The organism is Chitinophaga filiformis (assembly GCF_900102545.1).
Taxonomy (GTDB): Bacteria; Bacteroidota; Bacteroidia; order Chitinophagales; family Chitinophagaceae; genus Chitinophaga; species Chitinophaga filiformis.
Genome location: NZ_FNBN01000002.1, coordinates 284264 through 399606 on the forward strand (window position 1 = coordinate 284264; position 115343 = coordinate 399606).

At 44.9% G+C, this 115343-nt stretch carries 75 protein-coding genes (1 of these 75 cut by a window edge); 33 read left to right on the top strand and 42 right to left on the bottom strand.

All coding sequences use genetic code 11. The annotated features are described in order from the left end of the window. Nucleotides 1–485 precede the first annotated feature (485 nt). Genes BLR32_RS07820 through BLR32_RS07830 form a run of 3 tightly spaced genes read left to right on the top strand, consistent with a single transcriptional unit; the run spans nucleotide 486 to nucleotide 5346 of the window. Nucleotides 486–2606 (top strand): alpha-glucuronidase family glycosyl hydrolase, encoded by a 2121-nt coding sequence (locus tag BLR32_RS07820; protein WP_089830354.1) that lies wholly within the window; start codon nucleotides 486–488, stop codon nucleotides 2604–2606. A gap of 22 nt (nucleotides 2607–2628) precedes the next feature. After that, the gene (locus tag BLR32_RS07825) at nucleotides 2629–3378 is read left to right on the top strand and encodes an SDR family NAD(P)-dependent oxidoreductase (protein WP_089830356.1); all 750 of its coding nucleotides are present in this window, start codon (nucleotides 2629–2631) and stop codon (nucleotides 3376–3378) included. Between the two features lie 21 nt (nucleotides 3379–3399). Continuing rightward, nucleotides 3400–5346, top strand: coding sequence for a sialate O-acetylesterase (locus BLR32_RS07830; RefSeq protein ID WP_089830357.1), 1947 nt, complete (start codon nucleotides 3400–3402; stop codon nucleotides 5344–5346). 21 nt (nucleotides 5347–5367) lie between these two features. Here BLR32_RS07830 and BLR32_RS07835 read toward each other — a convergent pair whose 3' ends face one another. Further along, a complete protein-coding gene (locus tag BLR32_RS07835; protein WP_089830359.1) occupies nucleotides 5368–5628 on the bottom strand; it encodes a SemiSWEET family sugar transporter in 261 nt (86 codons plus the stop codon). A gap of 123 nt (nucleotides 5629–5751) precedes the next feature. Between BLR32_RS07835 and BLR32_RS07840 the strand changes: the two genes are divergently transcribed. The 3 genes from BLR32_RS07840 (at nucleotide 5752) to BLR32_RS07850 (ending at nucleotide 8468) form a co-directional block, all read left to right on the top strand. Next, nucleotides 5752–7383: a serine hydrolase domain-containing protein gene (locus BLR32_RS07840; protein ID WP_089830361.1), complete on the top strand. Its 1632-nt coding sequence runs from the start codon at nucleotides 5752–5754 to the stop codon at nucleotides 7381–7383. Nucleotides 7384–7478: 95 nt separating this feature from the next. Further along, nucleotides 7479–7664, top strand: a complete 186-nt coding sequence (locus BLR32_RS07845) for a DUF3606 domain-containing protein (RefSeq protein WP_089830363.1) — start codon at nucleotides 7479–7481, stop codon at nucleotides 7662–7664. Nucleotides 7665–7727: 63 nt separating this feature from the next. Next, nucleotides 7728–8468: an ROK family protein gene (locus tag BLR32_RS07850; RefSeq protein WP_089830364.1), complete on the top strand. Its 741-nt coding sequence runs from the start codon at nucleotides 7728–7730 to the stop codon at nucleotides 8466–8468. A gap of 150 nt (nucleotides 8469–8618) precedes the next feature. On the opposite strand, the gene BLR32_RS07855 is transcribed toward BLR32_RS07850, so the two are convergent. The 4 genes from BLR32_RS07855 to BLR32_RS07870 form a co-directional block, all read right to left on the bottom strand. Further along, entirely contained in the window at nucleotides 8619–11054 is a 2436-nt protein-coding gene (locus tag BLR32_RS07855) for a TonB-dependent receptor (protein ID WP_089830366.1), read from the bottom strand. Nucleotides 11055–11261: 207 nt separating this feature from the next. Further along, a complete protein-coding gene (locus BLR32_RS07860) occupies nucleotides 11262–12578 on the bottom strand; it encodes a RagB/SusD family nutrient uptake outer membrane protein (protein WP_089830367.1) in 1317 nt (438 codons plus the stop codon). Between the two features lie 30 nt (nucleotides 12579–12608). After that, nucleotides 12609–15599: a SusC/RagA family TonB-linked outer membrane protein gene (locus BLR32_RS07865; protein ID WP_089830370.1), complete on the bottom strand. Its 2991-nt coding sequence runs from the start codon at nucleotides 15597–15599 to the stop codon at nucleotides 12609–12611. A gap of 402 nt (nucleotides 15600–16001) precedes the next feature. Then, a complete protein-coding gene (locus BLR32_RS07870; protein ID WP_218124161.1) occupies nucleotides 16002–16370 on the bottom strand; it encodes a hypothetical protein in 369 nt (122 codons plus the stop codon). A gap of 471 nt (nucleotides 16371–16841) precedes the next feature. Between BLR32_RS07870 and BLR32_RS07875 the strand changes: the two genes are divergently transcribed. Beyond that, entirely contained in the window at nucleotides 16842–17975 is a 1134-nt protein-coding gene (locus BLR32_RS07875; protein ID WP_089830374.1) for a TlpA disulfide reductase family protein, read from the top strand. An 89-nt stretch (nucleotides 17976–18064) separates the two neighbouring features. Here the strand turns inward: BLR32_RS07875 and BLR32_RS07880 are convergent, their stop codons facing one another. From BLR32_RS07880 to BLR32_RS07905, 6 genes are read right to left on the bottom strand one after another with little or no spacing between them, the layout of a single operon-like run. After that, complete coding sequence (locus BLR32_RS07880; RefSeq protein ID WP_089830376.1) at nucleotides 18065–19999, bottom strand: heparinase II/III domain-containing protein; 1935 nt, start codon at nucleotides 19997–19999, stop codon at nucleotides 18065–18067. Nucleotides 20000–20014: 15 nt separating this feature from the next. Next, nucleotides 20015–21229 carry an alginate lyase family protein gene (locus BLR32_RS07885; protein ID WP_245705378.1) on the bottom strand — a complete coding sequence of 405 codons (1215 nt, stop codon included), beginning with the start codon at nucleotides 21227–21229 and terminating at the stop codon, nucleotides 20015–20017. A 12-nt stretch (nucleotides 21230–21241) separates the two neighbouring features. Continuing rightward, nucleotides 21242–22231 carry a DUF4466 family protein gene (locus BLR32_RS07890; RefSeq protein ID WP_089830380.1) on the bottom strand — a complete coding sequence of 330 codons (990 nt, stop codon included), beginning with the start codon at nucleotides 22229–22231 and terminating at the stop codon, nucleotides 21242–21244. Nucleotides 22232–22254: 23 nt separating this feature from the next. After that, nucleotides 22255–22665, bottom strand: coding sequence for a hypothetical protein (locus BLR32_RS07895; protein WP_176842202.1), 411 nt, complete (start codon nucleotides 22663–22665; stop codon nucleotides 22255–22257). 26 nt (nucleotides 22666–22691) lie between these two features. After that, nucleotides 22692–24533, bottom strand: coding sequence for a RagB/SusD family nutrient uptake outer membrane protein (locus BLR32_RS07900; RefSeq protein WP_089832091.1), 1842 nt, complete (start codon nucleotides 24531–24533; stop codon nucleotides 22692–22694). An 11-nt stretch (nucleotides 24534–24544) separates the two neighbouring features. Then, the gene (locus tag BLR32_RS07905) at nucleotides 24545–27697 is read right to left on the bottom strand and encodes a SusC/RagA family TonB-linked outer membrane protein (protein WP_089830382.1); all 3153 of its coding nucleotides are present in this window, start codon (nucleotides 27695–27697) and stop codon (nucleotides 24545–24547) included. 687 nt (nucleotides 27698–28384) lie between these two features. Between BLR32_RS07905 and BLR32_RS07910 the strand changes: the two genes are divergently transcribed. Next, on the top strand, nucleotides 28385–29869 hold the full coding sequence (locus BLR32_RS07910) for a carboxylesterase/lipase family protein (protein WP_176842203.1): 1485 nt from the start codon (nucleotides 28385–28387) through the stop codon (nucleotides 29867–29869). Between the two features lie 99 nt (nucleotides 29870–29968). Here the strand turns inward: BLR32_RS07910 and BLR32_RS07915 are convergent, their stop codons facing one another. Then, the gene (locus tag BLR32_RS07915) at nucleotides 29969–30871 is read right to left on the bottom strand and encodes a glucose 1-dehydrogenase (RefSeq protein WP_089832093.1); all 903 of its coding nucleotides are present in this window, start codon (nucleotides 30869–30871) and stop codon (nucleotides 29969–29971) included. 359 nt (nucleotides 30872–31230) lie between these two features. On the opposite strand from BLR32_RS07915, the gene BLR32_RS07920 reads away from it, so the two are divergent. Continuing rightward, nucleotides 31231–32013, top strand: a complete 783-nt coding sequence (locus BLR32_RS07920) for an alpha/beta fold hydrolase (protein ID WP_245705379.1) — start codon at nucleotides 31231–31233, stop codon at nucleotides 32011–32013. A gap of 592 nt (nucleotides 32014–32605) precedes the next feature. On the opposite strand, the gene BLR32_RS07925 is transcribed toward BLR32_RS07920, so the two are convergent. Beyond that, nucleotides 32606–33727: a FecR family protein gene (locus tag BLR32_RS07925; protein ID WP_089830388.1), complete on the bottom strand. Its 1122-nt coding sequence runs from the start codon at nucleotides 33725–33727 to the stop codon at nucleotides 32606–32608. A gap of 10 nt (nucleotides 33728–33737) precedes the next feature. After that, nucleotides 33738–34346, bottom strand: coding sequence for an RNA polymerase sigma factor (locus tag BLR32_RS07930; RefSeq protein WP_089830390.1), 609 nt, complete (start codon nucleotides 34344–34346; stop codon nucleotides 33738–33740). A gap of 376 nt (nucleotides 34347–34722) precedes the next feature. Here BLR32_RS07930 and BLR32_RS07935 point away from each other — a divergent pair, with 376 nt between their 5' ends. Both BLR32_RS07935 and BLR32_RS07940 read left to right on the top strand, forming a co-directional pair. Beyond that, nucleotides 34723–38076 carry a SusC/RagA family TonB-linked outer membrane protein gene (locus tag BLR32_RS07935; protein ID WP_089830391.1) on the top strand — a complete coding sequence of 1118 codons (3354 nt, stop codon included), beginning with the start codon at nucleotides 34723–34725 and terminating at the stop codon, nucleotides 38074–38076. Between the two features lie 6 nt (nucleotides 38077–38082). Further along, nucleotides 38083–39504 (top strand): RagB/SusD family nutrient uptake outer membrane protein, encoded by a 1422-nt coding sequence (locus BLR32_RS07940; RefSeq protein ID WP_089830394.1) that lies wholly within the window; start codon nucleotides 38083–38085, stop codon nucleotides 39502–39504. An 83-nt stretch (nucleotides 39505–39587) separates the two neighbouring features. Here BLR32_RS07940 and BLR32_RS07945 read toward each other — a convergent pair whose 3' ends face one another. The 4 genes from BLR32_RS07945 to BLR32_RS07960 all read right to left on the bottom strand — a co-directional run bounded on the left by BLR32_RS07945 (nucleotide 39588) and on the right by BLR32_RS07960 (nucleotide 42468). Continuing rightward, complete coding sequence (locus BLR32_RS07945; RefSeq protein ID WP_089830396.1) at nucleotides 39588–39845, bottom strand: hypothetical protein; 258 nt, start codon at nucleotides 39843–39845, stop codon at nucleotides 39588–39590. A gap of 395 nt (nucleotides 39846–40240) precedes the next feature. Further along, a complete protein-coding gene (locus tag BLR32_RS07950) occupies nucleotides 40241–40684 on the bottom strand; it encodes a MauE/DoxX family redox-associated membrane protein (RefSeq protein WP_089830398.1) in 444 nt (147 codons plus the stop codon). 282 nt (nucleotides 40685–40966) lie between these two features. Further along, a complete protein-coding gene (locus tag BLR32_RS07955) occupies nucleotides 40967–41290 on the bottom strand; it encodes a S24 family peptidase (RefSeq protein WP_089830400.1) in 324 nt (107 codons plus the stop codon). A 272-nt stretch (nucleotides 41291–41562) separates the two neighbouring features. After that, entirely contained in the window at nucleotides 41563–42468 is a 906-nt protein-coding gene (locus BLR32_RS07960) for an AraC family transcriptional regulator (protein ID WP_089830402.1), read from the bottom strand. A 288-nt stretch (nucleotides 42469–42756) separates the two neighbouring features. Between BLR32_RS07960 and BLR32_RS07965 the strand changes: the two genes are divergently transcribed. From BLR32_RS07965 to BLR32_RS07985, 5 genes are read left to right on the top strand one after another with little or no spacing between them, the layout of a single operon-like run. Then, nucleotides 42757–45999, top strand: coding sequence for a SusC/RagA family TonB-linked outer membrane protein (locus BLR32_RS07965; protein WP_089830404.1), 3243 nt, complete (start codon nucleotides 42757–42759; stop codon nucleotides 45997–45999). Between the two features lie 25 nt (nucleotides 46000–46024). Then, the gene (locus BLR32_RS07970; protein WP_089830406.1) at nucleotides 46025–47947 is read left to right on the top strand and encodes a RagB/SusD family nutrient uptake outer membrane protein; all 1923 of its coding nucleotides are present in this window, start codon (nucleotides 46025–46027) and stop codon (nucleotides 47945–47947) included. Nucleotides 47948–47979: 32 nt separating this feature from the next. Then, entirely contained in the window at nucleotides 47980–49239 is a 1260-nt protein-coding gene (locus BLR32_RS07975; protein WP_089830408.1) for a DUF4959 domain-containing protein, read from the top strand. 22 nt (nucleotides 49240–49261) lie between these two features. Continuing rightward, nucleotides 49262–50482 carry a DUF4998 domain-containing protein gene (locus tag BLR32_RS07980; RefSeq protein ID WP_089830411.1) on the top strand — a complete coding sequence of 407 codons (1221 nt, stop codon included), beginning with the start codon at nucleotides 49262–49264 and terminating at the stop codon, nucleotides 50480–50482. 21 nt (nucleotides 50483–50503) lie between these two features. After that, a complete protein-coding gene (locus BLR32_RS07985; RefSeq protein ID WP_218124162.1) occupies nucleotides 50504–52831 on the top strand; it encodes a glycoside hydrolase family 95 protein in 2328 nt (775 codons plus the stop codon). A gap of 428 nt (nucleotides 52832–53259) precedes the next feature. On the opposite strand, the gene BLR32_RS07990 is transcribed toward BLR32_RS07985, so the two are convergent. The 7 genes from BLR32_RS07990 to BLR32_RS08020 all read right to left on the bottom strand — a co-directional run bounded on the left by BLR32_RS07990 (nucleotide 53260) and on the right by BLR32_RS08020 (nucleotide 58979). Continuing rightward, nucleotides 53260–53931, bottom strand: a complete 672-nt coding sequence (locus BLR32_RS07990; protein ID WP_089830415.1) for a hypothetical protein — start codon at nucleotides 53929–53931, stop codon at nucleotides 53260–53262. 154 nt (nucleotides 53932–54085) lie between these two features. After that, nucleotides 54086–54880 (bottom strand): SDR family NAD(P)-dependent oxidoreductase, encoded by a 795-nt coding sequence (locus BLR32_RS07995; RefSeq protein ID WP_089830417.1) that lies wholly within the window; start codon nucleotides 54878–54880, stop codon nucleotides 54086–54088. Between the two features lie 73 nt (nucleotides 54881–54953). Beyond that, nucleotides 54954–55535 carry a TetR/AcrR family transcriptional regulator gene (locus BLR32_RS08000; protein ID WP_089830418.1) on the bottom strand — a complete coding sequence of 194 codons (582 nt, stop codon included), beginning with the start codon at nucleotides 55533–55535 and terminating at the stop codon, nucleotides 54954–54956. 266 nt (nucleotides 55536–55801) lie between these two features. Next, nucleotides 55802–56227, bottom strand: a complete 426-nt coding sequence (locus tag BLR32_RS08005) for a hypothetical protein (protein ID WP_089830420.1) — start codon at nucleotides 56225–56227, stop codon at nucleotides 55802–55804. A 154-nt stretch (nucleotides 56228–56381) separates the two neighbouring features. After that, nucleotides 56382–57701, bottom strand: a complete 1320-nt coding sequence (locus BLR32_RS08010) for an McrB family protein (RefSeq protein ID WP_089830421.1) — start codon at nucleotides 57699–57701, stop codon at nucleotides 56382–56384. Next, entirely contained in the window at nucleotides 57658–57945 is a 288-nt protein-coding gene (locus BLR32_RS08015) for a hypothetical protein (protein WP_143011391.1), read from the bottom strand. The genes BLR32_RS08010 and BLR32_RS08015 overlap by 44 nt, the downstream gene beginning before the upstream one ends. A gap of 71 nt (nucleotides 57946–58016) precedes the next feature. Further along, nucleotides 58017–58979, bottom strand: coding sequence for a sensor histidine kinase (locus BLR32_RS08020; protein ID WP_089830425.1), 963 nt, complete (start codon nucleotides 58977–58979; stop codon nucleotides 58017–58019). An 827-nt stretch (nucleotides 58980–59806) separates the two neighbouring features. Between BLR32_RS08020 and BLR32_RS08025 the strand changes: the two genes are divergently transcribed. From BLR32_RS08025 to BLR32_RS08050, 8 genes are all read left to right on the top strand, one after another. Then, the gene (locus BLR32_RS08025; RefSeq protein WP_089830427.1) at nucleotides 59807–60370 is read left to right on the top strand and encodes a hypothetical protein; all 564 of its coding nucleotides are present in this window, start codon (nucleotides 59807–59809) and stop codon (nucleotides 60368–60370) included. A gap of 234 nt (nucleotides 60371–60604) precedes the next feature. Continuing rightward, nucleotides 60605–62293, top strand: coding sequence for a DUF262 domain-containing protein (locus BLR32_RS08030; RefSeq protein WP_089830429.1), 1689 nt, complete (start codon nucleotides 60605–60607; stop codon nucleotides 62291–62293). A gap of 218 nt (nucleotides 62294–62511) precedes the next feature. Continuing rightward, nucleotides 62512–63480 carry a hypothetical protein gene (locus BLR32_RS08035; protein WP_089830431.1) on the top strand — a complete coding sequence of 323 codons (969 nt, stop codon included), beginning with the start codon at nucleotides 62512–62514 and terminating at the stop codon, nucleotides 63478–63480. Between the two features lie 259 nt (nucleotides 63481–63739). Beyond that, nucleotides 63740–65152 (top strand): DUF6443 domain-containing protein, encoded by a 1413-nt coding sequence (locus BLR32_RS34320; protein ID WP_245705380.1) that lies wholly within the window; start codon nucleotides 63740–63742, stop codon nucleotides 65150–65152. Nucleotides 65153–65252: 100 nt separating this feature from the next. Further along, entirely contained in the window at nucleotides 65253–66365 is a 1113-nt protein-coding gene (locus BLR32_RS34325) for a hypothetical protein (protein ID WP_245705381.1), read from the top strand. Continuing rightward, nucleotides 66349–67650 (top strand): RHS repeat domain-containing protein, encoded by a 1302-nt coding sequence (locus BLR32_RS34330; RefSeq protein WP_245705382.1) that lies wholly within the window; start codon nucleotides 66349–66351, stop codon nucleotides 67648–67650. Before BLR32_RS34325 ends, BLR32_RS34330 begins: the two co-directional genes overlap by 17 nt. A 90-nt stretch (nucleotides 67651–67740) precedes the next feature. Next, entirely contained in the window at nucleotides 67741–68166 is a 426-nt protein-coding gene (locus BLR32_RS08045) for a type II toxin-antitoxin system VapC family toxin (protein ID WP_089830432.1), read from the top strand. After that, on the top strand, nucleotides 68163–68501 hold the full coding sequence (locus BLR32_RS08050; protein WP_089830434.1) for a hypothetical protein: 339 nt from the start codon (nucleotides 68163–68165) through the stop codon (nucleotides 68499–68501). The genes BLR32_RS08045 and BLR32_RS08050 overlap by 4 nt, the downstream gene beginning before the upstream one ends. Nucleotides 68502–68688: 187 nt before the next feature. Here BLR32_RS08050 and BLR32_RS08055 read toward each other — a convergent pair whose 3' ends face one another. Next, complete coding sequence (locus BLR32_RS08055; protein WP_089830436.1) at nucleotides 68689–69840, bottom strand: DUF695 domain-containing protein; 1152 nt, start codon at nucleotides 69838–69840, stop codon at nucleotides 68689–68691. A 344-nt stretch (nucleotides 69841–70184) separates the two neighbouring features. Here BLR32_RS08055 and BLR32_RS08060 point away from each other — a divergent pair, with 344 nt between their 5' ends. From BLR32_RS08060 to BLR32_RS08080, 5 genes are all read left to right on the top strand, one after another. Next, entirely contained in the window at nucleotides 70185–70487 is a 303-nt protein-coding gene (locus BLR32_RS08060; RefSeq protein WP_143011392.1) for a hypothetical protein, read from the top strand. Between the two features lie 129 nt (nucleotides 70488–70616). Then, a complete protein-coding gene (locus tag BLR32_RS08065; RefSeq protein WP_089830440.1) occupies nucleotides 70617–70928 on the top strand; it encodes a hypothetical protein in 312 nt (103 codons plus the stop codon). 333 nt (nucleotides 70929–71261) lie between these two features. Next, nucleotides 71262–71807, top strand: a complete 546-nt coding sequence (locus tag BLR32_RS08070) for a hypothetical protein (RefSeq protein ID WP_143011393.1) — start codon at nucleotides 71262–71264, stop codon at nucleotides 71805–71807. Between the two features lie 257 nt (nucleotides 71808–72064). Beyond that, the gene (locus tag BLR32_RS08075) at nucleotides 72065–72583 is read left to right on the top strand and encodes a hypothetical protein (protein WP_089830445.1); all 519 of its coding nucleotides are present in this window, start codon (nucleotides 72065–72067) and stop codon (nucleotides 72581–72583) included. A gap of 308 nt (nucleotides 72584–72891) precedes the next feature. Then, a complete protein-coding gene (locus BLR32_RS08080; protein ID WP_089830447.1) occupies nucleotides 72892–73239 on the top strand; it encodes a 4Fe-4S dicluster domain-containing protein in 348 nt (115 codons plus the stop codon). 496 nt (nucleotides 73240–73735) lie between these two features. On the opposite strand, the gene BLR32_RS08085 is transcribed toward BLR32_RS08080, so the two are convergent. The 12 genes from BLR32_RS08085 to BLR32_RS08140 all read right to left on the bottom strand — a co-directional run bounded on the left by BLR32_RS08085 (nucleotide 73736) and on the right by BLR32_RS08140 (nucleotide 89606). Continuing rightward, a complete protein-coding gene (locus tag BLR32_RS08085) occupies nucleotides 73736–74002 on the bottom strand; it encodes a hypothetical protein (RefSeq protein WP_089830449.1) in 267 nt (88 codons plus the stop codon). Nucleotides 74003–74012: 10 nt separating this feature from the next. Next, nucleotides 74013–74756, bottom strand: a complete 744-nt coding sequence (locus BLR32_RS08090) for a hypothetical protein (protein WP_089830451.1) — start codon at nucleotides 74754–74756, stop codon at nucleotides 74013–74015. 7 nt (nucleotides 74757–74763) lie between these two features. Continuing rightward, nucleotides 74764–76344, bottom strand: a complete 1581-nt coding sequence (locus BLR32_RS08095; RefSeq protein WP_143011394.1) for a hypothetical protein — start codon at nucleotides 76342–76344, stop codon at nucleotides 74764–74766. Between the two features lie 759 nt (nucleotides 76345–77103). Continuing rightward, nucleotides 77104–77742, bottom strand: a complete 639-nt coding sequence (locus tag BLR32_RS08100) for a DUF6266 family protein (RefSeq protein WP_089830455.1) — start codon at nucleotides 77740–77742, stop codon at nucleotides 77104–77106. A 164-nt stretch (nucleotides 77743–77906) separates the two neighbouring features. Beyond that, nucleotides 77907–78332, bottom strand: a complete 426-nt coding sequence (locus BLR32_RS08105; protein ID WP_317042833.1) for a DUF6266 family protein — start codon at nucleotides 78330–78332, stop codon at nucleotides 77907–77909. Further along, entirely contained in the window at nucleotides 78251–78547 is a 297-nt protein-coding gene (locus BLR32_RS08110) for a DUF6266 family protein (RefSeq protein ID WP_089830458.1), read from the bottom strand. The genes BLR32_RS08105 and BLR32_RS08110 overlap by 82 nt, the downstream gene beginning before the upstream one ends. A 464-nt stretch (nucleotides 78548–79011) precedes the next feature. Continuing rightward, nucleotides 79012–79890, bottom strand: a complete 879-nt coding sequence (locus BLR32_RS08115) for a hypothetical protein (protein ID WP_089830460.1) — start codon at nucleotides 79888–79890, stop codon at nucleotides 79012–79014. Nucleotides 79891–79910: 20 nt separating this feature from the next. Further along, nucleotides 79911–80450: a hypothetical protein gene (locus BLR32_RS08120; protein WP_089830462.1), complete on the bottom strand. Its 540-nt coding sequence runs from the start codon at nucleotides 80448–80450 to the stop codon at nucleotides 79911–79913. Then, on the bottom strand, nucleotides 80437–81237 hold the full coding sequence (locus BLR32_RS08125) for a hypothetical protein (RefSeq protein WP_089830464.1): 801 nt from the start codon (nucleotides 81235–81237) through the stop codon (nucleotides 80437–80439). The genes BLR32_RS08120 and BLR32_RS08125 overlap by 14 nt, the downstream gene beginning before the upstream one ends. An 85-nt stretch (nucleotides 81238–81322) precedes the next feature. Beyond that, complete coding sequence (locus tag BLR32_RS08130; RefSeq protein ID WP_089830465.1) at nucleotides 81323–84433, bottom strand: AsmA family protein; 3111 nt, start codon at nucleotides 84431–84433, stop codon at nucleotides 81323–81325. Nucleotides 84434–84529: 96 nt separating this feature from the next. Further along, on the bottom strand, nucleotides 84530–88306 hold the full coding sequence (locus tag BLR32_RS08135; RefSeq protein WP_089830467.1) for a glycosyltransferase: 3777 nt from the start codon (nucleotides 88304–88306) through the stop codon (nucleotides 84530–84532). Nucleotide 88307: 1 nt separating this feature from the next. Further along, nucleotides 88308–89606, bottom strand: a complete 1299-nt coding sequence (locus BLR32_RS08140) for a glycoside hydrolase family 2 TIM barrel-domain containing protein (RefSeq protein ID WP_089830469.1) — start codon at nucleotides 89604–89606, stop codon at nucleotides 88308–88310. 183 nt (nucleotides 89607–89789) lie between these two features. Between BLR32_RS08140 and BLR32_RS08145 the strand changes: the two genes are divergently transcribed. Beyond that, the gene (locus BLR32_RS08145) at nucleotides 89790–90062 is read left to right on the top strand and encodes a DUF4242 domain-containing protein (RefSeq protein ID WP_089832095.1); all 273 of its coding nucleotides are present in this window, start codon (nucleotides 89790–89792) and stop codon (nucleotides 90060–90062) included. 653 nt (nucleotides 90063–90715) lie between these two features. Here BLR32_RS08145 and BLR32_RS08150 read toward each other — a convergent pair. Beyond that, on the bottom strand, nucleotides 90716–91789 hold the full coding sequence (locus tag BLR32_RS08150) for a class I fructose-bisphosphate aldolase (RefSeq protein WP_089830471.1): 1074 nt from the start codon (nucleotides 91787–91789) through the stop codon (nucleotides 90716–90718). Between the two features lie 164 nt (nucleotides 91790–91953). On the opposite strand from BLR32_RS08150, the gene BLR32_RS08155 reads away from it, so the two are divergent. From BLR32_RS08155 to BLR32_RS08165, 3 genes are read left to right on the top strand one after another with little or no spacing between them, the layout of a single operon-like run. Next, the gene (locus BLR32_RS08155; RefSeq protein ID WP_089830473.1) at nucleotides 91954–93612 is read left to right on the top strand and encodes a cyclic peptide export ABC transporter; all 1659 of its coding nucleotides are present in this window, start codon (nucleotides 91954–91956) and stop codon (nucleotides 93610–93612) included. An 8-nt stretch (nucleotides 93613–93620) separates the two neighbouring features. Further along, entirely contained in the window at nucleotides 93621–99860 is a 6240-nt protein-coding gene (locus tag BLR32_RS08160; protein WP_089830475.1) for a type I polyketide synthase, read from the top strand. Next, entirely contained in the window at nucleotides 99860–101599 is a 1740-nt protein-coding gene (locus tag BLR32_RS08165) for a carbamoyltransferase family protein (protein ID WP_089830477.1), read from the top strand. Before BLR32_RS08160 ends, BLR32_RS08165 begins: the two co-directional genes overlap by 1 nt. On the opposite strand, the gene BLR32_RS08170 is transcribed toward BLR32_RS08165, so the two are convergent. The 3 genes in view from BLR32_RS08170 to BLR32_RS08180 are tightly spaced (at most 15 nt apart) and all read right to left on the bottom strand, a layout consistent with a single transcriptional unit that may run on beyond the window. After that, the gene (locus BLR32_RS08170; protein WP_089830479.1) at nucleotides 101574–108227 is read right to left on the bottom strand and encodes a non-ribosomal peptide synthetase; all 6654 of its coding nucleotides are present in this window, start codon (nucleotides 108225–108227) and stop codon (nucleotides 101574–101576) included. The two genes, BLR32_RS08165 and BLR32_RS08170, sit on opposite strands and share 26 nt — an antisense overlap. A gap of 15 nt (nucleotides 108228–108242) precedes the next feature. Next, nucleotides 108243–110060 (bottom strand): TauD/TfdA family dioxygenase, encoded by a 1818-nt coding sequence (locus BLR32_RS08175; RefSeq protein ID WP_089830481.1) that lies wholly within the window; start codon nucleotides 110058–110060, stop codon nucleotides 108243–108245. Between the two features lie 2 nt (nucleotides 110061–110062). Further along, nucleotides 110063–115343 carry the 3' portion of a non-ribosomal peptide synthetase gene (locus BLR32_RS08180; protein WP_089830483.1) on the bottom strand. The gene runs 812 nt beyond the window's last position, so the window shows 5281 of its 6093 coding nt (coding positions 813–6093); the start codon falls outside the window, past its right edge — the gene reads right to left on this strand; it ends in the stop codon at nucleotides 110063–110065.

Below are 115343 nucleotides of genomic sequence, written 5' to 3' on the forward strand. Positions count from 1 at the left end.
TTACCCGGGGTTTAAAAACCCCGGGCTACAAACAATACAACCCCTGACGGGGTTGATTGATGTTTTGTTGTAATTACCGCATTCCCCGAATTACAAACACAGCACCTGGCGGAATCGGCTTTAATGGCGGCCACAGCTCCCTCCATCAGCCCTCCCAAGTCGCGGAGGGTTTCAGGTGGAGACCTAAGGGCCTTAGCCCTTTGAGCCTGTTGGTACGATTGACCAGGGGTTTAATCGAATTCCCAACGCCCCTACGCTTGATAAATCCCAATAGCAAGAGGCGAAAAGGGGTACAGCCCGTGGTCCCACCTGAAACCGCAGCAACTTCCCCCATCCCACCACAAACAACAAAACGCGAATAATCAAGAGGTACACCTCGCGGTCCCACCTGAAACCCCAGCAACTCCCCCAAAAACAAATCTTTGTAATTAAAATTCTTTTCCCGACTTTTACGCAACCGATTGTATTTTTTACAACTCCCCGTTATGAGAAAAACACTGTTGCTCCTGTTGTCATTATGCCTCGCGCATCTATCACACGCCGAAGACGGATACAACCTCTGGCTCCGGTACAAACGCATAGACGACAACAAGCTACTCACATCCTACAGGAAAACCATCACCGCCATCCAGGTAGTCGGCCAGTCCCCTACCATGGACGCAATAAAGAAAGAACTGATACTGGGACTAAACGGCCTACTCGACACCCACATCGCCACCACTCCCACCAACAATACACTCATCGCCGGCATCCACTCCGCATTAAAATTAAACCTGGAAGAAAAACCGGACGGCCCGGAAGGCTTTCTCATCATATCAAAAGTAAGCGCCGGCAAACACTACACCATCATCACTGCCAACACCGAAACCGGTGTACTTTACGGCACCTTCCATTTACTGAGACTGATCCAAACCCACCAACCCATCGAAAACTTACACATCAATTCCTCTCCCCGTGTCAAACTCAGACTGCTGAACCACTGGGACAACCTTAACAGATACGTAGAACGCGGATACGCCGGCATCTCCATCTGGAACTGGCATACGCTTCCCGACTATATAGATGACCGTTATACCGACTACGCCCGCGCCAACGCTTCCATCGGCATCAACGGCACAGTCCTGAACAACGTAAACGCCAACGCCACTATACTCACGGAGCCCTACCTGCAAAAGGTAGCAGCCCTCGCCAGGGTCCTTCGCCCCTATGGTATTAAAGTATACCTCAGCGCCCGCTTCAGTGCTCCGATAGAAATCGGTCACCTGAAAACAGCCGATCCGCTCAACGACACCGTCCGCCAATGGTGGCAGGCCAAGGCAAAAGAAATTTACCAACTCATCCCTGACTTCGGCGGATTCTTAATAAAAGCCAACAGCGAAGGACAACCCGGCCCTCAAAGTTATGGTCGCAACCATACAGACGGCGCCAATATGCTGGCAGATGCGGTAGCTCCATTCGGCGGCATCATCATCTGGCGTGCCTTCGTATACGCTCCACAAGCGAAAGACCGCTTCAAACAGGCGTACGATGAATTCACTCCGCTCGATGGTAAATTCCGTAACAACGTGCTCGTACAGGTAAAGAACGGCCCTATCGACTTCCAGCCAAGAGAACCATTCTCACCCCTGTTCGGCGCTATGCCACAAACACCGCTGATGATGGAATTCCAACTCACACAGGAATACCTCGGCCAGGGTACACACCTCGTATATGAAGCACCCTTGTTCAAAGAAGTGCTCGACGCCGATACACATGCCAAAGGCCCAAACAGCACCATTGCAAAGATCATCGACGGAAGCCTGTATGATCATGCAGTATCAGGCATCGCAGCCGTATCGAACATCGGTAATGAACGCAACTGGACAGGCCATCTCTTCGGGCAGGCTAACTGGTACGCACTTGGTCGCTTAGCATGGGATTATAATCTCTCCAGCGAACAGATAGCTACAGAATGGATCCAACAAACATTCAGCAACAATCCGACAGTGGTCAACTCCATCAAAGATATCATGCTCGCCTCGCGCGAGGCCGTCGTAAACTATATGACACCTCTCGGCTTGCATCACATCATGGGCAACGGTCATCATTACGGACCCGCACCATGGAGCAACAACGCACCACGCCCCGACTGGGATCCTGTATACTATCACAAAGCAGATGCAAAAGGTATCGGCTTTGACAGAACAACAGCCGGGTCTAATGCACTACAGCAATACCGACCTGCGGTAAGACAATTATACGCCGACAGCAATACCTGTAGCGACCAATACCTGCTATGGTTCCATCACGTCAGCTGGCAGCATAAAATGCACTCCGGCAGAACCTTATGGAACGAGCTTTGTCACAAATACCAGGAAGGCGTAGACACCGTCAGCGCCATGCAACATAAATGGGAACAGTTAAAAAGCTATATCGACCCGGAAAGATTTCACCAGGTACAAATGCTGCTGGCTATCCAGCACAAAGATGCCATCTGGTGGAGGAATGTTTGTCTGTTATACTTCCAGACCTTCTCCAAAATGCCTTTCCCGGCTAATTACGAACAACCAGACCATACACTTGAATACTATCAACAACAACGTTTCCCTTACGCACCGGGAAACTGATATCCTTAAATAAACAACCGATATGGACAGCGCAAACAAACGAGTAGCAATAGTAACCGGCGGAGGCTCAGGTATAGGACTCGCAATCACGGAAAAATTCATCAGCAACGGTATACAAACCGTGATCGTAGGCAGAGATGAAAAGAAACTGCAGGCAGCCAAAGCACAACTGGGCGATCTCTGTTATCCTGTCATCCATGATGTAAGTAACCTGCCTTCCATTCCTGACCTCATCAAAAAGATCATCGACCAGTTCGGACAGATCGATATCCTGGTGAATAACGCCGGCATCAATATGAAGAAGGATTTCATCGAGATCACCGACGAAGAGTTCCAGCAAGTCCTCACCACCAACCTCTGCTCCGTATTCTCTATTTCAAGGGAAGTAGTGAAACATATGTTGACAGCAGGTAGTGGCAGTATTATCAATATAAGCTCTATGGCGGCTCAATATGGCATGCCAAGGGTAATAGCCTATAGTGCCAGTAAAACGGCAATAGACGGCATGACAAGGGCCATGGCAGTAGAACTATCTCCCAAAGGGATCCGTATCAATTCCATCGCTCCCGGCTTCATTGAAACAGCAATGACAGCCAAAGCATTGAATGCAGATCCTGAAAGGAAACAGAAAGCCATTGGCAGAACGCCCATGGGACACATGGGCCTACCGGAAGATGTGGCAGATGCTGCCCTCTTCCTTGCGTCGGATGCCTCCAGGTATATTACAGGTGTAATACTACCGGTAGACGGCGGTAATTCAATTGGATTCTAAGCTTCACATATCTCACGTTTTATGAAGACCTTTCGTTTGTTCGTCCTTAGCACAGTAATAAGTTGCACCATTCAGGCGCAGGTCAGGCTACCACGCCTGATCAGCGACAATATGGTGTTACAGCGGGAGACCCAGCTAAACCTGTGGGGATGGGCTACCCCAGGGGAAAACATCACCATCAGTTTTGCCGGTAAACAATACGAAACGATCACTCCTGCGGATGGCCACTGGCGTGTGGCCATTCCGCCCATGGAGGCCGGCGGTCCCTACGACATGAAGATCGATGCCAGCAATCACCTCACCATTAAAAACATCCTCATTGGCGACGTCTGGCTTTGCTCCGGGCAATCCAATATGGAGCTGTCAATGGTCAGGTTAAAAGACAAATATCCAGATGTGATCGCAGCTTCCACCAATCCCAATATCAGGGCATTCAATGTCGCCACCAGGATGAACTGGCAACAACCCTTAGAAGACCTTGAAACCGGCTCCTGGGCAATGGCCGATCCGGAATCAGTACTGCAATTCTCCGGTGTAGGATATTTCTTTGCGAAGGAGTTGTATGAAAAGTATCACATTCCTATCGGCATCATCAGGGCCGCTACCGGCGGTTCTACGGCAGAAGCATGGCTTAGCGATGAAGCACTGCAACAGTTCCCTGCTATTTATAACTCACTCAGATTAAGAGACCAAACGTACCTTGACAGCATCCGCAAGGCCGATCAGAAGGCCAGCGACAACTGGTATAGCCAACTATGGTGGAAGGATAAAGGAATGCAGGCGCCCGTCAAATGGTTTGACAATAGTTACAACCCGCAGGATTGGAAGACCATGAACATTCCCGGCTACTGGCATGACCAGGGCCTGAAAAACATTCACGGTGTGGTATGGTTCAGAAAAACTATACAGGTGCCGGCAAGCATGGCCGGACAGCCAGCAAGACTATTCCTGGGCAATGTTGTTGACCGCGATTCTGTATACCTCAATGGTCAGTTGATCGGCACTACCCAGTACCAATATCCTCCCAGGAAATATCCCGTCTCTGCAGGTATGCTGAAGAAAGGCACAAACACTATTGTTGTACGCGTGATAAACTACACCGGTAATGGCGGCTTCTATAAAGACAAACCTTATCAACTGTTCACTGCTACCGACACTATTGACCTGAAAGGTCCATGGCAATACCAGCTGGGCGCTGCTACTGATCCTATCCCACCTGCCATGACCTTTTACACTCAGCCCTTAGGCCTGTATAATGGTATGATAGCACCTTTACTGCCCTACGCCATCAAAGGTGTCATCTGGTACCAGGGAGAAGCCAATGCAGACAGGGCAACGGAATACTGTCAGATATTCTCAGCGCTCATAAAAGACTGGCGGATCAAATGGGCAGGTATGCATACTATGCAGAACTTTCCCTTCCTCTATGTACAGCTGACCAGCTATATGGCCAGCCATCCGCAACCAACCAACAGCAACTGGGCCTTATTACGTGAAGCACAGTTAAAGACGCTCTCCGTTCCCAATACGGCCATGACTGTCACAACAGATATCGGCGAATGGAATGATATCCATCCGCTCAACAAAGAAGACGTAGGCAAACGGCTGGCCCTGGCCGCCCGTAAACTGGCGTACCACGACAGTCTGCTGGTCAGCTCCGGTCCCCTGTATAAAGACATGACCATACAGGGAAATAAGATCATCATCCGGTTCACCAATACAGGAAAGGGCCTCCTCGCAAAAGGCGGTCCGCTGAAATACTTCGCCATTGCCGGACCTGATGAGAAATTCAGATGGGCACATGCCGAAATAGTAAACAACACAGTAGTAGTCTGGCATGAATCTGTCAGCAAACCTGTAGCAGTACGTTATGCCTGGGATGATAGTCCGCTGGAAGCCAACCTGTATAACCAAGAAGGTCTTCCTGCATCCCCGTTCAGAACAGACAATTTCAAGGCTATCCCTTAAGTATAAATACAGGCGCAGTCCTCAGCTGTGCCTGTACTTATACTTAAACACCAGCATCGCAATATTCAATCCAAGGGCAAGGAAATTGGTTGAAATGATAGGGAAATCGGATTTCGCGAATCCATAGTATATCCATAAACTGTTTCCCGTCAGCATCACAATGAACATAAATACCGACACATCCTGCGCCTCCTTTGTTTTTATCGTTTTGATAAGCTGCGGAAGCAAAGAAGAAGATGTACATATACCCGCCACAAGTCCAAGTATTTCAAGGAATTCCATGCGCCTGTTTATCATTCCTGCAGTAAAATAATGCCAATTGCGGCGGCCCCTTGCGTAACTGCTGCAACTTTTAGCCGTCTTATTCGTCTTTAGGGAAGACACAAACTTCATTAATCCATCACTATGAAAAGATATCTCCTCGTTGTACTGCTGCTAAGCTGTGCGCAATGCATCGCACAGCCACTGGAAACCAGTATCAATCAGATATTTTCGAAGTATAACCATCCTGGCATTCCGGGAGCCGCCGTCCTGGTAATACAGAACGGAAAGGTCATCTTCAAAAAAGGGTACGGCACTGCCAACCTCGAATACGATGCTCCCATCACTCCATCCACCGTCTTTGACATTGCCTCCGTATCCAAACAATTCACCGGCTTCGCCATCTCAACACTCATACAGGAAGGAAAGATCTCTCCGGATGATGATATCCGGAAATACCTGCCTGAAGTACCCCAATTCAGCAATACCATCACAATACGTCATCTGATCCATCATACCAGCGGATTAAGAGACTGGCCCGCTACCTTACACGCTGCAGGATGGCGTTGGGATGAAGCATTCAGATTTGAAGATATCCTGCGGATGGTAAAGCAGCAACGCGACCTCGACTTCCAGCCAGGTGCACGTTACTCCTATTCTAATACCGGCTATAACCTGCTGGCCGCGCTGGTTGCCAGAGTAAGCGGCACCCCCTTTCCTCAATGGATACAGGAACACGTATTCACCCCTTTGCAGATGAATGCGTCCCTGGTACTGGACGACTACACAAAGGTGATTCCCCACCTTGCAAGCTCCTATGATAACAATGACGGTAAAGAGTTCCGTAAAATTAACGACGCACTCACCGCACTGGGCTCCAGCTCTATCTTCACTACGGTAGAAGACCTCTCCAAATGGGTCATCCATTTACAGCAGCAAATAGACGGGAAAGATCCTGTCTACCTTAGGATGCTTGAAATAGACAGCCTCAATGATAAACAACCCGTTACTTATGGATATGGTCTGTCTGTAGAAACCGAGAATGGCATAACCAATATCTCACATGGCGGTGGCTGGGCAGGGTTCCGGACCGTCATCTCCATGTATCCTGATCAAAAGCTGGCTATCATTGTACTCAGTAATAACAGCGATTTTGATCCTGAAGGCAATGCCACTGCTATCGCAAAACTGTTCCTGAAAGATAAGCTGCCTGCTACACCGGTACGCGAGGATCTCAGCAAATTGCCTACCTTGAAAGGCGACCCTGAATTACTTAAAAAATACACCGGTACATACAAGCTGGGCGATGGCTGGTATGTTACCTTTACCCTGGAAGACGGCCATATGATGGTGCAGGCTAACGGAGAAAGTAAATTCTCTACTGATATAAAATCAGATACCGTACTATGGGTGCCCGCCTATAATTCATCCGTTACTTTCCGGGATATCACCGACAAAGCCGCGGCACTCAGATACCGTGGTATCATTGCTCCGAGAATAACGCCCGTTACACTCGACTCAACACTGCTGGTCGGGTATGCAGGCATTTACTATAGTGAGGAACTGGAAACCGCCTATAAACTCAGCGTAGAGAATGGGAAACTGACGGCTCATCATATGCGCCTGGGCGACTTCGAATTCGATCCGGACAGGGTGGTAGCTGCCAGGTTCAGCAGCAATAACGGCACCATTGACTTTATAAAGACCGACTCAGGCATCACTGGATTCAGGCTCTCCAATGGAAGAATCAAAAACATACTCTTTAAAAAGCAGTAATAAATGTAGCAAGGGGATTTGCCATATATAGCCATAAGAATGGCACAATCTCTGATCAGACATATGAAAAGATCTTTCACCCAAAACCTTATCTTATGTCTGACAACAAAACCAATGTCGGTCAGCAGGACCGCATAAGAATTGATGCCAATGATCCTGCAGAAGTGGAATATGTTCACAGACAGTTTCCACATCTCAAACATGAACAGGTAGTAGAAGCTATCAAAAATAAAGGTCCCTTCAGAGAAGATGTTATTAAATATCTGCAAAATCTGAAGTAATTTCAGTGGAACGCCCTGCGTAATAAACGCAGGGTTTTTCACTCACCATAATCACAGTATACAATGGCATCACCCGGACATATTTTAGCGATAGACGTAGGCGGATCACATATCAAAGGCACTATTCTCAACGACAAAGGCGAATGGCAGATGGAGTACAAACGGGTGCCTACCCCAAAAGATGCCAAACCTGCCGATGTACTAGCCACCATTTCCACACTGGTCAAAGACATGCCGGCATATGACAAGGTCTCAGTGGGCTTCCCGGGTTATGTCCGCAATGGCGTCGTCTATACCGCTCCCAACCTGGGCAATCCTTACTGGAAAAACATTGACCTGGGTCAGCAGATCGCCGATCTGTTGAATCAACCGGTAAGACTTGTTAACGATGCAGACCAGCTGGGCCTCGGCGTAGTGAGTGGTAAAGGTTACGAACTGGCAGTCACACTGGGTACCGGGTTCGGCACTGCACTATTGATAGACGGGTACCTGCTACCTCACCTTGAGCTGGCACACCACCCCGTAACCAAGGAACACGATTATGACGAATACATCGGAAATAAAGCCCTGGAAAAAGAAGGGAAAGAGAAGTGGAACAAGCGAATGGAACGCGTGCTGGAGATCCTGAAAACTGTCTTCAATTACGACCGCCTGTATATCGGTGGTGGCAGTGCTGACGAACTGACCATGCCCCTGGATGATAACATTCACATTTTCACCAATAAAGATGGCATTAAAGGCGGCGCAAGATTATGGGATATGGAGGACAGGTATCACATCAGTACAAACTATCCTAAAAAGTAGTCAGGAAAAATATTGCAGAAAGTAGTAGCCACTAAGAACCACCGGCATTGGTGCGGTGAAGGCTTCGAGTAAAACTAACACATGGCATAAAACAAACGAGGCCGTCTCAAAAGAAAGAGGCGGCCTCGTTACATATTGATCGGGTCAACATCAGAACTTATACGCAAAGCTTGCAGTAAAGTTCCTTCTTCGTTGTGGGTTTACAGACCAGTATCCGATATAGTATGTTTCATTAGTGATATTATTCACGTTCAGCGAGATCCTGAAATCCTGCGAATTGTAGGATATAGCGCCATTCACCAATACATAACCTGGCAGATAAAAATCACCGGTAGCAGCGTTGTCTATCACTTTATACCGACCAGCATAGTTACCGCCCACACCAAAGCCAAAGTTCTTCAGTTTACCGTTCTGGATTTTATAGTTTGCCCAGATGTTGGCCAGATCCTGCGGACCTTGTCCACCGGGCGCTCTGCCTGGCTCAGAATAGAAATCCTTAGGATCACCTTCCTTTACTTTCGTACTGTTATGGCTATAACCTGCTGTCAGGTTCAATCCCTTCACCGGGTTGGCATTAACATCCAGTTCAAATCCTTTGCTGCCTACCTTACCTCCTTGAATGACACTCATCGGATTTGTCGGATCAGGATATACCCTGTCCGATACCTTGATGTCATATACAGAGAAGGTAGCATGTACCCTGTCCTCTAACAGGTTTGCCTTTACACCATACTCCACCTGGTTGGCGTGTTCGGGTTTAAATGTCTTCACCCGCACATTGTTACCATCAGCATCAGATACCTGCTGTGGCGCCACATTGATAAAGGCGTTCATATAGCTCGCAAACACGGATAGCTTATTTAAGATCGGCTCATAAGCAAGACCAAACTTCGGCGACAATGCAAACTGATCATAGTCATCATCTTTTGTGCTCTTTTCTCCCCTGGAATCAAAATAATCTGCCCGCAGACTCACCATTGCAGACAGTCCCGGTGTAATATTCAGTACATCAGAAACATAGGCACTATAAGAGCTATTAGAGATATTACTGTTGCTGATACCCGTACCGGCCAGCAAATTGTCAATCGCCGACTTAGACAGACTTACAGGCCCGGTTGTATCATTGGTATATGGGTCAACATAATAACGGATGTCACCCTGTGGGGTTACAGACCTTCCGGCAGCCCAGCCAGAGCCATTATCAATTACATTCCTGTGGAAATAATCCAATCCAACCAGCAAACGGTTTCTCAGGTTACCGATCTTAAAATCGCCGTTAAAGTTCTGCTGAATATCTGTTGTATTGGTAGTCTGGTTCTCATTGTGGAAGTACTGATCGAAATAATCATCCCCCGGAATATCATCCCATATATAGGTATAAACGCCGTTGGATTTTACACTCCCTCTTGAGATAACCGTCTGGGAGGTCCACTGATCAGATATCCTGTACAACATCTGTCCCTGTAGGTTATAACGGGGGTTCTTAATGGTCAGATCATTACTGGTAAAGGACAGGTCATTATTCAGATTCAGTTCTTCGATCGTTTTATACCGCAATGGGGAAACCCTGTCTGAATGGAAGAATACCGGAGCAACTGCTCTTTCTTCGTTCAGGATCTCTGCCATTACCTGGAAGGACAGCTTATCATTCACTTCATAAGCCAATGATGGTGCAATGAAAAAGGACTTCTTAAACCCTGCATCCTGGAAGCTGTTCTCAGAATGATAGGCAGTGTTCACGCGCATAGCGATCTTTTTCTTTTCGCTCAAAAGCGCATTCACATCCGCCGTTAGTCTGTTCAGGCCATAGCTGCCGAAGTTATAACCTACTTCACCACCAAAGCCATAATAAGGCTTTTTAGTGATGGTATTGATCATCCCTCCATAGCTGTAAAAGGCGCCGCCAAACAATGTACCTGAAGGGCCTTTAATCACCTGTATCTCCTCAATATCTGCCGGATCAAGGTTACCACTGGTAATGCCCGGTAATCCGTTATATAACAGCGGCTGTGCATCAAAACCTCTCAGCGCAAAGTAAGAAGCTCCGTCTCCTGCCCTTCCGGTAGACTCCCAGGTACGGGTAATACCTGGTACATTCCTGAATACATCATCATAGTTAGTGATGCCCTGCTGTTTGATGATCTCTGAAGATACCGTGTTATATACCTGCGGATTCTCCAGGTTCCTTAACGGCATCTTCGCCACTATCTTGTTCTCCTTATTCGGATTAGTAGAGGATATGATGATCTCCTGCAATTGGGCAGCGTTCTCATTCAATACAAAATCAACATGCACTGTTTGTCCGGCAGCTACACTCACAGATTTCTCCTGGCCTGCAGCAGCAACAGCTGATACTTTCAGCAACCAGTTGCCAGGTTTTACATTCTTAATAATAAACGCCCCTTTCTCATCACTGATACTCCCCCATTTGGAGCGCTCGATCCTGATCGTCACATTGGACGCCGGCTTACCATCACTGGTGGTGATCGTTCCAGTGACGATGCCATTGTTGTCCTTCACACCCTGTGCAGATACAACATGGATCAACGATAATAAAATAATAAGAAAAAGTAGATGTCTGGTCATTCCCGTTAACTTATGGTTGAATAGAAACTAATTTGAACTGCAAAAATGACGTGACGAAAAGGGAACAGTTTACGCAATGCGGAATTTATTTTCCGGGAAGCCTGAAATGACCAACAGTTGACACTGACAAGATAAGATAAGGGGTATCTGATAAAAACAACAGCGCCGCAGAAGACGTATCCCCTGCGGCGCTGTTGCTGACTAAAACTACAAATTGCTCTCATTCTGTGGCAACGGATACCTTGCCCACACATCATCATCGGGCCTGTCTTTCGGCAGGGTTCCCAATAAGTTATAACGTCTGACGTCTATCCAGCGGTGTCCTTCCATGAACAGGGAATAGCGCCTGTTGTACAACAGTTCTGTTATCAATGCAGCGTTAGTAATCGCACCTGCATATGGTGTAAGGTTATGCGCTGTTCTGATACGGTTCAGGGCCACAATACCATCTGGTATAGCCCCACTCTGGATCTTAGCTTCTGCATAGATCAGGATCAGCTCCTCATTGCGGATGATGCTCACCGGCGAATTCAGAGAGCTCCAGATCACCACATCACGTGTAGCAGTCAGACCATTCTGACTGAATGCCGCATTACGCTGGGCTGTTTTATTAATACGGTCATCTCCGGGAATAATATCCGCAGCATAAGAAGGATGCGCTCCTCTTACCTCACCCGTATTATTTGGTGGGATAAACATCGTATTGGCCAGGTCTCCACCATTCGTAGAGAAGTAGTGGTACACACCTGTATTCAATGCTCCATTCAGGTCAAAGAAAGACTCATTCAGAGCAGTCAATGCAGCAGCCCAGTTTTTACGGTAGATATATACCCTGGCAGCCAGCGCACGGTTAAATTTCAGCAGACCGGCAGCATCCTTGAAACCAGCAAAACCATCTGACAAGGGGAACATCACTTCAGATCCTGTCAGGTCTGCTTTTCCGTCGTCCAGGAATTGCAGGATTGTATCCATCACCTTCCCAGGGTCTGTCACCACAGGACCTAATGTAGCGCCATTAGGCACGGGTATACGGGCGCCATTGGAATCAGTCATATTGATATTCAACAGTAACTGATAACCGATCAACGTCTTTGCAAATCCGGAAAAGGCTTTCTTCTGTACATCTGAAGCAATCTCCGTACGGGCATTCTTTGCAGCATCCAGCAGGATGAAGCATTGCCTGGCCACCTGATAACGGGAGCCCCAGGGATTGGTCAGATAGAAAGTGTTATTGTCCAGCCTTCTGCTACCACCACCGAGAATATCGGTCGTATAACGGGGCTCAGAACCAGAGAAACGATAAATTTCTCTGCCAATAGCACCTATACCATCCAGGTAAACGGCATAGTTGTTACGCATACCTGATTCTGCACCTGTTACCAGGTTAAACAGATCGCTACGTGTTGGATTACCAATGACGCCACCTACTACAGGTGTATTCAGACTGGTTATTTCCCCTTTCTGACATGCACTCATGATCAGCAGGAAAAAGGCGGCAGTTATAATTGAGAAATAGTTCTTCATATGAAATAATTTTTAACAGACAGAAAATGATCAGAAATCCACACCAACATGGAAGCTGGCTCTTTTGGAAGCAGGGAATGGTGTAACATCCACACCGGTAGATAAACCGTTACTACCGCGGCTTGTAGAGGTAGTGATGGTATTACTTCCGAAGTTGGATACTTCAGGATCATATCCTACATAACTTGTCCAGGTAAAGAAGTTGTTGGCCGATACACCGAGGCGTACACCCTTGATGAAATTTGTATTCCTCAGGGGCACATTATAGTAAAGCCCTATCTCACGGATACGTACATAGGAAGCATCCTGCACATAGATAGAAGCGTCGCCTGCACCCGTGCGGTAAACACCAGCCTTCTGGCCATGCAGTACGTCGTCATAGTCAAATGAAGTAGCGCCCAGGTCCGTCAGTAGCTGTGTAAGGTTGATATTGTCGCCTCCTTTCTTCCAGTGTATGAGGAAGCGCAGTGTAAAGTTCTTCAGGAATGTTACCTCATCATAAAAACTCATCTGGAATTTAGGTTCTGAATTACCGATCAGTTTCAGATCGCTACCCACCGTTCCTTTGATCTGTGTAGCGGGTTGCCCCTCTTCCAGGTAGAAAGTGCCTAGTGAGTTACCGAAGGCGCCGATAGCATAAGGAGGTATCAGCAGCTTGGTTACCTTAGAGCGGTTACGCCACCAGCTGATGGAGGAAGACCATCTGATGTTTTTATTGTTGATTGGGATCGCTGTCAGTCCCAGCTCAATACCATTATTCTTCAGGTCACCACTGTTCTTCCACTCATTTGCATAACCGGAAGATCCTGGTAATGCGTGACGCAGCAGTACATCCTGGATCTTCTTGATATAATAAGTAGCTTCCAGGCTTATTCTACCGTCCAGTACACTCACATCCAGACCACTTTCAAATTCAGACTGTCTTTCCGGTTTGATGTCAGGATTACCCAGCAGGTTATCTACCAGTATACCGGGATATCCACCGATATTGCTTCCCAGCATACCTGTGAACTTACTGCTGTATGGTGGTACGTTACCAGACTGACCATAGGCAGCGCGGATCTTCAGGTTCTGAACATTTTTCACATCCCAGAATTTCATCTTTGCAATATTCCAGGAAATCGCTCCTTTAGGGAATACATAGTATTTCTTGTAATCGCCGTTGTTGGTAGACCGGTCAAAACGTACACCACCACTCAGTGTGATCGCGTCGATGAGTGAAAGGTCTTCCTGTATGAAGATACCATTGTCGCGGTACTTCTGCCTGAACTGTCTTGTAGTTGTATTGGCGCTGGCATCGAGGTTGCTCTGTCCGGCTACGAGGTTGGTAGCCACTGTTACGATGTTATCCATGAAGCCTGTTTCCAGGGTAGCGCCTACTGTACTTGTCAGACTGAGGTTTTCACTTGGCGTGAAGGTATTCGCCAGGAAACCACCTAAGTTAGTATTGGTGTTGTTGGTGTTCCCCTGGATGGAATGTCCCTGCAAGGCGTTTTCCTCAAACTGCAGATCACGGGGGAACAGAGCGGCTGTTTTATAGTTAAAATAATCCACACCACCGCGGCCGATGAATTTGGTAGTAGAATGTTCACTCTGCTGAATACGCACCTCCAGATTCGCACCACCCACAAAGCGGTTGGTCAGCTCATTGTTTTTCATTTTATCACGGGTCTCAAGCGGATTGGAAGCCGCAAACGGATTCCGGGGGTATTCACCTAATGCATTGGGGAACAGGTCTACAAAGTCGGGAGTAGATGATAAAGCCACACCGTAAGTCACACCGTTGTTATCGTTATTCGTCAGACCTCTGTCGGCGTCGGAATGAATATAACTGGTACTAACGCCAAGAGAGATATGGTCGCTTATCCTGTGATCGATATTGATACGTACGGAGTTATTAAAATAACCGGTATTCTTTACAATACCCTGTTCCTGCCTGCGGTTGCCGGAGATGTAGAAGGTGGTCTTTTCTCCACCACCACTCAGCGACAGACCTGTATTTAGTATCAGCCCTGTTTCGCCATACATTTCCTTCTCGTAATCATAGATCTTACCTGCGCTCTTAGCCGCGTTATATTGCGCTGCATACGCCGCACGTCTCGCTATTACCGCTGGATCAGTGCTGGAAGCCGGACCAGCCAGATCAGCAGCCGTTTCAGGTGTAAAAGTACGCACGCCCATCAGGTGTCTTACTTTGGCAAACCCTGTTTCATGGTTCACGCTGATCTTTGTTTTACCAGCCCTTCCTTTTTTGGTGGTGATGATTACCACACCGGCCGCCGCTTTCGCACCATAGAGAGCAGCAGCAGAGGCTCCTTTAAGGATTTCGATATTCTCGATATCCTGTGGGTTCAGATCCGCAATACGGCTGGAAGGGTTATCCTGGTTATTGGGGTTACCCGCAGTAGCAGCACCGGTTACATCGTTCAATCCGGCAGGGATACTGCTATTATTGAAGAAGATACCGTCCACTATATATAGTGGCTGTGAGTTACCAAATACGGAAGTGATACCTCTCATCTTCACAGAAATACCACCACCGGGAGCACCGGAGTTGGCGGTGATCAGCGCGCCAGGCACTTTACCACTCAGGGCCGCGTCGAAGGTCTGCGCGGGCGCAGCACCAGACAACTGATTGGCATTGATGGTGACCACAGTATTGGCCAGGTTACTTCTCTTTACAGTAGTAGCCAGACCTGTTACCACAATTTCGTCCAGTTTAGCAAAGTCTTCCTCCATGGTAATGTCCAGGGAAGAACTGCCCGATACCTTAATAGTTTGTGTTTTGTACCCCGTAAAAGAAACGAGAAGAGTAGCGTTCGGCGGAACGCTTAAATTATAGGCGCCACTACCATCGGAGATAGTCCCTCTGTTGGTGCCCTGTATTCTGATAGTTACACCGGGAATTGGTTTGCCATTCACGGCGTCCTTAATTCTTCCTGAAATGTTTTGCTGCGCAAATAGTGCCAGTGTGCTACATAGAAATAGCAACACAAGCAAGCTGGATTTGGGTAGAAGCATAGCTTGTTCGATTTAGATATGATGATGATTGATAAAAAAATGCTACAGGTTCTTTTACTGATCTTGTGATCCGCGATTTCAGATTTTGGTGGTAAACGTGCTATTGGCCATTCTGCTTATTTAACAGTTAACAGTGCATTGTGGTTCCCTGCCGGAATATTCAGCTGCCTGGTTTCCGGGACATCGGCAGGTAGACTTTCATGAAGCGTTTTCTATAACGTTGAATAAGTTCGGCAGATTACGAAAAACTAAAAGCATTTCGTTTTTTTTGTTTGGGTGATTTATACTATATTTTCTGATGACCCATTTCTCCTGCAATAGTTTAGCATTAAACAATAAGATCCCGTAACCGGTTACATAATAAACCGGTTACGGGACATTTTATCTGGTATATAGAATTGATCAGGGTTTTACACTACCCTGTAATGCACCTTTGAGATCTTTGGAAATCAATTTATTCCCGTCAAAGAATGATACAGTGGCTTTATCTTTTATGCTGAATTGCACAGGATTCAGGAGGATTACCTTACCATTGAAATTATCCAGCTTCAGTATTTCTCCCGTGGTATTTCTCTGTACCTGTATATAAGCGATAGCGTTAGGGCCGTCCTTAGACAAGTCTACGTAAAATGTATAGTAATAATCTCCGTCGGTCTGGTATCCTATTTCGGTAAAAGGAGGTTTGAGATCACCTGCCTTGGCAACAGCAATGCTGAAGGAAAACATTGCCAGCATGACAATAAGAAATAGGTTTAGTGCGCGCTTTGTCATAGGGATAGTCTTTAATAATTCGGTAAAAGGTTCGTGTTCCATTACAATTTAACAATTTTTTATATTTAAAAGCAACTTTTATTTGCTATGCAGATAAAAAAGTTTTCCCTGCTCCACGGAAAATTCTTTAAAAAAATTTTCTCCGATGATTATCAACAACTTAATCACGTTCACGCCTGATGGCAGGAAAAAGTTTTTCCTGCTGTTTCCTCCAGGTTTCCAGCCACATATCCCTTTATAAGTCTCATATAATAAATCAATTATGTATTTCTACACCCAACATTTTGGATACTCTTAATATCTACGTCTGCATTTCCCCATTCCATATACTTTAATTTTTTTTTTAACCCTTGTACGCATATCGGGTAATAAATGTTGTCTTATATGCAAAGGGTTCATTCAATACAATGCGCGTTAGATGTTGAATCTACTTTAATAATTCGTGTAACCATAATAATAAAGGTAAAACAGATGAACAGAAGCTTAATGGTTCTTGCAGCCTGCTGCATGACTATGCCAGCCTTTGCACAATCCTTTCAGATTAAAGGAAAGCTCGGAAGATTACAGGCACCAGCCAAGGTATACATTGGTTACACTTTTGACGGCAAAAGTGTATATGATTCAGCAGATGTTGACAATGGTAATTTTTCGTTCGACAAACCGGTATCCTATCCAACTAACATTCTGCTGACTGTAAGCCGGGATGGGGAGCCTCAGACTTTCTTTAATGCAAAAGATATTGCACATCTATATGTAGAACCGGGTTCAATCGTATGGTTAACATCCGACGAAAGTATCGCCAACTTCGATTCTAACGGATCTGCTTCGCAGGATGATTATAAAACGTATGAGAAGTTTATGGCAGATGCAGAGGAAAAACTGACACTGCTGACAACTGAATCATCAAATACATTGCAGAATGACGTATCGGAAAAAGCACTGGCTGCCAAAAGCAACTATATGGAGCATTTCCGTGCTGCAATGGACTACAGAAAACAGAAAATGAAAGAGTTTATCCAGCAGCATCCTGAGATGTATATCAGCCTGGATATCCTTGAAGAATACGCAGGTGCTTTTATCGATTTCCGTGATGTAGAGCCGTTATTTAAATCACTGGCCGACAAAACGAAATCATCCGCAAAAGGTAAAGCATACCTGAAGAAGATCGAAACAGCAAAACAAACCGCGGTTGGAGCTGCAGCACCGGAGTTTTCTATGAAAGATCCTGAAGGTAATAGGGTTGCACTGTCTTCCTTCAAAGGAAAAGTAGTATTCCTGAACTTCTGGGCCAGCTGGTCTGCAGCTTCCAGATTAGAAAATCAGCAGCTGAAACAGATCCTGAAACCTTACAGCCCGAAAGAAGTGACTGTGATCAATGTGGCACTGGAAGAACGTAAGGAACCCTGGGTGCAGGCTATATCAGAAGACAGAATGCCAGGATACAATGTATCCGATCTGAAATTCCTAAGAAACGAGATCGCCGAACTTTACAACGTGTCTGCTGTTCCGCAGAACGTGCTGATAGACGGCTCAGGAAATATTATTGCCAGAAATCTGAAGGGGAGTCAACTGTCAGAGAAATTAGCTGGTATAGTTGGTAAATAAGTAAAAGAGTGTAATCATAACAGGTAGTCATAGTGAATTAATGCAAACCCGGCAGGTGAACACCTGCCGGTTCTTTTTTTATTAAAATTCTACATAGACACGAGAAATTTCAGCTTACCCTGCGTCTTCACATTTCCTTCCAGGTTGATCCTGTAAATATTATCACCCCACTTCTGCCGCACACCTCCATCTTCCTCCGTTTGTAAGGGTACTTTCTCTATACTCGCCACAAGATCTTTTGCCGGATAATGCAGGTAAAAGTCTTTCGATTCACCTCCCTCCTTCCGGTGTATCACTAATACACCCGGCTTTAACACCTCTGTCGGGTAGCAGGTCATCAGATGCTCCGTTACCTTTCCGTCTGCCTCCAGTTGCATATCGTCTTCTATCTGCACATTCTTCCCTTTGTTAAGACGGATACTCCGCTGCCACTTCTTTATACCTGCCTTCTCCGGATAAGCTTCACTGATATCCATTGCCAATGTACTCGCGGATGAACTCCTGTTATACACTACCTTTTCCGCTTTAAACCTGCTGCCTGCCGATTGCGGATAGCCATTCACAGTAGGCACATTATGATAGTCGGAGCGGTTATACCAGATCTCATATCGCTTACTGCTGAAAGTTTTGGCAGTATACGTACCACGTCCTACATCTATCAGCACCGGTAATCCATTATGATACACTACATAATTCCCCACATCATTATGGTTATGACTCTCATCATTATGCCCACCCTGTGCAGCCACAAAGAAACCGTCGGTACTGCCGTTCCTGTCGCGGGCTATCATTACCTGCAGGTCCGGCCACCAGACATCCCCCGGTAATACCAGGCCCTTGTCAGCATGTTGCAGTTCATCCTGCATGAACAATACGAACAGATGCCTGAAATAATGATACCCCCTCGTAGAAGCCGGGTTCTCATTCTTCAGGTAATACGCGCCGAAACGCATCATAGCCGTATCCCCGATATCCTTTCCAAACCGGTAGATCATACTGGCTGCCATACCCGGTTGGGGATCCGCATCAGCAAAATCCAGGAAGTACCGTTCACTGATCTGTGCCCGGTAAATGAACCGGCCCATCTCTCCCACTTTTTTGTCAGCATACACATAGGCAAAGGCATTATTGGTAGCCAGGTTCAGCAAAGAGATATTATCATATAGCGAAGCCGCCGCTGCACCCCAGTATCCGGGGCCTTCATCACAGCCGCCATCAGCAGGATAGGGATTCAGGAACTCGTCCAGCACGCTCAGCAACTTTGACACCGCTGCTACCCGTTTATTGTCATCCTTTTCCAGCAGCAATACGGAATTCAGCCAATTAGAACAGATCCATGGATTCCAGTTGTTGGGACGCCTGCCACTACCACTTGTACTCATCCATCCGTGATGTTTCGTCATCAATGGCTCGAAGATCCGTTTATTGGTTTCATAATAGATCCGTTTCCTGATCTGAGGGGAAACCTTGTCCAGCTCCTCCCCCAGGAAATAATCCACCCATGAAAGTAAGGTAGCCGTCTCCGCAGAGAAGAGCTCCACAAAGGGTGCTGACACATCCATCAGTCCATCGAAAGATCTTGGCAGATGTGCAGGCGCTCCCCAGAAAGACTCCTCGCAGATAGACCATACGCCATTCACTACCGGATCAATAAAACGACCCTTATGCTCGTACACTTCTGCAAGCAGCAGAGTGCCCAGCACCTCTCTTTTTTTACCGCTGATGTCCTGGTACTCTGTACGGTTCCCATTACGGATAATGAGTAACGATTTCACAGCGGGGATACCCGGCCATTCATAATTCAGGTATGCCTCCGCTTTTTTAATAATAGCCGCTCCAATAGCAGGATCAGCTTTCTCCCATCCCGCCCGGTTCTCCATATGCGGAAATGGTTCCCATTTGTCGTGAGGGATCAGCTTCTCTGCCAGTTGTGCCGGCGTATACCGGCCACTCAACAGGTTCTGCGCAGACAAATGACTCCCCAACAACAGCAGCATGCAGGTGTAAACGATGAATTTTTTCATGAGACCTTTTGTTTTTTAGTATGCCCAATCTGTGAGCAGCAATAAATTATTCCGGAAGTCCCCGTGCTGTTTCCTGAGTGCAGCCAGATCGATATCTATATACTTCTTCGCCGCTACCTCTGACAGTTCGAGGAAATCTTCATCATGTTTTGGTTTGATCTGCTGATAATCCCAATCTTTCTTTCCGGTTGCATATGGCAGCAACCAGGTGTAGGCTTTCTTCAGGCTTTTCTTACCGGGACTTTCATAATTCCAGAGATCAACATCTACATTTTCTGCCAGTAAGGCCAGTTCAAAAAAAGCCCGCAGATTAAACAGGGAATAGTTCCAGGAAAGTGTTCTGGCCAGCTCTTTCGGCTGGCGCCCATCAGTTTCCAGCTGAAGGTCTATCCGTTTCCGGGTCTGCTCTTCTAACATTTGCCTGGCCAATTCCCGCTGGCCAGTGAACAAGGCAATCATTACCTGTTGTACATCATACCAGGTACCATGATTGTTCATTTCATCCGCCTCATCCAATCCTATAGGACTTGTACGCATCCATTGCAGAAACTCCCTGTACCATTCCTGGATACCTTTATACGTTTCAGCAGATAAAGACTTTGAGTCCTTCAGTAACTGAACACCATCTATGAGCATAGTCACATTATGAGTATCAATCAAGCCTATACCTCTGCCATCCGTAATGCCAGGAATGGCCTGCGCATAATTCAGGTTCGGGTTCATCCGCGTAGTAGGATCGAGGAACCAGATGCGCAGCAACTCCACCGCATGTGCCGCGTACTTTTCATTCCCGGTGTAAAACCAGGCCAGTCCCAGGAAATATACATCCCGGGACATGGCATTCTGGTACTCATCATCTTTGATGGCATAGCGTTCCGGATTGACCTGCCCATCCTTACGGATATAAGGCAATCCGTTCGCTTTACTTGTGTCAGGCCACCAATAGGGACCGACACTCATATAGTCATGCTTATCGCCACTGGGCGGCGCCTTATCCTTATATACTACAGAATAAGGCCCGTTCTTCAGTGACTTATCAGCTATGGAAATCAGTTCTGCCAGCGCCTGCTGCATAGCCGGCTCCTGCCGCGCGATCTTTCGTTTCCCTTCCAACAGCTTCCCTGGTTTGATCAGGAAAGTTTCCGGCGGCGACTGCGCCATCAGGGTGTTCATGCAAACAAACAAAGCCAGGACCAGCATAATACAAACCTCTAATACAGGCATCCTCATAAAAGCATTAATTTATTTAAGCGTATAACGTTTCATACTGATAGTAGCACTCTTCTTCCCGTCATCCACCTTATTCATATAAATGTACGCACGGTATTTCCCATCCGCCGTCTCTACCCAGGCGCCCGCTTCCGATTTAAGATTGATGGCATAATCAGGAGAGCCCTTCATATCAAGTTGCTGGAAATCCACGTCGTCAATATAAATACCGTACTGCAGGCGTGCAAGATGCTGGTCCCTGAGGTTCCAGGTCTTACGGATCTTCGTATCCCTGTTCACGCCCGTCGGCAATACAACACCGGGAAGATAAGTAGTATCCGCAGCCGGCGATACAAGTGCATGGTTAAATGAGATACCGGAAATAGATCTGTACAGGTATACAAGGTCTATTTTGGCCGCATTCTTAGCAGCATCCGTTTCATTATAAACAGCCATATCCGCAATGGAGATATAGCAGGCGTCCGCGTTCTTCACCGGCAGATCCAGCACCATATCCATATTGGAAATAGTATATGGTCCCATTGCATAGGAAACCGTCTCCCCGTTACTGCTCTTTGCCGAGAAAGTGAACTTCACCTCTTTCCCCTTTGCGGCGGGAGGTATCACATAGTAATACCTCAAGGTCACCGCATTGGTATCTTTCGTAAATGTAACCTTCGTAACAGCACCCTCATTCACAGAGGGATCCCCGATAGGAATGCCCACATCCTCTCCACTGCCATTTGTATAATAAGACTTGTTCTCCAGGTAAGTCGCCGCATCACCTTGAATAGATGCTTCCACCTGTGCAGACACAAGCTTACCTTTTGTTGCAGGCAGTGCCATCGCGTAGGCAAATTCTATTTTCAGGCCTGCCACATTAGGTCCCAGCGTTCTTTTGATACAGTCATTCCCCAGCTCATTCTTCGGCTGCGGAACAGTGTATTTGTCGTCCTTACACGCTACCATCGAAAGGCACAGCGGGAAGAACCATAATATATATCCGAGAAATTTAGCGTTCATAAAAGCATGTTTAAATGTAAATACTACCTTGGCTGCACAGTAACGATCACCTTATAGGTCTTTCTTACCTGCCTGTTGCCTGAGATAACTGTATATGTCCTTGGATTGGCCAGGTCGGAAAAATCAGTAAAGCCGGTGATCTTCGGATCCAGTTTGGCATCTGTTACCAGTGTAAACTGTGGAAACAGGTTCTTCAGGTCCGTGCCGAAAAACACAGTTACATTGACAGTACAAGCCACCGTATCTATCACGGCATTCTTGGTACGCACGGTCTGGAAATCGGACCCCAGCAATTCAAAATTGCTGACATAACACTCCGCACGGGTAGTGATCAGCAGGCCATCTTCATCAATAGGGATATCCTCTTTTTTGCAGCCCATCCAGCCAAAAGCAGTGATAAGCAGTAATAAGAGCATAGTGGAATATCTTTTCATCGTGTAGAATTTTAATAAGTGAATAATTACAGCCAGGGCGTATTCTGTGTCAGGTTAGGGTTCCTGTTACGCTCACCCGGCGGTATCCTGAAAATGTAGCATTGCTGGTACTCCCGCTCAGACATATTCTGGAAATAGCGGGACATCTGTACGCCATAGCTATCGATACGCCATACGCCATTACCATAGGGAGGATTCCATACTCTTTCAATAGCTCTCCACCGGCGGAGGTCAAATGAACGTTGTCCCTCTCCGAACAATTCAACAATGCGCTCCTGTTCAATAGCGCTGAAAAACGCCTCTTTGCTGGCTGTTTTATCTGCTGCCAGTGGTGGCAGGTTGCCACGGTGGCGTATCCTGTTCACCAGGGCAATAGCATCTGCCTGCGGACCATTCAGGGCATTCGTAGCTTCGGCATACATCAGGTAAACATCCGCCAGGCGCATTACAGGGTAACTATAGGTACCATCGCTGCGACCCAGTCCTGCTGTATTACGAAGGAATTTACGCAACACATAACCTGAGTTGCAACCGTCAGTATTATAGGTCGTGTACTGCGCCCCATCGATAGTAATGGGCTGATTCCAGGTCTTGTAAATGAATGGTACCCAGCCGGTCGATTTCAGGGAGATCATACCAACGCTCACTTCGAAATCCCACATAATGGAAGACTTCATCCTGTAATCACGGTTTGCATAGCTTTGGGGATTTACAGCCGAATTAGGAGCAGTTCTCGCGCCGGCAGTAGTAGGATTCATCGGGATCAGTTTGGGCGTAAAATCGCCTGTAATGGTCGACTGATACCTGTCTGCAATCTCATAACGGGGAGATACCCAGCATTGAGAACCTTCATGGGAACGACCAGCTACATCACGCATCAGTTCTTCTCCCTGGTTGGTACCCGTACCACCATGCGTGAAGGCCATGATCATTTCTGCGTCTCCGTTGGCAACAGGTGTGAACAGGTAGTAGTAGTTAGGCAGTTTGTCAGCCTTTCCCAGTATATCACATTCACCCGGTTCTCCGCCCCTGAAAAGCGTAAGACCATATTCATTGATCACTTTATTAAAATCATCCGCAGCCGCCCTGTAAGCCGTGTTTCCTTCACCTTCATCCGGCGTGAAGGTATCCAGCTCAGGCCAGCCGAATTTGTTCCAGCATGCCCAATACAGTTCTACCTTACCACGAAATGCCAATGCTGCCGGTTTTGAAGCACGACCAAGTTCGGGCGCCTTTGCCGGTAGTTTCTCAAAAGCATAGCTCAGGTCAGCGATAATGGAGTCCTTCACCTGTTTCAGCGGAGTGCGCGTCATATTGGCTACTTCTGCATTATCATAGATCACATGGTTGATATACGGCACATCCCCCCACATGGAGATCAGGCGGAAATAGACCATCGCCCTCAACAGGCACGCTTCTCCCACTACTCTTTCCAGTTGTGCCCGTGAAGTTTCACTGGCCGTGGGCAGCATCTTTCGCACGTTTTCAATTACGTAGTTGGCACGGTGTACGCCGCCATAAAGACGCTCATACATTTTGTCAAAGTTGTCGCCGTAACCCGAAGGACTATAATCACCGCCATTATAGGCGTCCCCCTTTTGCAGGTTGCCACTGGTCGTACTCGTTCCACGGGTCCTGATATATTCTCCCTGTCCGTCGAAATAGTAATCACGGTCAAAAAGCGGTCTGATATCCGCATAGGCCCCCATCAGGGCATAAGTGGCATCTGCCTCTGTTTTCCAGAAGGACGCGGTGCCCAGCTCTGTGGTAGGCTCCCTCTTCAGCAGGTCTTTCGTACAGCTGCTGGTAAAGAAGGCCCAAAAACACAACATACCGGCTATATATATATTAACAGTTGCTTGTTTCATGATCATTACATTTATAAACTTATGTTTAAACCCATCGAATAAGATCTGTTCAACGGATACGCATTACTTCTGTTACCTGTCAGCTCAGGATCAAGTCCGCGGAAAGAAGTAATCGTAGCAATATTCTCAGTCGCACCATAAATGCGGAAATTGGCAAGACCAATCCTCTCCAGCAACTTCTTGGGAAGACTGTACGACAGCATAATATTCTTGAGGCGGATATAACTAAGATCATCCAGCCAGAAAGAGGTTTCCACCCTGTTGTTACTGCCACCCAGGCGGGGCCATTCACCATTGCGGTTTTCCACTGACCACGGATTATTCCAGTGGTTCCAGCTCGAAGCATAACGCTGTAAACCGAAGTTGATATTGTTATAGTTATTTATCCAGAAATCCTTACGGCCGGTAGCTCCTGTTATAAGGCAGGACAGTTGAATACCTTTCCAGGAAACTATGGGACTCAATGCAGCCATCGTCGTAGGCCTGTCACGCTGTACATTAGGATAGGCCTTCATGTCATTACCATCAATACGTCCGTCACCATTCAGGTCTTTACGGATAAGATCTCCCGGAGAGGCGCCCTGTGGTGTATGACTATACACATCCTGCCAGGTCTGCGCAATGCCCACATCCTCATACGTATACAGGAAATGATAAGGCATATCCAGGAATACCCATCCCCTGCTGAGGAACTCGTTCCATTTCTCCAGCGTAGTAGTATTATAGGATGCATTAAAGTTAAATCCGTAATTGAATGCTCCTGCCTTATCTGACCAGGTCAGATTCAGCTCAACACCCTGGTTGCGCAGGTTACCAATATTCTTACGCGGTGCGGTATATGCACCTGTGAGCAGGATAGACATCTCCGACGGACGGTTCATGCCTGTTGTAAGACGGTTGTAGTAATCCAGTTCCATCGTCAGGTGGTTATCAAAGAAGCCGAGGTCCAGACCAAGATTCAGTACCTTGGTAGATTCCCAGGACAGGTCTGTGTTCACCATCTTCTGATTAACAAAACCTTTCGTGATAGTACCGTCTATCATGTAATTGCTTGCCGCCAGTGTACCCTGTTGCTCATAACGGCCTACGCCACTATTATTACCCAAACCGCCATAAGAGACGCGAAGTTTACCGTTACTGAGGAAACGATGTGTAAACGCATTAATGAAACCTTCTTCTGTAAAGCGCCATCCTACAGCCGCTGAAGGGAAAAAGCCGTATTGATGTCCCGGAAGGAAACGTGAAGAACCATCATAACGGAAGTTTGCTTCAAACAGGTACTTACCGAAAGCGGTGTAGTTCACACGACCAATATAGGAGCGAAGCCCTTCTGTACTGGAGTTTCCTCCGGTAGACTGTATATCCGTCAGCGCCGCATCCACTTCATGTAAAGTAGGATACAACCTGTCATTACGCGAAGTACCCTGATAACGGTCGTACCAGAACTCTTCACTGTATACGCCCAACAGACTGATGTCATGATTGGAACCAAAGCTGTGCTGATAGGTCAGGCGTCCGTTCAGCATTGTCTTATAACCGGTATTGGTATAGTTACCCACGCCGGCATTGTCGCCAACATATACCCGGCTCCCGAAATTCCCCGTCTGAAAGTTGAAAGAACGGTTGGGAATACTGGCATTCCATCGGAACTGGTTATAATAGTTCAGTGTATAGTCGACGCGACCTGTAAGTCCTTTAATCGGTTCCCAGTCCACATATGCCATCGCGTTCGCCTCCTGCCTGTTCTGGCGGTTCAGCATGTTCTGGTATACCGTGTATGGATTGTATGCCTGCGGATCTTCATTGTACGCCATTACCCCCCCATAATATCCCGTCAGGGGATCATAAGGTGTAATACCCGCGATAGCATATTGCAGGTCAAAACCGGCCGTATTGGTGGCGTCATCATCTGTATAACCATCTGCCAGCGCATAGGTATACTTAGACCAGTTGCCATTGAAACGCAGACCAGCATTTATATTCTTACGCAGTTTATTGTCATAATTGAAACGGACATTGTATCGCTTGTAATCATTATTGATCTGCAATCCTTTTTCATTCATAATACCTGCGGACATGAAGAAGTTCGAATTCTCTGTTCCTCCTGATGCAGAGAGATTATAATTCTGGAGCTGCCCATCACGCATGATAACATTCCACCAGTCGGTATTGGGAAAGCGCAATGGGTCTACCATGCCCATGGCCATCCACTGGTCTATGGTACCATCTTTAAAATAATAATCGTCCCTTTTGGTGTTTACCGCGGCAGCCCGCTGATGTAAGGTCAGCGCCCGGGCGTAGTCAGCCATAAACTCATATGAGCGGGTAGGCACTTCAACGGCATATCCACCGGTGAAACTGATGGTGGTTTTCCGCTGTCCTTTTCCCGACTTAGTGGTGATCAGGATAACTCCATTCGCTGCCCTGGAACCATAAACTGAAGCAGAGGTAGCATCTTTTAAAACAGAGATGGTCTCAATATCATTCATATTAATGCGGTTGATGTCCACATCAGGCATACCGTCCACTACTACCAGCGGACTGGCATTATTAACAGTACCCAATCCGCGGATGATCAGGCTTGCGGCATTGTTGCCCGCCATCCCGGAAGATTGTGTTACTGAGAGTCCGGGCACAAGTCCGGACAAGGCAGAAGATGTATTAGGCAATGCCCTGCTGGTGATCTTTTCATCCATTTTTACAACGGAGACGGAGCCTACAAGATTCACTTTCTTTTGAGTGCCGTATCCTACCACGACTACCTCACCTAAAGCTTTCTGATCCGATTCCAGGGTAATATCAAATTTCGCCTGACCGGAAAAAGGAATCTCTTTCTTCTGAAATCCCATGGAGGAAAAGACAAGCGTTCCTTTACTTTTAGTCACGCGCAGGCTATAGGTACCAGCTTCATTTGTAACGGTACCGGAGGAAGTACCCTGCAATGAGACGCTGACACCAGGTAGTGGCTGTTTGTTCACATCTGTAACGCGCCCGTTGATAATTCTGTATTGTGTAGTGTCCTGAAAATAGATAGCAGCTGGCGCTCTTAAGTTGGTTGCTGCAGCTTTTGTAAATGATCCTGCTGAAAGGAGGAGAACAGGCAGAATACTTCTGGCATGGAGCCATCGTACCCCCAGTCCCATGGGGAGTAAATGATTAGTCATAACGTTGGTATTTAAAGACAATAAAAGGCTGCTGCCGTGTACACCGGCATATAAGACATAAAGGTCTGCACCGGATTTTACCGGCGTTTAAGACAATAAAAGGCTTATGCCGTATATCACCGGCATGTCATCACAACACTCCGTCTCCGGAATGCAAACGTTTGCACACTAGGAGCTGCTGATAACTGTTTTGTTAAGTGAATTTGTCATACGTGGAATGATTTTAAATTTCTGACAAGATTTGGTTCGTAAGGGAATAACTCTTCTACAGCATATATAGTTCGTCAATACAAATGTAATAAAAAGGCAATCGATTGCAACAAAAATATTAAAAAGCTTTTATAATAATTCATAACCTGAGCGTAAGTTATACAACTGGTTATGTCACAATAAGTTAGGGGCTACGTAAATTACTGCTGCCCTTCCCAGAGCTAACAGTGGGTCTGCGGAATGCTCATCTTCACATAAGTGGAAGAAGTATTGCTTCCGTGAGCCGTTTCTGTATCGCCATATCAGATGTTGTACATACAACGCAAACGCCCCTATTCAGTACGCAGGAACAACAGTATTTATTATTACTACGGATAAAAAAAGTAGATACATCCAGGTACTTACTATCTGATGAAAGTCCCGGCGAAAGATGTCAGGCTGAATGCTTATCTTGGTTGGCTCAATTACTATTCCACTATGCGGTTTTTCTCAGCCATAAGAGTTACGTGCACGCTCACTATTGCCTGCTTTTTATTGTTACCATGTATCCAGGTATCCGGACAGGGAGGTCCTGTTGTCAAAACACCACGTGGGTACATCCGCGGTATAGAAGAGAAAAGCATTTTCGTTTTTAAGGGCGTACCATACGCAGCTGCTCCTACAGGCAACCTTCGATTTAAAGCGCCTATGCCGGTGCTTCCCTGGAAGGATACACTTTCCTGCACTCAATTCGGCCCCGTGGCAGCACAATATGCAGGAGATACGAAAACAGTAAAAGGTGAAGAAGATTGCCTGCAGCTTAACATTTACACACCTTCGCTAAAGCCCGCTAAAAGCCTCCCCATACTGGTATGGGTACACGGCGGTGGTATGACCGGCGGTAGCGGTATCGGACAGAATGGACATTCCTTTTCCCATAGCGATAGCATCATTACCATCACCATCAATTACCGCCTCGGGGTATTGGGTTTCTTATACCTGAATGATGTGGCAGGTTATAAGACAGCAGGCAATAATGCCTTACTGGATTGTATCATGGCCCTGAAATGGATCAGAGAGAATATAAAAGCATTCGGCGGCGATCCTTCCCGTGTAACACTCATCGGGGAATCGGCAGGCGCGAAACTGATTTCCTCATTACTGGCAACGCCCGCCGCCAAAGGATATTTTAAGCAGCTAATTCTCGAAAGTGGTTCCGTCAACTGTATCCGCGATACCGCTACAGCAAAAGCCATCCGTAAACGGCTGATGGATACGCTTGGCATTTCCAATCCTGTAGAGCTCCTGCAATTACCGACAGCAACACTGATTAAGGCACAGGCTAAAGTATTAGGTGGCGCCAAAGGCACCAACTATTTCGGTCCTGTTCAGGATGGCATCCTGATCAAAACCGATGCTTTACACTACGTCACGAATCACCCGGATAAAAATGTCCGCGTATTGCTGGGTACCAACAAGGCAGAAGCACTCCTGTTCATGAATATTGACAAACGGCTTTACACGCCAGATTCGACGGTATTGAGCGACTGGTTCGGGGATAATTATAAATACAGTTACAAAGCCTGGCAGGACATGCACCAACTACCCCAGGATACAGCAGCCATTATCACCTTAAGCCGGTACATGTACCAGATGCATACCTACCGCCTGGCCAAAGCATTGGCTGCAGCAGGCTATAAGACATGGATGTATTCATTCGAACAACCCAACAAAGGCGCTCCTGCTACCCATGCGGAGGAGTTACAATACGTCTGGTATGAAGCCGGTCATGGCACACCAGCCAATATTCAACTGGCTGTGCTGATGCACAAACACTGGGTAGATTTTATAAAAGGCCGTCCGCTCTGGCATAAGTATGACAGCAAGCATATGGGAATGATCTTTAAAGAAGAAAGCCACGAAGCTATTATGGATGATTATGAAGATCCGGCTCATCCAACGATGGGATTTATTTTACATTGATATAAAAACAGGTTGAAAAGAGAAACCGCATTTTAGACATACGCCTGAGATGCGGTTCTTCTTTTAGCTAGTCTTAACAGTATTAAGCCTTTCTTTGGGTTAAATGGTCGGCATTCCTCCTGTAACCGGCACGGTAGCGCCCGACATGTAACTAGCTTCCTGTGATGCCAGTAAAACATATACTGCTGCCAGCTCAGCCGGCTGACCAGGACGTTTCATTGGTGTCTGCGCACCAAACTTTGCTGTCTCTTCTGCTGAAAAGCTGGCAGGTATCAGCGGTGTCCAGATAGGTCCCGGCGCCACGCAATTCACGCGGATGCCCTTTTCACCCCACAACTGAGCCAGTGTGGCTGTAAAGTTCTGGATAGCAGCCTTGGTCAGGGTGTAAGGAATGAGTGTAGGTTTTGGAGTGTATGCATTGACAGAAGTCGTATTGATGACAGCACTACCCGGTTTCAGGTGAGGCTCTGCCGCCTTACACAGATAGAACATGGCAGTCACATTCACCCGGATTGTTTTATCCCATTCCTCACTCGAGATATCCTGCAGAGATTCATGCGCTACCTGGAATGCAGCATTATTCACCAGGATGTCCAGTCCGCCGAACTCACGTACAGCCTTGTCCACCATCTCCTTGCAAAGCGCTTCATCACTGATATCTCCCGGAAAAAGAATCGCTTTCCTTCCCTCCTTTTCCACATAAGCAGCAGCCTCCTTTGCGTCCTCCTCTTCATTCAGATAAGAGATCAACACATCAGCGCCTTCCCTGGCGTAAGCAATGGCCACGGCCTTCCCTATTCCTGAATCGCCGCCTGTAATAATTGCCTTTCTTCCTATCAGTTTACCACTTCCTTTATAGGTGTTCTCACCATGATCCGGTTTAGGCGTCATTTTCTGTTCCAAGCCCGGTAATTGCTGTTCCTGTTCTATAAATTCAGGCTGAGGATACTGTTCAACCGGGTTAACAATGACCGTATTTTTCCCTTTTATTTCAGTTGCCATGACATATTTATTTAAAAGGTTCACAATGTATCCCATCATCAGACAGGTAGACTCTTAACCCGTAAATTCAATGCCAGAGAATATACGCTCGCCATATTCGCTTAAAAATGTTCGGATATCCCCTTAAAGCAGAGTTAGATTGTTGCCGGGAATCGTCATCCGTGTAAACATTTGTACACAGTAGCAATGGATCAGCTTCGCTGTTTCGGGGCATAGACTGACCTGTCTCCCCCTCAGAATTGGCCCGTTTGCCACCCCTGATTTCAGATAGCGCAGCGTAAGTTTGCTGCCTAAACGACTCATCAATGCAAATCAGATCATTGATTCTTTTATTCCTTGTAATGACAACACACTTGCAAATGAACGCACAACACGAGACAGGACATTATGCCACTGTAAATGGCCTGAAGATGTACTATGAGATCCATGGTAAGGGTATGCCGCTGGTATTGCTGCATGGCGGAGGTTCTACGATAGCATCCAACTGGAGCCGTATCCTGCCGGAACTGGCCAAAAACCACCAGGTAATTGCTGTGGAATTACAGGCACATGGACATACGGCAGACATTGACCGTCCTTTAAGTTTTGAACAGGATGCAGACGATGTAGCGGCATTACTGAAACAATTGCACATTGAAAAAGCTGATATAATGGGTTTCAGTAATGGAGGTACCACCACCTTGCAGATTGGTATCCGTCATCCGGAACTGGTGAACAAACTGATACTTGCTTCAGCCCTTTACAAAAGGGAAGGCATGATGCAAGGATTCTTCGAAGGAATGGAACATGCCAGCTTCGATCAGATGCCGCAACCGCTGAAAGATGCTTACCTGAAAGCCAATCCCGATCCTAAAGGTCTGGACGCCATGTTCCACCGCGATGTAGCCAGAATGGTTGGCTTCAAAGATATCAGTGATGAACAGATCAAAAATATCCAGGCGCCTGCATTGGTAATAAACGGCGATAAGGATGCCGTACTCGCCGAGCATGCCTTTAAGCTATCCCGTATATTACCACATGCTGAGCTGGCAATATTACCTGGCGGACATGGAGACTATATCGGGGAGATCTGTGCTCCGGACAGGAATAGTAAAATCCCGGATCTTGTAGTAGCGATGATAGAAAAGTTCCTTAAAAATTAGGCCTGCAAAATTAAAGATGAACAAAAAAATAAAGCCGGTAAGAAATTACCGGCTCGCTACTAGACTAGCTAAAAAGGTTAACAATGTCTGGATGGTGCAAATGATTGTCTATCTGGGAACATACCAATAGTCATTCTGAGGGTATCTCTTGACTCATTAGTATTTGGGTATCACAGGACGATAATAAAAACTAACCAACTTGAATAGTATATAAGATCTCATTTATCGGATTTAGGATGATTTATCATGAATATTTAAAATCACTTATTAAAAACACTTAAGCCCATTTATCGCGTCGCCAGGATCACTGATTACAGCCTTTCTCTCACCTGGAACATTTAAGATCACTTATCAAAAACACTTAAACCCATTTGTCACGTCGCCAGGATCACTGATTACGGCCTCTCTCTCCTGGAACATTTAAGATCAATTATCACAAACGCTTAAGAGCATTTATCAAGCCTCGAGGATCATCTATTAGGGCTGCCTAAAATTGCTCGTTTAAGACACTCCGGATCGCCCATCCCAAGCACTTAAGATCACCAAATTTTAAAATTACCGGTCACGGTCCAATGTTCTTATCTTGAGTAAATCACTTATCCTCAGGCAGCGATAACCGATATATGCCATCTTCTTTCGAATACCTGAGATTATTCACCAACGCATATTGCTTTAAAAAGACCTCCACGGGCATATCACGATCAATGGAAACTCTTGCCCGTCTCTCACCGATAGCAGGATCAAATTCAACTTTTTCTCCATAGTACCTGATCACCGCCTTTTCCACATCAGCTATTCGTGCATCCGGCAGGTCAATCACCCGTTCTCTCCACTCCTCCACCTTCTTCATATCAGATGGCTGCACCTGCAATCGTTCTCCTTTGTAAACAGCTTCCTGTCCGGGTTCAAGATCTACACTTCCACCTTTTCCTTTCACATGGACATTGCCTGCGAACAACGATACCTGCAACTCTTTTTCGTTGTATGATTTGATATTAAAACTGGTACCCAATACTTCCACTACCTCATTTTGCAGGTGAACGATGAACGCCTGCTCATTCTTTGCTACTTTCAGGAATGCCTCTCCGCGCAGCGACACCTCTCTTTTCCCTTTTCCGAAACCAACCGGCCAGCTTAGTACGGACCCCGAGTTCATATGAACGAGCGTACCATCACTCAGTTTAATTTTATACTCCCTTCCCCAGGGCACGATCAGTTTAACACTGTCCTTCCCCCCAACAACCTCAGCGAGCGGTAATGTTTCAGTTCCATTATAAGTAAATGATCCGCTGGCGTCTATCTCGCCACCCTGACCATTGAGTGCTATCACTTTCCTGTTAAGATCCAACCATACGCTCTGACTCTTAGCGAATAATGACTCCGGTTTGCTTTTTTGTCCGGAATAATAGAACACCGTAAACAGCGTCCCCATCAAACAGGCTGCCGCCAGTGAAATGGTCACCATCCGGCGTATCCTGCCTCTTTTATGTAGCTGGGCATTGCCCATTTCAATGATCTTTTCTGCAGAAGTGGTCCTTATTTGAAGGATCTCGCTTATCTGCGGGTCCAGGGTCTTATGCATCTGTTCCGATAATGCTCTCACCTCTGAAGAAGTTCTCATTAGCTCCTGCAACTCCACACGCTCTTCACTGGTGATCGACCCGGTTATTTCGGCAATTATGAGGGCTTCAGTTTTCAAGTTTCTTTTTTTCATGGTTATACTATTATAGACATGACTGAGATAAAAAATAGATGAAAAGGATCAAAAAAATTTTTGAGCCCCCTTTGGCCTTTCTGGAACCAAGCTCCTTCCTGATAAAATTCGCAGCATTCTGTACATGTGTCTTTAAGGTCGCTTCCGTTACTCCAGTTATGGCCGCAGCCTCTTTATAACTCATTTGTCCAAAATAGATCATTTCAAAAGCCTCCCGGCTCTTCTTTGGCACTTTCTTCAGGGCTTCCCTTATCTGTGCCACGCGTTCACTCTCCTTGTCGAAAGGTGGCAGTTCCACCAGCGACAGATCCGCGTCCTCTGAATATTGCAGCTTTCTCAAAGCCTGTTTCCTGTTTCTGCCGGATTTAGTGATGCTCTTGTTATGAGTCGCAGAAATGAGATAGGCTCTCAGTTCTCCCCGGATCCTCAGTGTGCCTTTTCTTTTCCATATTTCCAGAAACAGCTCCTGCACAATATCTTCCGCATCTTCCGGGTTCTTGAGATAGTACATAGCACATGCCTTAACATCTTTGGCATACAGCTCGAAGAGCAGGTTAAAGGCCCTCTCATTGCCCTCATTAAGCTGCCTGATCAATGTGGCATTGTCTGGTATTTGCATATAAGTTTGATTTCGGTTTTTTCATATACGTGAACGTGATATTCGTATTACAAAATGCTGACAACGCAATTTCTGCGTAGTCTGGCAATAAATTAAATTGTCTTGGGATTATCATAAGATTGCAGTGAAAGCGTCGAGTCAGGAGAAAGTGTACTAAATTAGCCATAATCATTCTGATAATAAAATTATCCAATTTTTGATGCCCGGTCTATATGTTATGAAAGGCTTTACCACAACTACTTTGGAATAATTCACAATTTTTCCGGCCAAAGAACCACCAAAAAAAAGCACAACTATTGTTCATCTGATTAGCTAATAAAAATTGTCTACCCGAGGGGAACATACTGATATTTAATAAAAACTATACACGAGAGATATGCAACTTTTCAAGAGGCATGCCAGCGCGTTATATCCCATGCTGTTACTCCAGATCTCACTATACTTATCCACTGCGGTTAATGCGCAGGACACCTCATCCCTCGCCGCCATGAAGGTGAGTTTATCTGTACACAACATCGCTTTACATGATATCTTTGATAACATCAGCTCACAGACGGGGCTTCATTTCTTTTACTCCCGGGACCATCTTAACGACAGTGAAAAATATAGCTTCCGTGCGGCAGATGAACCGGTACTGGCAGTCGTTAATCGTTTAGTCAACAAAAAAGGTTTCGCCTGTAAAGTGGAAGGAAAGATGCTCGTCGTCTATAAATTACCATCTACTACAGGCACCCAGCCAGAAGAACATGCCTCTACTGCCACTACTGACGCAAAATCATACCGTCTGCATGGGCAAGTGCTGGACAGCTCCGGTAAACCATTACCCGGAGCCACCATCTTAATAAAAGGTACCCGTAAAGGATACACTGCTAAAGAAGATGGGCAGTTCTTCTTTTCGGCCACCTCACCTCATCCAGTCCTTCAGATCAGCTTTACCGGTTTCGGTACAGAGGAATATCCTGTCACTGATCCTGACAAAGATATCACCGTGGTGCTTCAGCGGCATACCAGTCCTCTCGACGAAACAGTAGTTATTGCATATGGTACCACTTCCAAAAGACTGAATACAGGTAACGTCGCGAAGGTCGCTGCCAGTGATATAGAAAAATACCCTGTAAGTAATCCGCTGCTTACCCTTCAGGGCAGAGTACCCGGTCTGACCATTTACCAGTCCAGCGGCGCGCCGGGCACTCCGTTAGATATCCGTCTCAGGGTACAGAACTCATTTCTGAGCAACAATACTCCGTTGATTGTCGTTGACGGCATTCCGTTACCCGCCGGCAGTCAGAATATCAACCTGCTTACATCCCATCCTAACAGTAGTGTAGGACTGTTCTCCATCTTTAATAACATGGACATTGCCAGTATTGAGGTATTGAAGGATGCGGACGCGACCGCCATCTACGGTAGCCGTGGCGGGAATGGCGTTATTGTTATCACCACAAAACGTGGAACGGCAGGCAAACTGAAAGTCAGGGCGGATTACACCATGGGAGTCAGCCAGGCCAGTAGTAAACTCAGCTTACTTAATACACCACAATATCTAAAGGTAAGACGTGAAGCCTTCAGAAACGACGGGATCATGATCACCAATATTCCGGGAGATCCCGGCTATGCCCCTGATATTCTATCCTGGGATACAACACGTTATACCGATTGGCAGAAATGGCAGATAGGGCGCAACGCGCCTACCAGTAATGCAAACCTGTTCCTGTCTGGTGGCAACGAAACCACTCAGATGATGATGTGTCTTGGCTTCTACCGGGAAGGCACTGTTTATCCGGCCGATATGGCTTACCTCAGGGGAACGGCCAGTTTTTCATTTAATCACAGATCGGCTGATAACAGATTCAAACTCGGTGTATACACGAATTATGCAAAAGACAGGAATGATATGTTCAACAGTCCTATTTCAGCGATACTATTACCTCCCGATGCACCGAAACTATACGACGGGAATAATCAAATCAACTGGATTGAGGGAAACGAACCGTTCCGGAACCCGGCAGCAGAATACCTGAAAACTTATACACACGAAAAGGAAAATCAGATCGTCAACCTCAATACAGAATATTCAATTCTGCGGGATTCTAAACAGGACCTTAAAATAAAATTCAACCTGGGTTATAATAGTACCTCAGCGAATGAAAACTTAAGGATTCCTAAAGCATCTCAGAATCCCTATCTTGCTGACAACATCACAGGAACATCCTCTTTCGGTAACAATAACTTCAAAAGTTATCTTACAGAACCACAAGCAGAGTATTACCGCCGGATTAAGGACGGAGAACTGACCATTCTCGCAGGAGCATCCTTTCAGTATACCAGTAATTATACATCCACTATAGTTGGACAGGGCTATACTAATGATGCCTTGTTATCCTCAATCGATGGAGCAGCCGTTATAGCCAGTAAACTTACAAACCGTATTGAGTATAAATATGGCGCTTTCTTTAGCAGGATCACTTATAAACTCAGGAACAGATATATTGTGAATCTCTCGGGAAGAAGGGACGGTAGTTCCAAATTCAGTCCCGAGCACCGGTTTAGCAACTTCGGTTCAATAGGCGCTGCCTGGATCTTTTCAGAAGAGCCCTATTTTAAAAATGAACTGCCTTTTCTCTCCTTTGGTAAATTGCGGTCCAGCTTTGGTGTTACAGGCAATGATCAAATAGCCGATTACAAATTCCTGGATACCTGGTCTCCCACCCTTGGCAATCCCTATCTAAATACAACAACTATGCAGCCGGATGCACTCTATAACCCCGCTTACAACTGGGAAAGGACCAAAAAGATTGAAGCGGCACTTGAACTTGGCTTTTTCAAGGATCGACTGATCGCGTCAATTGCCTACTTTCGAAATAGAAGTGATAACCAGCTGATAAAATATTCGCTGCCCTGGCAGACAGGCTTTAGTAGTATTCTTAAAAATTTTGATGCACTAGTGCAGAGCAGCGGCTGGGAATTTGCCATCAACAGTGATCTCATAAAGAGCAAGTCCCTTACACTTAATGCAGCATTCAATATCAGTATCCCCAGGAACAAATTGCTCTATTTCAACAACCTCGCCAACTCATCCTACGCTAACACATATGTGATCGGAGAATCACTGAATGTATTGTATAAACTATTATCCCGGGGCGTCTCTCCCGATAGCGGACATTTCCGGCTAACAGACGCAGACGGCAATGGTCATTATACTTTCGCTGATTATAAAGTGATCGGTAGCCTTGATCCTATATATCATGGTGGCTTCCAGCTGAATTTGCAGTACAAGCGTCTTGGGCTCTCTTTCGCCGGAGAATTCAGGAAGCAATTGGTACCTAATTATCTGTACTGGACTTACCTGAATAATTTCTTCCCCGGTATGATGGTCAATCAATCTGACCTTATACTCGATCATTGGCAGCAAAAAGGGGACATTGCGAAATATCCAAAATATTCAACGAAGCCTACGGGAGCTGTTTATGCTCCTAAGAACGAAATTCTGTCCTCCAGCGAAGCTTACTCGGATGGCAGTTTCTTGAAATGCCGGAATGTTGCTATTTCCTATACACTGGATATACGTAAGCATAAATATAAAACACCTACACAACTCACTATCTTCTGCAATGCACAAAATCTTTTCACGATAAGCAGTTATAAAGAAGGCGATCCGGAAACCGCAAATTTCCTTTCTTTACCTACGCTCAGAACCATTGCTGGAGGAATCCGGTTTTCCATACAATAACTGTAAATGAAACAATACTATATGCGTAATACGTTTATTAACCGCCAAATCAGCAAACAATTCCTATTAGTAGTGACAATCTGCTGCTTTTCGCTCAGTTGTAATAACATACTGGATGTAGATATTCCGGCGAACAAAGCTGTGGGAGATGAGCTGTTTAAGAATAAAGAATCTGCCGAAACTGCTGTCCTGGGTATCTATTCCGCCATCGCCGGCACCTCTAATGTATTTGCAGGGGTTATTACCAGTTATACTGCTATCTATGCAGATGAAGCATTCTTTACAGGACAGGCAATCTCTGCCCAGGAATTTTATAATGGAGCCATTTCAACCACTAATACTATCCTTGAAACCAACTTCTGGAATAATTCCTATAAAATTGTCTATCAGATCAATGCCTGTCTGGAAAAATTAAATAAGAGCACTGTGCTTTCCAACGCCATTAAGAATCAACTAAGCGGGGAATGCATGTTCTTGAGGGCATTCATTTACTTTCAAATGATACAGCTATTTGGAGCTGTGCCGCTCATTACTGTAACGGATTATAGAGTCAATGAAAATATGCCGAGAACCGAACCAGGAGCTATCAGGAAAAGCATTCTTACAGATCTCCTCAGTGCAAAGGATTTACTATCAGATGCATACCCGGGAACTGAAAGAGCCAGAGCCAATAAGAGTACGGCATCAGCCTTACTGGCCAGGTACTACCTGCACCAGCAACAATGGCAGGATGCGGAGAAAGAAGCCTCTTCAATCATTAATACTGGCCATTATCGTTTAACAGCGCTGGATGATGTATTCCTTGCTAACAGTGACGAAGCTATATTCCAGATACAGCCTGTTCTTGCAGGCTATAATACGATGGAAGGCAACAATTTTATCCCCACAGAGGCGGGCCGACCGTCTTATGCATTGACAACATACCTAAGAGACGCATTTGAGGTAAATGATAAACGCTGGAACTCGTGGGTAAAGGGTAAGGTCAGCGACGGGATTACCTACTACTATCCATTCAAGTATAAGAGAAAAGCTGACTTTACCTCAAATCCTAAACCGGTAGAGTATAACATGATATTCCGCCTTGCCGAGATATTGCTGATCCGTGCTGAGTGTCGTGTACACCTGAACTTTTTGCCTGGCGCCATCGCAGATCTGGACGCCATTCGGCAACGTGCAGGATTGCCATTAATACAGACAGCTTATCCTAATATATCTGCAGCCGAACTTTCTGAAAAGATAGCGCAGGAAAGAAGGATCGAATTCTTTATAGAGGGTGGACACAGGTGGTTAGATCTAAAGCGAACGGGCAAAGCATCTGAAACTTTAAAACAGGTCAAATCAGACTGGAAAGTAACAAAAGAACTATGGCCGATTCCTCAGGCTCAAAGAGTTCTAAATCCCGCACTTACTCAAAATGACGGATATTAATCCTTAACTCGGATAACTTATAACATACAACAGCACCAGGGCATAAATATCCTTGGTGCTGTTGTGTTTTTTATACTTTTCTGTTATCTCGCTGGAAGTTCTCCCACTGTATAAATAGCAGTGTTATCTTTGGCCCGGAGACAGATGCCGAAAGAACCTGAGCAAAGCGTTTGTGCCTGTGCCTGCGTCGCATTTGTAAGCACGAGTTGATCGTTCCAGTCAATCCAGTCATGTATGACGTCCATAGAAGAAGACGAAGAAGAAGGATGGTTAGCTGCGACAGCGCCGCTTACTCCTGCCACAACGGCCAGGATTGCAAATAAAAGTTTGATCTTTTTCATACGAATGCTAATTAGTAATTGAGGTGATTGATGTGATTTAAACCCTATATTGAAATTGTCAGAAAATACAATCTAAGCCTCACCTCTGTGAAGTATACTTCTTCCTTATCCCCTTAAATATCAAGACATGATTCCCCCTTCATGCCGCCGGCATACATTTTTTTTAGCCAGTATTTGTTCTTAATACACGTAAGATCAGGAGAATGCGCTGTCCATCACTCCTATCAGTCGTAAGCGTTCTTTACTCACAATGCAAATAAACTATCCCTTGATACCCCACATAGGTAATTGTTCCATCGTTGTTTTAATTAAATCCCCTTTACGTAAGCGATTACAATTTTTGGCACGTGTTATTTATAACCAACAGTAATTTAAAAATGTTGCACGTTTGATAATTATGCTTTCTTCTTTCTGAATTGCTGTTCCAGGTAAATACCTACAATACCGATAGCGACAAAAAAAAGATTAAAGAACAGGTGTTGCGTCCATGTAAAGCTCGCAATCACACCGCCACAGCTACACGGAATTACACCATAGTAGTTCAGTTTGACAAGGATAATGTAGGCGGTAAAACATATCATCATCGCCGTAGCAAAAAACAACCCTATCCTCCGCAAAGAAAAGGTCATCATCATAACAGCCGCCAGGATTTCAGAGACAAGAACACTCCACACTAATAAAGGCGTGTATCTATCCGGGAATGGCTGACGATCCATCTGAAGAATAAAGATCCTGTAATTCATAAGTTTGGATACAGCGGCATAAATAAACATACTGGTGAATAGAAAATAGCAGACCAGGAGAACTGTGTCCCCGGCTTTAATGCTTCCCCTTTGCATAAGCAAAAAATTTTTAGTGCCCCCTTAATTTTTTAACTCAAAAGCAGATAAACCAAGGTAATTTTTTTTACTTACAACTTAGTTAACCCTATGTTAATTAGGGCTATGTTTTATCGGGAACGACTGTCTGTTTATCAACTGTTAAGGCGGCTGTCGCAGGTTTCAGCGTCAATGATGTGAAGGATAGTTGTAGTTTTTATTCTTTTTGGGGAACCCGGGGCCGTATTATTTTTCTCCGTGAATACTGCGGATTGGCCCGGGGTAAAGTGTGGCATACTGTAATTAACCTCTCTGATAAATGATCCTGTCCTCAAATTCACCGGTAACAACCCGGCCGTAAATGATCTTCGTCCATCCATTCTCAAAACCGTGATTATTAGCGATCAGGAACCCCTTATTCGCATCTTTCTTCACGATCTTATGTGCATCAATATAACGGCCTTTTACTTTGCAGAACACGATATCGCCGATCTCGTATTCAGTTGCCTTTGTGAACGTAAGCAGACTTCCACTTTTCAAAATGGGTAACATTGAACTCCCGAAGGCTTTCATCCTTCCTGTGCCAGCTGTCTGCAGCTCGGTTTTTAATCTTTCGTATTTATTCATCTTGTTAAAAAATTTAAATGCAAAAATAAAGAAATATAAGATTCGATTATTCAAAGGGTATCTGCCAGGAACTATGTACTTATAAAAAAACGTCATAACAGGCCTTATTTGGGCTTAAAGTTCAGGAAAGCGCACGTAGGCCCTCCAGATCCTCAATCAGGGTTAAAATTGCCTTAAAAGGCCCTTTTTATGGATAATACTTCTACCTATTTCTTTGACCTCTCATTCCCCTTATCAAAACTGGCATCAAACTGGCACCAAACCTGCATCACCTACCCAGCCAGCTCCTCCTTCCTTCTCAACCCGCGATACTGCTCCGGAGAAATATGCATAGTCTTCTTGAATAAACGGGAAAAATGATAGGGGTCGTCATACCCAATGGCTACCGCCACATCTTTGATCTTCATATCAGTAGTATACAACAACAGGCAGGCTTTCTGCAGCTTCAGATGAATAAAATAATTCAACGGCGACATACCCGTTGCCTTCTTGAACAGAGTGGAAAAATGGGATGGAGACAGCTCACATTGCTGCGCCAGCTCTTCCACAGTCAGGGTTACCGACAAATGCTGCTGCATGTGCTTTATTGTACCATCTATCCTGTTCCTTGCCTCATTCTCTTCCGCATATTCCTTTTCCGGGTACAGAAATGAAGAGACGAAATGATACAGGCACAAATTCGCCTTTCCCATGTTCTCCTGTCCGAATCCCATCTTCAGGCTCTGGTACATCATATCCCACAACTGAATGCCAGTTTCATTGGAATGTATATGTCGCGGACCATCCAGCAGACCAATATTAAATCCGCGGTTGAAGCTATCCATATCCTTTCCGCTGAAATGCACCCAATAGATCGTCCATGGATTCTTGTCATCGGAGCCATAACGTAAATGGGCCCTGGTAGCAGGAATAATCACAAACTGATTCAGCCCCATCTCAAAATGCCGGTCATTTACACTATACCATCCTTTTCCCTTTACACAGTACAACAGAATATTGTCAGTGCATCCGTACTTCCGTTCCCGGTAATGAAAGGCCGCTCTTGGAAAATAACCGATGTGGGTGATATACAACTGACCAATGATTGGGTTTGCATCAATCGCATTTCTCCAGACAGCTTCCGGAAGACTGATCATACGTTGTCCTTCAAAGCCATCTCTACGCTTTACTGATCTCATAACGTGGTACATATTAAATTAACTTAGCTCAATACTATATTGACATAGGTTTGCCTTTGTCTTTTAATGATCCAATAACGTGATTTATATTAAATTACCTCAGCTCAATACTATCTTATCTTCACCAAATCAGGGCCGATACCAAATTAAGTATTTTGTCCAAAATCGTAGGATAATCCATCAAAATAAATGAATGTTCCATTTCCCCGACATCCCTCATAAGATAGTTTTGCCCGCAATTCCATGTTGAAATAGTTTTATTCACACTATCTTCCTAAATCTTGGTTTATGCCAGAATTCCTCTCCATTCACAGGCTCAGGGCCTTAAAGTCCGCGTGCCTGCTATTTCTATTATCCACGTTCCTTACCTACAATGCCGTGGCGCAACAAGCTGAAAAACTAACCGTCACCGGAACAGTAACAGATACTTCAGGCGCGAAGCTTGAAGGCGTGAACATTGTAGCCGAAAACAAAAAGAACGTCGCAACATCCACTAATGCAAACGGAAAGTTTGTGCTCGATGTAGAACCGGGCACTATTCTCAGGTTCACGTTTGTAGGCTTTGAACAGCAGTTCATCTCCGTCACGCACAACACAAAGGTGGTCAACCTGGTGTTAAAACCCACTACATTCAGCGCCGAAGAAGTAGTGGTAGTGGCCTATGGAAGAAAACAAAGGAAAGAAGCCGTAGTAGGATCAGTAACAAGCATTGACCCCTCCGCGCTGAAAATCCCTTCCAGCAACCTTACCAATGCCATGGCCGGACAGATTGCAGGTATGGTGTCATTCCAGCGTGGCGGTCAGCCGGGACTGGACAATTCATCTTTCTTCATCCGCGGGGTCACTACATTCGGCTATAGTGCCAGTCCGCTGATACTTGTAGACAACGTTGAACTAAGCGCCAACGATCTGGCCCGCCTGCAGGTAGATGACATTGCCAGCTTCTCCATTCTGAAAGATGCCAGCGCCGCTGCACTCTATGGCGCCCGGGGCGCTAACGGTGTTATACTCGTCACTACCAAAGAAGGTAAGACCGGTAAAGCACGTATGAGCTTTCGCTATGAACGATCTATTTCCAAACCTACTCAAACAGTGAAACTGGCAGATCCTGTTACGTACATGAAGCTGTACAACGAGGCACTCACCACGCGTAATCCGCTGGCAACGCCACAGTACACGCCCAATGAGATCATCAATACACAGGCTACTATGGATAAAGCCCCTGGTAGCAATCCTTATGTGTATCCGGCGGTCGACTGGATGTCTACGTTGTTTAAAGAACAGACCACCACACAACGGGCCAATTTCAGCGTACAGGGTGGTACAGAAGCTGCCAGGTATTATATAGCGGGGTCTTATGACAGGGACAATGGTATCTTACAGGTAAACCCTGTCAACAACTTCAACTCTTCCATGAAGTTCGAGAACTATCAGCTACGTTCAAACGTCAATGTTAAACTGACCAAAACCACAGAAGCAGTGGTTCGCCTCTGGGGAAACTTCAATGAATATACAGGGCCGATCACCGACGACCAGTCAGGCTTCGCCAGTGATATGTACGACAGGGCTTTACACACCAGTCCTGTAGCATTTCCTGCATATTTCCCTGCGGATAGCGCCAACCTGCTGACCAAACATATCCTGTTCGGCAACTCCCTCAGTACTACAGGTGGACTGCAAAGCAATCCATATGCGGCACTGATGTATGGTTATAAATCATTCTCGGAATCTAAGATCTCTGCTCAGTTTGAAGTGAACCAAAACCTGAACTTCGTTACCGAAGGACTGGCATTCCATGGTCTGTTCAGTACTAACAGATACGCTTATTTTGATCTGAGAAGAGCCTACAAACCTTTTTATTACGATGTAGGAAGTTATGACCAGACCAACAACACCTACACCCTTAACTGGCTGAATAATCAGCCGGGAAGTGCACAGGAATTCCTTAGCTATTATCCGGGTAAAAAGGATATGAATACATTCCTTTACCTGCAGGGAAGCCTGGACTATGCAAGAACTTTCGGTAAACACAATATCAGCGCAGCCCTCATTGGTACGCGCCAGCAAAAGCTGAATGCAGAGGCGAATGATCCCAATACACAATTGCCATCCTTACAGTATTCACTGCCATACCGTAACCTCGGACTGGCAGGCAGGGCCACCTATTCCTTCGCCGGTAGATACTATGTCGAATTCAACTTCGGATACAACGGCTCCGAACGTTTCTCTACCCAATATCGCTGGGGCTTCTTCCCCACCGTTGGTGCTGGCTGGGTAGTCTCTAACGAGAAATTCTGGAAAGGAGGCATCTCCGAAATTGTGACAAGGCTGAAACTGAGGGGTAGCTATGGTCTCGTAGGAAATGACAACATCGATAATACCCGCTTCTACTACCTGTCTAACGTAACGCCTGATGATGTGAACGGACCGTCTGCTGTTTTTGGTACCAACAACAGCGTGAAGATGTACGGCACCACTATTCAGAACTATCCGAATCCCGGCGTAACCTGGGAAACTGCCCGTAAGGCTAACCTGGCGGCTGAAATCACCTTGTTACATCAGCTGAACATCACCGCAGAGATCTACCATGAATACAGGTACAACATCCTGCAGCAACGCGGATATATTCCTGTTACAAATGGTCTCGAAGCTGCTGTAAAATCCAATGTGGGCACAGCCTACGCAAAAGGACTCGATCTGAATATCAACTATAAACAGAACATCAATAAACAGCTGTGGGCATCCATACTGGGTAACCTGACAGTGACCGCCAACCATTATGGCCGTTTTGAAGAACCGCAATATAAATACAGCTATCGTTTCCAGGCAGGCAAACCTATCAATCAACCTTTCGGTTTTATCGCAGAAAGATTGTTTGTAGATGATAAGGAAGCTGCTAATTCTCCTACGCAATTGTTCGGTTCTTCTCCATTGCCGATCGGTGGTGATATTAAATACAGGGACGTCAACAAAGATGGTATCATCAACCAGGATGACCTTGTACCTATCGGTCTTCCGACTACACCACAGATCATTTACGGATTTGGCTTTTCAATGGGATACAAAAACTTTGACCTGAATGCATTCTTCCAGGGACTGGCAAGAGAATCTTTCTTCATCAATGCCACTTCTGAAGATGACAGATACTGGGGAAAATATGGTACAGCACCATTTGTGAACAACGCACAGATCTTAAAGGCTTATGCTGACGATCATTGGTCTGAAGAGAACCAACACCTGTATGCATTGTGGCCGCGCTTATCCACCACTGATATCCTGAACAACCAGCAACAGAGCACCTGGTGGCTGAGAGATGGCAGCTTTATGCGTTTGAAATCAGTTGAACTGGGTTATACCATACCTAAGTCTCTTGCAAGGCGCATGTACCTCTCCAGTATGCGTGTGTATTTCAGCGGACTCAATCTGTTTACCTTCAGCCATTTCAAGCTCTGGGATCCTGAGCAGGCGGGCCAGGGATTCAGCTACCCTATTCAGAAGGTGCTCAATTTTGGAGCTAACGTCAATTTTTAAACGAAAGTAACGTAAACGATTACTTATGAGATCCATTACAAAACAACTACTCTGTGCAGTCACCTGCCTGTCTATACTAATACAACCTTCCTGTAAGAAATACCTGGACGTCGTGCCCGACGATGTAGCCACACTGGAAAGTGCGTTCGCTAATGCTAACGAAACGCAGGCCTATTTATTCGGCTGTTATGCCACATTGCAGGCGCTTACAGATATACGCAGGAACGCTGGCTTTACTACATCAGGAGAAGTAATGTTCCCTTATCCCCTGCAGGACCAGACCACATTGGGTGGTGGCGGTGGCGATGCCGGCTTCAGTATCATACGCGGCTTGCAGAACAGTGCTAATCCTTTGCTGAACTACTGGGATGGTTATAACATGGGCCTGAATATGTGGCAGGCCATCAGGAAATGTAACATCTTCCTGGAGAACTCGCACAGAGCACCAGACCTGCCTGAGTTCCAGCGCAAAAGATGGGATGCGGAAGCCAAATTTCTGAAAGCATATTTCCACTACTGGCTGATCAGGATGTATGGTCCTATTCCCATTGTGGATGCAAATCTTCCGGTAAATGCTTCTATCGACGAAGTACGGATCAAACAACAACCGGTAGATTCCTGCTTTAATTATGTAGTGCGACTACTGGATGAGGCAATCGTTGATCTGCCTCCTGTTATCCAGAACCTCGCGGCAGAACAGGGCCGTATCAGTGGTACTATCGCGAAGGCGGTGAAGGCAGAAGTACTCGTTACACAAGCCAGCCCATTGTTCAACGGCAATCCTGACTATGCTTCCATGAAAAGAGGCGATGGTACAAGATTGTTTGCTTCAGAATATGATGATCAGAAATGGGCACGTGCCATGAACGCCTGTAAAGAAGCCATTGATGCGGCAACAAGTGCAGGCGCAGACCTGTATCAGCTCAGGATTTCCGGAGGTGTGGTGCATATGTCAGACATCACACGCAGGATGCTTACCATACAGGGTGCATTTGTAGACAGCTGGAATACGGAACAGGTGTGGACGCTCAATCCGCAGTTCGGATGGCAGTATATGGCCTCTCCCCGTGTAACCGCAGAAGCGGCAGCTAACGTGTTCGCCGTGTACTCCAATTTCTCTGTTCCTATCGGACAGTCAGAATTATTCTATAGCAGCAATGGTGTGCCTATCAATGAAGACAGGCTCTGGGACTATAAGAACCGTTATAAACTACAGGCGGGCGATGATGCGCATGCCTATTACATCAAGAAGGGATATACTACTGTAAAGGGCAACTTTAACAGAGAACCGCGCTATTACGCGGATGTTGCTTTTGATGGTAGCGTATGGTTCGGATCGGGCAACCTGGACGATAACAATCCTAATTATGTGAATGCTGTGAATGGCTTTGCTGCTCCTCCTGACCAGCTGCGTTATAACGCAACAGGTTACTGGGCGAAGAAACTGGTGCCTTATCAAACTACCTTCGGACAAAACAGTGTACAACAGAATTATTCCTGGCCTTTCATGCGATTGACGGGCCTCTGGCTGCTATATGCAGAGTGCCTGAATGAAGTGAATGGACCTGGTGAAGAAGTCTATAAATGGATTGACAAAGTGAGGGAAAGAGCTGGTTTGCAGGGTGTAGTCACCTCCTGGTCGCAGTATTCCACCAACCCTAATAAATACAATTCCAAAGATGGCTTACGGGCTATCATTCACCAGGAAAGAAGAATTGAAACAGCTTTCGAAGGACAGGCAGGCTGGGATCTCCGCAGATGGAAAGAGCTGCAGAATGTGTTAAGTACTCCACTGCTCGGCTGGAATGTATTCAATAGGACAACTGAAGGTTATTATCAGATAAGGATCGCGCAGCAAACAGCCTTTGGACTTAAGAACTACCTGTACCCGATACAGGACTACGATCTTCTGACCAATCCTAACCTGGTGCAAACGCTTTACTGGTAAAGCATATCCATCTACTATATTAATTATCACGTATGAATTACAGCAAGCATCATATATATCAACTTTTATTACTGCTGATACTCGTGGCCGCACTGCCACTGTCCTGCAAAAGACTGGATGGTTACAACGAAATAGTTTCTACCGACATGACGAAACCCGGCGTAGTGACCGATGTGAAAGTGGTGAATTTCAATGGCGGCGCCTATATCACTTATAAAGTGCCTAATTCACCCAATATCCTTTACGTACAGGCAGAGTATAAGATCAATGATAAGACGAGCAGACAGGCAAAGTCTTCCTATTACTCTGATAGCATTACAGTAAGTGGTTTTGCGAAAAGCCAGGATTATGAAGTGGTGTTACGCACCGTTAGCCGCGCGCAGGTATCTTCTGAACCAGTATCGGTAACAGTGCATCCGGATACACCTCCTTATCTGCTCACCCGTCCTACGATAACAATGCAGCAGGATTTCGGTGGTGTGAACATCACCTGTCTTAACAAGACCAACGCTAATCTTGGTATCATTACTGTTGCGCCTGACGCTACTAATACGTACCAGATCATCGCACAGAATTATACCGACGAGCATACTATTTCATTCAGCCTCAGAGGCTATGACACCATCCCACATCGATTCGGTGTGTATATCACAGACCAGTGGGGTAACATCTCTGATACCTTGTTTTCTACCATTACACCTGTCTTCGAAGCCCAGATGGATAAGTCATTATTCCAGTCATACCCCTTAGGAACAGACGCCAGAACCGGCTTTGGTTGGGTGATCCAGTATCTCTGGAATGGTACCGCACAATCGCCCGGTTATCATACAGAACAACCAATTCAGCCATTGGTATGGCCCGCGGTGATCACATTCGATATGGGTAAGGCAGCGAGGTTAAGTCGCTACACGATCTGGAACAGGGGAATAGATGGCAGTGGCAACTGGTTATGGCAGGCAGGCGCGCCGCAGCGATGGGTATTGTGGGGACGGGAAGATCAGCCTGTGGATGAGACCATGCCTGATGAAAACAATCTGCCTCCTGTAGGCGGTCAGACACCTAAGGGCTGGATCAACCTGGGTGTTTTCGATGCACCGGCTAAGCCATCCAAACTGCCTAATCCCCAGTATACCAGTGCAGATCTCGCATTCTGGAACGCCGGCTTCAGTTACAATTTTCCGCTGAACTTACCCAAGGTAAGGTACATGCGCTTTGAATGCCTTTCCAATATGGCACAGACAAATAACTTTTTCAACGTGACAGAGCTGACCTTCTGGGGAGATCCGAGATAATAACACCTTAAATGGCAGAAAAATGAAACGCTATCATACAAACAAACTATACCTGCTCGCCTGCTTCATCGTATTGCTGGCCTGTAGTAAGAAACCAACTGATTACCGCGAATTCCTCGGAGGCGAAGAGCTGGTCTATCCGGGTGCGATCAGTAATGCAAAGGTAATCCCGGGTAATAATCGTCTGCAGCTGATCTGGCAACCCAGTCCCGATCCAAGTGTTGTGAAATACATGGTGTACTGGAATAACAAAGCTGACTCGCTCACGGTCAATTCCACTACACACAATACCAGCGATACTGTCAGATGTACGATATCCGGTCTGTCAGAATATGTGTACTCATTCATCATATACTCTTATGATGCAAAAGGCAACAGGTCTGTCGCCACAGAGATCAGCAATGCAAGGGTATATGGCTCCGTGTATACAGCAACGCTCAACAACAGGTTGAGCAACCCGGAAAACCCTTATACCATCAATGACGATAACTCCGTTATCCTGCGGTTTGCAACACCAGATACGATTAATATCGCCACCGCACTGAAATATACCAGCCAGAGCGGACAGGAGGTACAGGTATCGCTTTTACCTGATGAAGATTCCATCAAACTAACGGATTATAAATTCGGTACGCCGATCGTGTATAAGTCTTCCTATATTCCCGTAACAGGAGCACTGGATACTTTCTACACCTTGCAGAATGATACTTTTCCTACTATCTTCAGACTGGTACAGTGCGACAAAAGCATCTTCAGTGAATTGAGTCTTTATGGAGATATGGGGATCTTCCAGTCTGATACCCGGGTAAGTAAGTTGTGGGATGGATCTGTTGGTCCGCAGGGGTATCCGAACATATTCCACAGTGACGGAAACAGTGGAATGCCAAGGGTACTTAGCTTTGATATGGGCAAAGTTTACAACAACCTGGGCACGATAGAAGAAACGGGCAGGGATTGTTGTAATAATCCCGATCAGTTTGAAGTGTGGGGCATTGCAGACATTAGCAATGCGGTACCGGAACTGGATTCCCGTGATGGAGGCTGGAAAGCGGCCATGCAGGCAAAAGGCTGGACATTGCTGAAAGAAGTGATCAGAACAGATAATGGCAATGCACCTTATAAAACAACACTGATGAGCAATCCACCACCGGTGCGTTATATCCGTATCAGGGTGCTGCACAATGCCAATGGAGAAAACAATTATGTAAATATGTCAGAAATCACGTTCTGGAATAAAGAATAATTAACACAAGTTACAGGTCTCATGATGTTTAGAAGATGTATTATCACCCTTATCATTACAGCGTTGCCGGCAGCATTTTGTGCCGCACAAAGCAATGCATTGGAATTAAGGTATGACAAGCCCGCAAAGGTATGGGAGGAAACCCTGCCCCTTGGTAATGGCCGTATGGGCATGATGCCTGACGGAGGTATCACTACAGAAAAGATCGTTCTGAACGATATTACTCTCTGGTCGGGTGGGCCACAGGATGCCAACAATTATGAAGCCTATAAGCAATTGCCGCGCATCCGGCAGTTGCTGAAAGAAGGCCGGAATGATGAGGCACAAGCGCTGATGGACAAAGACTTCATCTGCACGGGCAAAGGCTCTGGTAGCGTACCTTTTGGCTGTTACCAGGTATTGGGCGAATTAGAGATACAATTTGAAGGCGCAGGTAGCGGCACACCTGAACAGTATGAAAGAACCCTGTCACTCGATAAGGCAATCGCTACCTGCAGCTATCAGGCAGATGGTGTTACCTACCGCCGTGAATATTTTACCAGCTTTGGAGATGATCTTGGTATGATCCGGCTGACAGCAGATCAACCCGGGAAACTCAATTGTCGCGTGACCATGAGCAGGCCTGAAAGATCAGCTTCCCGCACAAGCGGCAATGCACTGGAACTATATGGACAACTGGATAATGGTACAGATGGCAAAGGCATGCAATACCAGGCTGTGGTAAAAGCCAGTTCCAAAGACGGGGCTATCAGTACAGAAGGCAATGCCCTGGTGATCAGGAATGCTACAGAAATCATTTTTTATGTGGCCGCCGGTACGGATTTCAGGAATCCTGACTTTAAAAATAAGATCAGTCAGACATTGGCGGCTGCTATGAAAAAAAGCTATGCAATCCAACGGAAGCAGCATATCAACAACTACGGTAAACTGTTTAACAGAGTACAGTTAAGTCTCGGGAAAGGCAGCGCCAGCACATTAACAACAGACAAGCGGCTGGCAGCCTTTTACAACAATTCCTCGGCTGACAATGAACTGCCGGTACTCTTTTACCAGTTTGGCCGTTACCTGCTGATCTCCAGTACAAGACCCGGTCTGCTTCCACCCAATTTACAGGGACTCTGGGCCAACCAGGTACAAACGCCGTGGAATGGCGACTATCATCTCGACGTGAATGTACAGATGAACCACTGGCCGGTAGAAGTGTCTAATCTTTCAGAACTGAACCTGCCGCTGGCATCTCTGGTAAAGGGATTGGTGGAACCAGGCAAAAGAACGGCCCGTGCTTATTATAATGCACCGGGTTGGGTAGCGCATGTAATCACCAATATATGGGGCTTTACAGAACCGGGAGAAAGCGCTTCCTGGGGAGCCACGAAATCGGGTTCAGGATGGCTGTCCAACAATCTGTGGGAGCATTATGCGTATACCAACGACAGGCAATACCTGGCGGATATCTATCCCGTGATAAAAGAATCCGCTGTGTTCTACAACAGCCTATTGATCAAAGATGAAAAGACAGGCTGGCTGGTGATGTCTCCCTCCTCTTCTCCGGAGAATGCGTTCTATTTGCCGAATGGCAAGCATGCGAGTATCTGTATCGGTGCTACTATCGATAACCAGATCGTACGCGACCTGTTTAATAATGTGATCAGCGCATCGGCTACATTGGGTAAGGACACAGCATTCAGGAGAGAGCTGCAGCAAAAGCTTGCGCTGTTGCCACCTCCCGGTGTGATCTCCAAAGACGGCAGGATTATGGAGTGGCTGGAAGATTATAAGGAAACCGATCCGCAGCACAGGCATATCTCGCACTTATGGGGATTGTATCCTGCCTCATTGATCACTGCGGAAAATACACCTGATCTGGCAACAGCTGCAAAGAAAACGCTGGAAGTAAGAGGTGATGATGGTCCCAGTTGGACCATTGCCTATAAACTGTTATTCTGGGCAAGACTGCAGGATGGCAACCGCTCGTTCAAGCTCTTACGGGAACTGCTGAAACCAACGGCCAGGACCGATATCAACTATGGTGCAGGTGGGGGTGTATACGCGAATATGTTATCCGCAGGCCCGCCTTTCCAGATAGACGGCAACTTCGGAGCGACGGCCGGTATTGCAGAAATGCTTTTACAGAGCCATGCAGGCGTTATCAACCTGTTGCCGGCAGTTCCTGATCAGTGGAAAGCGGAAGGCGCTGTAAAGGGCTTAAAAGCGCGTGGGAATTTCACTGTGGACTTTGCATGGAAAGATGGTAAGGTGATTAGTTATAAGGTGACATCTCCTACACCACGTAAGGTGAAAGTAAACATCAATGGTGTGGTTAAAGAGGTTACTGCCAGTAAAATCTGATTTGCATGATACAAAGGACGTTCGCTATCCTTTAGAACAGGGCGCGGGGTTCCGGGAGAGATGTGATTTCAGATGCCTGTGTTGTTCCTGCTTACATAAGGCACGGATGATTACAGGGTATGTGACACATGTTAGCAGAAGCATCGGACTGGGTTAAAGAGCTTTGTTGCAGGCAAGGAAAGCGGTGTAAAACAAATGATCATCATATCCTGATAAGAGCAGGCTGTCCGGATTTCTGAGACAGCCTGTTCACTGCCTTATCAATAGTTAATTCAAACCGGCGTATAGGAATAATAACTTTATCCAATCAATAAGATCCTAAATCAGCAGATAAGCCTGCGTACATGAAAATAATCTAATCAATATAAGCGGTTGCAAATGAAAAAATTAAATTCTTCTATAGTTGAATTTTATTCCCTACATTTATGTTAGCTATCTGGATTTCTGGATTTCGTGATTGCAAATATTATCACAATAATTAAAGTAATCTGAATAGTGGCATTTAGGATATAGTTATAGTTCCAGTTGTTTCCTAGGGTAGGTATTAAATTCATCAAAGAGTTTAATGCAATGGTTACTAATCCGAATATGATTAGCGCTACAATTACACCTCCAATTCTTTGCGAAACGGTGTAATCACTACTAAACATTAGTACTGGAATTAAAACGAGTCCGAGAAGAACGAAAATGCCACTAGCCGAAGCTAAAAACAATAAATCATTTCTTATGGACATATTTGCTGCTGTCTTTGTCGTAGTGACTGTTCTTGGAGGGGTTACGCTTTTCTTCCTGGATTTCAACCCCCATGATTTTGTTAAAAAGTTAAAGAGAGTGAAGGAGTAAGGCTCTTTCATTACAACTGTATGCCTAAGATTCATTGCATCAGCCCTTCCGCAAGAATCAATCTTTTCGCTATTTATTATTTCGGTTAGTTTACAGAAATTTTCCACCTTCTTGTTGACCCTATAGTAGTATGCAAATCCCAGCAAGTCATTGGCAAGGTAAACGCATAACACAATGATCAAAATTGTGATAAGCCGTTGTGGCAAAGTACGCTCACTTTTGGTAAACCATTCTGCTAAAGTATCAAATGCGCTCATGTCTGTTATTTAATAACGTTGTTGGCATGAGGCTATGATGTCTATTTCATTGAAAAGAATGCAAGATAGGAAAAATACGCGCCTTGGCGGCCTCTGAAATAAATAATGACAGGCCGTCCAAATTTTAAGACAGCCTGTCTTCCGTTCACCGTTTTTATATGATCGTATTCAGCACACCTCCGTCTGCACGCAAGGCCGCTCCGTTAGTAGCGAGAGAAAGAGGGCTGGAAAGATAAACTGCCAGATGCGCGATCTCTTCTGGTTGTATAAATCGCTGTAATAATGAAGTAGGGTTTAAGGCCTTTATCAGGTCTGCTTTCGCTTCTTCCACGTTCCGGCCTTGTGCAGCGGATATTTGCTCCACAGCACCGGCAACACCTTCGGAGTAGGTGGGTCCACCGATGATTGTGTTGACAGTAACACCGGTATTCTTCGTCAGCTGTGACAGACCGCGACTGACAGATAGCATCGCGGTTTTAGTCATTCCGTAGTGGATCATGTTCTCAGGGATATTAATACCGGATTCACTGCTGATAAAGATTATCCGGCCCCAGTTCCGTTTCAGCATTTTAGCTAACAAGTCCCTTGACAGGCGCACGCCACTCATTACATTCACCTCAAAGAATTTTGCCCAGTCGCTGTCTTCTATGTCGAAAAATGGTCTGAGTTCAAAGATACCAACGTTATTTACGAGAATGTCGATATCCGGCAATGCTTTCAACAGCCGATCCACTTCTTCAGGGTCAGCAAAATTCGCCGGAATGCCTGATACATCCGCTCCTGGTATCTCCTGTTTCAACTTCCTCTGTGCCATATCAATCTTTTCCCGGGTTCTTCCATTGATGATAACCTTTGCTCCTTCAGCCAGCAATTGTTTTGCAATGGCGAAGCCAATGCCTTGTGTCGATCCGCTGACAAAGGCCGTCTTAGATTTCAATTGTAAATCCATAAGTGTTTATATTCCATAGTTTAGTATAGCTATATCATTTCTGTATTGATCACTACAAAAATGATCAAAAAAATCAGCTGATGATTTCCAGCTGCATTTCAATCTGTTTGCTGAGGATCTTCCGGTCCGGGTACATGCGTCGGGTAACGTTCATCCCATTCCAGAGTGTGATCAGGTAACGTCCAAGGATCTCCGGGTTGGTCTGGTTCTTTAGCGTACCGTTCTTTTGTGCCTTTCTGATGGTTGCGGTAAAAAATTGTTCCACTTCTTTCAGGATCGTGATAGCTTCCTCTTCCAGCTCACTATCCAGACAGGCCATTTCAACGACGGTATTGACGATGATACAGCCCAGCAAATGCGTTTCCTTGTCGTCCTTAGCCATACTACGGAAGAAGTCTTTGATCAGTTCAACAGGAGCTCTACTGTGCTCCAGCTCTTCCCTGAACTGGTTAAAAGCTTCCCTTCTCTGCTGAATGGCTTTTCTGAATAGTTCCTTTTTTCCGCCTTTAAAAGCATGATAAAAGCTGCCGCTACCAAGGCCGGTAGCTTCGAGGATATCTTCCAGTGAAGTGGCGGTAAACCCTTTGGCCCAAAAGACTTTCTGCGCTTTGGATAGTACGTCTTTGTTGTCGTATATGCTGGGTCTACCTCTCATTTCTTCTGCTTTTTCTCAGGGAAAAAATATTTTTGTATTGTTCACTACAAAAATAGGGAAATTTCTAAAATAGGAGGATTTTTTTTGGCTGATTAATGACGTATCGTCTTCGTGTTAAACGCCAATGGTATCATTCGCTACGATAGGACTCCGTTAGGAGTCCATATGTTTGTAGCCCGGGGTTTTGAACCCCGGGGAACGCGTGATGTCCGGAGCCGACCAAAGCGAATGATCAACAGATTTTATCGTGGAGATGTTTCCAGACATCATTTCATTTTTTGCTTCAGTGTACTCGCCGCCACCAACCAGAGAAGTAGTATAGGTACTATTATCATCAAGGCAAGTTCTGGTATAGTATGTAACATGTTGTCCAACTGCCCTTGTGTGATGAACACTATAATCGCGTAAGCCACTAAAATCAGACCTTCCACCAATCCATATATACTTGCCACAACCAAATGCTTACGCCCTTTGAGCATTTCCTCTCCCATCATCTTTCCCAGGAAATAGGATGAGAGAAACAGGATCGCGAAAAAGCCCCATACAATAATATTCATTTGGGCCTGGAGATAGAAAAGTATGCCGTTGGCAAAGTCTCCTCTTGTTTCAACGAATAGCCAGAATAACTCCAGAATAATCACTGCATACAATGTTATCTTACATACATGCTTTCCTGCTACATTTGGCGTCATAATATTAGGATATGTGGATGACCGGCATATATGCTGGCCTATCTAAGTTACACATTCCGACGTATTCTTTGTCAAAAAAGAAAAGTTAACTTCACTACTTGCAAGAACAAATATATGGTTATATTAAAACAGTATACCGCCTAAATAGCTATCGTTACCCCCAAAAAGAAACGAAGTGAGACTCCTCCGCTCTTTTCTTCATATATGACAATCTTTTAAAACTGCGTTGATATTTGTTCCTCGTAAAACGAAGCAGATCGTTAATGATCTTTTGTGAAGATCCCCAGTCCCCGTTTATTCGGGGCAGTATTTTCATCAGAATAATTTCATCTAAACAGCCAAACAGCCACTTATCGTCCTTCTGACTACGATTTATTCTGGAATTATGCGCACAATAAATAAGCGCCGCATCCCGGATACGATAACCAAATCGAAGAGAGGATTCTGATAATATATTATCGATAGCTTGAAGTTCTGATATAATCAGGTCTCCGTCAGCTGGTGATGACTGATATGCTTCTTTGGCAGACAATAACGGTCCAAACAGATAGTCGCTATTTAAGGGACTAACCGGAAATTCCAGATCAGTGCCGGTGTTTGTAAGCCCACCATAGAAATCTATACCATTTAGTTCAACAACCATAATCCTATCCAGCACCTTCATGCTGAATTGGTGCCCAAATTCATCCATATTTGCCGTACCGATAACAATCAGATTTGGTGGCAGCATGATTCCGTTAGTGAGAAAAAAGGCCTGCAGATCACCGTCGAATGTAAGTTCTAACTGCTCCCAAAAATGAGGATCTTTCTTTAAGCACTCTTTTAACTGCGTTCCATCTATGAACGCATCAGAAACAAGTTTATTATTGATAAACTGACGGCTTTCCAGTATGGACAGGAAATCAGCAAAATAATGTTCCACCCTGGCAAGATTCATTTCATCAAGACATAGAATAAACGGCACACCCGGATGCCGCCACGCCTTTATCAGAAAATGGATAAAAGGCGTGAAGTGGCGTTTCCCTTGGTTGTTAGTCCAGCCGACAATGTTCTCATTATCGCACCAATCAGGCTGAACTGCCAATATCTGAAAGTTGCCGGGTTTCCCATTCTCCTGAAGATATTTAGGACAGGTCTGGTACGCTAATGCTCTTGCAAAAAGCGATTTTCCGGATCCACATATTCCTGCCATAAGCAGAAAAGGTTTTGTTTTTAATGCCATCAATACCTGGCGGTATGGATGGTCAAAATCAACTTCGATGGGAAAAGGCCCACCTATTCTGATACCGGCATCATTTGCTTTCTTTGTGGCCTTCCTGGAACGCGGTTTCTTTTTTACCTTGACTTCACCTTCATTAGCCGTAGAAATGCCAAAATCTCCTTCCAGCTCATCTTCGTCTTCAATTCGATAAAGCCTATGCCGGCGGTCTTTAATGCTTGAAAGACTCGCCCCTCGTGATATTATTCTTTCCATGGTCTTTATTTTTTAGCAGATAACAAGATTCAATTAAACGGGTAACATCTTCGCAGAAAATGATATTAAAAGCAGCGTTACAATCCTGATCGCTGCATGCCATCAGGAGAAGCGTTTTAATATGCTCTCTGAACTCCGGTAAAGGATAGGAATAAAAGAAGTCGTTAATTACAGTCATTGGTGCTGCAATCTCTTCTTCCGTAAGTGCGAGTGGCTGTTGGTGCCATTCTGGTAAGCTTTTCATAACATACATTTATAGAATGAATTAAAAAGCATCGGCGTAAGATGACACCGATGCCATGACAATTTTGATATTCAGTCTCTTACTTCACAGGGAATGATAATTGTGAAGCATGTGATACCCTTATTGCTAGTGATTTTGATATTTCCGCGCAGGATTTCCGCGTATAGCTCGCATAAATAAAGTCCTAATCCGTTTCCTGCATTACCCGGCTCTGCCTGATAATAAATCTTTACAATCCTTTTAATTTCTTCTGCTGAAATGGTTTGGCCATAACTGACAACCGAAAATGAAACATGATCATTTGACCCCGTACCGATTAGCTGAATCTCCTTTCCCTTACTATGTTTATACGCATTAATAAGGAAGTTTTGAATTATTTGCCCAAGCTTCATCTTATCAGTTATAATAGTCTTACCCTGCAGCTCATTCAGCTCGATAATCAGGCTTTTGTTGAAACTTTCGTTCAAAATATGCTGCGGAATAGTACATTCATCTATAAAATCTGCTACTTTAAAGGATGTCTCTTCCGCTCTCAGGAAGAAACATTCTTCCCGAAAATGCACTGTATTAATCATATTCTTTAAGACATGTATGCTGTTGAAAAGAATAGATTGTAAAGTAGTAAGATAAAAAGCCACATCTGGCCTGTTGGCAAAGAAGGAGTCTGTTTTGTCAACTAACGACTCAACAGCCAATGAAGCGGCCGATAATTGAGTTTTGATTTCATGTGCAAATAGTCCAAGGAAGCGTTCTACAGATACTTCTTCCCTGGTTACGTTTTCTGTAAGCAGAAATGCAGCCTCTATTAATCTTCGATACTCTGTGTCTACCAGATCATAACAATTTCGATTATTCTCAGATCCGGATTTAGAGATGGCTTCAAGTAGCCTGTCAAGCCGGTGAGTTTCCTTCCGTAGATCTGTACGAGCGCAGAAATCATAAAAGACCTCCATCGGATATTGCATTTCCTCATCGGATAGGCAAAATGGGAAAAAGTGTTTCTTTCGAGTTAACGTTTGAGTTTGTGTATTCATAGAAAATTTGTTGTTAACAATGCTGACTGATGAGTATACGCATGAAAGAGGCTGCCGGAAGAAAATTCCAGATGCATATCCTTCGATATACCAAATACTATCCCATCAGTAATAAATATTACTGATCTGGCGATTGACTTATTTTTAAAAATTATTTGTTCCCCCAGTAGTTCTATTCAACCATCTATAACGTAGATAGTAGCGATGCATACTGTAAATTGACGACGTTATCCTATTTGTAACGCCGACAAATAATATCCTTGATTAAAGAGAGTAAGAAGTGATTGTGCAATACCCGGAGGAGGAAGCATTTAAAGTGCGGGAATATAATAAGGGCTGGAACCCACCTGCATTGTCAATCCGGCTCTGACAAAGCCAACTACCTTTCGGTAGCCTGGTCCAATGCATAAGTAGGCCCAACCCTTGTTATGTGGGTTGAGCGCTTTAACTTACACCTCGTACCTAAACTGTCAGATTTGATTGCCGAGATTTCGTTAAACGCTTACCTTCTTGTCATATGTATCACAAAATAATGATTTCTTACTGAAAAGGTCAACTCATTATCGATAACTATATACAAGTATGATAATTATAAAAGCAAGTTAATGAAGAAATAAATACACGACAAAAAAAATTGAAGAAAAATATATACTGATGTACGTTAGTATTATCAAAGTACATCGAGAGAATGTAACTATTGATATCAACGAAGCATCATTGCAACAACGCATGCAACGCTTTGAACCTTGATAATAACTTCCTGGTGCTGCGTCATAAAAAAATCTTATTTTCACTAACAGTACTCACGTTAATATTCATAAAATAAAATGTTCATTCAATCCTTGCCCCGCTGTGCATTTTTAATCTGTTTCCTCTTTTCGCTTGAAAATGGTTTTGGCCAGGTAAAACAAGAAATTCCTGCTGAGCTTATTTTCTTGACCGACATACTGTCAAAACCACTACCCGATATCAAAAACAACATTAAAACGCCAATACGCAATTTAGATATCCCCTCTCCTACTTTCCGCCTTTACGAAACAGGGTTCTTTCTATTAAAGAAACCAGACAGCCTCCAGCTCTTTGGATCATCAATTCAGAAAATAATGGTTAGTATTGGTATAGACACTACCGTCTATGGCGTTTTCGTTACCATTAGTAAGAATGATACATTTGTGAAGATAGCTAGTCAAAAGCTAGGGACTGAAAGTGGAAAATGGAGTTATGAATCTAGTTTTGGATCATTAAAAGATGATTCCAGAGAAGAACGTCATCATGTCTGGAATATTGGAAGCTATATAATAGGGATTTCTGATACTAATGATTATTATCGTACGTCGGTTGATGATAAAGACAGGTATGTACTCACCGTTAGAAGAAAGGTGAGCCTTTGATTCATTAAAAATACCGTTTCTATCTTAATCAGTCCAATATCAAAAACATATGTATGCTACGCATACCAAAACCAATGGCTAAATGATGGGGGCATTAACACTATATTAACTTCTATTTTTACATAAACCGTTACCTTGAAGATGTTTTTATCTATGAAATGCTAAATATTACTGTCTGTAGGTCAGACAACTCCATTTTGTAGATTATTCGTTCAACCTCAACATTATTGTGAAATGCCAGAATTACATGTAAGCAAAAAATCAGTAGGTAAATTGTTTTCAGAAATGCAAAATAGGAAATTCATTATTCCAGATTATCAACGGCCTTACAAATGGAATATTGAGAAATGCGAGACTCTATGGAATGACATAGAAGATTTTTCACAAACAGATGCGAAGATCGGGTCGGACTATTTCTTGGGTACAATAGTATCGTATCTTAATGAAGAGAGATATCATGAGATAATCGATGGACAACAAAGAATAACGTCCTTTATGCTGCTACTTAGAGCGTTTTACAGTAAGCTCGAAAGTATGATTGAGGATGATGATGTCATTGGACTAAAAAACCAACTGGCTCCCTGCATTTGGGATATTAATCCAATTTCTCAGCGAGTTTCTAATAAGAATAAGATTCATATTCAATCTCTAGTTGCTACTGAGGAAGATAATGATACCTTCCACCGAATACTCGAAACCGGCAATGCTTCGGAGTTAGCATTTGACAATTATTCACTCAACTATCTTTTCTTTAAGAAGAAATGTGATGAATATGCTACCAAGTTGCCGATGCAATGGAAAGAACTATGTGTAACTATTTTACAGAAGTGCATTATTCTTCCCATTGAATGTGATGCCCAAGATACAGCATTGACTATTTTTTCGACTCTAAATGATAGAGGGCTTCCTTTAGCTGATTCGGATATTTTCAAAGCCCAAATCTATCGGAATTGTGAAACTGAGATTGAACGTAGAGAATTTACTAGTATATGGAAAGAGCTAACACAGATTTGCAAGCAAGGGCAGTTAAGCATTGATGATGTATTTCGTTATTATACTCATGTATTGCGGGCCCGGTCTAATGACAAAAGTAAGGAAGTCGGTTTGAGAAAGTTTTATGCAGAGGAAAAGTATAAGCGGCTCAAGTCATCAAACTTAATTCCGGAAATCATGAGTTTAGCTAATTTTTGGAGGTATGCAAATACTGGCATTGAACCGGAAGACTCTTTATACACAATTTCACAGGAAGCTTTTAAGTATTTACATTGTTTGAATTGCTATCCCAATGAGTTCTGGAAATATGCGACCACTGTTTTTTTTATGAGGAATCAAAATAGTGAAAAATTCGATATAACATTTATACGCATACTGAAAAATCTAATTTCTTTCTTATTCGCAAAATTTATTGAAGCTCCAACCGTTAACGCAATCAAAGACGACATTTACGCATCTTGCATTTCGATTAACAATCAGAACGATTTACAAGTAAGATTTACTTTAAATAAGGATGTATTTGAGACACAGTTAAGTGCATATTCTTCATCTAAAATATCACGAGCGTTATTGCTTCTTGATGCATATCTTCATTCAGATCAAACTGAACTCATTGCCAATAATTTCGACATTGAACACATCTTTCCCAAGAAATGGCAAGAAGCGAATTACAATGGTTGGAGTGTAGAGGATGCAGCATCTTTTCTTGATAAATTTGGTAACAAAGTTGTAATCGAAAAGAAATTAAATATTCAGGCGGGAAATGGTTATTTTGGCTCAAAGAAAAAACGCTACGCAGGATCGAAGATTGCAAATCTAATTGATCTTAGTAATTATCACAAAAACGACTGGTTGAAAGATGACATTGAAATCAGGGAGAATGAATTTAGAGAAAGAATTATAAATTTTTTTAAAGAGAATATTAATTAGTCCCAGGGAGGTAGACGAAGTGTTTTACGTTTGGTCATCAGATTTGATGACCAAACGTAATTGATCAAGTCGGTAATGCTTTAGAGTACTTATAATAATTCCGACCGATAATAGCATCCAATGCTTCTGAATATAGTGTCTTTTTTATTAGTTGAAATGGATATGAAGTCCACAAATAGGCTGCATACGATAAAAATACCTTCGAAAAAAAATATATTATGGAATTCAATTATAGCCCTGGCGGCAATTTTCAGCAGCAGAATATCGAGGCGATAGTCTCTCGAATCAATTTTCAGAGTGAACAAAATGATCTTCCCTCGCTTAAAATGGAACTTCAGAACGCTATGTTTGTATTATCAAAGCTTATCGACTTAGTTCATGATAAACGCGTTGGATTTCCCAAATGGATGCGTCATATTGAAGTCCTGGCAATTAAATTCGTACAACATACATCATCTGTTAATCATCTTGCGACACCTTTACCGTTGTCTTTACTTGAAGACGGGAATAAAGTATCCGCGTTCGATAGGGCATCTTTATTCGTGATTGCTCGCGCGCAAATCGAAGCATTTCTTACGTTTTATTATTTGATAATTTTACCTGAAAGTCATCCCCAAGGGGAATTTTATGATATGGTTTATGAATTGAGTGGACTTTGTGGTCGTCAGGATATGCCCACAAAACAGAAAAGTAGCCAAGAACAAAAAACTCTAGATGCTGCAAGAATTGCTGTATTACGGAAGGGAATCGAAAATCATCCGTATTTTTCAACTCTTGACGGCGATATGAAGCGTAAAGTTAAAGGTAAAAAACCTCCTGCTCGCCTTTTTGTTGGATGGGAGGAGCTTATTAAACAGTCTCATCTAAATGAACGTTTTTTTGTACCTCGATGGAAATATTACTCTGGATATGCGCATTCGGAGTTTATAAGTTCCCTACAAATGCAATCTATTTTCAAAGATCATAAGTTTGTTATGAGCGATGTATGTAAAACTGTAGAAATGGCGTTAATGGCTGTTTGCGTTGTCATAACCGAGCTCCTCAACCTGATTCCCATATTACAAGATGACTATAGTTCTATTTGGTCTGAAGAACAGCGTATTAGCATTTACTTTTATTCTAAAATTGCCTTAAAACCTAAACTGAAGATTAGTCGGAACTTCACTCCGACAACTGCTGTTAACTAATGTATATTCTCTACCATTTTAAGATTGCGATGATCCAATGACGTTAAAAAGCATCTGAAATGTTATCCATTAAACATGTTTACTCTTAACATAAGCATGGTAATAAGGAATTTTGCCATTGCTCTTGTGCGGATAGCAACCAGCTTTTGAGTACCGCACAACAAGCAACACAGATAATATGAACTTGCATTCCCGTATAAAACTTATATTTACTGCTGATTAAATTTATTGTTACCCCCTACCCGTCTAGTTACCCATTATGAATTTAAAATATGCGATCTACACAGGAGTATTGATAGGAGCTACTCTCATTCAGGGTTCCGCCTCTGCTCAAAACAAACCAGGAGGAACGCGCCCCACCGCCACAGCTGCAACCATTCCTACCGCTTATACCAACACTTCTATTAACTATATACGAACATGGGAGCCGGACATGCCGTTGGCTGACACCAGTTTGGTAACGTCTTCCGACAGAAAGATTAGACAAGTCAAGCAGACAACCCAATATTTTGATGGTTTGGGCAGACCTCTACAGACAGTTTCAAAAGGAATTAGCCCTAATGGAAAGGATCTTATAGTACCGGTAGTATACGACGAATATGGCCGTGAGAGCTATAAATATCTGCCATTTGTACAACAAACATCCAGTGATGGTAAGTTCAAATCAGATCCCTTTAACGCTCAGAGTATTTTTTACAAAAACGGCCTGCTTAATCCAGGTGTCGCCGGAGAGAACATATTCTATACTAAAGTAGAATATGAACAATCTCCACTCAATAGACCGTTGAAAAGCTATGCTCCAGGTAACAGTTGGGTAACCCGGCCTATAGAGAACCGCTATGCGGTTAATGCCGTGAGTGACTCTGTCAGGCTGTGGAATATGGGCGCTATCCTTCCCACGAGCACGTCAAATTATGGTGCTGGACAATTAGAGAAGAATGTTGTTTTAGATGAACAAGGCAATCAGCTGATTGAATTTAGAGACAAAGAAGACCGTCTCATATTAAAAAAGACGCAGATATCAAGCAATCCTGGTACTGGACATGTAGGCTGGTTATGTACCTATTATGTATATGATGATCTAGGAAATTTACGTTTTGTTATACCACCTTTAGCCGTAGAAGCGATCAAAGGTACATGGGCAATAAATGATGGTATCGCCGATCAGCTGTGTTTTCAATACCAATATGACGTAAGACAACGAATGATCGTCAAAAAAGTACCGGGCGTTGGTCAGATCTTTATGGTATATGACGTTCGCGACCGACTTGTATTTACCCAGGATTCCGTTCAAAGGGCTAAATCTCCGATGGAATGGATGGTTACTTTTTACGATGGACTAAACCGCCCTGTAATGACTGGTATATACCAAGGTAAGTCTACCAGGGCAGCTTTACAGGCGACCATGAATACCGCTACTTCTTTACAGCCGATCTCGTATATTGCTTCCGCTAAGGCCGATCTGGCTTTATACAGCCATGAGGGAAATTCTTCATATACTGCAACCAACAGCATCTCTATGCTGGCGGGTTTCGATACAGGCAGCAGCGGTGTGACTGCCATGGAGATCAACCCTAATGCAGCCGGAGAACACCATGATCATAAGTGCGACGAATCCTTTGCCCAATATACCAATATCAGCGCTGACGCCTTTGACATATACGTTTTATGATAATTATGACTATCCGGGCAAATTAGCCTTTGTAAGTACCGATACATCCAAACTACTTGCAGCGGATACACTATACCCTGAGAGGCTTTCATTAAGCAACATGACCAAAGGACTTGTTACTGGTAATAAAGTAAGGGTACTCGGTACAGATAAGTGGCTGACCACCACAACATATTATAACGACAAAAGCCGGATTATACAGGTAGTCAGTGAAAATAATCTTGGAGGCAAGGATGTGTTAACCACTTTGTACAATTTCAAAGGGGCGGTTTTAAGCACATACCTGCATCATCAGAATCCTAAAAGTGTTACACCTCAAAGCACCTTGCTGACGAGCATGACTTATGATCATGGGGGCAGATTATTGACGGTGCGAAAGCGCCTGAATGACAATGTGAGTCAGGAAAAACTAATTGCTTCAAATAGTTATAACGAATTGGGCCAACTGAGATTAAAACGTCTTGGAGTAGCAGCTTCGGGAAGCATGCTCGATACGCTGAATTACACTTACAATATCCGTGGCTGTCTACAGGGGATTAACAAGAACTTTGTGAACAATGGGCTAAGTACATCTAATTGGTTTGGTCAGGAGTTAAGCTACGATTATGGTTTTGATTCCAGTCAATATAATGGCAATATTGCTGGGGTTAAGTGGAAAACCCGTGCCGACAGTACCTGGGCTTATGGCTATAGCTATGATAAAGCCAGACGCCTGACAGAGGCCCATTTTACCCAGAAAGCCGGTAGTAACTGGATACAGAATAAAAAGGATTTCACTGTCAGTAATTTGACATATGATGCCAATGGAAATATTAAATCCATGTGGCAAAAAGGTATGATAGGAACAAAGATAGACACTATTGACCGGTTAACCTATTCTTATCTGCCTAATAGCAATAGGCTCTCAGCAGTAGCCGATCCTAACCGGGCAAAGACAGCCTCAGCCGGCCTTGGAGATTTTATTGACGGTACTAATAGTGGAAACGACTATTTCTATGATGGCAATGGCAATATTGTGGCAGACTCCAATAGACACATCAGCTCCATCAAATATAATCATCTGAATCTTCCTTCAGTAATTACAATCGCTGGAAAAGGTACTATTAGCTACCAATATGATGCGACCGGTGTTAAATTAAGCAAGACTGTATTAAATAATACCGGAAACACTCCCACGACAACCATAACTGACTACGTTGGCATTTGTATATAAACAGGATAGTATTGAATTGATTAGCCATGAGGAAGGAAGAATTCGCCCTATATACAAGACAGGTGATTCAATCCGTTATGCCTATGATTATCTTGAAAAAGATCATCTGGGTAATGTCAGGACAATTTTAACTGATCAGGCAGATTTTACCGTATATGCGGCAACAATGGAGACGAAGGTAGCTGCTCAGGAACTAGCATTATTTAGTAATATAGAGGAAACCCGAGTAGAAAAACCGTCTGGTTATCCAGAAGATAAAACTACAGAAAATAACAAATTTGTAACAAAGCTGAGTGCAAAAGATGGCGGAAAGAAGATCGGTCCATCTCTCGTGCTTCGCGTAATGGCCGGAGATACAGTTCAAATTAATGCGCGGGCATTCTATAAATCCCAAGGGCCAATAGATGATAATCAGAAAGTCCCGGTAGAAGACATAATAGTGGGATTAGCGCAGGCATTTGGTACCCCTACAACTGTTAATAGTACACATGTTTCGGATTTAGCTATCAACAATACTCCTTTTAATGCGGACTTTTATAATAACAATTATGAACGTTTAAAGGAAAAAGGCAGTGAAAGCGGACAAGCCGACCGCCCCAAAGCATACTTAAATTTCGTTCTGTTCGATGACGATTTTAAATTAGTTGAGGAGAATAGTGGAGTAAGGCAAGTAAAGGAGAGTCCAGATGAGCTTCAGGAGTTGGGAGTAGAGAAAATGGCTATTACGAAAAATGGATTTCTCTATGTTTATACGAGTAATGAAAGTCAACAGGACGTATTTTTCGATAATGTCGCTTTGGCCCTAAACAATGGACCACTGTTGGAAAAGACGCATTATTATCCATTTGGACTTACAATGGAGGGCAATTCATCCAGCGCATTAACTGGAGTAAACTATGCTAAAAACAGAAAAGAGTATAATGGCATAGAGCATACCAGGGATCTGGATATTAATCAATATGATGCTTTCTTCAGGACACTTGATCCACAGACAGGCAGATGGACACAGGTTGATCCGAAAATCGAGTCGATGGAAATGTGGAGTCCTTATGCTTCAAACTATGATAACCCAATCCTATATAGTGATTTTCTAGGTGACGAACCTGAAGGACCTGGCGATGGCATTAAGAAAACAGGTCTGGTAACAGGTAGAGAATACACCCTTACGGCTCCAACAGATTTTAAATCATCTTTAGCCTTTGCGGGCCAGTATGCGCTGGGTGTGTTGAATGAAGGTGTTGAAGCAGTAAACCGATATATTAATCCGTTGGTACCTGCAGCTTAAGCCCTCGTTGGCAAAAGTTATGAAAGTGGCTTTACGGAAAACAAATCCCGGATACTGGCCGGAACTGAAGTAGCTGCATCTCTTATTCCTATGGGTAAGGTTGAATTAGGAGCAGCAAAAGTGGCGGAAAGGTCTTTAATCAGTTTGGACAATAATGCCTTAGTGGGCGCTATTAAGGGTGGGGAAAAAGAGGCGGTAACAGCTGCTATTGGATCAAACAAACCGATAGTTTCCATTACTGCGGCAAAGGAGTATCTTTCATTTGGAACGAAGGCAGAATTGAAAGGTTTTATGAGTGAGATTGGCGCGACCATCAGTAAGAATGGTGGATCCGCCAGCAAAGCAGCTGCATTGCAACAACAGGCAGTAAGTCTTGGGCGTTCATTACACAAAAACGACGCTATGATCCTCGCAGGAGCAATGAACAATAAGGCTACAGTGCTTACTGCAGACAAAAGGTTTGCTAATTTTATGAAGGCAATAGGCTTTCCAACTAAAAACTTTTTAAATTTATGAGTTCATTTAATGTACTAATTACGGAAGTTGCATGCCCAGATTGCGAGAAAAGGCATGAAGCACGAATTCAATTCAAGTTTGGCAATACCTGGCAGTTACAGTATAAAATTGGAGACAAAGTGACTTGGGGCGGCAATGATATCGGAATCCCAAACCTTAATGAAGTAAATGCTTATGGCATTATTGAATCAACAAAATGTCCTTATTGTAATAAGCAGGATATCGTTGAAGAATATGACATTCTAATTAAAAATGACGTTATAATGGGGATTTCTCCAATGGCAAGTATGGAAAATTATTTGGGAGAAAACGGAGAATATTTTGTGGTGACATAGAGCAAATCATCTGCAATAGCCAATATTTCAATTAGTATCCAGACTAATTGCACCAGAAATTTATTTCTCAATTTTATTATTACAAAGTGGATATTCCATATCTCCACTATCAAATGCACCAAATTGGCCGACGCCATCAACACCTTAACTTGGTTTATAAAGGATGGGAAATGGTCAGAATATCATTTTATTCTTTCTCTTCTTCATCTTCGCTTTCAACCCAATTTTCTGACTTGAATGTGCTGAGAGAACGCCGGTAAAGGTCTTTATAAATACTCCGCTCAATCTCAAGCTGATCAATGTACTGGTTTATTATGAATTCTGTTACCCGTGACGACTGGCGGAAATCCTGGCAGGCGAAGTAAATGTATCGGTTGCCTTCGTAGGTTTCCCTGCCAAGGTAAATATGGCCATCTTTTATAGGTATTAATTCGATAAGCTGATCTTCAATGAGGTCCATGAATTTGTTTGTTTCAGAGGTTGGCAGGCCCTCATTGTGACTGCCATCGTATTTAATATTTACTTTGAGTATCCAAGGATGGGATGCGGCGCGATCCCAGTCCATTGCTCCGGTATTGACCATGATCATAACGGGATTACCATTTTCGCTCTGGGCCTTTAGGCTGGCGTAGCAGTCATTTTCCTTGTTGTACCTTACGTTTTCATATTTTTCGACAAACTCTTTTTGTCGCCATTCCAGATAGCTTTTTAGCTTGTCAATCGGAATAAGGTCTTTTTCGGCCTTTGATGGGCCTTGAACCGATACTGAATCTATAACGGTGACTGACTTTACTTCGCCCAAATAGTTATCTAAGAACAAGTATACTCCTTGTATGATTTTATTGGCCACAGAGGGAGTATCTGTATAATCATTGTGAATGACGGTAATGCAGATGCTGTCCGGGCTGTCTGGGCTTGCAGTGGCATAGAAATATAGATTTTCAAGAGTGAAAGTATATCCTTGCATATCTATAGTGGTGCAATTTAGATCGGATTCTGGCTTTGATGCGATGAATCTCCATCCATGGATCTCGGGGGCAGCTGCTACCAGGTCTTCCATGAATGGTATATTTTTAATTTCTCCATCGGCGGTGAAGATAAGTTCTGCGATGTCATTTCCATCTATTCCAGCAAGAAAGTAGTATCCGTCCCTGATTTCGGTAAGCTTTTGCATGAGTGGGTCGAAAAAATTTTTGTCTATGCCGTTGCTGTCTTCATGCTTTAATATGCTGTAAAAAGTCTTTTGATGTTTGCTAAACCATTTCCAGAACGCAGCGTATTGCTTTGTTTGTTTCTTTTGTGCTTTCTGGAAGTCACTTTTGCTATTCGATAGCCTCATATAAATCGTTTTTGGGATTCTGTTTGAATGAGAAAGGTAAGAAAATTACAGAAATTTTAGGGTTGGTTAGGAATGGTTATACGATTCCATGTTAAACGGAAAAATTCCCATTTTTGTTAGTAATTAGTTCTTTTCTTCCTGTCTTCAATTTTTACTGGGAAATTTAGAAAAATAAAAAGGCCGCCTTTATAAGTAATTGATATCAACGTGCCCAGTAATGGAGCGCTTTCGAACCAGTTGGTATCGATAATGTGTAAGTTATTCCAGAGGGCTACAGATCCTCTCATGAGATGTTACCTTTTGATATATTGGGCAACCATTAATTAGGTTATAAATCTATGCAAATGAAACAGATCCCTAAATACTGGAAAATTGTATGCTCTCGTCATACGTCAGTTCTCTATCAGGCTCAAATTAACACGAAACATATATCGGAAAGACTGCTGGAGCAATTTATTAGAACATTAATATCTAAGTATGCACTGTCTGACAATGAAATCATGGAGCAGCATACGAGAGTTCCCTTTAAGAACAAAAAAGATTATATAAGTGTCGTAAGAACCGGCTGTGACTTAAACGAGCCTCTAAAAATTAACTTTTCCTCTCAAGTCGCAGATATTTATGTTGATGTTTGTTTAACTGAATAAATATTTAATGGAAATGAGTAACCCCTAAATATTATTAGATAATAGATATTCTAGCTGAGGCAATAACAACCTTCTTATTAATTTGATGACTTGATTGCTTCTGCATTTACTTTAACTTTTTAATAGATTATGAACCCAACACAAGTAAATCCTGCTGCATGGCAGGATCATGAAGTTATATTTGATATGGAGGGATTTTCGGCAATATGGGGAAGATATGATAATGATGATAATTTTTGTTTGGGTGCTCGTTGGAATGGAGGTGAAGATGAGCGAGGCTATCCAGGGCAAGACGCCTATCCTCTATGGTTTGTGATTCCAGATTATCTTACTCTTTCTATGCTTGAAAGACTCAATACGAATGCTCTTCAGGGCGATTTAAGAGCGGCAAATGGGAACCCTATTCAATTAGAATCAATAAGGCAATCCGCGTATTTATGAATCAATCTGATTCTTGAAATGTTAAATTGAAAATTTGAAAGATGCCTCTAAAGGAATCGAACTGAAATGACAAATCCGCTATTAGAGCGAATTTGTCATTTTTGTGCCCAGTAGCGGTAAATTCTCGAACCAAATAAAGCTGATGATTAATAAATTATTCTAGAACAGGAGATAATTACACCTATTCCAGCTGAATTTTTGACTTCAATTATATAATCGTTTTACCGGAATTTATGTATATTATAATCATTTTACTGTAGAAGATTTCTACGAAACCGTTTACAAAAATTCTCCGTACTCCCTAAATGCGAGTTGGGAAATAGAGTAACTACTATGATAACGATACAACTGAAAGATTTTATTAAAACTGGTAACTTTGGTCCCCTGACAATCGGCTCCTCGAAGGGTGAGATTTTACAAGTATTTGGGGGGACATATGACTTAGCTGATTGTGGTGAAACGCAAATAATTAAGTACGGGTGGTATGAATTTTTTTATTGGACTGATAATGAAAAGATTTTCGGAATTCAAAATGACCATCTACTAGCCGACTGTGTCAATCATAGCGAAATGATTAATTTTAAGAATAGATTTTTTACAATTGATAAATGGTTTTTGAAAGAGAATAAAAGTATAACTTTTAGGGAGGTTATTGAATGTTTAGAACAGGAAAACATCCCATATAATATAGTTCCGGCGTATGATGGGTGCGATGAAAATATTATAAAATGTGTCAATAGTAATGTGACTTTTGACTTTGTAAATGAACATACGTTTACGGAGGTTACGGCAAAGGGGAGATTTAAAAATCGGAAAGAAATTAGGGTGGCGCATCAGTTGGATTATGTCTTAAACGGAATCAGACTATTTAAGTATTAAAGTATTAGTGCAATATTGACTAACCGTAGGCTTTGGCTAAGTGTGAAAGAAAAGAAGGTAATGCTAAAGCCCCGAGAATTAAACTTGATCTCTAGAGTTTAGCTGCCCAGAGCGGACCTTTGTGATCTTCCCACTTCTGCGCCCAGTGCGGAATGTTTGTGAGCCGCTTATGCTTGGTTATTAGTAAATTACTTTCCTCGTTTTAACTATTTTGCGGCTTTTGCATTTTTGCCTATGTTTATTTCAAACCTATATTAATGAGTGGAATTTCACACGCAATCACCATGGCTCTGGAAGCCGTGATCAATAGAGCCACGAAGAAGCGCGTTGAAGCTAATTGGGAAGGAAGATATATTCTTCGCATGCAGAAGGCCTACAGCATTTTAGGATGGGTCTGTGGGATGATTGCCTGTACTCCTATTGTGGTTCTTTTCTTTGAAGTGCCTAGTGATATTAGTGGGTGGATTGCCCTTGGTTTTCTGTTTTTCTCAATGGGGTTTGCTGCAGCGCTTTGTATATTATATTATCGTAATCACCAGGTGGCTTTTGATAAAACCTACATTGAAGTGACCAGTCCATTGCGCAAAGTCACAACCTCTACTTGGGATAAGGTTGTCAGAACAAAATACAGCTATAATGCCGGACTTTTAACGCTTATAGACAGCGACGGTCAAAAGTTGAAGATAAATCACCACCTGATAGGGCTTTCCACATTTGTAAGCATGCTAGAAAGTAAAACCGGTCATCGGACTGGCTTAGGGATCAATAGGCAATAAGTGCTTTCATTCATTTAATTCTACACAGGTTCGCCAACATCATCCTCAAGCTGGTAGGAGTTTGGTTATGTTTCGCTTAAAAGGTTAAAGAGATTAAGCATCGATTTGCTTTGAGAAATCAGCAGAGTCGAGAACTGATAGGATAGCATTTGGAGACTGCACCTTGAGATTGTGAAAGCTAATAACCAGGTTTCTGATGATATGCGCGTTGCCAATTTCACATTTTTTAGTGTAAATGAATTGTTTTTCTACTAATTTTATCAGCATATTATCTAATGAAGCATAGAAAGCTTCCTAAATAAAATATTATGTCTATAAAAATTACTGATGAATGTATCGGGTGCAGCGCATGCGAAACTGAATGCCCGAACAATGCTATTTACGAGAGTGGTGTGGAATGGGCAATGGCAGATGGCACCTCACTTAAAGGCACCTATGTCATGATGGATGGATCTGCTATAGAGGCCGACCAGCGAAATACTCCACTGTCAAATGACTTTTATTACATCGTTCCTGATAAATGCACTGAATGCCAGGGCTTCCATGAGGAACCGCAGTGTGCGAATGTATGTCCGATAGACTGTTGTGTAACAGATGAAATGTACCGGGAGACTGAAGCGGAACTATTGGCCAAGAAAGAAAAATTACATGTTTAATCCGAAATCATAAGGAGCTATAGGGGAGAAAGGGCTAATTACCTTTTCTCCCTTTCTTTTTGGGAGGCAAGTCCTACGAATCGGGATACTTGAAAGCTCGGCTTCTTTACTGGAATCGAACTTTTTATGATTGAATAAGAGAAAGTTAGAGTGAAAGTGAAAATTGCCAAAAACGACAAACCCGCTCATTGAACAGGTTTATCGTTTTACGTGCCCAGTAGCGGAGCACTTACGAACCAACTGACTAGGTGTCGATTTTATTATGCGCATTGTTGCTTCATATGGCAAATGTAATTCCTTAAGACTACAGAAGGCGTTTTGTTATAGGAGGACCTGAGGTAAATGACAGATTGCAATAGATAAACCTAGCTAAAGAAAAGTAGATAGATTACCCATCGCCAGTTGGCTAAAATATTACCCAACTGTCAGATTAATCAAAGCTATTTTATATAAAACATCTGAAAATAGACGTCAAGACGTTTTATTTCAAGTCAATTCATGCAGGTGGACATTGTCTACATTGTTCTACAATTTTTCCCGAAGGAAGTAGCACTCTTTCCGTCCCGCATGGACAATTTAATGCTACAGTATTTCCTTTCAGTTTAAATTCCTGAATTGAAAATTCATGTAAACCGTTTTCTACAAGCAAAGCGTTAAATTTCTCAAACAACTCATCTATTTTCGGCTCTATTTTGTCTTTCGCTTTTATAGCTTTATTTACAGCGACTGACTTCTTTTCTGTTTTGCTATTGATTTTTGCCATTTTTGAATTATTATAAGTTTATACCAATAAGTAAGGAATCTTTGATCGTAGTTTCATTTCCATTTTCGTCTAACAGAATGGCTCGGAGCATAACAGTAGTACCTATTGGCAAATTTCCGATGCCATAATATATGTTGATTTTTGACTCTGCATTGGAGCGATAATTCATTTCACGAAGCCTGCCATTTGCAGGTACATAACCTGTCAGAAAATCTTCTACCTTCATAGTGTATCCAGTGCTCACTTTCCCCCCATTTGCATTTGATAAAATACCGGTTAATAATAGCTCTGTCTGGAAATTGCTTCCAATACCTAGTGCTGAAGATTGTAACTTGAGCAGGGATGGAACTGACTTTGTAATTGCGACTGAATCTTTAATGATGTAGTCCGTTTTCTCCTCCGGAAGATTTGGTTCAACTGAAATGACCATGGTACCTGGGGAAAGTGTAACCTGCACCGATGATTCTATTACAAACTTGCCGTTCTTGAATTCGGGTTTCTTAATAATTTCGGCTTTCCCATTTTCAGGAAATGTACCAAGGCTTGTCTTTAATACAAACTCTTGTTTGCTTTTACTTATATTGGGATTAACCTCACATATTATTTTTACCAACTGGTTACCGTCGCCGACGGCAGTAGCTGTACTTAGTTGCAGACCTATGAATATATCGGCTGTCGTGACGTCATCCTTTTTGCAGCTTACCCAAAAAAAGATAATACATAGAAAGAAAATAGTATTTTTTGCACTTCTCATAAAGTAATTATTTGAAAAGTAAATTCCTGATCGTAGAAACGGCATTTGTTATGTCAAGATCCAACAGTAACGAAGCATAAGCTCCAGGAGTCACATTATATTTATCTATCAATGGGTTGGTGTCCTTCTGACGATACAAACTGAGTCCTGCAGTAAAGTATAATGATCTATTGATTCTGTAGCTGGGGCCAACTAAAAGTGATGTATTACTATATAGATTTTTGTATTCTTCCTCTCTGAAATCACCTATTGTCAATCCCAAATGTAGAGATAAATAGTGCCAAAGTGTTGGATGGGAAAGGTATTTTCGTGCAGCTAATTTGTCAATGGACCTGAAATTTATATTGACACCCCATGTCAATTTGGGTATTGCGTGTATGTTTTTTTCATTACTCCTGACAACCAGACATGAAATGCCTACCTGGGGAGTAAAAATGAAACTCGATTTTGTTTGTAGGTCCCTCGCGACATTCGTGCTGATATACCAGTTCGTATATCTCAGTCTGGGATCGCCAGAAATTTTGCTATTTATATAGGTGGTAATATCTGATAACAATTTCCTGTTTTCTTTAAACTTTGTGGTGAGTGAATCAATTTGAAGTGAGAATTGAGTTATTTGTGAAACTGCTGACGGCCTGCTTAAAACAAGGGCCTGAAGTCGTTGCTGTATGGCTTTCAGATACACTATAGAGGTATCCAGATTGGAAATGCGTTTTTCAAAATCGCTGGTTTTTACAGTGTCGGTTAGCTGTTCTTTAATATTTGCCTGGCCGTTGAGAAAAGACTGAGGATTACTATTCACCATTGTATTTAAATAAACGATGCCTGTATTGTCTAGATTATTCGCTGCTAAGAGGCTATAAATGGGAGCTATAGCTGTATGAAAGTATATAGCCTGATTAAAATTATACCCATATAGTTGGGCATATACACTATCTAGCTTATTATCAAAATATATGCGGCCTAATCCATTAGAATGTGCTGTGTCAAAAGTGATTTGTTTAATCAGGAATGCGGATGCTTGTCTGGTGTAGATCATCGTATCTATACCATTAGAGAAACTAAAAAAAGTCTTTGCAAGCGTATTGAGATCTATCTGCTTGTGTAATATAAGACTATCGGCGATTGCATTTATGTACTTTCTGACTTCCTTTAGATTATTGCCGCTTAGCTGTTTAATGACAGCAAAGTCGAAATGGAAGTTAGGAGGCAATTCCGGGAATTCTACAATCAAGTTTCTTCCCTTGCTGTCTATTCTAAACTGCACTCCGAGGATGAAATCGGCTTCACCGTTTATTAGTTCTATATCTCTTATTTTTCTTCGTAAACCTGCCTTTTTTTCGTCTTTTGTTGGTTGTCTATATACAACCTTAAAGGCTTTTACATCTAACACCGTTTCTACATCGTCCATATTAATAATAAGTACGAATGGCTTGTCGAATGGAAGCGCCTTATCTGGTTTTCTTGAGACGGACTCAATTTTGATAACATCCGGAGGAAATGGAATGGTAGCTGCATTTTGTGAGTAAGCTTGGATTGTCATTAATAAAAAGAGCGTCAAGGCTAATATGTAAGTTCTGGAATTCATTTGGGGTATCATTCAAAGAGTGGTAAATAAACATAGAGCAATATTAGAAAATATTGAGTGGCGGGAGAATACCAACTAGTTTGTATTTTTAAGCCATGTCGTTGTCCCTATCTGCTGCTTCAATTAATATAGTTTCGATTTGATCTGACATTCGCTCATCAATTGCTCTAGGCTATCTTATATTGTATGATCAAGACCTTATTTGGTCTTTGATCGAACCAATCGAACTATCTTTAAATTGGATAAGAGGATGTTATATGATTGGCAGAATTAATGTAAAGCAGCAAACCCTCTGCTGGAGATGGTTTACTGTTTTAGTGCCTAATATCGGAACGCTCACGAACCAACTTAAATTGATTTTCAATAATTTATTGAATGTAATGCCTTAATTGTATATTCATACATATTGTCGTCAATAGGTATACATAAACGACGCTAAGAAGCCCTGTCAAACTCCGAGAGTATCGAAAAATACAAACTAATTGGTATTGTTATTAGTTGCTTTTATCGCTCTCGCGCTGATAGTAGCGCAAATAAGTTATTCAATTAAGAAAAGCCCTCGACATCTCACGATAACATTTTGCTCCTTTGCTGTATTTATAGCCTTGGTTATTATTTGCGAAATCTATTTAGAGTCAAGATTTACCGGTAAGGGCTAGCAGATTACACAAAGCGAATGCCATCCTAAGAATAAGGATCGCATTCGCCTTTTCAGGACTTCAAGCAAAACGCAATATAGATCATCTTTCAGGCCCTCTTTTACCCAAAAACGCTGCCCAAATAGATACTATTACTATACTGTCTATTTATCTCTCCTCTAAATGCCATATAAGTTTCTATTCTTTGTTGCTGCCAGGTCTCTGGTAGTTCCAATATTTCCTGACCAATCCTTCTCTTTGCGCCGCACAAATTATAGACAGCCTGTTTTAATGCCGGCGCATATGCCAGGAGCATTACATGGTCTGTACTATCCGGATAGTTGGTAGCTGGTGTCCAGCTGAATAGTAAGGTATTACTTTGTAAAGATACAGAAGGGCTAAGTCCGTCCGTATTGATAGGGCCTTCTGCAACACGAAGTTTACTATAATCTATTTCATAGTTAGGATAACTGCCAATAATGGCGTGTGTTAGCTGATAGGCCACAGCTGCGTTATAGGCTCTAAAGGAACGGTCTTTGGATGTTTTAGCAAAACCAAGCTTTACAAACTCAGAGAATCGGCTTAACAACTGATTGGTGATCCGCATTTTCTCCCTGCAGGCCAACTGTTTTGCACTGGGTGGCTGAGATCCCTGAATCCGCCGTGAGCGGATAATATACTGGCCATCTTGTTCATAACCTTCTACATTGCCAATGGCTCCGAAGAAGCCGTTTAACAGCCCTTTTTTAAGTCGTGCCATAGTATTAGGATTTAATGTCGTGATGTTAATGTCCTCTCCCCTTCGGAGTTTCCGGAGGGAAGAGGACTAAGTAGTTCCTCTTCCCTTTCATCTTCGGGGCTTACCGCGAGTTAACAACTTTAACCGTAGGCTCGCTTTTCATGGAAGAAGAAAAGTTTAAGAAACTATTGAATTTCTATATCGCCTAAATACCGGGAGTCTGAATTTATCTTTCCATCAAAGCTGACAAACAGCACCCATACATGAACGGTGTCTGTTGACCACTGGGCCGGCACAGTCATGTTATAAGTCTGGCTGGATCTGGTAGCAACGCCTACAGCCTGTACATGCGACTGTTTCAAAGGATTGTAAAGCAATATGGTCAGTAAATCCGTACCGTTGGTACTATCGGTACCTGCGTTATTTACCCAGGTGAAGTCCAGCCGGGCTGCTGTCGTAGTAGCAGTTGCAAATTCGGGAGGAGCCAGCAGTCTTCCTTTACCGATCACTATCTGTGGATAGTTGATCGTCAGGGCAGGGTAAACACCGGTGATTCCCTTTTCAAGATTGATCTTAAACGCGGCGTTGTAAGGCGTAAGTCCTTTTGATATGTCTGGAAACCAACATTTATCAGATCGCGAATAGGATTGAGAAACTCGGTCATGAGGGTGAACGCAGTGCGTTGCTTCATCTGATTTTCCGTTGCTGGTCTATTACTTTTTACTGACCGGCTACGCATTACAGAGATGCCTTTCCAACTAGCACCTACTACGGTCCCTACCAGGCCGGAAAATGGGCCTAAGATGCTTTTGAGATACTTTCCCATAAAATAAGGGTTTTAATGTCAGGTGATTAAATCGGGTTAAAAACGTAAGTGAGAGCGTGGGTTAACGCTGTTTGAATTGTTAGTGATCTTTTCGTGATGGAGGCTATAAGGTATTTTAAAGTGAGTAATAGGATGCTCCCTGGCCTTTGGAGCTCTAAATCATAGGTTAAATTGGAGGTTGTTCGCAGGTTGATCGTAGGTTGGTCGTAGGTTGATCGTATGTTAATCGTTCGCGACCGATCAAAGGATGATCAAGCTATTATCAAAGTCCGTTCTACTAGTCTTCCATTCCGGTATAAAGATAAGGTGATAAGTGGAATATAAGTTGGAACATGGAAATATATTCCGGATATCCAAAGTTAATGGATCGAGCTCCAAATTTGTCCGTGTATAATGGTTATCAATCCGCCGATTCCTTATCCAGTGAATCCTTATCACTTCCCCGATTGAAATACATTTTCAGTCTATATCTGCACCTCAAAGCAGCTATCCGTAGTAAGCTCTCCTCCTGTTACAGTCACCAGGCAGTTATATAGCTGACCAAATTCGCTACTCTGTACAAAATCCTCAATCCTGCATGTAACCTCACCATTATTTAATTCCATACCTGTCTCTGGTTTTGTACCGTCCTGGAATTGCATTAGTGCTATAGTATCGCCATCATCTTGCTGTATGGCAAGTACCAAAATCTCTCTACGGTTTTCGTAAGTATAAGCAATAATCCCTACAATATCTTCTCTTATCTCCATACTAGTTCCCGTCAATCCTTTCTTCATAGCCTGCAGCGTCTCCTGATTAACTGCCGCCCGAAGTAATAATTTTTCCACGCCACGGTGGAATTCCGTGAACCACCCCGGGTCTTTCCCCATTGAAAATATTTCGTCAATCACCCAGGTATATATATCCAGATCCGGCTCCGAAGTATCAAGTACCCGCTCAAACAACATTTGTGAAATAGAGATTTCATACTTGTTTGTTGTATTCTTGAAGAAGCCAACATAATAAGAAAGTAAAAACTCATCAATTGCTATAGGAACGACTAACTGCATTTCAGCTGGAATGTAATCCAGTATAAACAACATCTCCAGATCATCTATGCCAGCAGCCCTTTTTATATCTTCGAAATACAATCTTATCCAATCATGCTCAGGTTGTTGTGCAAGTTGCTCACAATATGACTTAGCACACAATTCACATAATTCGTGTGAAGTATCTGACCGTAATTGTTCAAAGAACTCGTCAGGCGTAATCTCACCTCTCCAATACTTATCAGATAAGGCTTTTCCTTCAGCCGTCGCCTGTCTGAAACGGTGCAATAAAGTAGATTCTATTCTATCTGTCATTATCCATTAACTTTACCCGCTCACTTTATCAACGTAATCGGATACACATAAGTCAGATACGCAATCAAAAACACTACCGACAAAAACAATATCGACAACCCTATCACCGCTGAATTAAACTTAATCCCGTCCTTCCCCAACGAAAACTCCGAATCAGTCACTTCAGGCTGGGGCGTAGCACCCGCGGCCTTGGAACTCATCCATTTCTGAACGATCTTCTCCTGCAGCAGAAACTGTCTGTAAGACAAGACCAACCCAGCTCCCACAATAATGATCACAAGAAAGAAGATAATAATACCACTATAAAACTGCCAGGTGAATGCTCTTTTCTGGTGTTGCAGATCAAACTGATACTGCTGCAGACTTAATTTCGCCTGTTCCAGTTTAAAATAGGTGATCGCAGAAGAATCTTCGCTCGCTTCGGGAACAGTCACCGCCACCATTGCCATTGCACTATCAAAAGCTCTTTGCGTTTCGTCTTTCAGCTGGATCTGCGCAACTGCATTTGTCATCATCATGACCAATACGATGAGCATGCCAATGAGCTTACATTTTTTCATATTGTTTCTTTAAATACAGAATATAGGAATAACGGATCTTAAGCAACCGGTTGATATCATTATTAGGCACTTCTTTCTTTTCCAGTGATTGGTAAGTAAGAAAAGAATACCTTTCAAAAGGCTCCTTACCAGATATCGTCATAATAAAATTCAACAGCTGTTCTGCCTTCTTTTGTTTCTCTGCCAGGGGTATTACTTTGCTGCTCAACTGCGGAAATTCTATTCTCCTTACACCCACCGGATTAACCTGATGAATAACCCTTACGGTATCTTCCAATACTAATTTTTGCCGGATGATTAGCAGAGAAGTAGCCGGGTAGGTAGACATAAATGCCTTTCTTTCAATAGCTCTGAACAGTCTGTATTTCAAAGACTTTTTATCTACGTAGCTCTCGTTCAGATAAAAAGAATCACTCCGGATATATAGACGCTCCAATTCCCCCTTTGCGGTAGAATCTATGGCCAGTATCTCCCCGAAACGCTTATAAATACCGGCATCTTTTGCATTTTTAGCTGTTTCGATTGTATACAACAGCTGGTATAGCTTTATTTCATAATAGGGGTCATCTATTACCGGCAACACATTATGCTGATAGCTGTACAACTGCCTGCTCAGGGAATCTACCGCTTGACGCAGCTGCTCATTCTCCTGGATAAGTTCTTCCTCCACATCTATTTTAAGTATTGCGCCTGATAAACTATCAGCGGAGATCATCTCCTGCGCGCTAACCGTAGCAAAAGACAGACAGAGTAACAGGCCGCATAAGGATAAATACCGGAACTTCATCGATAAGGATTATCCCATAAATATAATAATATCATAAAATATCAGATACCCACTGGGCCAAATACAGGTAGAAACACCCATATGATCAATCTGCAGCTTCCTTATCCAGCGAATCCTTATCACTTCCTCTTTTCAGCTTCACATGCGGATTCGTCTGCGTTCCCGTAACATTGAAAGGTATTCCCCAGATGCCCAGCGGAGGCAAGCCTATACGTCCTTTCAGGTTCAATCTCCCGTTAAAGCTAACCTGGCCTTCGAAACGGGGACGGAAACCAGCTATTCGCATCTTTGTCCGCTCAATAGTGATGATATTATTGCCGATGGAAGATCTGATCTCAACCTCAGACAGGTTTGGATCTTTGATATTCCTTTTTGTGCTATTGCTCACTGCATTGAACAGTTTGAAACCTTTCAGCTTTATCTTCTTCAATGACAGTACCCCCTCTCCTTTCAGGGACGGATATACCAGCTGCATATTCTCCCTGAACCTGCCACTGATATGATAATCCAGTCCTACAATACCGCTGGCGGAAGAAGCAGAAGACACCATATCATGAAACAGCGGGATCTCCTTATAAGCACGTTTAATATCAAACTCCCGTGCATTGATATGATAATCAAAAGCAGCACTTTCGCTATTCAGGCTATTATACTGTGCCTCCATTTCAACCGGCGCTCCTATGATATTAAACCCGGTATTACTCATCTGCAAACTGCCGTTATCCACCTGTAGCTGACCATGGAAACGTTGTACATCTATCCCCCGGAAACTAGCCTTATCTGCAGAAGCATTCAGGGTGAGAGACAGATTATCCGGTATGACCACTACACCCGAAGATCCCGGTTCATCTGCTGAATAAGGATCGCTGTTGTATGCCATCAGCTCATCCACCAGGATATAACTGCTCTTCAGGTTAAAGGCTCCCTGAAGGCGTTGATGCGGCTGAGTGGCATAAGCAATCAGGTTGTATAAATGACCATCCAGGCGGAGGTCTGATTTACCATAATGTGCTTCAAATTTGTCAAACCACATCTTATCTTCTTCAAAACGGAAAACGCCGTTGTTGATATAAAAAGGCAGCGGGAATCTGGCAGCTTTCAACGATACATCCTTCACTGTCAGCGTTCCTTTGTTTAATAGTCTGTCGTACTGACTGTTCATCGCATCACTCTTCGTGCCCTGCAGGGTCAGGTCTGCTTTGATGTAACCTTTGGCGTCATATCCTTCCCGGCCCAGTACCTGGTAGATCTTTCCAAGATCGATGATGCCATTGGCCAGGATATTATAATGCAGATCATCAAAATTATTCAGCGCCGCTTTGAGCGTAAAGGTCTGACCCTCAAATTGGAAGGATATCGGTTTGATGTCGATCTTCAATGCCTGCAAACTACCGGCTGTATCTGTCAGCGTAGCGTTGACATTGATCTTCTCAACCGGATGTTTGTAATACTTCGTGTGTACCGCTCCGTTGTCCATGTTCAGGGAAGCAGTGGTTACCGGGAATAAATTTCTTGCCGGCTGATAAATACCTTTACTTAAGATATTGATGTTCAGGTCCCCACTCAGGTCCACACCATCAATCGGATAAAACTTCTCCACATCAGCCATGTGTAACAGTCCTTTCAGACTCGCATCCACCAGCGGCTCCTGTGCATTCGTCAGATGAAAGTATCCTTTGATATAGTTACCTAATACCTCTGCATTGATCTTACTCACGTTCACATGTACATTGGCATAGTTGTTATCCGGACAAGCCGCCTGCACATCAAACCCGATATGCCGGATAGGTTCCCGTACATCTCTGAATTTGAGATAACCGTCACTGAGCGTAGCTTTGAAGTCAAATACAGGGATACTGCTGATGATCCGGTCCGACTCTTGTCCGGGACCGTTGTTAACCGTATATTGTATGTACCTGCCATCCGCCTGAAGGTTCGCCTGAAAACGGCCTTTCAGGTCAAAAGCATCCCATCCCATTGCCTTTCCCCATTTCTCCATATCCAGGTCAGCGCTCATCTTTGCATGGATGTCAGGCTTAGTCAGTCCTACCACTTTAATATCTGAGCTGAAATACCCTTTATCCAGTTTAAAAAAGGCCGAATCAACATTTATAGTAAACTTCTCAGGATTCATCTCCGGCAGCCAGGCCCCGAAATCCAGGCGCAGGTTTTCAATAGCATAAGGTGCTCCTGAACTGGATATTTCTCCGTCCCTCACCTTCATACTGAATGCGAGATCAGGCATCTTGTTAGTCTTCGCAATATACTTACCTGTTAATGAGGCGTTTACCTCAGCAAAGCCCTTTATATCAGTATGCTCCCTCCAGGAAGTATATTTCGACGGCAATGCACTGAAAAGTGCTTCCAGGGTAGATTCACCTGAAGAGAGTTTAAAATCCATCTTATACCCGTTCTTCAGGAAACTGAATGCGCCATTCAGTTTCATCGGCAGCTGGTTAATCTTCAAGTCATTCCGTTCAAAAATGAAATTCAGTGATTTGGTATTGATGCGGGTGATCAGCTTACCATCCAGTTTCTTGGACTGTATGCAGGGTACTCCGCCATAAGCCAGGTCGAAGGAGGCAATGTCGATATGCGAATACAGGTCGAACTGCGATTGATCCAGGTCTCCCTTACCGGTATAATTCACTTCCCGGGCCCGTATCTGCAGGGTCAGGGATTTATCATTGTAGATGATCTTACAGTGCTCCAGCTGTATCTTTTCTATTTTCAGCGATACACTGCCACTGTCAGCCGACTTACGCGAAGGCGTAGCTGGCTGATATACGTTATAATTCGGGCGTCCCTCGGTATCTACCTGTACATGGATATTTCCCTTTGTGAGATAGATCTTGTCCACCCGGGTAGCTTTAGAAAAGATACTTCCCAGGTTGACACCTAACGCTATTTCATCTGCAGATACCAGGGTATCCTGCTCGAAAGGAGCAGATCCTTTCAGACTGAAATCGTACAGTGTCAGGGTGAGTGTAGGGAAATGATTAAAGAAGGATAATCTCGCTTTTGAAAAATTGATCTCGCCAGTGATATTATGGTTAGCCCAGGATTTTATTCTGTTTGACACAGCCGCGGGAAAAAGGAGCGGCAGCAGAAAAAGTATCAGTATCATTCCCCCGGCAGTTATTGAAACGATTTTCAATGTCCGCCATGCGTTTCTCTTCATAGTTGCACCAAGCATAAGGTATAGGATCAGTTATTTGCATTCCACTAGCGGCGCAAAGATAGAAAATCTACAGATGTCTAAAAAATAACATGCGAAGGATATGTAGTATAATTACTCCTTTCTGAAGGGTGTATTGAGTGGAGAACTGGCATTGACGGCATAACCATCCCTGCTGACCATCAGATATAGCCTGTACAATTCAGGCGAATCAGGCATCCTTACATGAATGCCCGGTCCTGTACCCAGGCGACGCATATAAATGGCATTCCCCCAGCCATCAGTTTTATACAGGAACCATTCGAAATGCAGTTGCTGGTTAAGAGGATCCCGCAGGTTCCACCTACCATTGTTATAGACCAATGCATGATAGGACAAGACCTTTCCCGGTTCGGTTATTTCGGCAGGACGCAGAATCTTCACTGGTGGCAGCCGGGGAGCATCAGTTTTTATATGCCAGTAGTCCGCTAGTCGCGAATAAGCTGGTTTATAGTGCCGCTGGTGATCCAGCAGCCCGCTGAAAGTAATGGCATTCCTGGTTTGGATATCCTGCCAGGAGCTGATGAAGAGCGGTTTCTTCGTACCGGTAGCAATGTATTGATCTGCACTGACTCCACTGAGAAACCAGGGAACCTTTGTTTCCGGCAAGGTGATCCTAGTGGTATCGCCCGGAGTAGCCAGTCCCAGACTGGATATTTCAGGTATGGCCGAGGCAAAGGTCTGCAGTGTGGCAGTCACCTGTTCGTCCATCGGCACATCCAGCGTTACAGGTCTTTCCGGATCCACGGCTTTAATCTGTCGCACCAGTTCGCGCAGCCAGTGAAGATACTCATCCTCATGGCGTAATAACGAGGGCTTTGCATACATCTGCTGCAGCCGGCGCCAGGCATTGTTGGAAAGATGCCAGCCGATAATGCTTTTGTCATCCTTTCTTTTCTTTATTGTAGCGATCACCTCTGACATAAAATCTTCCCGGCGCTGTTCATTCGAAATATCACGGTCCAGATCAGGCATCCAAAAAGCGTACTGAATCTTTATGCCTGTTTCATTCGCCACGGCAAGGATATTATGATCATAAACGCCCGGACCATACCTCCTGACAGTGTTAATACCCAGTCGCTGCATATCTTTCAGGTCTCTCAGCACCTCCCTGCGGGTTAAGGTATGCCGGCTCCTGAACCAGGGGATGGCTTTAGCATAAATAACGCCCCTGATCGTATCCATCAGCCGCCCACTATCAGAAATGGCAGGAACAGCGGCAAGCGCCGGCAGCGGACAGGCGATATCATTGTCATTCTTCTGCAGCCTGTTCAGGTCTTGCAGGGAAGCCAGGGGCGCTGATAGTTTCCAGTCCAATGCCCCGCTGTCTTTTCTACTGACAATATTCAGATCATAACTACTGTTAAACAATACAGCGGCTTTTATCTCCGGGAAACGACCACCCATATCTGCAAAGGCATCCTGTAGCCAGTGTTGCTGATTACCTTCTTTTTTCAATGATCCCAGTTCTGCTACCATAACGGGTAAACCGGCACGAAAGAGGTCTTTCCTATGATAAGGGGTATACAACTGATTGAAAGTATACCATTTCCCGTCCGGATGAGAACTGCCATAATTCAGTATGGTTACACCCAGCCAGTCTACATAACCATTACCGGGGAAGTATTGCCCGACAGCCTCCGGTTTCCATGGATTCCATACCCATATCGCATTGCGGGCCCCTGCACGGTTAAAGTAATCATGCACATATCTCCAGGCCTGTATATACTCTTCCGGAGTATTCAAGCCCGTACCTGACCAGGGATAAGCCGGATTATCAGGCTCGTGACCGAACCGGATGAAAACAGGTCGCTCCAGCTTCCTTACCTGCTCCGCAAACTTTTGCAGGTAACCGTCAAAGTACCCCTGGCTGATATGCAGCATCATTTTCCGCTCCTTCATCAGGGAAGTATCTTTACGGGAAACATGGAACAATCCGGCCCAGGGCTCCCAGGTGATCATCGGAATGGCATCTGTCTGATATATTGCATGCATCAGGGAGTCTGGCAGGAAGCAACGGGACTCATCCCCCCAGGGAATGTAACAGGATACGATGTCAAAACGGGCGTCCGTCATCTGGTTGTAGCGGCCAACTTCCTGCATGGATGTCAACCCGGAAGTATTGACAGGACTGAAAATACCTGTTAAAAAGACGGGTTCTATGGTAACCGGCCGGCCCGCATAGCTGGCTGGCGGTCTGGTATCCTCATAAATAAACCAGGCAGTGAAGCCGCACACCAGCAATGTCAGGAGAAGCGCCGTCTTCCTTATTAGCACATACCCGCTGTGACGTAACTTCCATAACCCTACTTTACCGGCATAATAGTAGTGGTAGAGGAATTCCGTAAAAGTAACAGGTAAGGCCGTCGTCATGCGTCCTTTCCAGACACCGGCCACTATATTGAACAGCATGATCAGGCAGTTCAGAAAAGCGATAGCCGCCATTACACCTGAAAAAGGATTCCAGTCCCGCCATAACCCGTAGATAATCGCCGCTGCAGAAATTAATAAAACAGCGGCATTGGGTATAAACAGTTTCCAGCTGGCGCTGTCTTTATCGTCTTTGGGCGTAGGGATGTAAGGCACCTTTTTACGGATCACTGTATATACCAATCCAAGTATATAGATCCACCAGGTGCCTATTAATAACAAGCCTCCTACCATATGGAATCCGCTTTCATCTTCCGCCATGACCCATCGTTGTACGAAATGCCGGATCAACAAGGTAACACAGACAAAAGGTAAACCCAGTATACCGAATGAAAGCAGATCCAGTTGAAACGGTATTACCCCAAGGCATAACGACAATACGGGAACCAGGAAGTTGATCAGAAAAATGACACCCGCAAAGTAGTGAAACGGCAGTATGCCGTAATGGAGTTTCTGCCGCCAGGTAAATTTCCGGAACAGTTTCGGATAGGTGGTCACCAGTAGCTCAAAGGTCCCTCTCGACCATTTCAACTGTTGTTTATAATAGGCGGATAACGTGGAAGGTACCAGTCCCAGGGTCAGTACTTCCGGTACATACACCGATTTCCAACCTTTTGCATGGAGCTGCATAGCGGTATGCATATCCTCCGCCAGTCCGGCGGCATGCCCGCCAATACTATCCAGGGCACTTCTCCGGAAGGTACAGTTAGCGCCAATAGCCTGCACAGTACCGTATTTGTGCATGGTCATCATCATCGGACCATAAAACTGGAAGGTTTGCTGCGCAGCGCCTTTGGCGATGATACTGTCGCCAACATTACTGTATGCCTGCACAATCTGTACAAATCCTATCTGCGGATCATCAAAAAAAGGTACTACCCTCTCCAGGAAATCAGGCGTAGGTACATGATCGGGGTCCATTACCACACAGAGCTCCCCGGTGGCATATTGTAAGGCATTATTGATATTACCGGCTTTGGCATCTATACGGTTATTCCGTGTAACATGACGTACTCCTAAACGCTGACAGGTTTCTTTCAGAAAAGGATCGTTCGCTTCATCACAGAGATAGCTGGTATGCGGATAGGTGATCGCCTGCATGGCAGTAAGCGTCTTAATGATCATTTCATAAGGCTCTCCGGCGCAGAATGTCGTGAGCACATCTACAGTAGGCTGTGATGTGGAGACAGGTCTTTCAGGAACGGTAATATAGAAGTAATGATACCACTCATGCAGTATTTTCAGACAGGAAAAGAGGATCGCTATCATCAACAACCAGTACAGGGGGCGGTTACCCATATTGGCAATGTTGAAAACGCAGAACAGCAATAAGCATAGACTGATCACCCCGGTGATGATCATAAACCGGAGAATGAATAACTCTTTCTTTGAAGGCGGAGAAACGCGCTTGCGTGTTGCCATATTATTGTCCTACTACGTAAAAAGGTGTATTGGCTGTCGCCATGTTGCCATAAGTATCATAAACCCAGGAATAGATCCGGTATGGGCCTTCTTTTGTTGGGGCCCGGAAAGAGATCCTGAAACTATCAAGCGTGATAATATCTGCTTTACGTTCCAGTGGTTGATCACTACTTTGGGGATCAAAATCTTCATCCAGTACTTTCCAGACAATCCGTAATCCTTTTCCGGGTGATTTGATCCTGAGCTCCGCAGTCTGCAATGTACCGGGCTTCATTAAAATATTGTCTGCAGCACCTTTCCCATTCACGTACATCAGCTCTACTTCCGGAGCCTTATGCGGAGATACAGTGCCTGTCCACAGTGCCTGCATTTCTCCCACTATTCCCGTTGCCTCTCCGTCATTTCCAAAGATGCTATACCAGGTGGGCGTCACTTCTTCTTTTTGTCCCCAGTAAAATGTCAGCGCGCCAATAAAACGAGGACTATTAACCGGCAGATGTTGAGTGTACATCTCCCGATACTGATCGGCTTTTTTAGTACTCGTAGGTTCAATAGGTACGCCCCAGGCGGTACGTTTTGCTTCCTGTGGGGAAAATATACCCCATTCCGTTATCAGGAAAGGACCATTCCACAACCAGCTGAATGAATTAAGATTACTTTGCAGGGATTGCAGGCTCCCGAAGATATTAAAGGAGAGTATATCCAGGCCCGGTACTTTCAGTTGAATATTCATCACATTCCTGAACTGGTAATTAACCATTGTGGTGGTAACAGGATGATCCGGATCTTCGGTATGTATCATATCCAGCAAGCTATTATATGCATCGTAGAATTTCTTGTACCTGGCCTTGAAGGGGAAATCAACCTCATTCCCGAGGCACCACATCAGCAATGCGGGATGCGAACGGTAACGTTGCACTACCTGGCGGAAAGCAGCATACTGGCTATCCACTTTCTGCTGGTTGCGATAGAAATAATCCAGGTATTTACTTTCCGGAACATAGAACCCGGCGATAACAGCCAGGTTGTTAGCCGCTGCTTCATCGAGAATAGCACCCAATCTTGTAGTATCCCAGGTGCGGATTGTATTGCCGCCAATTGCTTTTAATCTGGCCATTTGCGTATAACCGGATCCTCCTCTTACTACAAACGGCGTCCCATTCCTGTATAGTATGTATCTGCCATCCTGCCGGGCCACCCATACCTTCCTGAAATGATCAGTGGCTTTATTGCAGTTGCAAAAAAGGAGAAAGAAAACACTAAGGGGGAAAAGGTATACGCGGAGACTATCAGGAGCCATTCGGTGTCATAAATTTATCTCGAACATGTAGCCATGTGTTATAAATATAATACGAATCAGTCAATATATCGTCATGAAAATCAGTCGGCAGATACCGGGCAGGGCAATATTCTTCAGATATATTATCCGGCAGGCGAAGAACTAAAGATCGCACTGGATTGTTATCAATCAAATCCATACACCATGCCAAAGTATGTAATCGAACGGGATATCCCGGGGGCAGGGCAGTTAACTGCCGAACAACTAAAAGGAGTATCACAATCTTCATGTGATGTACTACGTAATATGGGGCCAGAAATCCAATGGGTACAGAGCTATGTGACGGGCGACAAAATCTATTGCGTGTACATCGCTCCCAATGAAGAAATGATCCGGGAACATGCAAGAAAGGGAGGTTTTCCTGCCAATACAATCAACCAGGTTACTGCCATCATTGATCCTGCTACGGCCGAATAAACGGGGCTGGGTAAATTCGAAACTGGTCTACGTCGGCGTACATTATTCCCGGGGTTATCACCCCGCGCTACAAACACGTAGACCCCTACCGGGGTCTAATGCAGCGGATGATCACGTATTGGTTCCCGGGGTTATCACCCCGCGCTACAAACACGTAGACCCCTACCGGGGTCTAATGCAGCGGATGATCACGTATTGGTTCCCGGGGTTATCACCCCGCGCTACAAACACGTAGACCCCTACCGGGGTCTAATGCAGCGGATGATCACGTATTGGTTCCCGGGGTTATCATCCGCGCTACAAACACGTAGACCTCTACCGGGGTATGATGCAGCGGATGATCACGTATTGGTTCCCGGGGTGGTCACCCCGCGCTACAAACACATAGACCCCTACCGGGGTCTGATGCAGCGAATGATCACGTATTGGTTCCCGGGTTATCATCCGCGCTACAAACACGTAGCCCTCTACCGGGGTCTGATGCAGCGAATGATCACGTATTGGTTCCCGGGGTTGTCACCCCACGCTAAAAACACGTAGCCCTCTACCGGGGTCTGATGCAGCGAATGATCACGTATTGGTTCCCGGGGTTATCATCCGCGCTACAAACGCGTAGACCCCTACCGGGGTCTGATGCAGCGGATGGTTCCCGTTCAGGCAATGTCTATCTGCGGGGAAAGGTACACATCCTGGATTGCCTGTAACAGCTCTACGCCCTGTTCAAAAGGCCGTTGGAAAGCTTTCCTTCCGGAGATGAGCCCCATACCACCTGCACGTTTATTGATCACGGCTGTACGTACCGCCTCTTTCAGGTCGCCGGCGCCCGAAGAGGCTCCGCCTGAATTGATCAACCCGATGCGCCCGCTATAACAGTTCAATACCTGATACCGGCACCAGTCAATAGGATGCTCAGTAGTCAACTCAGTATACATTCGTTCATCCAATTTGCCGTATGAGCTACTGCCCATATTCAGCGCCTTGTAACCACCATTGATTTCCGGCAGTTTCTGTTTGATAATATCTGCTTGCAGTGTAACTCCCAGGTGATTGGCCTGTCCTGTCAGATCGGCTGCTACATGGTAATCCTTTCCGCCTGATTTAAAAGCATCATTGCGCAGGTAACACCACAGTATAGCCGCCATCCCCAGTTCATGTGCTTCTTCAAAAGCGTCCGCTACTTCCACGATCTGCCGCCTCGATTCTTCAGACCCAAAGTAAATAGTAGCCCCTACTGCCGCAGCGCCCAGGTTCCAGGCATCTCTTACTGAACCAAACATCGTTTGATCATAACTGTTCGGATAAGAAAGCAGCTCATTATGATTGATCTTAACGATGAAAGGTATTTTATGGGCATAACGGCGGGACATTAATGCCAGTCCGCCGAAAGTCGTAGCTACTGCATTACACCCACCTTCAATAGCAAGCCGGAGTATATTCTCCGGATCGAAATACATGGGATTGGGTGCGAAAGAAGCGCCTGCACTATGTTCAATTCCCTGATCGATAGGCAGGATAGATACATAGCCTGTACCTGCCAGTCGCCCGTGATTATACAACTGCGCCAGGTTTCGCAGGGTCTGCGCATTTCTGTTGGAAAAAGTAAAGTGATCGTCAAGGAAATGCGGGGAAGGAAGATGCAGTTGTTCTTTGGGGACTTTTGTGCATTTATGCTCCAGCAAATCCCGGGCTTCATCACCTAATATACTACTCAGTTTATCTAAAGTCATGGTATTTTATTTAATATGAATGACTGTAACTGATATATACTCCTGATGTGAACGAAGCTAATTAAAAATTCTGATACCGGGCTATCGCGACCTCCTAAAGACTACAGGAATATGTGGCAAGGGTTCATTACCCTGATTGTAAATTAGCGCTTATTCAAAAACACATGCCCGATCAGAATAATAAAGACGCAGCCCGGCCAGCTGGATATAAGTTATACCTCAGAATGGTTCTTCAACATTCAGATATACCCAAAAGAACCATCATCTTTTATACAGTCATATCCGGTATTGTCAATGCAGTATTACTATCCGTCCTGAATGCCGCCGCCAACTCGGCCGGAGAAGGAGAAGTACAGGTAAAATATCTCCTGCTTTTTGCCATCGCATTAACCATATTTTATATCACTAAAAGATATATCCTCAGGAAATCTGTTATCATCGTAGAAAATGCTGTTTACAGCCTTCGTCTCCGGATACTGGAGAAGCTAAGACGCTGTGAATTGTCGCCTATGGAATCTATCGGGAAAGATGAGATCTTCACCCGTGTGTCCAACGATACGAATTTCATTTCACAGTCGGCCGCCGTTATCATCAACGCCTTCCAGGCGCTTATACTCGTCACCTTTGCACTGATCTATATCGGGTTCCTCTCATTTACCGCCTTCGCCGCTACCATCGTGATCCTGGTGATTGCTATCTCATACTTTCTCAGAAGACAAAATGATATCAACCGGGAACTGAGAGAAGCCAATAAAAATGAATCTGCTTTTTATGATCACATAGAAAACCTCATAGAAGGTTTTAAGGAAATAAAGATCAACCATCTGAAAAACGAACAGCTGTTTACTGATATCAGGCATACAGCTGATTATGGTAAAGAGGTCAAGACCAGCAGCGGATTACGTTTTGCAGTAGGCTATATGTTCTCCGAGATGGTCTTTTACCTGCTGCTGGCATCTATCATTTTCCTGCTACCGCAATTTCAGACATTGTATACAGGCACACTCACGCGCCTGACAGCTTCCATCCTGTTTGTGATCGGGCCGCTTGAGAATATTGTCACCACCATTCCCCTCTTTGCTAAAGCTATACAGGCTACACAGAACATTGATCACCTGGAACGGAAGATCGCTGCTTTCTCTGAAAACGATACGCCTAAGTCTTATCCTCCACTACCACCCTTTGAAGAGATCAAACTGGAGAATGTAGTGTATGACTATATGGACGAAGAGAAACAATCTTCCTTTACATTAGGTCCGATCGACTTCACACTGAAGAAAGGGTCGCTGATATGCATTATCGGTGGCAACGGAAGTGGAAAATCCACCTTCCTGAAAGTGCTGACCAATCTTTACCATCCTGCATCCGGCCGCATCCTGGTAAATGGAACAGCACTTAAAGACTTCAATAAAGAGGATTATCGTTTCTGGTTCTCTACCATCTTCACTGACTTCCATCTGTTCCCTAAAATATATGGCATTCCCAATCTCAATGCCGATAAGGTGAATGAGTATATCAAGTTGATGGGACTGTCACATAAGACACATTTTAACGGGACGAATTTCAGCAATGTTCGATTGTCGACCGGTCAGCGTAAAAGACTGGCGCTGATATGCACCCTGCTGGAAGATAAGCCCATCATGATCCTGGATGAAGTAACCGCAGACCAGGACCCGGGTTTCAAGAAATTCTTTTATACGGAAATATTACCCTCATTCCGCCTGAAAGGGAAAACGATTATCATGGTTTCCCATGATGATAAGTATACCGAGCAGTTTGACCGAGTAATAGAAATGGAATATGGTAAGATCATCTCTCAATAACGCAAACCATGCAGCACTTTATTCAATTCCCTGACATACATACCGCTATCCTTAACCGCCCGGATCTCACTGAAAGAAAGATCACTTTCGTTAAAGGAATCGCTGAAGAAGACACACTGACCCACGAGCAGCTGATTCATGCCGCCAAAGGACTACTGGGACATTTTACCCATCATGGCATAAAGAAGGGAGATGAATTACTGATACAGACCGATGATAACAGGAAGTTCGTCATCGCCTTCCTGGCTTGTATACTGGGCGGAATTATTGCCGTACCGCTGGCTACGGGTACACAGGATGAACATAAACAGAAGATCAGGAATGCCTGGCGTATCATGAAACGTCCGTTCCTGTTTGCAGATAACGAAAGTCTGTCCAGGCTTGAGCAATTCTTTGCAGGCAGCGATACACAATGGTGGCAGGGCATTCAACCTTATATAGTACAGTGGACAACAGACATCAAACCTGCCCACGTCATTCATGCTGCATCCCCTCATGACATTGCTTATCTGCAATTCTCATCCGGCTCCACCGGACAGCCAAAAGGCATTATGATCTCACATATGAATGTGCTGAGCAATGTGGACGCGATTAAAAAAAGTGCGGATATGAAAGCAGGAGAAACAGGCGTCTCCTGGCTTCCACTCACACATGATATGGGCCTGGTAGGTTGTCTTTTTAAAAGCTTACTGATTGGATTTAACCTTGTGCTGATCCCTACTGCCCTGTTCATCCGGCACCCCATGATATGGATGCATAAAGTTGATCAGCACCGGGGTAATATCGGCTACTCTCCCAATTTCGGTTACAAATATTTCCTGCAGGATTTTGAGAGTAAAAAGCAGGAAGTACAATGGGATCTCAGCTGCCTGAGATCCATTTATAACGGGGCTGAAAGCATCTCCTATCCTTTGATTGAGCAATTCATTACTGCACTCAAGCCACATCACATCAGCAGCGAGGTGATGCTGCCGGCTTATGGTATGGCGGAAGCTACATTGATGGCGTCCTTCCATCCATCCTGCCAACCTGTTATAACGGTTACTGTAAACAGGCTAAGCCTGCAACACGGGGGAACCATTGAATTTGTGCCGGAAGGATCGCCGCAGGCCATTACCCTCGTATCCTGTGGACAGGCATCGCAATATGTGCAGCTGCGGATTGCCGACAAGCATGACAGGCCACTGGCAGATGGCAGAACAGGTAATATCCAGTTGAAAGGCCTGAGTATTACCTCCGGTTATTATCAGCTGGAAGATAAGGATACCTTCTCCGCCGATGGATGGTTAAAAACAGGAGATACCGGCTTTATTCATGAGGGCAATCTGTACATCGCAGGACGTGAGAAAGAGATGATCATCATCAATGGGTTAAACTATTATCCTTACGACCTGGAAAGAGTGCTGGAAGCAGAAGATGGAAAACTCTTCGGATTGACTAAAACCGCGGCAGCGGCTGTACCGGATGATAACAACGGTGAAGAGCTGATCATCTTTGTACAATACAGGGGCTCAGAGCAGCAGTTTGGAGCGGTCGCAGAACAGGTCAGGAAGGCCATCATGAAACACTTCGGTCTTGTGGTAAAAGCAGTGGTGCCTGTAAGCCGTATTCCGAAAACGACCAGTGGTAAACTGCAGCGGAGAAAACTGGCGGAAGAATATCTTTCGAAAAAGGCACCGGCGGCAAACAAAATATCCCAATACAGTACTTATATACAACTCATACAACAGGAAATTACAACGTTGTTTGGCATCGCTGATATACAGACAGATGTACCGCTGACCGACCTGGGATTTGACTCACTGAAAGGTACAGAGCTGATCAACAGGATCAATCATATTACACAGCTTAGTTTGAGTCCGACGGTCGTATTTGAATATCCGACCATTCACCGCCTGGCAGAACACCTGGCGACGGTGAAACAGGAGAAACATATTGTAAGCCGGCAGACTGCGTTTGAGCCGGTAGCAATTATTGGTATGGCTGGCAAATTCCCGGGCGGCGCCAATGATCCGGAAAAGTTATGGGAATTGCTGATCAAAGGAGTCGACCCGGTGACCGCCATACCGGTAGAACGATGGCAAATGCCGGACGGCAACCAGGCATTCGCTGCCGGTAGTTTTGTGGATCACCCGGAACTGTTTGATGCAGGCTTCTTTGGTATTTCTCCTAAGGAAGCTGCTGCACTCGACCCACAACAACGTATGCTGCTGGAGACGGCTTTCCTTGCTCTTCAGGATGCAGGTTATCCGCTGCCCGCCATTCAGCATACGGATACAGGTGTTTTTCTTGGCCTGAGTCACAGCGACTATATGCGGGCGCATATCTGTTCGGATGATATGGAGGCCATAGATCCTTATTCCCTGACGGGAACGATCACCAGTACAGCTGCAGGCAGGCTGTCTTACTTCTTCGATCTGAGCGGACCTGCCATGGTGATCAATACCGCCTGCTCTTCTTCTCTCGTGGCTATTCATTATGCCTGTAAAAGCTTACAGTCCGGCGACTGCTCCATGGCTATTGCCGGTGGTGTGAACCTGATGCTGGCGCCAGAACCAACGGTGGCCCTGACCAGGATACAGGCCCTGTCGCCCGATGGCAGATGTAAGACGTTTGATGCAGCCGCAGATGGTTATGGACGCGGAGAAGGTTGTGCGCTGATTGTACTGAAACCACTGGCCAGCGCGCTGGAAAACGGGGATGCTGTATTGGGTGTCATCCGGAGTTCAGCCATCAACCAGGACGGGAAAAGTAATGGACTTACAGCACCCAACGGACTGGCACAGCAACGGCTGGTGAGCAAGGCTATCCAGATGGCAGGCATCACACCTGAAGAAGTGGACTATGTGGAAGCGCACGGTACAGGGACTTCTCTGGGCGATCCATTGGAAATAGAAGCTTTGCAACAAGCTTACCGCACGGGTAACAGACAGCAGCCATTACTGACGGGTAGCCTTAAATCCAATATCGGGCACCTTGAATCTGCTGCCGGTATCGCGGGACTGATGAAGATATTGTTGTCTTTCCGTCATCAACAGATACCCGGCAATCTTCACTTTCATCGTCCCAATCCATTGATACCCTGGGAAACCTTAAAAATAAAAGTGGTTGACAAAGCAGTGAGCTGGCCGGCGGATAAGAAAAGGATGGCGGGTATAAGTTCATTTGGTTTCAGCGGCACCAATGCACATGCTATTATTGAGGCCCCTGTCTCTACCAGACACACCTCTCCCGACAAAGGCAGTTATGTCTGTACCTTATCTGCTCATTCCATAGCTGCGCTGAAGGAAATGGTGCACGATCTGCAGCAGTATCTCATCCACACAACAGACGCCATCGGAGACATCTGCTACAATATCAACAGGAGAAATAACCTCTTATCTTATCACTGGCATTGTGTAACGAACACTAAGGATAATCTCGCTGCCGCACTGGCTAAGTTCTCTGAAGAACAAGCGGTGTACTGTAAGCAGGTCAAACATACTATCGGGTTCCAGTTTACCGGACAGGGTTCACAATACACCGGTATGGGAAAGGAGCTGTATGAATATTACCCTGTTTTCCGACAGGCAATAGATGCATGCAGCCAGCTATATAGCCAGTACAATAACGGTATTTCCCTGTCAGATATCCTCTTTAAAGAAGATCCTGATAAGCGGATCGACCAGACACGCTTTACACAACCGGCGCTCTTTTGTTTGTCTTATGCCTTATCTGCCCTGTATAAGAGTTTCGGCATCACACCTGCGATAGTAATGGGGCATAGCATAGGAGAATTCGTAGCATGGTGTGTGGCAGGATTACTGAACCTGGAAGACGCTATTATGCTGATTACTGACAGAGCGAGGCTTATGCAGGAATTACCGGCAGGTACTGGCATGATGTCACTGAACGTTTCAGAAGCAAAGGCCAGGGAACTGATAAAGACGCTTGGGCTTGACCTATATATTGCCTGTGTAAATGCACCACAACAGACAGTTGTATCAGGAAAGGCAGATCAGCTACAGCAACTGAAGAACAACCTGAAAGATATTGCGGGTTCACCGCTGAATGTATCGCATGCATTCCACTCTCCCTTAATGGATCCCGCAGCGGAAGCATTGATGCAGACGTCGGAAAAGATCCGGCGTGGACAGGCTACTATTCCCGTCATATCCAATATTACCGGGCAGATTTTGAGTGAAGCGCAACAACAGGATCCGGCTTACTGGTCAAAACATATGTTGCAGGCGGTGAGGTATAATGATTCCATTCATGCGTTACAGCAGTCAGGATGTACCCTATGCCTGGAACCAGGCCCTCAGCCGGTATTGACGAATATGGTCAGCAACCTGCAATTACCATCTATGGAGGCTGTGCCTTCCTTAAGAAGAGGCAAGTCTGCTGTTACCCAGTTCCTGGAAAGCCTGGCCATCCTGCAAAGGCATGGTATACGGGTAGACTGGAAACAAGGAGAGAACGGTTATCATCTACAACATCTGGCCATGGCGCCATATCCTTTCCAGCGCAGGAAATACTGGATGCCATTATTTGTGGCCGGACAAGGAAAACTGATTACACATGCTGATACAACGGAAAACACCATTTCTGAACTGGTTTATAAGCAGGTCCAGCCTGAAGGAGCAGCCGGTATCAACATACATTTGATCCTTTATGATCAGCAGCAGGAAGTGGCGGGACGCTGGCAACAACAACTCCGGGAGACCGGCATGGAGACTACTATCGCCCCTGTTACAGCAATACCCGACATAAGCCCGGACATGACGGTATGTTACATCTCCAATCAGTTTGATGCAGATACAACTATCATTGATCAGCAGGAGCTGTTATACATTGTTAGCCTGACGGAAAAGATCCGGCTGGCTTCCTGCGAACGGTTAATCATCGTTACCAACAATGTACACCAGCATCATGCGGCCGTCAATCTGCAAAGCAGTATGCTATGGGGATTCTTTATTTCCCTGAAACACGAACTTGAACATGTACAGCTGCATATCATAGATATCAGTGCCAACGAATATGATTCCGCCTTGTCGCTTATCGGACAACTACCTGCCACGGGATTACAATTCGTGATCAGGGATGGAAAATGGTTCATCCCCGCACTGGAAGAACAGCCACTCCATCAAAAGACAACGGCGCTGTCCATTCAGAAAGAGAACACTTACCTCGTCACCGGCGGCTTTGGCAGTCTGGGCGCATTGGTCGTACAATGGCTCATACAGAAAGGCGCCCGGCATATTGTCATCACCGGCAGGGGCCCATTGAAAGAGATCTTGTCTTCTCAGTGGGAGCAGCAAGGCTGCAGGATCACTTATCTCCGGATGAATGCAGGTGAACCATTACAACAGCGGCTGCTGGCCGCGGGAATTACCAGCATCAAAGGCATTATTCATACCGCAGGATCGATCAATGATAAACTACTGGTATCACATACTGCTGAAAGTTTCACATCCGTATTTGAGGGTAAAGTACAGCATGCCTGGGAACTGCATCAGTTAAGTCAGCAATGGCAGCCAGACTTCTTTGTATTGTTCTCCTCTACTGTATCTCTTACCGGTAACGCCGGACAAACCAACTATGGCGCCGCCAATTACCTGCTGAATACACTGGCAAGATTGCGTAAAGCACAACAACTGCCCTGTGTCAGCATCTGCTGGGGACCATGGAAACATTCTGCCATGGCAGCATCGCTTACTTCCCATTTTGAACAACTGGGCGTTCGGCCTTTTGAAAGCAGGGAAGGCATCCGGCTGATGGAATCACTGATAAATACCCATGGCGCAGTATATGCAGCATTGAACATTACCCCCGGACAGGCATTTCCAGACTGGTTACAGCCCTATCTACCTGCCGGATGGATAACCATGTCGCCTGAGGAAGATATGGCGCAAAAAGCGGCTGTATTGCCCGGAGATAAGGAAGGCATGCTGGAGTTGGTAAAAGAACTTGCCAAAGAGGTATTAGGATTGGCTCCTGATGAAGCCCTGATAACAGACCGGCCTTATTTTGAAACAGGGTTTGACTCCATCATGCTCAGTAGCCTTAAAAATAAGCTGGTGGCCGTTACTGGTATCACCATCCCCATATCGCACTTCTTCCAGTACCCAACTATCGCTGCCCTGTCCGGCTATCTTTTCTCAGCCATCAATAAAACCGCCGTTGATCATGAAGACCTGCTGATTGCTGAGATCAGCATGATCTCTGATGAGGAAATCGCAAACATCCTAAATGAATATAAAGTGTAATGGAAACATACTACATCGGTCTTTCAAATACATTCCATGACTCCTCTATTGCCATTATGAACAATCAGGGCGAGGTCTTATTCGCAGAAGCGACAGAACGGAAACTGCAATACAAACGGGGCCTGAGTTGTCCGGCCGACAACTTCGATATTGGCCGTACGCTGAAAAAATACTGTAAGAGAGGCGCCTCCTTTGTAGTGGCTACTTCCTGGAGCCAGGACTATCTACAGTTCCTGGACAGACTCGAAAGACTGGGCTTCTTCTCAGAAAAGAGCCTGACGAATCCCCTCTTACAACTGCCCTCGAGGTATATCTTCTCCAAGGCCTCCATTTACACCATCCTCAAGCTGCAGCATCAGTACCAGAAAAATGCGGGCACAGGTATTTTGCTCGCCTTACAGCAACACTTTCCTGAAAGCAGGGCAAGCTTCCGGAGTTATTCTCACCATCTTGCTCATGCGGCTTACGCCTGTTATAGCAGTCCTTACGAAAATGCTGCCTGTGCAGTAATAGACGGATACGGGGAAGGTGGTTCCATCTCCATTTACCATTATGAGCATGACAAACTGAAAGAGATCAGATTACATAAAGGACCTCAAAGTCTGGGTTGGCTGTATGAAATGATCACTACCCTGTGTGGCTTTGACTGGTTCACCGGTGAGGAATGGAAAGTAATGGGACTGGCGCCTTACGGCAAAATCATCCCGGAGGCATATCAACTCATAAAAGAATTATGTCGTTATGAAAACCTGCGACTGCACTATCCTCCTGTAGAAAGGATCATCGCTATATTGAAAGAGCTGGAAGCATTTAAACGTGCGCCTGACAGCGATCCATGGACGGCGGCAGACCTGGCATTCACCGGACAGACCTGCTTTGCTGAACTGACCACCGCGATGCTGAAAGATGTGGAAGCACTGAAGCTCTCGCCGAACCTCGTTATTGGCGGTGGCTGCGGACTCAATTCTTCCTTTAACGGAACAGTGACCAGCACCACAGGCTTCAGTAAACTATTCGTGCCTTCTGCCCCCGCTGATGATGGTAATTCCATCGGCGCGGCCATGCTTGCATTGAAAGAAGACAATCCTGCGCTTAAACTGGGCAGTAAGTCTTTCTTTACACCTTATCTGGGTTCCGCTATCCAGGAAGAAGCCATCAAACGCATGCTGCAATTGGGAAGGGTCAGCAATATCCGTCATCTCCCCCTCAGTATACATAAGGAAACAGCGGCAAAACTGGCTGAGGGTAAACTGGTAGCCTGGGTACAGGGAAGAGCGGAATTTGGTCCGCGTTCACTGGGCAATCGCAGCATCCTGGCCGACCCCAGACCGGAAGACATGAAGAACAAGATCAACTCTATGGTGAAGTTCAGGGAAGAATTCCGTCCCTTTGCACCGTCTATCTTACACGAATTTGGAGACACTTACTTTGAGAATTATGAAGAGACGCCGTATATGGAGCGGACACTCATCTTTAAGAAGGAAGTGAAGAGCAAAGTCCCTGCGGTAGTCCACGCCAATCATACCGGCAGGCTGCAGACAGTTAAAAAAGAATGGAATGCGTCTTACTATAAACTAATCAAATCATTTTATGATATTACAGGCGTCCCCATTGTACTCAACACCAGTCTAAATATAATGGGCAAACCTATTCTGCATTCACTGGAAGATGCCATCGGCATGTTCTACACTACAGGACTGGATGTACTGGTTGTCAATGACTATATGATAGAGAAGTAAATATTTCATCAAGGATCTCAATGTATACCTGTGAGTTCTGCGGCAGATGTTCGCGATCAAGCATGGATACATGGGGACCTTTTCCTTTATGCACCACCACCCTGCCTGTAGTTACTTCTTCCCAGGCAAACCAGCGTGCTGCATTGTTACTGTTCTCTTCGGAGCTGATGTAAAATATATCAGCATGTACCATTCCCTCGTCTACCAGCTGATGAATGAAGCGTGTAGAAGCCTCAATACGGCGACGCATGATGGCGGCCATTTCCGGAGAGCTGATCACAGCCTTCGCTCTGGGATCATCCAGGTAATCATTAGCGATCTGTTTAATCATTCTTTCTTCCAGCGGCTCTGCTGTATGGAATCTTCTTGTGTCCAGGAACACCAGCGCGCCGACCTCTCTTCCTGTTTTCTCCAGTGCCTGTGCTACATGATAACTCAGACTTCCTCCTGCGGAGAAACCACAGAATACCAACGGTCCTACTGGTTGTAGTTGCTGTACAATGGCCACCATTTTTGCAATAGTATCTTCTTCAATGAAGTTAATACCGATCACACGATAACCATCCAGCTGTTCCGCCAGTTTACCGAAACCAATGGCATAACCGACGGCAGGCGGGAAGAAAAACAATGTCTTATCCGCAGGCCCCTCTTTCAATACTACATAGTCGGCCTCCACCTGTTGATCCATCCCCGTCATATATTGCCTGATACATGCTGCGAAGTCTTTCAGCACCGGATCGTGGTACAACTGTATCACTGGTAGTTTCACATTGAATTTCGCCTGTACCGCACTGATAATACGGAATGACATCAGGCTGTGACCACCGCATTCGAAGAAATTATCCTGAAGGGAAACGGCCTGTCCCAGTTCCTTACTCCATAACTCCATGAGGTATCGTTCTATTTCGTCGTCACTGGCTGTAACAATAGCAGTGACCACAGGCGGCGGCAGCTTCCGCTTATCCACTTTACCGTTGGCAGTCAATGGTAAGGTGTCAAGCGGAATAAAATACTGTGGAATAAAATGAGCAGGAAGCATCGATGCCAGGAATGAGCGAAGCTCTTTTACAGACAGCGGCTCACCCTTAAATATTATGTAGGCCGCCAGCGCCGTTGTTCCCGTCACATTCACCGGTATCACACAGGCCTGCCTGATAGCAGGATGTTCCTGTAAACGGCAGACGATCTCTCCCGGCTCTATACGGAAACCACGCACTTTCACCTGATCATCTATCCTGCCGCCAAACTCCAGTACTCCGCCTGGCAACCAGCGACCAGTATCCCCACTCCTGTACAGTTTCCCTTCGTCATTAAGAGGATGGGTAATGAACTTAAGATCCGTTAGTTCACGATTGTTATAATATCCTGCTGATACGCCGTCTCCTCCCACGCAGATCTCTCCGAAAACGCCCTCAGGACATAGCCGCAGCTGCTTATTCATGATGTATACAGATGCTCCCGGCAATGGCGTACCGATATAGGAACAAGGCCCTGCATGTAAGATCTCTTCGTCTGTGATCCTGTGCCAGGTAACATGTACCGTTGTTTCCGTTATACCATACAGGTTAAACAAAGCCACCTGCTCATGTCCCGGGATATCCAGCCACCTGCGCAGTTTCGTAAAATCCAGCACGTCTCCGCCAAATATAACCATACGGAGATTACGGATATTGATAACATCCAGCAGTCCGTAGAACGAAGAGGGTGTCTGGTTCAGAATAGTGATCCCTTTGTCTTCCAGCAGGCGACAGAACATACCTGCATCTCTCACCTGGTCACGGTCAGGTATGTAGAGCGATCCACCGTTTACCAATGCGCCATACATTTCCCATACGGAAAAGTCAAAGGCAGCGGAATGCGCCATGATCCATTTATCTGTGGCGGAAAATGACAACCATGGCTCCTGCTGGAGGAACAGGTGTTGTAAATTACTATGTTTTACCTGGCAGCCTTTAGGTTTACCTGTTGAACCGGAGGTGTAAATGATGTAGGCGATATCCTCTCCGCTGATGACCGGCATCTTTATAGCCAGTACCATAGCCGGCACATCCTCCATCAGGATCAATGGTACGCCGGTCAATGCAGTTGAGAAAGCCCGGTTTGTGATCATGGCTTTCGCTTCACTGTCGGCAGCGATATACATTTTCCTGTCTTCCGGGTATTCCACATCCACAGGAACGTATGTCGCCCCTGCTTTCAACACCGCCAGCATCGCTATGATCAATTCCACAGAAGGTGGAAGACAGACCAGCACATGATCGCCCTTGTGGATATTATGCTTGCTTATCAGCCAACCTGCCAGTCGCTGTACCTGCAACTGCATATCCGCATAGGAAAGCGTCCGGTACTGATCTTCCAAAGCTGTCTTTTGAGGATAGGTGCCGGCCACCGTTTCAATAGCCGTAATGATGTTAAGTGCGGGATTATAACTGCCATAAGGTTCCCCTGCTTTCAGTAATTCCAGCCTTTCCTGCTCAGGCACAATGTCGAGATGGACTACCTTGCTTTCAGGATCCTCTACCATCTGTTGTAATACCTGTACAAGGCAGTCGCCTGTCTTCATAATGCTCTCATCTGTATACCTGTTCCTGTCATACATAAAATTGATCACACAGGTCTCCCCGGGATATACTACTACAGCCAGTGGATATCCCACCTGCGCCGCACCATTCTCAGCAACTACAGATATATTCGTATTAGCCATGGCTTCTTCCATCTCACCCAGCGGGTAATTTTCAAATACCAGCACATGGTCCAGCAGGTCTTTTTTCAGCACGGAGCAAGCCTGTATTTCAGCAAGTGAAAGGTATTGATGTTGCTGGATATCGAAGAAGTAATTCCTTATTGTTGCTAACAGTGATGCGATACTTTGTCCCTCCCAGCGGATGCGTACAGGCAATGTGTTGATGAAGAGACCCAATAAGTCTTCAAAACCTTCTATTTCATAGGGTCTGCCAGCCACCGTTACACCAAATACAACGTCGTTGGTATTATTGTAATTGCCCAACAAAATGCCCCAGGCTACCTGCATAAAAGTGCTGGGTGTTAACTTCAATCGCGAGCACAGCGCACCTATCTCTGCTGTCAGTCCGGCGGAAAGTATCAGTGCATACTCTCCCGCATCATAGGTCGTATGCTGAGTGCCTGTAGCCGGTATTGCAGCCAGTGTATCGTATCCCTGCAGATAACTGCCCCAGAATGCACGGGAAGCTACAGGATCTTTCCCCTGCATCCAGTCGAGGTATTTCGTAAAGGAAGTATACTTTCTCCAGGTATGTTCCCAGCCCTTACACAAGGCCTCATAACAGGCCATTATCTGCTGTATGATCAGCTGGAAGCACCATCCGTCCATAATGATATGATGATATGCCAGTAAGAGCTGTGCATCTTCCGGCTGCAGGATTATTTTCACCTTCAGGACAGGGCCTGCCGACAGGTCAAATCCTTCGGCTAACCATTTCTGTTTAGTAGCCGCTACATCATCGCTTTTTGTGATCTCTACCGGCGAAGCAGCATCATTACTGATGGTGCAGTAGAAGTAGTGATCCTCTCCTGTGAAGAAGCGGAGCCTTAATATGTCAAACTGTTGTATCGCACTGTCGATTGCCTTCTTCATCAATGCCGGCTGAAACTCTCCCGTAATACGGAATTGCCTGATAATGTAATTGGCAGCAGATGCAGGGAATGCCTTGTAATGATAGTACATGGCTTCCTGCATGGGTAAAAGGCGGTAGTGGTTAACAACAGGCTTTTCCGGCTGTAAATGGGCGGCCAGGGCACTGACGGTGGTATAGTTAAAGATATCGGGCAACTGGCAATTCAGGCCCTTTCTGTTCAATTTTGCCACTATCTGTATAGCTTTGATAGAGTCTCCTCCTGAAGCAAAGAAATCGCTGTTGGCATGAACATGGAGGCCCAAGACCTCCGACCATATTCCGGCAATAATACTCTCTGCAGCATTCAGCTGCTCATCGCCTCCCACCTTTTTCTCCAGGTACAGATAGGGATCAGGGAACCTGCTCTCATCTACCTTACCGTTTGCTGTAAGCGGTAGCTTGTCCAGGCGGATAAAGAATGCGGGTATCATATATTCGGGCAACACCTTCAGCAAATCTTTACGCAAAGCCTGCTGATCCACCTCTTTGTCCGACAGGTAATAACATACCAGCTCCTCCCCGAATGAACGGGATGGTATCAGGCGGAGGTAGACTTCGTTTACTCCCGGGTATTGTAATGCCTTCCGGATCTCTCCCAGCTCTACCCTGTGGCCGTGGATCTTTACCTGATTGTCCTTTCTTCCTTCCAGGCACACCGTACCATCCGCCATCCAGTATCCTATGTCGCCGGAATGATATACGCGCAGCGTTCTGCCATTCAGCAAGATTTCGTTGAACTTTTCCTCATTCAGGGTTTCACGGTTGAAGTATCCTTTGGTCAGGCCTTTCCCTGCTATCAGTATCTCACCCTTTTCACCGGGCACACAAAACTCACCGGCCTCATTTAGGATATAGACTTCATTACCATTGATCGGTTTACCCACCACAGGTTTAGCAGCAAAATCAGGCAGGCTTACAGATTGATACAAGGTGCCAATAGTAGTTTCTGTTGGCCCATAGTGATTGACGAACTGGATATCCGACTTTATCGTTGCAAAGCGTTGTATACCTGCCATATCTATTTTCTCTCCGCCTGAAAATACCAGGCGCAGGGAGGAGTCTTTTAATGTCGCGATATTTTCCGCCTGCAGGAGCAGATAACAGATAGAAGGTGTCAGTTTCAGGAAAGTGATCTTCTGCTCACAGATATAGGAGATCATCCAATCCGCATCCTGTCTCTTCTCCGCAGGAATGATGTGCACTGCTGCACCCGTGCTCAGACATCCCCAGAGACTGGTATACCCCAGGTCATACGCATAGGATGCCTGCAGGATACTCTGATCATCGGGTGTCAGCTGAAATGTATCTCGCAGCCACTCAGTATAATGCAGCAGGTTATTACCGCTCACCATCACACCCTTTGGCGTACCGGTAGTGCCTGAGGTATAGATCATACAGGCGGTTTCGTCGCCGTTAAAGGAAGGGGACACAAACAACAGATCCTGTTGTTTCCAGAGTTGTTTAAAGCGGATTGCCTGTATATGATAGTCAGGTTGTTCTTCATTGATCAGCAGGCATCGCAGCGAGGCGTCTGACAGGATCTGCTGAATCCGGGCAGCCGGATTGCCCGCATCTATTGGCACATACGCTGCACCAACTTTCATGACTGCCAGTAAGGCCACAGGCAGCCAGTGATCTTCCGGCATCATGACACCAACAAAGTCGCCTGCGCCAACACCATAATGATCCGTCAATACAGCTGCTGCTTTATCTGAATAATCGTCCAGTTCCTTGTAACTAAGACTACCCGAAAGACTACGCACGGCAGTACGCTCGGGGAATTGCAATGCAACGGCCTTACACGCATCTGCAATGTGTAAGAACCGGCTTTCCGTTTTTGCGCCTGCCCCGCAGACCGTCTCTGCAAATGATGTACGGAAACGATGGAGCTGGCCCTTTCCTCCCGTACGTTCACTCAACAAGGCGATATACAGCTCCTGCATCTGCCGGATATCCTCGAGTCTGAAATAACCCGGATGATAGAGGAATACTATTTGTATGCCCGCATCATCATTGATCACCTGGCACTTTAGCTTTCTACCCTGCAACCATTGCAATCCTTCTGCGGCACTGTTCACCGACAGGTAAGCAAACTGGTAATCAAACACCTGTTCTGCCGCATGATAGAACTGGAAAAGCTGCATATTGTGCAGGATGTCTGTTGCTACCACTGAAGGGCTGTAGATACAAGGCAATACTTTACTCAACAGACCAATCGTATTTTTCAGTTCATCAAATTCCCTTCCGTGACATTCTACACCTATGATGAACGACTCAGTGTCTGTCAGCAACCGCAACATATCAAGGAAGCCTGCAAAGAAGATACTTTCTTCATCCCCGATATGGTCGCTCAGTTCAGCCGGCAATACAATAGTGCTTATTGCAGCTGCCTGCTGGTGACCACTATATTTCAGCTCATTATGTAATACAGGCTGTACGCCTTTATACTGTGCATTCCAGAAGGCAGATGGCTCGGTCAGGTCTTCACTCTCCCGCAACTGATGCTGCCATTCCGCGTATTGCAGGTAGCCTATTTCTTCTTCAGGTGTTATGCCTTTGCTAAGTATTTCAATGAGCTGCTGCTGTATGATATACAGACTGCTGATATCGGCTACCAGGGGATTTACCAGCATCGTCACCTTTATTTCGTCATCACCCTGCTGCAGGAACACACGTACCACCGGGTCTGCCGCGCTGACCTTCTCCATTTCTCCGGGCAGGGACAGATCACCGGAAAAGGAGATGGTGACCTCCTTTGCGGCGGACTGCAACCATTCTCCCTGCTCACTTTCATGAACAAACAGCTTAAACGCTTCATAACAGTCCAGCAATCGCACAATGGAAAGCTCCACCTCTTTCAGGGTGAAACGCCCTGGCAATGAGAATGCCAGCCTGTTATAAAAAAGGTCATGCTGCAAAAGAAGCAGGGATTGTTGCTGGGAGGATAACCTGTAAGCAAACGCTGTGTTCATGGTATCAGTTGTTTATTAAAGCGGTTTATATTGGATCAGGTCGGGGTAAAACCGTTCTGCCTTTCGCATATAGGCATCAAATTCTATCTGCAGGCCCAGTGGATTCGCGATCCACTGCCGAGTAAGCCTGGCCACGTCGGGATCAACCAATTTAACATTGCCGGTATGCATGGCCATAAGATTCGCTTCACATGCCTGCTCTGCCGCAATCATGAGGATGGCTGCTGTTTCCAGTTCCGCCGCCATAGTAAGGGTACCGTGATTACGTAGCAGCAATGTATGATTGCCACCAGCGGCAGTTACCAGTTGTTGTCCTTCGGACAGAGATAACACCGGGCCATTATATTCATCATACAATGCATGGTCTTCAAAGAACATACAGCTTGTCTGGTTCACAGGTTGTATCTGCTTAGCGAGAGAGGCATACAAGGTTGCATTCGGCGAATGCGTATGCACAATACAATGCGTATCCGGCCGCCCCTGGTGCAGGGCAGCATGGATACAGAAGCCCGCCACATTCACCGGATGATCTCCTTCCAGCACATCTCCCTTTCCATCTACAGTGATCAGGTTATCCGGAGTAACCTCTTCAAAGAAAAGCCCGAAGGGATTCACCCAGAAAGCATCGTCCCTGCCCGGCACCTTCATGGAAATATGTCCGCTGATACCCTCATCCAGTTTCTCCATGGCCAGTATCCGATACAAGGCTGCCAGCCGGTAACGCAGCCAGGGGATTGTTTGCGGGCGTTCCTTTTTACTGAAGAAGGCAGCGGTATTACGGCGGGTATTCCCTACCACACTCGCTGTACCATCAATCGGGTCAGACATGGCTACCAGTACCTTACGGTTCCCTGTAAAGGGCTTTCTGCTATGCGCAAACCGCATATTATCCAGTAAGAGCACATCTCCACTTTCCCAGGGGAATACTATTCCCGCTTCATCATAGGCAGTCATCACGGCGTTAAAATCATTCCTGGTTATGGCTGTACCATCTCCCAGGAAACTGTTCCTGGGCACATTCTCCTCACCCAGTAAACTCACCAGGGAAGAGCGTGTCTCTTCATCAAGGTTCATGAGATTAAACAAGTGAGCCTGGTTAAACCAGACCTTTTCTCTTGTCACCGGGTGCACGGCTATCGCTTGTGCGGTATAACTGGTCTGTAATACATCATTATCTTTCCATTGGAAGCTCATGCCTCTTTGCTCACAGTATTGCTTTACTTCCTCCCGGCTATCGGTACCAAATACCTTCTGCCAGCTCAGGTCTATGTCTTTATGAAAAGTGCGCACATACCGCACACCTGACCTTTCAAATCTTTTCCTGACAGCTGCGGGTATCAGCCTGTATACAAGGGCTGAATCGGCAATAGGCGTCTCGCCACCTGTAGCTGCACTTTCCTTGCAATAGAACCATATCTTCCCCGGCCAGGTACTGGTGTAGGAATGCTCATTATGAAAGGGAATCGACCTTTCTTTCGGATATTCTGTAGAGGTATATACTTTGTCGCCCACCTTAGTGCGAGGAGTAGACGGCTCCGCATAATCCAGCATACGGGTAGCATATAACTGACAGATCTGCTGGAAATCGTCTTCATCGCCAATGACAAATCCACGGAAAAGAATGGCGCCATATTCCTTGTATAGCTTATCCACCTGCGCTCTATTGCCCTGTAACCATTCCTTCAGTTGTAAGTCCCCATTACCGGCGTTCAGCAACACATATGGGGTACCATGCTCATTACCGCGTACAATCTCGGGGCGTACCGGCTTATCCTGCTGAACAGGACGGGGTACCGTACGCTTCAATGACTGTAAAATATCCTGGTTTTTCATATTCACTTTTTCATGCTTTTTAGTAATTCGTGCGACTTCGTTTTGAGTTTCACCGCTGTATCATCCCAGTGATGTGTAAGCAGTGTTTCCACCTGTACTTCTTCCTGATCACAGAGCTGTTCCAGCAATTGCTCCCACTGTTTCACATAGGAGATGATCACCGCTTTGGTATACTTCCCTGCTTTATACTCCACATTAAGCGATAAAGTATTCTTGTATGGCTGCACCGTGAAACTGAGGTCAAACTTGCTGCCTTCCATCACCACTTCTATCTCTTCTGCGTCAATGCTGTTCCGCTTATTCTCCTGCGCACCGAAATCATTATATACAAAGCGGGTATTGATGTATTCAGATAGTTGTATGCTACTTTCTTTCTTTACCAGTGCAGACAATTCATCGAAAGAGATGTCCATATGATTCATATCCTGCCTTATGCCTGTAGCGAAGTCCTCTATTGCCTTCCTGATAGTAGCCTGCCGGTCCATGTTTACCACCACCGGCATCATATTCACAAAGAAGCCCACCACAGGTTCCATGCTGGTATTTGTTCTTCCAGACACAGAACTGCCTATCACAAAATGACTGGTACCTGAGAGCTTTGCCTGCAGCAATGAGAAACTGAACAGCAGTAACTGGAAGTCAGTAACCTGTCGTCTTCTGGCCAGCTGTAATACCTTCTGTGAGAGTTGTTCCGGCAAGCTATGATGCAGGGTGATACCGGCTACTTCATCATCAGCTATCATATAAGGGAATACGGAACGCTCTATACCAGCATTGATCTTCTTCAACCAATACGCCGCAGCGCTTTCCATTACTGCCTGCGATTGATTGGACATCCACTGTGCGATATCTACATAACGCAGCGGTAGCGGAGCCAACGCAGGAGCAGTACCTGCCAGCTTAGACTCGTAAATACTTAAGAGGTCGGACAACAGCACGCCAATAGACCAGCCATCAGCAATAATATGATGCAGGTTGATCACCATATAGAAATGCTGACTGTCGTTTTCCATAATCAGCACACGGAACAATGGCGCCTGCTCCAGTTTGAAAGGCGTATTACTGAATACCTTCGCGAGGTCCATGATCTCATCCACACTCCTTTCGCCGCTGAGGAAGGTGAGGTATGCGGACGGCTCAGGCAGTTCGTTCAGTTGTACCACCGGTCCATTCTCCTGTAGTATAAAAGCTGCCCGTAACTGGTCATGCCGCTGCACAAGTGTCTCGAACGCAGCCTCCAGTATGTCTCTCCTCAGCGGAGTGGATATTTTGAAAGCGGTCGTCATGTTGTAAGAGATATTATCGGGCTCCCGCTGTTGCAGGAACCATAACCTTCGTTGTAAAGGTGATACACTATAGAAAGGCTGTTCTCCTACATGAGGAATGATATACGTAGCCCTGTGCTGCTGTGAAGCAACATACATGGACAGATCATACAAACGTGGATGTTTGAATACATCAAATAAGCTGATGGGGATATTGAACTGCTCTCTTATCCTGCTTACCAGTTTAATGGCGAGCAGGCTTTGTCCGCCGGACAGGAAGAAATCATCCTCCGGCGACACTGTTTTGAGTTTCAGCATCTCTTTAAATATATCACCCACTTTCTCTTCCACATCTGCCGGCACCTGTACCACTGCTGGTGGTGTATAGCTTACTGCGCCTGTACCCATTGGAGGCGTCAATAACTGCAGATCTGCAATAGTGATATCCTGCAATACAGGAGAAGACTGTAACAAAGTACAGAAGGCATTATACAAGTGTACCGGCAATGCCGCATCCACCAGGTGGGTGGCATGGATGAAAGACAGCGTGAAGGTATTGTCCACCTCTGTGATCTCAATACTCAGGTCAAAGCGTGCACCTGATTCAGATGCGGGGTCCAGTCCCTCGCGGGTGGAGCTACCTTCTGCGGCTACCACGTAATTGAAAAGGATATTGAAGAGAGGGTGTTTACTACCATACCTTGACAGCTGTTTATCGCGTAAGATATGTGCAGGCGGATACCAGGAATGCTCCATCACCTGCGCAAGCTGTATACCTGTTGCATGTACATATTCCCCGAAAGATGTCGCGGGATCCATTTGTGCATAAAAAGGCAATGTGCTTACCATAAATCCCGTTACATCCTGCATCTCATCTGTCATCCTGTTAGAGAATGGTAATCCGCAAAGCAGGCGATTGCCATCCGTATACCCTGACAGGATGATATGAAAGGCAGAGAAGATCAGGGTGAAATCCGTTACACCCAGTTTCGAAGACAAAGATCTGATCCTTTGTACCACGGCAGGTGGCAATACCGGACGAAATACGGATCCTTCAAAAGGAGAACCGTCCTGGTCTTTCGCCACAGGCAGGGATGGCATCGAAGGTATCTTCTCAAGGTACTGGCCCCACCATGTTTTATCCTTCTGGTACAGCTCTCCCTTGAGGTAAGTACTATGATACCACATGGCCACATCATGATACTGCAATACCGGAGGCTGTACCGGCTCCTGTTTATACAGGCGCATCAGGTCTGCCATGAATATGGTGTTGGACAGTTCATCTGTAATCAGATGGTGTACATCGAGCAGGAGATAAAAAGTATTATTGTGCTGTAGCAGGTATATTCTGAACAATGGCGCCTGACTGATGTCAAGTACCACCCTTTGATCATTGAAGGCCTGTAAAGGAGATAAGCGGGGTAATGCGATGGCCCTGATACTACCTGACCGTATAAAAGCATCATACACTTCTTTCACAGGTAATATCTGCTGCAATACCTGCTCATCCTTTTCAATGAACCGGGTACGCAATACGGAATACCTCTCCAGCAATTTTGCTATGGCAAATAACAGGCGCTGTTCCTCCGGCTTCTGCTCCAGTTTTATCAAAGCAGGTACATAATAGCTGAACCCTATATCCGGCAGACTATCCAGTACATAGATACTTTCCTGCGAAGGCATCAGCGGTAGTGTATCCGGGGCAGCAGCGCTTGTTATAGCGGCAGCCTTTGAAGGACTCGCCGCTTTAATATAGGCGGATAGTTTATCCAGCGTAGCATGCTGTAAAATATCCGGCAGGGAGATCTGTACACCAAAGTTCCGTTTGATGGCAGACATCGTCCTGACAGCAGTCAGACTATGCGCACCGTTGGCAAAGAAGTCCCTTTCGGGGTCTACCTCATGACCGATCACCTGCGCCCATACCTGTAATAGTCTGGTAGCTATCTCGTCGTTCTCCCATCTCCTGGTCGCCGGTTCGCGTTCCTCCTGTTCCTTCAGTAAGGCTGACAGCTGCTTACGGTTGATCTTTCCACTGTTCAGACGGGGTATCTCTTCTATCCGTTTGAACCCAGAAGGGATCATATAGGCAGGTAGTAGCTTCGTCATTGTTGATCTGATAACAGCAGCAGGAACATCTTCCCCTGTGTAGAACGCATACAGGAACGAAGCACCATCTTCTCTCTTCATCAATAATACCACTGCTTCCCTGATACCCGGTACCAGCAGAAGTTTCGCTTCTATATCACCCGGCTCTATACGTTGACCATTCAGTTTTACCTGTTGGTCTATCCTGCCCAGGTATATCAGATCGCCCTCGTCATTCCACATGGCCAGGTCGCCCGTTTTATACATGCGTGCATTTTCTACAAAGGGGTCAGCGACAAACTTTTCTGCAGTCAGTTGTTCCCTGCCGATATATCCCCTGGCTACGCCAGTTCCTGCAATACACAGTTCTCCACTTATCCATGGTGGCAGTAATGCCTGATGTTCATCAAGGATATAGGCCCTTGTATTCAGCAGCGGTTTGCCAATGGGTACATACCTGTACTCTTCCTTCCAGGGAGAACAGGTAATACCGGTACAATCAACTGTAGCTTCCGTTGGACCATACAGGTTTACGAGAATAGTGCCTGTGTGCCTGTATATGTGTTCGTTGAATTGTTGCATGGCCGCATATAACAGCGCCTCCCCGCTGGCAAATACAAAGCGTAAGCCCGCACAGTCATTGACCAGTTTTTCATGAATAACAGTCTCCATGAACAGGGCCAGCATGGAAGGCACGAAGTGCGTCACCGTTACACGATGGTCTTTGATGGTACGCACGATCTCATATGGTTCGCTTTCCTTACCCGGCGCCAGGAAGAAGGTGGTACAACCAGAGAATAACCAGTGAAACAATTCCCATACGGATACATCAAAACCAATACTTGTCTTCTGCAGGATACAATCATCCTTTGATAAAGGGAAGTCCTGCTGCATCCAGTACATCCTGTTTACCACCGCGCTGTGCTCCACTACTACGCCTTTAGGCATACCGGTAGAACCGGATGTATAGATGATATAAACGGGATCAGTTACCAGGGGCATGATCACTGGGCTATAATCTTTAACCGGCGCTTTTATCACTGCTTCCATATCAATGTAGGGAACCTCCGTTTGTATCAGTGGCTCTCCCCAGCCTAACACAATCTTTACACGGGCATCCTGTAACACAAAGGCAATACGGTCCTCCGGCATCCTCAGGTCAATGGGTACATAGGTGCCTGCCCGCTTCAGTATAGACATGATCGCTACTTCCAGCCATACAGAGCGCTTACAACATATTGCCACGGTATCACCTCTACCTACGCCTGCCTGCGCCAATGCATGTTGTACGGCGTTGCTATAGGCCTCCAGATCATCTATGGACAGGCGGTGCTCCTCATCTTCAATTCTCACCGGCGAATGCTTCTCCAGCAGTTCATAATAGAATGACAACAATGTCTTATCTGCCGGAAAGTACCCTTCAGTATTATTGAAACTATGGATCAGGTCATTGGTCTGCTTATCTCCCCATAGTTTAATATCAGACAGCTTTTGGCCTTTACCAATGCCCTGCGCCACTTGTTCACCAATCAGCACCAGGTGATCCAGTACCTGCCGGATAAGCGCCTGCGGATACCTGTCTACATTAAAAGAGATGCGCCACAGGAGTTGTTTGCCAGCGGAGATATGCACTGACAAAGGATAGTTGGTACGGTCAAATACTTCAGACCCAAAGATCTTTCCTTCTGCCAACCGGGCTTCATCGTATGGATAGTCTTCCACTGCTACCACATGATCAAACAATTCTCCATCTACACCAGCCTTACGCCTGATGTCCGGAACAGCGCAATACTGGTATGGCAGGCTGTTGATAAAACGGCTGGAAATGCTGCTGAAATACTCGTCTATAGGTGTATCATCATCGGTCATGAAGGGGAAGGGTACCGTATTGATACACATGCCTACCACATCACTGGCATTGGCAATACCT

Bases quoted from the DNA above. Each gene is read 5' to 3' on its own strand.
- BLR32_RS07820 (WP_089830354.1), top strand. From the start codon at position 486: ATGAGAAAAACACTGTTGCTCCTGTTGTCATTATGCCTCGCGCATCTA.
- BLR32_RS07825 (WP_089830356.1), top strand. From the start codon at position 2,629: ATGGACAGCGCAAACAAACGAGTAGCAATAGTAACCGGCGGAGGCTCA.
- BLR32_RS07830 (WP_089830357.1), top strand. From the start codon at position 3,400: ATGAAGACCTTTCGTTTGTTCGTCCTTAGCACAGTAATAAGTTGCACC.
- BLR32_RS07835 (WP_089830359.1), bottom strand. From the start codon at position 5,628: ATGGAATTCCTTGAAATACTTGGACTTGTGGCGGGTATATGTACATCT.
- BLR32_RS07840 (WP_089830361.1), top strand. From the start codon at position 5,752: ATGAAAAGATATCTCCTCGTTGTACTGCTGCTAAGCTGTGCGCAATGC.
- BLR32_RS07845 (WP_089830363.1), top strand. From the start codon at position 7,479: ATGTCTGACAACAAAACCAATGTCGGTCAGCAGGACCGCATAAGAATT.
- BLR32_RS07850 (WP_089830364.1), top strand. From the start codon at position 7,728: ATGGCATCACCCGGACATATTTTAGCGATAGACGTAGGCGGATCACAT.
- BLR32_RS07855 (WP_089830366.1), bottom strand. From the start codon at position 11,054: ATGACCAGACATCTACTTTTTCTTATTATTTTATTATCGTTGATCCAT.
- BLR32_RS07860 (WP_089830367.1), bottom strand. From the start codon at position 12,578: ATGAAGAACTATTTCTCAATTATAACTGCCGCCTTTTTCCTGCTGATC.
- BLR32_RS07865 (WP_089830370.1), bottom strand. From the start codon at position 15,599: ATGCTTCTACCCAAATCCAGCTTGCTTGTGTTGCTATTTCTATGTAGC.
- BLR32_RS07870 (WP_218124161.1), bottom strand. From the start codon at position 16,370: ATGACAAAGCGCGCACTAAACCTATTTCTTATTGTCATGCTGGCAATG.
- BLR32_RS07875 (WP_089830374.1), top strand. From the start codon at position 16,842: ATGAACAGAAGCTTAATGGTTCTTGCAGCCTGCTGCATGACTATGCCA.
- BLR32_RS07880 (WP_089830376.1), bottom strand. From the start codon at position 19,999: ATGAAAAAATTCATCGTTTACACCTGCATGCTGCTGTTGTTGGGGAGT.
- BLR32_RS07885 (WP_245705378.1), bottom strand. From the start codon at position 21,229: ATGAGGATGCCTGTATTAGAGGTTTGTATTATGCTGGTCCTGGCTTTG.
- BLR32_RS07890 (WP_089830380.1), bottom strand. From the start codon at position 22,231: ATGAACGCTAAATTTCTCGGATATATATTATGGTTCTTCCCGCTGTGC.
- BLR32_RS07895 (WP_176842202.1), bottom strand. From the start codon at position 22,665: ATGAAAAGATATTCCACTATGCTCTTATTACTGCTTATCACTGCTTTT.
- BLR32_RS07900 (WP_089832091.1), bottom strand. From the start codon at position 24,533: ATGAAACAAGCAACTGTTAATATATATATAGCCGGTATGTTGTGTTTT.
- BLR32_RS07905 (WP_089830382.1), bottom strand. From the start codon at position 27,697: ATGACTAATCATTTACTCCCCATGGGACTGGGGGTACGATGGCTCCAT.
- BLR32_RS07910 (WP_176842203.1), top strand. From the start codon at position 28,385: ATGCGGTTTTTCTCAGCCATAAGAGTTACGTGCACGCTCACTATTGCC.
- BLR32_RS07915 (WP_089832093.1), bottom strand. From the start codon at position 30,871: ATGGCAACTGAAATAAAAGGGAAAAATACGGTCATTGTTAACCCGGTT.
- BLR32_RS07920 (WP_245705379.1), top strand. From the start codon at position 31,231: ATGAACGCACAACACGAGACAGGACATTATGCCACTGTAAATGGCCTG.
- BLR32_RS07925 (WP_089830388.1), bottom strand. From the start codon at position 33,727: ATGAAAAAAAGAAACTTGAAAACTGAAGCCCTCATAATTGCCGAAATA.
- BLR32_RS07930 (WP_089830390.1), bottom strand. From the start codon at position 34,346: ATGCAAATACCAGACAATGCCACATTGATCAGGCAGCTTAATGAGGGC.
- BLR32_RS07935 (WP_089830391.1), top strand. From the start codon at position 34,723: ATGCAACTTTTCAAGAGGCATGCCAGCGCGTTATATCCCATGCTGTTA.
- BLR32_RS07940 (WP_089830394.1), top strand. From the start codon at position 38,083: ATGAAACAATACTATATGCGTAATACGTTTATTAACCGCCAAATCAGC.
- BLR32_RS07945 (WP_089830396.1), bottom strand. From the start codon at position 39,845: ATGAAAAAGATCAAACTTTTATTTGCAATCCTGGCCGTTGTGGCAGGA.
- BLR32_RS07950 (WP_089830398.1), bottom strand. From the start codon at position 40,684: ATGCAAAGGGGAAGCATTAAAGCCGGGGACACAGTTCTCCTGGTCTGC.
- BLR32_RS07955 (WP_089830400.1), bottom strand. From the start codon at position 41,290: ATGAATAAATACGAAAGATTAAAAACCGAGCTGCAGACAGCTGGCACA.
- BLR32_RS07960 (WP_089830402.1), bottom strand. From the start codon at position 42,468: ATGAGATCAGTAAAGCGTAGAGATGGCTTTGAAGGACAACGTATGATC.
- BLR32_RS07965 (WP_089830404.1), top strand. From the start codon at position 42,757: ATGCCAGAATTCCTCTCCATTCACAGGCTCAGGGCCTTAAAGTCCGCG.
- BLR32_RS07970 (WP_089830406.1), top strand. From the start codon at position 46,025: ATGAGATCCATTACAAAACAACTACTCTGTGCAGTCACCTGCCTGTCT.
- BLR32_RS07975 (WP_089830408.1), top strand. From the start codon at position 47,980: ATGAATTACAGCAAGCATCATATATATCAACTTTTATTACTGCTGATA.
- BLR32_RS07980 (WP_089830411.1), top strand. From the start codon at position 49,262: ATGAAACGCTATCATACAAACAAACTATACCTGCTCGCCTGCTTCATC.
- BLR32_RS07985 (WP_218124162.1), top strand. From the start codon at position 50,504: ATGATGTTTAGAAGATGTATTATCACCCTTATCATTACAGCGTTGCCG.
- BLR32_RS07990 (WP_089830415.1), bottom strand. From the start codon at position 53,931: ATGAGCGCATTTGATACTTTAGCAGAATGGTTTACCAAAAGTGAGCGT.
- BLR32_RS07995 (WP_089830417.1), bottom strand. From the start codon at position 54,880: ATGGATTTACAATTGAAATCTAAGACGGCCTTTGTCAGCGGATCGACA.
- BLR32_RS08000 (WP_089830418.1), bottom strand. From the start codon at position 55,535: ATGAGAGGTAGACCCAGCATATACGACAACAAAGACGTACTATCCAAA.
- BLR32_RS08005 (WP_089830420.1), bottom strand. From the start codon at position 56,227: ATGACGCCAAATGTAGCAGGAAAGCATGTATGTAAGATAACATTGTAT.
- BLR32_RS08010 (WP_089830421.1), bottom strand. From the start codon at position 57,701: ATGGAAAGAATAATATCACGAGGGGCGAGTCTTTCAAGCATTAAAGAC.
- BLR32_RS08015 (WP_143011391.1), bottom strand. From the start codon at position 57,945: ATGAAAAGCTTACCAGAATGGCACCAACAGCCACTCGCACTTACGGAA.
- BLR32_RS08020 (WP_089830425.1), bottom strand. From the start codon at position 58,979: ATGAATACACAAACTCAAACGTTAACTCGAAAGAAACACTTTTTCCCA.
- BLR32_RS08025 (WP_089830427.1), top strand. From the start codon at position 59,807: ATGTTCATTCAATCCTTGCCCCGCTGTGCATTTTTAATCTGTTTCCTC.
- BLR32_RS08030 (WP_089830429.1), top strand. From the start codon at position 60,605: ATGCCAGAATTACATGTAAGCAAAAAATCAGTAGGTAAATTGTTTTCA.
- BLR32_RS08035 (WP_089830431.1), top strand. From the start codon at position 62,512: ATGGAATTCAATTATAGCCCTGGCGGCAATTTTCAGCAGCAGAATATC.
- BLR32_RS34320 (WP_245705380.1), top strand. From the start codon at position 63,740: ATGAATTTAAAATATGCGATCTACACAGGAGTATTGATAGGAGCTACT.
- BLR32_RS34325 (WP_245705381.1), top strand. From the start codon at position 65,253: ATGACCAAAGGACTTGTTACTGGTAATAAAGTAAGGGTACTCGGTACA.
- BLR32_RS08045 (WP_089830432.1), top strand. From the start codon at position 67,741: ATGGGTAAGGTTGAATTAGGAGCAGCAAAAGTGGCGGAAAGGTCTTTA.
- BLR32_RS08050 (WP_089830434.1), top strand. From the start codon at position 68,163: ATGAGTTCATTTAATGTACTAATTACGGAAGTTGCATGCCCAGATTGC.
- BLR32_RS08055 (WP_089830436.1), bottom strand. From the start codon at position 69,840: ATGAGGCTATCGAATAGCAAAAGTGACTTCCAGAAAGCACAAAAGAAA.
- BLR32_RS08060 (WP_143011392.1), top strand. From the start codon at position 70,185: ATGAAACAGATCCCTAAATACTGGAAAATTGTATGCTCTCGTCATACG.
- BLR32_RS08065 (WP_089830440.1), top strand. From the start codon at position 70,617: ATGAACCCAACACAAGTAAATCCTGCTGCATGGCAGGATCATGAAGTT.
- BLR32_RS08070 (WP_143011393.1), top strand. From the start codon at position 71,262: ATGATAACGATACAACTGAAAGATTTTATTAAAACTGGTAACTTTGGT.
- BLR32_RS08075 (WP_089830445.1), top strand. From the start codon at position 72,065: ATGAGTGGAATTTCACACGCAATCACCATGGCTCTGGAAGCCGTGATC.
- BLR32_RS08080 (WP_089830447.1), top strand. From the start codon at position 72,892: ATGTCTATAAAAATTACTGATGAATGTATCGGGTGCAGCGCATGCGAA.
- BLR32_RS08085 (WP_089830449.1), bottom strand. From the start codon at position 74,002: ATGGCAAAAATCAATAGCAAAACAGAAAAGAAGTCAGTCGCTGTAAAT.
- BLR32_RS08090 (WP_089830451.1), bottom strand. From the start codon at position 74,756: ATGAGAAGTGCAAAAAATACTATTTTCTTTCTATGTATTATCTTTTTT.
- BLR32_RS08095 (WP_143011394.1), bottom strand. From the start codon at position 76,344: ATGAATTCCAGAACTTACATATTAGCCTTGACGCTCTTTTTATTAATG.
- BLR32_RS08100 (WP_089830455.1), bottom strand. From the start codon at position 77,742: ATGGCACGACTTAAAAAAGGGCTGTTAAACGGCTTCTTCGGAGCCATT.
- BLR32_RS08110 (WP_089830458.1), bottom strand. From the start codon at position 78,547: ATGGGAAAGTATCTCAAAAGCATCTTAGGCCCATTTTCCGGCCTGGTA.
- BLR32_RS08115 (WP_089830460.1), bottom strand. From the start codon at position 79,890: ATGACAGATAGAATAGAATCTACTTTATTGCACCGTTTCAGACAGGCG.
- BLR32_RS08120 (WP_089830462.1), bottom strand. From the start codon at position 80,450: ATGAAAAAATGTAAGCTCATTGGCATGCTCATCGTATTGGTCATGATG.
- BLR32_RS08125 (WP_089830464.1), bottom strand. From the start codon at position 81,237: ATGAAGTTCCGGTATTTATCCTTATGCGGCCTGTTACTCTGTCTGTCT.
- BLR32_RS08130 (WP_089830465.1), bottom strand. From the start codon at position 84,433: ATGCTTGGTGCAACTATGAAGAGAAACGCATGGCGGACATTGAAAATC.
- BLR32_RS08135 (WP_089830467.1), bottom strand. From the start codon at position 88,306: ATGGCAACACGCAAGCGCGTTTCTCCGCCTTCAAAGAAAGAGTTATTC.
- BLR32_RS08140 (WP_089830469.1), bottom strand. From the start codon at position 89,606: ATGGCTCCTGATAGTCTCCGCGTATACCTTTTCCCCCTTAGTGTTTTC.
- BLR32_RS08145 (WP_089832095.1), top strand. From the start codon at position 89,790: ATGCCAAAGTATGTAATCGAACGGGATATCCCGGGGGCAGGGCAGTTA.
- BLR32_RS08150 (WP_089830471.1), bottom strand. From the start codon at position 91,789: ATGACTTTAGATAAACTGAGTAGTATATTAGGTGATGAAGCCCGGGAT.
- BLR32_RS08155 (WP_089830473.1), top strand. From the start codon at position 91,954: ATGCCCGATCAGAATAATAAAGACGCAGCCCGGCCAGCTGGATATAAG.
- BLR32_RS08160 (WP_089830475.1), top strand. From the start codon at position 93,621: ATGCAGCACTTTATTCAATTCCCTGACATACATACCGCTATCCTTAAC.
- BLR32_RS08165 (WP_089830477.1), top strand. From the start codon at position 99,860: ATGGAAACATACTACATCGGTCTTTCAAATACATTCCATGACTCCTCT.
- BLR32_RS08170 (WP_089830479.1), bottom strand. From the start codon at position 108,227: ATGAACACAGCGTTTGCTTACAGGTTATCCTCCCAGCAACAATCCCTG.
- BLR32_RS08175 (WP_089830481.1), bottom strand. From the start codon at position 110,060: ATGAAAAACCAGGATATTTTACAGTCATTGAAGCGTACGGTACCCCGT.